This window comes from Streptomyces broussonetiae, from assembly GCF_009796285.1.
Lineage (GTDB): Bacteria > Actinomycetota > Actinomycetes > Streptomycetales > Streptomycetaceae > Streptomyces > Streptomyces broussonetiae.
This window is the reverse complement of sequence record NZ_CP047020.1, coordinates 4,654,955-4,769,526: the sequence shown is the minus strand read 5'-3', so window position 1 is coordinate 4,769,526 and position 114,572 is coordinate 4,654,955. Positions and strand designations below refer to the sequence as shown.

At 70.3% G+C, this 114,572-nt stretch carries 92 protein-coding genes, 10 tRNA genes, 3 rRNA genes, 2 pseudogenes and 1 riboswitch; of the genes and pseudogenes, 52 read left to right on the top strand and 55 right to left on the bottom strand.

What is annotated here, in order from left to right:
- The first annotated feature begins 232 nt into the window (after positions 1-232).
- The 3 genes from GQF42_RS22100 (at position 233) to GQF42_RS22085 (ending at position 4,694) form a co-directional block, all read left to right on the top strand.
- Positions 233-1,987 (top strand): hypothetical protein, encoded by a 1,755-nt coding sequence (locus GQF42_RS22100; RefSeq protein ID WP_158922499.1) that lies wholly within the window; start codon positions 233-235, stop codon positions 1,985-1,987.
- A gap of 226 nt (positions 1,988-2,213) precedes the next feature.
- Positions 2,214-3,695: a N,N-dimethylformamidase beta subunit family domain-containing protein gene (locus GQF42_RS22090; RefSeq protein ID WP_158922497.1), complete on the top strand. Its 1,482-nt coding sequence runs from the start codon at positions 2,214-2,216 to the stop codon at positions 3,693-3,695.
- 99 nt (positions 3,696-3,794) lie between these two features.
- Entirely contained in the window at positions 3,795-4,694 is a 900-nt protein-coding gene (locus tag GQF42_RS22085) for a phosphoribosylaminoimidazolesuccinocarboxamide synthase (protein ID WP_158922495.1), read from the top strand.
- Positions 4,695-4,736: 42 nt separating this feature from the next.
- Here GQF42_RS22085 and GQF42_RS22080 read toward each other — a convergent pair.
- The 8 genes from GQF42_RS22080 to GQF42_RS22045 form a co-directional block, all read right to left on the bottom strand.
- A tRNA-Gly gene (locus GQF42_RS22080) sits at positions 4,737-4,812 on the bottom strand.
- A gap of 23 nt (positions 4,813-4,835) precedes the next feature.
- Positions 4,836-5,450 carry a response regulator transcription factor gene (locus tag GQF42_RS22075; RefSeq protein ID WP_158922492.1) on the bottom strand — a complete coding sequence of 205 codons (615 nt, stop codon included), beginning with the start codon at positions 5,448-5,450 and terminating at the stop codon, positions 4,836-4,838.
- Complete coding sequence (locus tag GQF42_RS22070) at positions 5,447-6,670, bottom strand: sensor histidine kinase (protein WP_158922490.1); 1,224 nt, start codon at positions 6,668-6,670, stop codon at positions 5,447-5,449. The genes GQF42_RS22075 and GQF42_RS22070 overlap by 4 nt, the downstream gene beginning before the upstream one ends.
- A 29-nt stretch (positions 6,671-6,699) precedes the next feature.
- Positions 6,700-7,503, bottom strand: a complete 804-nt coding sequence (locus tag GQF42_RS22065) for an ABC transporter permease (protein ID WP_233273783.1) — start codon at positions 7,501-7,503, stop codon at positions 6,700-6,702.
- A gap of 20 nt (positions 7,504-7,523) precedes the next feature.
- Complete coding sequence (locus tag GQF42_RS22060; RefSeq protein ID WP_158922486.1) at positions 7,524-8,480, bottom strand: ABC transporter ATP-binding protein; 957 nt, start codon at positions 8,478-8,480, stop codon at positions 7,524-7,526.
- 128 nt (positions 8,481-8,608) lie between these two features.
- Positions 8,609-8,681: transfer RNA gene (locus tag GQF42_RS22055), tRNA-Gly, on the bottom strand.
- Positions 8,682-8,760: 79 nt separating this feature from the next.
- A tRNA-Gly gene (locus GQF42_RS22050) sits at positions 8,761-8,832 on the bottom strand.
- A gap of 178 nt (positions 8,833-9,010) precedes the next feature.
- A complete protein-coding gene (locus GQF42_RS22045; protein WP_067056255.1) occupies positions 9,011-9,328 on the bottom strand; it encodes a histone-like nucleoid-structuring protein Lsr2 in 318 nt (105 codons plus the stop codon).
- Between the two features lie 310 nt (positions 9,329-9,638).
- On the opposite strand from GQF42_RS22045, the gene purS reads away from it, so the two are divergent.
- The 7 genes from purS to purM all read left to right on the top strand — a co-directional run bounded on the left by purS (position 9,639) and on the right by purM (position 17,179).
- Positions 9,639-9,911, top strand: a complete 273-nt coding sequence (gene purS, locus GQF42_RS22040) for a phosphoribosylformylglycinamidine synthase subunit PurS (protein WP_067056252.1) — start codon at positions 9,639-9,641, stop codon at positions 9,909-9,911.
- Complete coding sequence (gene purQ, locus GQF42_RS22035; RefSeq protein WP_158922484.1) at positions 9,908-10,588, top strand: phosphoribosylformylglycinamidine synthase subunit PurQ; 681 nt, start codon at positions 9,908-9,910, stop codon at positions 10,586-10,588. Before purS ends, purQ begins: the two co-directional genes overlap by 4 nt.
- Positions 10,585-12,843 (top strand): phosphoribosylformylglycinamidine synthase subunit PurL, encoded by a 2,259-nt coding sequence (purL, locus tag GQF42_RS22030; RefSeq protein ID WP_158922482.1) that lies wholly within the window; start codon positions 10,585-10,587, stop codon positions 12,841-12,843. The genes purQ and purL overlap by 4 nt, the downstream gene beginning before the upstream one ends.
- A 206-nt stretch (positions 12,844-13,049) precedes the next feature.
- Positions 13,050-13,847: a maleylpyruvate isomerase family mycothiol-dependent enzyme gene (locus GQF42_RS22025; RefSeq protein WP_158922480.1), complete on the top strand. Its 798-nt coding sequence runs from the start codon at positions 13,050-13,052 to the stop codon at positions 13,845-13,847.
- A gap of 65 nt (positions 13,848-13,912) precedes the next feature.
- On the top strand, positions 13,913-14,338 hold the full coding sequence (locus GQF42_RS22020; protein WP_233273782.1) for an META domain-containing protein: 426 nt from the start codon (positions 13,913-13,915) through the stop codon (positions 14,336-14,338).
- Between the two features lie 203 nt (positions 14,339-14,541).
- Positions 14,542-16,071, top strand: a complete 1,530-nt coding sequence (purF, locus tag GQF42_RS22015) for an amidophosphoribosyltransferase (RefSeq protein WP_158922476.1) — start codon at positions 14,542-14,544, stop codon at positions 16,069-16,071.
- A gap of 34 nt (positions 16,072-16,105) precedes the next feature.
- Positions 16,106-17,179 carry a phosphoribosylformylglycinamidine cyclo-ligase gene (gene purM, locus GQF42_RS22010; RefSeq protein ID WP_158922474.1) on the top strand — a complete coding sequence of 358 codons (1,074 nt, stop codon included), beginning with the start codon at positions 16,106-16,108 and terminating at the stop codon, positions 17,177-17,179.
- 78 nt (positions 17,180-17,257) lie between these two features.
- On the opposite strand, the gene GQF42_RS22005 is transcribed toward purM, so the two are convergent.
- Positions 17,258-17,515: a DUF3073 domain-containing protein gene (locus GQF42_RS22005; RefSeq protein ID WP_158922472.1), complete on the bottom strand. Its 258-nt coding sequence runs from the start codon at positions 17,513-17,515 to the stop codon at positions 17,258-17,260.
- A gap of 290 nt (positions 17,516-17,805) precedes the next feature.
- Entirely contained in the window at positions 17,806-18,912 is a 1,107-nt protein-coding gene (locus GQF42_RS22000; protein WP_158922470.1) for a Leu/Phe/Val dehydrogenase, read from the bottom strand.
- Positions 18,913-19,123: 211 nt separating this feature from the next.
- On the opposite strand from GQF42_RS22000, the gene GQF42_RS21995 reads away from it, so the two are divergent.
- Positions 19,124-19,966: a hypothetical protein gene (locus tag GQF42_RS21995; RefSeq protein ID WP_158922468.1), complete on the top strand. Its 843-nt coding sequence runs from the start codon at positions 19,124-19,126 to the stop codon at positions 19,964-19,966.
- Between the two features lie 552 nt (positions 19,967-20,518).
- Complete coding sequence (gene bldC, locus GQF42_RS21990) at positions 20,519-20,725, top strand: developmental transcriptional regulator BldC (protein ID WP_003949541.1); 207 nt, start codon at positions 20,519-20,521, stop codon at positions 20,723-20,725.
- Positions 20,726-21,184: 459 nt separating this feature from the next.
- Here the strand turns inward: bldC and GQF42_RS21985 are convergent, their stop codons facing one another.
- The 8 genes from GQF42_RS21985 to GQF42_RS21950 form a co-directional block, all read right to left on the bottom strand.
- Positions 21,185-21,385 (bottom strand): DUF6274 family protein, encoded by a 201-nt coding sequence (locus tag GQF42_RS21985; protein WP_158922466.1) that lies wholly within the window; start codon positions 21,383-21,385, stop codon positions 21,185-21,187.
- Positions 21,386-21,560: 175 nt separating this feature from the next.
- Positions 21,561-21,635, bottom strand: a tRNA-Asp gene (locus tag GQF42_RS21980).
- A gap of 97 nt (positions 21,636-21,732) precedes the next feature.
- Positions 21,733-25,677, bottom strand: a complete 3,945-nt coding sequence (hrpA, locus tag GQF42_RS21975; RefSeq protein WP_158922464.1) for an ATP-dependent RNA helicase HrpA — start codon at positions 25,675-25,677, stop codon at positions 21,733-21,735.
- 114 nt (positions 25,678-25,791) lie between these two features.
- Positions 25,792-26,136 carry a hypothetical protein gene (locus GQF42_RS21970; protein WP_233273415.1) on the bottom strand — a complete coding sequence of 115 codons (345 nt, stop codon included), beginning with the start codon at positions 26,134-26,136 and terminating at the stop codon, positions 25,792-25,794.
- Positions 26,137-26,196: 60 nt separating this feature from the next.
- A tRNA-Phe gene (locus GQF42_RS21965) sits at positions 26,197-26,270 on the bottom strand.
- 24 nt (positions 26,271-26,294) lie between these two features.
- Positions 26,295-26,369 (bottom strand) — tRNA-Asp (locus GQF42_RS21960).
- Positions 26,370-26,407: 38 nt separating this feature from the next.
- Positions 26,408-26,480 (bottom strand) — tRNA-Glu (locus tag GQF42_RS21955).
- Between the two features lie 80 nt (positions 26,481-26,560).
- The gene (locus GQF42_RS21950) at positions 26,561-28,144 is read right to left on the bottom strand and encodes a metallophosphoesterase family protein (protein WP_158922462.1); all 1,584 of its coding nucleotides are present in this window, start codon (positions 28,142-28,144) and stop codon (positions 26,561-26,563) included.
- 83 nt (positions 28,145-28,227) lie between these two features.
- Here GQF42_RS21950 and GQF42_RS21945 point away from each other — a divergent pair, with 83 nt between their 5' ends.
- The 8 genes from GQF42_RS21945 to GQF42_RS21910 all read left to right on the top strand — a co-directional run bounded on the left by GQF42_RS21945 (position 28,228) and on the right by GQF42_RS21910 (position 36,741).
- Complete coding sequence (locus GQF42_RS21945) at positions 28,228-28,578, top strand: metallopeptidase family protein (protein WP_158922460.1); 351 nt, start codon at positions 28,228-28,230, stop codon at positions 28,576-28,578.
- A gap of 87 nt (positions 28,579-28,665) precedes the next feature.
- On the top strand, positions 28,666-29,193 hold the full coding sequence (locus GQF42_RS21940; protein ID WP_158922458.1) for a hypothetical protein: 528 nt from the start codon (positions 28,666-28,668) through the stop codon (positions 29,191-29,193).
- A 227-nt stretch (positions 29,194-29,420) separates the two neighbouring features.
- Positions 29,421-31,622 (top strand): DEAD/DEAH box helicase, encoded by a 2,202-nt coding sequence (locus tag GQF42_RS21935; protein ID WP_158922456.1) that lies wholly within the window; start codon positions 29,421-29,423, stop codon positions 31,620-31,622.
- A 116-nt stretch (positions 31,623-31,738) separates the two neighbouring features.
- Entirely contained in the window at positions 31,739-33,262 is a 1,524-nt protein-coding gene (locus GQF42_RS21930) for an amino acid permease (protein ID WP_158922454.1), read from the top strand.
- 99 nt (positions 33,263-33,361) lie between these two features.
- Positions 33,362-33,434 (top strand) — tRNA-Lys (locus GQF42_RS21925).
- 491 nt (positions 33,435-33,925) lie between these two features.
- Entirely contained in the window at positions 33,926-34,867 is a 942-nt protein-coding gene (locus tag GQF42_RS21920) for an STAS domain-containing protein (RefSeq protein WP_158922452.1), read from the top strand.
- Between the two features lie 162 nt (positions 34,868-35,029).
- Positions 35,030-35,470, top strand: coding sequence for a DUF5994 family protein (locus GQF42_RS21915; protein WP_150945574.1), 441 nt, complete (start codon positions 35,030-35,032; stop codon positions 35,468-35,470).
- Between the two features lie 77 nt (positions 35,471-35,547).
- Positions 35,548-36,741 carry a PP2C family protein-serine/threonine phosphatase gene (locus GQF42_RS21910; RefSeq protein WP_158930420.1) on the top strand — a complete coding sequence of 398 codons (1,194 nt, stop codon included), beginning with the start codon at positions 35,548-35,550 and terminating at the stop codon, positions 36,739-36,741.
- A gap of 24 nt (positions 36,742-36,765) precedes the next feature.
- Here the strand turns inward: GQF42_RS21910 and GQF42_RS21905 are convergent, their stop codons facing one another.
- Positions 36,766-37,248 carry a DUF5994 family protein gene (locus GQF42_RS21905; protein WP_158922450.1) on the bottom strand — a complete coding sequence of 161 codons (483 nt, stop codon included), beginning with the start codon at positions 37,246-37,248 and terminating at the stop codon, positions 36,766-36,768.
- A 244-nt stretch (positions 37,249-37,492) separates the two neighbouring features.
- Between GQF42_RS21905 and GQF42_RS21900 the strand changes: the two genes are divergently transcribed.
- The gene (locus GQF42_RS21900; protein WP_158922448.1) at positions 37,493-37,777 is read left to right on the top strand and encodes a hypothetical protein; all 285 of its coding nucleotides are present in this window, start codon (positions 37,493-37,495) and stop codon (positions 37,775-37,777) included.
- Between the two features lie 40 nt (positions 37,778-37,817).
- Here the strand turns inward: GQF42_RS21900 and GQF42_RS21895 are convergent.
- Positions 37,818-38,126 (bottom strand): annotated as a pseudogene (locus tag GQF42_RS21895) (site-specific integrase); the annotation flags it as partial.
- Between GQF42_RS21895 and GQF42_RS21890 the strand changes: the two are divergent.
- The 4 genes from GQF42_RS21890 to GQF42_RS21875 all read left to right on the top strand — a co-directional run bounded on the left by GQF42_RS21890 (position 38,107) and on the right by GQF42_RS21875 (position 40,309).
- Entirely contained in the window at positions 38,107-38,631 is a 525-nt protein-coding gene (locus tag GQF42_RS21890; protein WP_199272753.1) for an aldo-keto reductase family protein, read from the top strand. The pseudogene GQF42_RS21895 and the gene GQF42_RS21890 overlap by 20 nt on opposite strands.
- A complete protein-coding gene (locus tag GQF42_RS21885; protein WP_158922446.1) occupies positions 38,615-39,451 on the top strand; it encodes a hypothetical protein in 837 nt (278 codons plus the stop codon). The genes GQF42_RS21890 and GQF42_RS21885 overlap by 17 nt, the downstream gene beginning before the upstream one ends.
- A 14-nt stretch (positions 39,452-39,465) precedes the next feature.
- Complete coding sequence (locus GQF42_RS21880; RefSeq protein WP_158922444.1) at positions 39,466-39,909, top strand: NUDIX domain-containing protein; 444 nt, start codon at positions 39,466-39,468, stop codon at positions 39,907-39,909.
- Positions 39,910-40,235: 326 nt separating this feature from the next.
- Positions 40,236-40,309, top strand: a tRNA-Lys gene (locus tag GQF42_RS21875).
- Between the two features lie 96 nt (positions 40,310-40,405).
- Here the strand turns inward: GQF42_RS21875 and GQF42_RS46000 are convergent.
- The 4 genes and pseudogenes from GQF42_RS46000 to GQF42_RS21860 form a co-directional block, all read right to left on the bottom strand.
- A pseudogene (locus GQF42_RS46000) lies at positions 40,406-40,543 on the bottom strand (arsenite S-adenosylmethyltransferase); the annotation flags it as partial.
- A 118-nt stretch (positions 40,544-40,661) separates the two neighbouring features.
- Positions 40,662-41,318: a DUF2637 domain-containing protein gene (locus GQF42_RS21870; protein WP_158922442.1), complete on the bottom strand. Its 657-nt coding sequence runs from the start codon at positions 41,316-41,318 to the stop codon at positions 40,662-40,664.
- Positions 41,319-41,621: 303 nt separating this feature from the next.
- A complete protein-coding gene (locus tag GQF42_RS21865) occupies positions 41,622-42,230 on the bottom strand; it encodes a TetR/AcrR family transcriptional regulator (protein WP_158930418.1) in 609 nt (202 codons plus the stop codon).
- A gap of 233 nt (positions 42,231-42,463) precedes the next feature.
- Positions 42,464-43,168, bottom strand: a complete 705-nt coding sequence (locus tag GQF42_RS21860; protein ID WP_158922440.1) for a TetR/AcrR family transcriptional regulator — start codon at positions 43,166-43,168, stop codon at positions 42,464-42,466.
- A 139-nt stretch (positions 43,169-43,307) separates the two neighbouring features.
- On the opposite strand from GQF42_RS21860, the gene GQF42_RS21855 reads away from it, so the two are divergent.
- Both GQF42_RS21855 and GQF42_RS21850 read left to right on the top strand, forming a co-directional pair.
- Positions 43,308-43,958, top strand: a complete 651-nt coding sequence (locus tag GQF42_RS21855) for an NADPH-dependent FMN reductase (RefSeq protein ID WP_375990685.1) — start codon at positions 43,308-43,310, stop codon at positions 43,956-43,958.
- Positions 43,959-43,972: 14 nt separating this feature from the next.
- Positions 43,973-45,397 (top strand): DHA2 family efflux MFS transporter permease subunit, encoded by a 1,425-nt coding sequence (locus tag GQF42_RS21850; protein WP_158922436.1) that lies wholly within the window; start codon positions 43,973-43,975, stop codon positions 45,395-45,397.
- Between the two features lie 2 nt (positions 45,398-45,399).
- Here the strand turns inward: GQF42_RS21850 and GQF42_RS21845 are convergent, their stop codons facing one another.
- Both GQF42_RS21845 and GQF42_RS21840 read right to left on the bottom strand, forming a co-directional pair.
- Positions 45,400-46,050, bottom strand: a complete 651-nt coding sequence (locus tag GQF42_RS21845; protein WP_158922434.1) for a GTP cyclohydrolase II — start codon at positions 46,048-46,050, stop codon at positions 45,400-45,402.
- Between the two features lie 98 nt (positions 46,051-46,148).
- The gene (locus tag GQF42_RS21840) at positions 46,149-46,682 is read right to left on the bottom strand and encodes a MarR family winged helix-turn-helix transcriptional regulator (protein ID WP_158922432.1); all 534 of its coding nucleotides are present in this window, start codon (positions 46,680-46,682) and stop codon (positions 46,149-46,151) included.
- Positions 46,683-46,741: 59 nt separating this feature from the next.
- Here GQF42_RS21840 and GQF42_RS21835 point away from each other — a divergent pair, with 59 nt between their 5' ends.
- Positions 46,742-47,875: a dihydrofolate reductase family protein gene (locus GQF42_RS21835; protein ID WP_158922430.1), complete on the top strand. Its 1,134-nt coding sequence runs from the start codon at positions 46,742-46,744 to the stop codon at positions 47,873-47,875.
- Positions 47,876-47,935: 60 nt separating this feature from the next.
- Here GQF42_RS21835 and GQF42_RS21830 read toward each other — a convergent pair.
- Positions 47,936-48,009: transfer RNA gene (locus GQF42_RS21830), tRNA-Met, on the bottom strand.
- Between the two features lie 162 nt (positions 48,010-48,171).
- Here GQF42_RS21830 and GQF42_RS21825 point away from each other — a divergent pair.
- The 3 genes from GQF42_RS21825 to GQF42_RS21815 all read left to right on the top strand — a co-directional run bounded on the left by GQF42_RS21825 (position 48,172) and on the right by GQF42_RS21815 (position 51,836).
- Positions 48,172-49,353: a PP2C family protein-serine/threonine phosphatase gene (locus GQF42_RS21825; protein ID WP_158922427.1), complete on the top strand. Its 1,182-nt coding sequence runs from the start codon at positions 48,172-48,174 to the stop codon at positions 49,351-49,353.
- A gap of 255 nt (positions 49,354-49,608) precedes the next feature.
- Positions 49,609-49,774: riboswitch (cyclic di-AMP (ydaO/yuaA leader) on the top strand.
- 9 nt (positions 49,775-49,783) lie between these two features.
- On the top strand, positions 49,784-50,812 hold the full coding sequence (locus GQF42_RS21820) for a M23 family metallopeptidase (protein WP_158922425.1): 1,029 nt from the start codon (positions 49,784-49,786) through the stop codon (positions 50,810-50,812).
- Between the two features lie 79 nt (positions 50,813-50,891).
- Entirely contained in the window at positions 50,892-51,836 is a 945-nt protein-coding gene (locus tag GQF42_RS21815; RefSeq protein ID WP_158922423.1) for an aldo/keto reductase, read from the top strand.
- 73 nt (positions 51,837-51,909) lie between these two features.
- Here the strand turns inward: GQF42_RS21815 and GQF42_RS21810 are convergent, their stop codons facing one another.
- The 4 genes from GQF42_RS21810 to GQF42_RS21795 all read right to left on the bottom strand — a co-directional run bounded on the left by GQF42_RS21810 (position 51,910) and on the right by GQF42_RS21795 (position 56,872).
- Positions 51,910-53,214, bottom strand: a complete 1,305-nt coding sequence (locus GQF42_RS21810; RefSeq protein WP_158922421.1) for a PrsW family intramembrane metalloprotease — start codon at positions 53,212-53,214, stop codon at positions 51,910-51,912.
- A gap of 74 nt (positions 53,215-53,288) precedes the next feature.
- Positions 53,289-54,116 (bottom strand): tRNA (guanosine(46)-N7)-methyltransferase TrmB, encoded by an 828-nt coding sequence (gene trmB, locus GQF42_RS21805; protein ID WP_199272752.1) that lies wholly within the window; start codon positions 54,114-54,116, stop codon positions 53,289-53,291.
- A gap of 37 nt (positions 54,117-54,153) precedes the next feature.
- Entirely contained in the window at positions 54,154-55,374 is a 1,221-nt protein-coding gene (gene lhgO, locus GQF42_RS21800; RefSeq protein WP_158922419.1) for an L-2-hydroxyglutarate oxidase, read from the bottom strand.
- A 70-nt stretch (positions 55,375-55,444) separates the two neighbouring features.
- Positions 55,445-56,872 (bottom strand): MFS transporter, encoded by a 1,428-nt coding sequence (locus GQF42_RS21795; RefSeq protein WP_158922417.1) that lies wholly within the window; start codon positions 56,870-56,872, stop codon positions 55,445-55,447.
- Positions 56,873-57,595: 723 nt separating this feature from the next.
- Here GQF42_RS21795 and GQF42_RS21790 point away from each other — a divergent pair.
- Entirely contained in the window at positions 57,596-59,671 is a 2,076-nt protein-coding gene (locus GQF42_RS21790) for an asparagine synthase-related protein (RefSeq protein WP_158922415.1), read from the top strand.
- Positions 59,672-59,846: 175 nt separating this feature from the next.
- A complete protein-coding gene (locus GQF42_RS21785) occupies positions 59,847-63,170 on the top strand; it encodes a BTAD domain-containing putative transcriptional regulator (RefSeq protein ID WP_199272751.1) in 3,324 nt (1,107 codons plus the stop codon).
- Here GQF42_RS21785 and GQF42_RS21780 read toward each other — a convergent pair.
- A complete protein-coding gene (locus GQF42_RS21780) occupies positions 63,157-65,001 on the bottom strand; it encodes a sigma-70 family RNA polymerase sigma factor (protein ID WP_199272750.1) in 1,845 nt (614 codons plus the stop codon). The genes GQF42_RS21785 and GQF42_RS21780 overlap by 14 nt on opposite strands.
- A 244-nt stretch (positions 65,002-65,245) precedes the next feature.
- Positions 65,246-66,040, bottom strand: coding sequence for a TetR/AcrR family transcriptional regulator (locus tag GQF42_RS21775; RefSeq protein WP_158922413.1), 795 nt, complete (start codon positions 66,038-66,040; stop codon positions 65,246-65,248).
- 377 nt (positions 66,041-66,417) lie between these two features.
- Here GQF42_RS21775 and GQF42_RS21770 point away from each other — a divergent pair, with 377 nt between their 5' ends.
- The 3 genes from GQF42_RS21770 to GQF42_RS21760 all read left to right on the top strand — a co-directional run bounded on the left by GQF42_RS21770 (position 66,418) and on the right by GQF42_RS21760 (position 70,407).
- Positions 66,418-67,797: an NAD(P)/FAD-dependent oxidoreductase gene (locus tag GQF42_RS21770; protein ID WP_158922410.1), complete on the top strand. Its 1,380-nt coding sequence runs from the start codon at positions 66,418-66,420 to the stop codon at positions 67,795-67,797.
- Between the two features lie 144 nt (positions 67,798-67,941).
- Positions 67,942-69,594: an ATP-binding SpoIIE family protein phosphatase gene (locus tag GQF42_RS21765; protein ID WP_158922408.1), complete on the top strand. Its 1,653-nt coding sequence runs from the start codon at positions 67,942-67,944 to the stop codon at positions 69,592-69,594.
- 3 nt (positions 69,595-69,597) lie between these two features.
- Positions 69,598-70,407: a class I SAM-dependent methyltransferase gene (locus GQF42_RS21760; RefSeq protein WP_158922406.1), complete on the top strand. Its 810-nt coding sequence runs from the start codon at positions 69,598-69,600 to the stop codon at positions 70,405-70,407.
- Positions 70,408-70,466: 59 nt separating this feature from the next.
- Here the strand turns inward: GQF42_RS21760 and GQF42_RS21755 are convergent, their stop codons facing one another.
- Positions 70,467-71,744, bottom strand: coding sequence for an MFS transporter (locus tag GQF42_RS21755; protein WP_158930410.1), 1,278 nt, complete (start codon positions 71,742-71,744; stop codon positions 70,467-70,469).
- A 137-nt stretch (positions 71,745-71,881) separates the two neighbouring features.
- Between GQF42_RS21755 and GQF42_RS21750 the strand changes: the two genes are divergently transcribed.
- From GQF42_RS21750 to rrf, 4 genes are all read left to right on the top strand, one after another.
- Positions 71,882-72,430 carry a MarR family winged helix-turn-helix transcriptional regulator gene (locus tag GQF42_RS21750; protein ID WP_158922404.1) on the top strand — a complete coding sequence of 183 codons (549 nt, stop codon included), beginning with the start codon at positions 71,882-71,884 and terminating at the stop codon, positions 72,428-72,430.
- A gap of 676 nt (positions 72,431-73,106) precedes the next feature.
- Positions 73,107-74,632, top strand: a 16S ribosomal RNA gene (locus tag GQF42_RS21745).
- A 315-nt stretch (positions 74,633-74,947) separates the two neighbouring features.
- Positions 74,948-78,051, top strand: a 23S ribosomal RNA gene (locus GQF42_RS21740).
- 93 nt (positions 78,052-78,144) lie between these two features.
- Positions 78,145-78,261, top strand: a 5S ribosomal RNA gene (rrf, locus tag GQF42_RS21735).
- Together the 16S, 23S and 5S rRNA genes form the textbook arrangement of a ribosomal RNA operon.
- Before the next feature lie 82 nt (positions 78,262-78,343).
- Here the strand turns inward: rrf and GQF42_RS21730 are convergent.
- Positions 78,344-78,895, bottom strand: a complete 552-nt coding sequence (locus GQF42_RS21730; RefSeq protein ID WP_158922402.1) for a cysteine hydrolase family protein — start codon at positions 78,893-78,895, stop codon at positions 78,344-78,346.
- 52 nt (positions 78,896-78,947) lie between these two features.
- On the opposite strand from GQF42_RS21730, the gene GQF42_RS21725 reads away from it, so the two are divergent.
- Complete coding sequence (locus GQF42_RS21725; RefSeq protein WP_158922400.1) at positions 78,948-79,508, top strand: GNAT family N-acetyltransferase; 561 nt, start codon at positions 78,948-78,950, stop codon at positions 79,506-79,508.
- Here the strand turns inward: GQF42_RS21725 and GQF42_RS21720 are convergent.
- The 9 genes from GQF42_RS21720 to GQF42_RS21680 form a co-directional block, all read right to left on the bottom strand.
- Entirely contained in the window at positions 79,505-81,028 is a 1,524-nt protein-coding gene (locus tag GQF42_RS21720; protein WP_158922398.1) for a type IV secretory system conjugative DNA transfer family protein, read from the bottom strand. The genes GQF42_RS21725 and GQF42_RS21720 overlap by 4 nt on opposite strands.
- A 15-nt stretch (positions 81,029-81,043) precedes the next feature.
- Entirely contained in the window at positions 81,044-82,456 is a 1,413-nt protein-coding gene (locus GQF42_RS21715) for an ATP-binding protein (protein ID WP_158922396.1), read from the bottom strand.
- Positions 82,457-82,462: 6 nt separating this feature from the next.
- Positions 82,463-84,022: an SCO6880 family protein gene (locus GQF42_RS21710; RefSeq protein ID WP_158922394.1), complete on the bottom strand. Its 1,560-nt coding sequence runs from the start codon at positions 84,020-84,022 to the stop codon at positions 82,463-82,465.
- Entirely contained in the window at positions 84,019-85,368 is a 1,350-nt protein-coding gene (locus GQF42_RS21705) for a hypothetical protein (protein WP_158922392.1), read from the bottom strand. Before GQF42_RS21705 ends, GQF42_RS21710 begins: the two co-directional genes overlap by 4 nt.
- Positions 85,358-86,188: a hypothetical protein gene (locus GQF42_RS21700; RefSeq protein WP_158922390.1), complete on the bottom strand. Its 831-nt coding sequence runs from the start codon at positions 86,186-86,188 to the stop codon at positions 85,358-85,360. The genes GQF42_RS21705 and GQF42_RS21700 overlap by 11 nt, the downstream gene beginning before the upstream one ends.
- A gap of 162 nt (positions 86,189-86,350) precedes the next feature.
- Entirely contained in the window at positions 86,351-86,659 is a 309-nt protein-coding gene (locus GQF42_RS21695; RefSeq protein ID WP_009189392.1) for a hypothetical protein, read from the bottom strand.
- A gap of 359 nt (positions 86,660-87,018) precedes the next feature.
- A complete protein-coding gene (locus GQF42_RS21690) occupies positions 87,019-88,302 on the bottom strand; it encodes a S53 family peptidase (RefSeq protein WP_158922388.1) in 1,284 nt (427 codons plus the stop codon).
- Positions 88,303-88,641: 339 nt separating this feature from the next.
- Positions 88,642-90,009 (bottom strand): S53 family peptidase, encoded by a 1,368-nt coding sequence (locus GQF42_RS21685; protein ID WP_158922386.1) that lies wholly within the window; start codon positions 90,007-90,009, stop codon positions 88,642-88,644.
- 275 nt (positions 90,010-90,284) lie between these two features.
- Entirely contained in the window at positions 90,285-90,926 is a 642-nt protein-coding gene (locus tag GQF42_RS21680) for a TetR/AcrR family transcriptional regulator (protein ID WP_375994273.1), read from the bottom strand.
- Positions 90,927-90,979: 53 nt separating this feature from the next.
- Here GQF42_RS21680 and GQF42_RS21675 point away from each other — a divergent pair, with 53 nt between their 5' ends.
- The 5 genes from GQF42_RS21675 (at position 90,980) to GQF42_RS21655 (ending at position 97,364) form a co-directional block, all read left to right on the top strand.
- Positions 90,980-91,879 carry an oxidoreductase gene (locus tag GQF42_RS21675; protein ID WP_158922382.1) on the top strand — a complete coding sequence of 300 codons (900 nt, stop codon included), beginning with the start codon at positions 90,980-90,982 and terminating at the stop codon, positions 91,877-91,879.
- Positions 91,880-92,812: 933 nt separating this feature from the next.
- Positions 92,813-93,580: a trypsin-like peptidase domain-containing protein gene (locus GQF42_RS21670; RefSeq protein WP_158922380.1), complete on the top strand. Its 768-nt coding sequence runs from the start codon at positions 92,813-92,815 to the stop codon at positions 93,578-93,580.
- Positions 93,581-93,629: 49 nt separating this feature from the next.
- The gene (locus GQF42_RS21665; RefSeq protein WP_158922378.1) at positions 93,630-95,393 is read left to right on the top strand and encodes a serine/threonine-protein kinase; all 1,764 of its coding nucleotides are present in this window, start codon (positions 93,630-93,632) and stop codon (positions 95,391-95,393) included.
- Positions 95,394-95,494: 101 nt separating this feature from the next.
- Positions 95,495-96,451: a C40 family peptidase gene (locus tag GQF42_RS21660; RefSeq protein ID WP_158930408.1), complete on the top strand. Its 957-nt coding sequence runs from the start codon at positions 95,495-95,497 to the stop codon at positions 96,449-96,451.
- 205 nt (positions 96,452-96,656) lie between these two features.
- A complete protein-coding gene (locus GQF42_RS21655; RefSeq protein ID WP_158922376.1) occupies positions 96,657-97,364 on the top strand; it encodes a phosphatase PAP2 family protein in 708 nt (235 codons plus the stop codon).
- Positions 97,365-97,532: 168 nt separating this feature from the next.
- Here GQF42_RS21655 and GQF42_RS21650 read toward each other — a convergent pair whose 3' ends face one another.
- On the bottom strand, positions 97,533-99,089 hold the full coding sequence (locus tag GQF42_RS21650; protein WP_158922374.1) for an FAD-binding oxidoreductase: 1,557 nt from the start codon (positions 99,087-99,089) through the stop codon (positions 97,533-97,535).
- A 362-nt stretch (positions 99,090-99,451) separates the two neighbouring features.
- On the opposite strand from GQF42_RS21650, the gene pstS reads away from it, so the two are divergent.
- The 4 genes from pstS to pstB all read left to right on the top strand — a co-directional run bounded on the left by pstS (position 99,452) and on the right by pstB (position 103,604).
- Positions 99,452-100,585: a phosphate ABC transporter substrate-binding protein PstS gene (gene pstS / locus GQF42_RS21645; RefSeq protein ID WP_158922372.1), complete on the top strand. Its 1,134-nt coding sequence runs from the start codon at positions 99,452-99,454 to the stop codon at positions 100,583-100,585.
- A gap of 124 nt (positions 100,586-100,709) precedes the next feature.
- Complete coding sequence (pstC, locus tag GQF42_RS21640) at positions 100,710-101,717, top strand: phosphate ABC transporter permease subunit PstC (protein WP_158922370.1); 1,008 nt, start codon at positions 100,710-100,712, stop codon at positions 101,715-101,717.
- Entirely contained in the window at positions 101,714-102,775 is a 1,062-nt protein-coding gene (gene pstA, locus GQF42_RS21635; RefSeq protein WP_158922368.1) for a phosphate ABC transporter permease PstA, read from the top strand. Before pstC ends, pstA begins: the two co-directional genes overlap by 4 nt.
- A gap of 52 nt (positions 102,776-102,827) precedes the next feature.
- The gene (gene pstB / locus GQF42_RS21630) at positions 102,828-103,604 is read left to right on the top strand and encodes a phosphate ABC transporter ATP-binding protein PstB (protein ID WP_158922366.1); all 777 of its coding nucleotides are present in this window, start codon (positions 102,828-102,830) and stop codon (positions 103,602-103,604) included.
- A gap of 690 nt (positions 103,605-104,294) precedes the next feature.
- Here the strand turns inward: pstB and GQF42_RS21625 are convergent.
- Together GQF42_RS21625 and GQF42_RS21620 are read right to left on the bottom strand one after the other, a co-directional pair.
- Positions 104,295-105,293 carry an inorganic phosphate transporter gene (locus tag GQF42_RS21625; RefSeq protein WP_158922364.1) on the bottom strand — a complete coding sequence of 333 codons (999 nt, stop codon included), beginning with the start codon at positions 105,291-105,293 and terminating at the stop codon, positions 104,295-104,297.
- A 7-nt stretch (positions 105,294-105,300) separates the two neighbouring features.
- Positions 105,301-105,921, bottom strand: a complete 621-nt coding sequence (locus GQF42_RS21620) for a DUF47 domain-containing protein (protein WP_158922362.1) — start codon at positions 105,919-105,921, stop codon at positions 105,301-105,303.
- Positions 105,922-106,172: 251 nt separating this feature from the next.
- Here GQF42_RS21620 and GQF42_RS21615 point away from each other — a divergent pair, with 251 nt between their 5' ends.
- The gene (locus GQF42_RS21615; protein WP_158922360.1) at positions 106,173-106,520 is read left to right on the top strand and encodes a metal-sensitive transcriptional regulator; all 348 of its coding nucleotides are present in this window, start codon (positions 106,173-106,175) and stop codon (positions 106,518-106,520) included.
- Positions 106,521-106,556: 36 nt separating this feature from the next.
- Here the strand turns inward: GQF42_RS21615 and GQF42_RS44995 are convergent, their stop codons facing one another.
- Entirely contained in the window at positions 106,557-106,715 is a 159-nt protein-coding gene (locus GQF42_RS44995; protein WP_199273176.1) for a hypothetical protein, read from the bottom strand.
- Between the two features lie 112 nt (positions 106,716-106,827).
- Positions 106,828-107,709, bottom strand: a complete 882-nt coding sequence (locus tag GQF42_RS21610; RefSeq protein WP_158922350.1) for a hypothetical protein — start codon at positions 107,707-107,709, stop codon at positions 106,828-106,830.
- 159 nt (positions 107,710-107,868) lie between these two features.
- Between GQF42_RS21610 and GQF42_RS44990 the strand changes: the two genes are divergently transcribed.
- The gene (locus GQF42_RS44990; RefSeq protein WP_199272749.1) at positions 107,869-108,042 is read left to right on the top strand and encodes a hypothetical protein; all 174 of its coding nucleotides are present in this window, start codon (positions 107,869-107,871) and stop codon (positions 108,040-108,042) included.
- Here GQF42_RS44990 and GQF42_RS21605 read toward each other — a convergent pair.
- From GQF42_RS21605 to mshD, 6 genes are all read right to left on the bottom strand, one after another.
- Entirely contained in the window at positions 108,024-108,434 is a 411-nt protein-coding gene (locus GQF42_RS21605) for an NUDIX hydrolase (protein WP_158922348.1), read from the bottom strand. The genes GQF42_RS44990 and GQF42_RS21605 overlap by 19 nt on opposite strands.
- Before the next feature lie 32 nt (positions 108,435-108,466).
- Positions 108,467-109,534 (bottom strand): CHAD domain-containing protein, encoded by a 1,068-nt coding sequence (locus GQF42_RS21600; protein ID WP_158922346.1) that lies wholly within the window; start codon positions 109,532-109,534, stop codon positions 108,467-108,469.
- Positions 109,515-111,869, bottom strand: a complete 2,355-nt coding sequence (locus tag GQF42_RS21595; protein WP_158922344.1) for an RNA degradosome polyphosphate kinase — start codon at positions 111,867-111,869, stop codon at positions 109,515-109,517. The genes GQF42_RS21600 and GQF42_RS21595 overlap by 20 nt, the downstream gene beginning before the upstream one ends.
- A 146-nt stretch (positions 111,870-112,015) precedes the next feature.
- Entirely contained in the window at positions 112,016-112,441 is a 426-nt protein-coding gene (locus tag GQF42_RS47720; protein ID WP_199272748.1) for a hypothetical protein, read from the bottom strand.
- A 109-nt stretch (positions 112,442-112,550) separates the two neighbouring features.
- Positions 112,551-112,994 (bottom strand): GntR family transcriptional regulator, encoded by a 444-nt coding sequence (locus tag GQF42_RS21585; protein ID WP_158922342.1) that lies wholly within the window; start codon positions 112,992-112,994, stop codon positions 112,551-112,553.
- A gap of 100 nt (positions 112,995-113,094) precedes the next feature.
- Complete coding sequence (mshD, locus tag GQF42_RS21580) at positions 113,095-114,021, bottom strand: mycothiol synthase (protein ID WP_158922340.1); 927 nt, start codon at positions 114,019-114,021, stop codon at positions 113,095-113,097.
- Between the last annotated feature and the right edge of the window lie 551 nt (positions 114,022-114,572).

Genomic DNA, 114,572 nt, shown 5'->3' with positions numbered 1-114,572 from the left:
ACGATCCGGGGCCTGATCTTTGCTGTCTGTCACCCACCTCTGACCAAAGCCATTCCATCGAGTGACCGATCGCCCATACAGCTGACGGGGGCGTGGGCCCCAACTAGGGTGCCGCGCAAGCGTTCCGGCACTTGGCCCACCGGCATTGCGATGTCAGTGGCGGGTGCCACAGTGGGGGAGTGAGCACCACCAGGCAAGCACGGCAACGGCAGCGAGGGGGTGAGGTCGGCACGTGAGCGGAATCGGTGTGGAGGCGGGGGCGCAGGCCGCGCGTTCCCGGGCCCTCGCCGTCCTGCGGGTCCGGGGCCGGGCGTTGGGCGCGGCCCTGCTGCCCGCGGGCGCCACGGTGATCCTGCTGACCGGCGGATCCACCGGCCACCTCGTAGGCCCGGGCTGGGACGCCGCCCGCTGGGCCGTGGGGGTGCTCGCCGTCCTCGTGCTGCTGGCCGCCGCCGGCATCGCCCTGGTCGTGGCCCGGGCCCGTCCCGCCATGACGCCCACGGTGTCGATCCCGGAGGAGTCCGCCCCGGAGCTGTACCGGATGGTGCGCGACCTGGCCGACCGGCTGGACGTGCCGGCTCCGTCGGCCGTGGCGCTCACCCCGGACTGCGACAGCTGGCTGGAGGACCGTACGCATACGGCCCACGGCCCGCCGGCCCGCTCGGCGCCCGACGAGATAGCGGGCCCGCACGCCCACCGTCGCACGCCCGTCGCGCCGGTCCTGGTGATCGGCTCCCCGTTCCTGTGGTGGATGCGCGTCGGCGAACTGCGCGCGGTCCTCGCCCCGGTCGTCGCCGGCACGGGTCCCTCGGCGCACCCCGACATAGCTGCCGCCCGCCGTTTCGTACGCGGTCTGGACGCGGCACTCGCGGTCGCCTCGGCGCCCGGCCGCCGCCCGCCCGTCCGCGGGATGTGCGCGCTGCTCGGCTGGGTGTCCCGGATACTGCTGCGCGGCTGCCGGGAGCATGCGACGCAGATGGAGCGCGGGGTCGCCGCGGCGGCGGCCGAGCGGGCCCAGGCGGTCGACTACGGCCTGCGGATCGTCGCCCAGGAACAGGTCGGCCTCGCCTATGCGGGCTGGGACCGGCTGCTGACCCGGGTCGCGCTGCCCGCCTGGCGGATGGGCCGCTGGCCCTCCCGGCTGGACGCGGGCGTGGTGGCGGCGCTCACGGAGCTGTCCCGGCGCGACCGGCTGGCCGAGGGCTTCGCCTCCCGGCTCGGCGAGCGCCCCGCCTGTGACCTGCTGGAGGAGCCGGGCGCGATGGACGAGGCGGCCTCGCTGCTCGCCGCCCGGCTGTTCCACGGCGGACCCGCCGGGCCCGGCCCCGACTGGGCCCCGGTGGACTGGCAGGCGTATCCGGAGGAGGTCGTGGACCGCACCTGGCGCGCCGAGGCGGCCCGGCTGCACCGCGTCCTGGACGCGCTCGGCGTGCGCGCCGCGGTCGACCCCATGGCCCCCGACCCCGGCGGCCCCACCCTGGCCCGGGTCCTGGACCACCTCACCGAGCCGGCCGCCGTCATGCCGCACCAGGCCCCCTGCGCGGCCGTGGCACTCCCCGAGGACCTGGACGAGGACACCGATCCCGGTACGGAGCGCAGCGCGGCCCTCGCCGCCCGGCTGAGCGCGGAGCTGGCCCGTGAGGAGGCCGCGGCGCCCCGGGGCGCGACCACCGCGGACCGCGGCCTCGAGAGCGCCCTGTGGGACGACGCCGAGCTGCCCCTCTTTCCGCTGCAGCCCCCGCGCAGCGGCCGGGACCTGCTCGCCGACCACGTCACGGCGATGGTGTGCTGCGCGGCCGTCGACACCGCCGGCGCGGTTCCCGCCCTGGACTGGCTGGACGGCCCCTCCCTGCTGCTGGACGGAGAGCGGGCCGCCGACCTCACGTCCAAAGTGCTCAGCCTGATCGAGGAGGGGGACCCGGGCCCCCTGCGCGACTGGCTGGCCGAGTCCGGGATACGACCCGAGAAGCCCGTACGGCTCGTCTGAGGGATGGCGGGCACCGGAAGCTCCGACTTCCACTTCAGGTCAATTCGCAACGACTAGTGACCGAGCGCGTGCGTTATGTGATGTGCTGGGAGCGACCACCCACCTGGCAAAGGCGTGCGACATACGACAGCACGGCCGAGCCCGGCGCGTACATCCGAGCACTACGAGCACAGCGAGCACCACCGAGACAGGGCCGACACGGGGGACCTGAGGGAGGGGAGCGATCATGGCCTCGGACCACATCCGCCGCTGGGAGTCCGGAGCGCTCGCGCACGCCGTCACGGATCCTTTCGGCCAGGGCCCGGTGCCCTGGCTGCGCGGCAGTGAGACCTACTTCGACGACACCGGTCACGTCGTGCCCTGGTACGTCGACCCGAGCCGCCGGCAGCTCGCCGGCGTCGGCCCCGCCCCACGCGTGCCCGGCCCCCGCGCGGCCGACGACGTGCACCGCCAGATCAAGGGCTTCACCTCCACCGGCGCGGTCGCGCCCGGCGAGGCGATCGACTTCCGCATCACGGTCGACCCGCCGCAGGAGTTCAGCGTCGACATCTACCGGATCGGCCATTACGGAGGGGACGGCGCCGCCAAGATCACCACCAGCCCGCGTCTGTCCGGCATCGTCCAGCCCGCTCCGCTGACCGCCGACCGCACGGTCTCCTGCCACCACTGGTGGCTCTCCTGGCGCCTGCAGGTGCCCGTGCACTGGAACATCGGCGCCTACGTGGCCGTCCTGACCACCGTCGACGGTTACCGCTCCCACGTGCCGTTCACGGTCCGCGACGACCACCCCGCCGACCTGCTCCTGCTGCTGCCCGACATCACCTGGCAGGCGTACAACCTCTACCCGGAGGACGGCCGCACCGGCGCCAGCCTCTACCACGCCTGGGACGAGAAGGGCCGGTTGCTCGGCGAGGCCGACGCGGCCACCACGGTCTCCTTCGACCGGCCGTACGCGGGCGCGGGCCTGCCCCTGCACGTCGGCCACGCCTACGACTTCATCCGCTGGGCCGAGCGCTACGGCTACGACCTCGCCTACGCCGACGCCCGCGATCTGCACGCCGGCCGGGTCGACCCCACCCGCTACCGGGGCCTGGTCTTTCCCGGCCATGACGAGTACTGGTCGGGGGCGATGCGCCGGGCCGTCGAGGACGCCCGCGACCGGGGCACCTCGCTGGTCTTCCTGTCCGCCAACACCATGTACTGGCAAGTCGAGTTGGGCCCCTCCCCGGCCGGTGAACCGGACCGGCTGCTGACCTGCCGCAAGCGCAGGGGCCCCGGCAGGCCGGTGCTGTGGCGGGAGGTCGACCGGCCCGAGCAGCAGCTGATCGGCATCCAGTACGCGGGCCGGGTGCCCGAGCCGGCCCCGCTGATCGTCCGCAACGCCGGCCACTGGCTGTGGGAGGCGACCGGCGCGCACGAGGGCGACGAGATCTCCGGCCTGGTGGCCGGAGAGGCCGACCGGTACTTCCCGCGCACCCCGCTGCCCGAGCACGAGGAGCGCATCCTGCTCGCCCACTCCCCCTACACCGACAACGACGGCGTCCAGCGCCACCAGGAGACCTCCCTCTACCGCGCCCCTTCCGGAGCCTGGGTGTTCGCATCCGGCACCTTCGCCTGGTCCCCGGCCCTGGACCGCCCCGGCCATGTGGACCCCACGATCCAGCGCGCCACGGCGAACCTCCTGGACCGCATCTGCAAACGCGACTGATCCCGACGGCGGATCCGGCGGCAGCCGACCCCCCCGAACGCGGTGGACCACCGCATACGGGAGAATCGAGGCACTTGGACAGAACCACGGGGAGGAACCGTGTCCGGATTCGTAGAAAAGCCCGAGCCGATCCAGGTTCCGGGCCTGGTGCACCTGCACACCGGGAAGGTGCGCGAGCTGTACCAGAACGAGGCGGGCGACCTCGTGATGGTCGCCAGCGACCGTATGTCCGCCTACGACTGGGTGCTGCCCACGGAGATCCCCGACAAGGGCCGCGTCCTCACCCAGCTCTCCCTGTGGTGGTTCGACCAGCTCAGGGACCTGGCCCCCAACCATGTGATCAGCACCGAGCTGCCCGAGGGCGCCCCGGCCGACTGGGCGGGCCGCACGCTGGTCTGCAAGCAGCTCAAGATGGTCCCGGTGGAGTGCGTGGCCCGCGGTTACCTCACCGGCTCGGGCCTGCTCGAGTACAACGAGTCCCGTACGGTCTGCGGCCTCGCCCTCCCCGAAGGCCTCGCCGACGGCTCGGAGCTGCCCGGCCCGATCTTCACCCCGGCCACCAAGGCCGAGGTCGGCGAGCACGACGAGAACGTCTCCTACGAGGAGGTCGCCCGTCAGGTCGGTGTCGAGACCGCCGCGCAACTGCGCCAGGCCACCCTCGCCGTGTACTCCCGCGCCCGGGACATCGCCCGTGACCGCGGCATCATCCTGGCCGACACCAAGTTCGAGTTCGGCTTCGACGGCGACACCCTCGTCCTTGCCGACGAGGTCCTCACCCCGGACTCCTCCCGCTTCTGGCCGGCCGACGAGTGGCAGCCGGGCCGTACGCAGCCGTCGTACGACAAGCAGTTCGTGCGCAACTGGCTGACCTCGGCCGAGTCCGGCTGGGACAGGAAGAGCGAGCAGCCTCCGCCGGCACTGCCCGACGAGGTCGTCCGGCAGACCCGGCAGAAGTACGTGGAGGCCTACGAGCGCCTCACGGGCCTGAGCTGGAGCTAGGAAGACGAGAAGACCCCGGTCCACCGGACCGGGGTCTTCTTCTGGAGCGGACGACGAGGCTCGAACTCGCGACCTCAACCTTGGCAAGGTTGCGCTCTACCAACTGAGCTACGTCCGCAGTGCGCCGTGGCGCGAGAGCAACTATACCCAACCTCGCTCGCGTGCGAGACGCACTGCCGCATGCCGGTTTTCGGCGCCGAGTTTGGTGACGGCCGAGGAGAGGTAGTTCCGCACGGTCCCCGGGGACAGTGCGGCCCGCTCGGCGATCTCCGTGACCGGCGCTCCGTCGGCCGCCAGCTCCAGCACCTCGGCCTCCCGGGCGGTCAGCGGGGAGTCCCCGGCGGAGATCGCGTCGGCCGCCAATTCCGGGTCGACGTAACGGTTTCCGGCGTGCACGGTGCGGATGATCTCGGCGAGCCGCTGGGCGCTGACGGTCTTGGGGACGAACCCGCGCACTCCGGCCGCGAGCGCCCGTTTCAGGTGGCCGGGGCGTCCGTGCCCGGTCACGATCAGCACCTGGCAGCCGGGCAGTTCGGTGCGCAGGGATGTGGCGACCTTCACACCGTCGGCGCCCGGCATCTGCAGATCCAGCACGGCCACATCGGGTGCGTGGGCCCGGGCCATGGCGAGTGCCTCGGGCCCGGTCGCCGCCTCCGCGACGACCAGGAGATCGTCCTCCAGCGACAGCAGCGCGGCCAGGGCGCCCCGGATCAGATGCTCGTCGTCGGCGAGCAACAGCCGTACCGGAGTGCTCATGATGTGACTTCACTCACTTTCTGCTTCAGCGGCACCTCGGCCACCAATCGGAACCGGTCCCCTTCGACGGCCCCCGCCTGCAGCGTCCCGTCCAGGGCGGCCAGCCGTTCCCGCAGCCCGGTGAGCCCGGAACCCCCACCCCCGTCGGGGGTTCCGGACACTCCGTCGTTCTCCACCGTCAGCACCACACGCCCCTCAAGCACCCGCAGGCACAGCGTGCACTGTCCGGCATCGCCGTGCCGCAGCACGTTGGTGGCGGCCTCGCGCACCACCCAGCCGAGCGCGGACTGCACGTCGGCGGGCAGTCCCGCCGTCTCGGCGCTGACCTCGCAGCCGATCCCGGCGGCCGTCAACACGCCCTGCGCACCCGCCAGTTCGGCCCCGAGATCGGCCTCCCGGTAGCCGCGTACGACCGCCCGCACCTCGCGCTGCGACTCGTGCGCGACGCGCTGCACCTCGATCATCTGCTCCTCCGCCTCCGGCCGCCCCCGCCGGGCCAGTTGGACGGCCAGTTCGCTCTTGAGCGAGATCACGGAGAGGTTCCGCCCGAGGACGTCATGCAGATCGCGCCCGAACCTGAGCCGCTCCTCGGCGACGGCGAGCCGGGCCCGGGTCTCGCGGGCCTCATCGAGTTCGTAGACGGAGTCGAGCAGCCACACGGAGAACAGGCAGGTGATGGCAAGGAATCCGGCGCACAGGAACACCAGGAACGCCGTGACCACCGCGAGCGGCCAGGCGGCGCCCAGCGGCAGGGACAGCACTCCGGCACCGACGGCGAAGCCGGAGACGATCGCGAGCATCTGCCGCCGGCCGCGGACGCCGAGCGTCAGCATGCCCCCGCCCCAGGACATCAGGCCGCCGTAGACCGTGCCGACGGCCTCTCCGGTGCCCCGGCCGACCGGCCCGTACCGGTGCACCGCGAGGACGGCCACCGCCAGGACGACCGTGACGGTGCCCAGCGTCCACAGGGCCCGCGCCGGCCGGGCCCGACGGCCGCGGGTCCAGTCCAGGGCCTTGGCGGAGGTCACCGTGGTCACCACCGCGTGCCCGACGACCATGGCGAACAGCCAGCCCGCGAGCCACGGCGGGATCTTCCCGGTCAGGGACCCGCTCATGCCGGAGATCTCCACGACGGAGAAGAAGTAGAACGACCAGCGTGTGTACGTCTCCACCTGCTGCGGTCGGCTCTTGCCCCGCCACCAGCCCCGCGGCCCGCCCATTCCCGTGTCCCCCTGTCACGCCCCGTGTCTCACCGCCGCGGCTCCCAGCGGAACCACCGACGTCCAGCAAACACCGCCACGATCGTCCAGGCCAGCGCGGTCGCCAGGGCGCCGAGGGCTTCGTGGCCGCTCAACCGGCCGGTCCAGCCGCCGTGGACCAGCCGGATCGCGGCGGACAGCGGCAGCAGTTCGCAGACCGAGGCGAGCCGGTCGGGCAGGGCCTCGGCCGGGATCGCGATCCCGGAGCCGAGCATCGACACGAACATCAGCGGCAGCGCGGTGACCTGCCCGCTCTCCACGGTCCGGGTGAAGGAGGCGGTGAGCGCGGCGAGCCCGGCACTGATCAGGAGCCCGGCCAGCAGCCCCGGCAGCAGCAGATACGGCGCCTTGGGCGCGCCGGTGCGCAGCAGGGCGGCGCACGCGGCGGACACCACCACCGCCTGGGCGAGTCCGATGCCGACCGCGGGCAGCGCGGTGCCGGTGAGGATCTCGGTGTCGGAGAGTTCGCCGGTGCGCAGCCGCTTGAGGACGAGTTCCTCCCGGCGGGCCACGAAGGCGTTGACCAGCGAGGTGTAGACGGCGAAGAGGAAGGAGAAGCCGATCGCGGCCGTCAGCATGGTCGTACCGAGGGTCAGGCCCTGCTTCTTCAGATCGACGTGCGAGAGCGCGGGCCGCACGCTGAACGGCAGGACCAGCGGCACGAACAGCGCGGTGAACACGACGCCCCGGTTACGGCCGAGCAGCGCCATCTCGGCCCGCCCGAGCGCCCGCAGCCGCCGCCAGGCCTGTGCACGGGCGACGCCGCCCGCCTGCGCTCGCGCGGTCCGCGCCATGCCCTCCACCCGGACCCCGCTCATGCCGCCACCTCTCGTACCTGTTGCCGTGCCTGCTCGCGGGCGATCCCGAGGAACGCCTCCTCCAGCGAGGCGGAGCGCACGTCCAGCCCGCGCAGTTCGACCCCGGTCCGCTCGGCCCAGGCCAGTACCCGGGTTGCGGTCCGCTGGAGTCCGGTGGTCCGCAGCCGTACGACCCTTCCGTCGGTCTCGTGGCCGCAGACGCCGAGTTCGGCGAGCGGCGGCAGATCGCCGAGGAAGTAGCCGTCGGGTAGTTCGAAGGACATCCGGGAGGGGCGGCCGGCGGTCACCTCGGCCGGGGTGCCGGAGACGGCGATTCGGCCCTCGTGCAGGATGGCGAGCCGGTCGGCGAGGCCTTCGGCCTCCTCCAGATAGTGCGTGGTGAGCAGCACGGTCGTACCGGTGTCGCGCAGGGCGCGCACCAACTCCCAGGTGTCCTGGCGGCCTTCGGCGTCGAGCCCGGTCGTCGGCTCGTCGAGGAAGAGGACCTCGGGGTCGCCGAGCAGGGCGAGCGCCAGATCGAGCCGCCGCCGCTCACCGCCGGACAGCTGCTTGACCCGCACCTCGTGCCTGCCGGTGAGCCCCACCCGCTCCAGCACCTCCGCCTCCGGCCGCGCACCGCTGGTGCATCCGGCCCACATTCGGGCGGTCTCGGCGACGGTCAGCTCGGCCGGGAACCCGCCCTCCTGGAGCATGACCCCGGTGCGCGGCCGTACGGCGGCCCGCTCGCGGTACGGGTCGTGGCCGAGGATCCGGATACGGCCCGCGGCGGGTGCGGTGAGTCCCTCCAGCAGTTCGACCGTCGAGGTCTTTCCCGCGCCGTTGGTGCCGAGCAGGGCGAAGATCTCCCCGCGCGCCACGGAGAAGGAGATTCCGCGTACGGCCTCGAACCCGCCCCCGTAGACGCGCTTGAGGTCGGTGACCTCAATCACGTGTTCGTGTTCGTCGTAGTACATGCAGCCAGCGTCCCGGCGGCGGGAGCGGTTCGGCAGTGCGCGGTGTCATCGGCCGGCATGACAAATGTCAGGGGAACACCGGGGCAACGAAAAGACCCCGGTCCAGAAGGACCGGGGTCTCATTCCCGAGCGGACGACGAGGCTCGAACTCGCGACCTCAACCTTGGCAAGGTTGCGCTCTACCAACTGAGCTACGTCCGCACTGCCCCCGACCGGCTCCCACCGATCGGTGCGAGCACCAGCCTACCTGATCCACAAGAGTGGTCGTGACCGGTGCCAGAGCGGGTGACAGGAATCGCACACTGCGCCTTCCCCCTGGAAGGGGGATGTTCTGCTACTGAACTACACCCGCATGGTCCTCGGGGTTTGAGCCTTTCGGCCTCGCCCCTCGGCGTGCTCCAGACATTAGCTGATCAGCAGGGGGGTTGCGCAAGTCGGATCCCCCGGGACCCCCGCGGCGGCCCGCCGACGGCCAAGTGCACGGCCCCCAGGGCCCGCTGACGGACCCTGAGGGCTGCCCCTTCGCGGGCTCACTGCGCGGCGCTGAAGGCCTCGTAGACCTTCTTGGGGATGCGTCCGCGGGCCGGGACGTCCATCTTGTTGGCCTGGGCCCAGGCGCGGACGGCCGCCGGGTCGGGGGCGACCTCCGTCTGCTTGTACGCCTTCCCGGACCGGGACCGCTTACGGCCGGCCTCGACGTAGGGCGCGAGCGCCTTACGCAGTTTTTTGGCGTTGGATGCGTTGAGGTCGATCTCGTACGACTTGCCGTCGAGTCCGAAGGCGATCGTTTCCGCCGCTTCCGAGCCGTCGATGTCGTCAAAGAGAGTGACCACGACCTTTTGCGCCACGAATATCGGTCCCTTCGTGCGGCACGTCGATACAGCTCATCGCCGAGGACGTGCCGAGTATCGGCTATTGCCAATTCATTTGTACAGTGCCCGGCAATGGAAAGTGAAGCCCGACTAAATCCGTCTGCGTGTCCCAGTGCAATAGGCGGACCGGACGGACTGTGGAACTTTCCCAGAACTTTTCGCGACCGCACGGCTTCGACACCCGATCGTGATGCGCCTCACGTAGTTTCCTCCAACTCTACCCGCGTAGAAATTTTGTGCGGGTAGTCTGAAGGAACCTGCTCAGCACCACACACCGGGAGTGCCAGTGGCACGCGTCGTAGTCGACGTCATGCTCAAGCCGGAGATCCTCGACCCCCAGGGCCAGGCGGTCCAGCGTGCGCTGCCGCGCCTGGGTTTCGAAGGGATCTCGGACGTACGTCAGGGAAAGCGATTCGAACTGGAAGTTGACGGGCCGGTTGACGAGGCCGCTCTCGCCCGCATCCACGATCTTGCGGAATCCTTCCTCGCCAACACCGTGATCGAGGACTTCACCGTCAAGGTGGAAGAGGCCGCGGAAGTCGCGGAGGCGGCCAAGTGACCGCTCGTATTGGCGTCGTCACTTTCCCCGGGAGCCTGGACGACCGGGACACCCGGCGCGCGATCCGCCTCGCGGGCGCCGAGCCGGTCGCTCTGTGGCACAAGGACAAGGACCTCAAGCAGGTCGACGCCGTGGTGCTGCCCGGCGGTTTCTCCTACGGCGACTATCTGCGGGCCGGTGCCATCTCCCGGTTCTCGCCGGTGATGGAGTCCGTGATCGAGCAGGCGAAGGCCGGCCTGCCGGTCCTCGGCATCTGCAACGGCTTCCAGGTCCTCACCGAGGCCCACCTCCTCCCGGGTGCGATGCTCGGCAACGACCACCTCCACTTCATCTGCCGCGACCAGAAGCTGCGGGTGGAGAACGCGGAGACGGCCTGGACCGGCGACTACCGCCAGGGCCAGGAGATCCACATCCCGCTGAAGAACATGGACGGCCGCTACGTCGCCGACGAGTACACGCTCGACAAGCTCGAGGCGGAGGGCCGTGTGGTCTTCCGTTACGTGGACTTCAATCCGAACGGCTCGCTGCGGGACATCGCCGGCATCACCAACGAGGCCGGCAACGTCGTCGGCCTCATGCCGCACCCCGAGCACGCCGTCGAGCCGCTGATCGGCACCGGTCGTACCGACGGTCTCCCCTTCTTCACCTCGATCCTCAAGAAGCTGGTCAACGCATGAGCCGGACGCCTCTGGACACGGTCGAGCACGCGGCCGCGACCCCCGACGTCGAGCTGCCCTGGGCCGAACTCGGCCTGAAGAAGGACGAGTACGAGCGGGTGGTGGAGATCCTCGGCCGCCGCCCGACCGGCGCCGAACTCGCCATGTACTCGGTCATGTGGTCCGAGCACTGCTCCTACAAGTCCTCCAAGGTCCACCTGCGCCAGTTCGGCGAGAAGGCCCCCGAGAACGACGCCCTGCTCGTCGGCATCGGCGAGAACGCGGGCGTCGTGGACGTCGGCCAGGGCTACGCGGTCACCTTCAAGGTCGAGTCGCACAACCACCCGTCGTACGTGGAGCCCTACCAGGGCGCGGCCACGGGTGTCGGCGGCATCGTCCGCGACATCATCGCGATGGGTGCCCGCCCGGTCGCGGTCGTGGACCCGCTGCGGTTCGGCGCCGCCGACCACCCCGACACCAAGCGTGTCCTGCCGGGCGTCGTCGCCGGCATCGGCGGCTACGGCAACTGCCTGGGCCTGCCCAACATCGGCGGCGAGGTCGTCTTCGACTCCTGCTACCAGGGCAACCCGCTGGTCAACGCCGGTGCCATCGGCGTGATGCGGCACGAGGACATCCACCTCGCGAAGGCATCCGGCGCGGGCAACAAGGTCGTCCTGTACGGCGCCCGGACCGGCGGCGACGGCATCGGCGGCGCCTCGATCCTGGCGAGCGAGACCTTCGACGACGCCAAGCCCTCGAAGCGCCCGGCGGTCCAGGTCGGCGACCCCTTCCAGGAGAAGCTCCTCATCGAGTGCACCCTGGAGGCCTTCCGCGAGAAGCTCGTCGTCGGCATCCAGGACCTCGGCGCGGCGGGCCTGTCCTGCGCCACGTCCGAGCTGGCCTCGAACGGCTCCGGCGGCATGCGCGTCACCCTGGACGACGTACCGCTGCGCGACTCCACGCTCTCGCCCGAGGAGATCCTCATGAGCGAGTCGCAGGAGCGCATGTGCGCGGTGGTCGAGCCGGAGAAGGTCGACCGTTTCCTGGAGATCTGCGCCAAGTGGGACGTCATCGCCACCGTGATCGGCGAGGTGACCGACGGCGACCGCCTCGAGATCTACTGGCACGGCGGCAAGATCGTCGACGTCGACCCGCGGACCGTCGCCCACGAGGGCCCGGTGTACGAGCGCCCGTACGCCCGCCCGGACTGGCAGGACGCCCTGCAGGCGGACGACGCGAACAAGCTGCCCCGGCCGTCCTCGGGCGAGGAGCTGAGGGACCAGGTCCTCAAGCTGGTCGCGTCGCCGAACCAGGCCTCCAAGAAGTGGATCACGCAGCAGTACGACCACTTCGTGCAGGGCAACACGGTGCTGGCCCAGCTCGAGGACTCGGGCATGATCCGCATCGACGAGGAGAGCGGCCTCGGCGTGGCCATCGCGACCGACGGCAACGGCCGTTACGCCAAGCTCGACCCGTACACGGGCGCGCAGCTGGCGCTGGCCGAGGCCTACCGGAACGTGGCCACCACGGGCGCGAGGCCGCTCGCGGTCTCCGACTGCCTGAACTTCGGCTCGCCCGAGGACCCGGCCGTCATGTGGCAGTTCGCGGAGGCGGTGCGCGGTCTGGCGGACGGCTGCCTGCAGCTCGGCACCCCGGTGACCGGCGGCAACGTCTCGCTCTACAACCAGACGAGCGAGGCGGCCATCCACCCGACCCCGGTCGTGGCGGTCCTGGGCGTCATCGACGACGTGGCCCGCCGCACCCCGGTCGCCTTCCAGGAGGAGGGCCAGCTGCTCTACCTCCTCGGCGACACCCGCGAGGAGTTCGGCGGCTCGGCCTGGTCCCAGGTGGTCCACGACCACCTCGGTGGCCTGCCCCCGAAGGTCGACCTGGAGCGTGAGCGCCTGCTGGGCGAGATCCTGATCTCCGCCTCCCGCGACGGCATGATCGACTCCGCGCACGACCTGTCCGACGGCGGTCTGGTCCAGGCCGTGGTCGAGTCGGCCCTGCTGGGCGGCAAGGGCGCGCGTCTGGTCGTCCCGGACGGCCTGGACGCCTTCACCTTCCTGTTCTCCGAGTCGGCCGGCCGTGCGATCGTCGCCGTGCCGCGCTCGGAGGAGGTCCGCTTCAACGACATGTGCGGTGCGCGGGGCCTGCCGGCCACGCGTATCGGTGTCGTGGACGGCGAGTCGGTGGAGATCCAGGGCCAGTTCGAGCTGCCGCTGGCCGAACTGCGCGAGGCGCACGAGGGGACGATCCCGGCGCTGCTGGCGTAGCCGACTCAGGGAAGCTCCCGTAAGCCCCCGCCCGGACTCGCGTCGGCGGGTGGGGGCTTCCCGGCCCGTCGGTCGCTCGGCGGAGGGGGCTCCGAGGCGGTTCCGGCGCCGTCCGGAGCCGCCGCCGGTCCGCTGTGCCGGTCCGGCACTCGGCCCGCCGGAAAACGGCCTGAAGGACCGCGCGGCGAAGGCATAGGCTCACCGCCATGCCCCCGGCCAAGAAGCGCGCCCGTACCTACGACCCCGCGAAGACACGCGCCGCCGTCCTCGCCCAGCTCGGCAACGTCCGTGAGGCCGTGCGCGGTCTCGGCCCCGAGCAACTCGCCCTGGCCACCCGGCTCGGCGAGTGGACCGTACGCGACCTGATCGCGCACATCGGCATGGCCGTGACCGCCGTGCACCGCGCCCTCGGCCTGCCCGCTCCGCTGCGGCAGGACGCGACGGTCGTGCGGTGGCCGTTCGCCACCACCGTCAACGCCTCCGCCATCGACGCGTTCACGCGGGGTCTCGCCGCGGAGCACCCCGATCTCGACGCCTACCTCACCGACGTCGACGCGTCCTTGCGCACACTCCTTGCCGAACATCCGGGCAGCCGGCTGCTGGAGACCAACGCGGGCGCGCTTCCCCTGGACGACTACCTCGTCACCCGCGCCGTCGAACTCGTCGTCCACACCGACGACCTCAACGCCGCCGTTCCCGGCCTGGACGTGCCGTTCGACCGCCAGGCCCTGGCCACCACCACCCGGCTGCTCGCCGACGCCCTCGCCGTGAAGGCGCCCGGCGGCTCCACCGAGGTGCGCGTGCCGCCGTACGCCGTCGTGCAGTGCGTCGAGGGCCCCCGGCACACCCGCGGCACCCCGCCGAACGTCGTGGAGACCGACCCGCTGACCTGGATCCGGCTCGCCACCGGCCGTGTGAGCTGGCCGGACGCCGTGGCGCAGGCCAAGGTGAGCGCCAGTGGGGAGCGGGCGGACATCGGACCTGTGCTGCCGCTGATGTCCTAGCGGAACCGGCGTGACCGGGCCGACGTCGAATCACCATGAACCGGTACAAGCAGCGCTTGACCCTGATGCTGACCGCCGTACTCGTCCCGCTCACGGTGGCCTGTGGCACCGGAAGGGCGGACAGTGGTGCGGTGAGTCCTGGGCAGCAGGTGACCGGCGTCGACTGGCGGGTCGACAGCCTGACCGTCGGCGGTACGATCCGGCACGCGCCCGCCACCGCCCACCTGCGCATCGACGCGGACGGCAGGGCGGCCGGCAACCTCGGCTGCAACCAGTTCAGCGCCCGGGCCACCGTGCAGGGCGACCGGATCACCCTCGGTGACCTGCGCACCACCCGGATGGCCTGCGCCCCGGACCGGATGGACTTCGAGCGTGCCTTCGCCCGCGCACTGACCACCGGCACGCTGGTCGCCCGGGGCGACGACCGGACGCTGACGCTCACCGACGGCGACGGCGACCTCGTGCACCTCAGCCGTCACGCCTCCGGTTGATGTGCGACGAACCTCACTCGTGCATACGGCAAACCCGGGTGCACACGCCGCCCGAGGTTCCCCCGATGACCGTCCCGTTCCGGCTGCCACCTCGCTGACCTGCGTAAATCAAGAAAGCGCCAAGGTGATCCGCAGACAGTGATCCGTTACGGTCGCGTATCCCCAATTCGGACCAGTGGTCGACCTCGCCTACACTCGGAGCCGTGCCACGTGGTGACGGTCGACTCAATCACGATCTGCTCCCCGGCGAGAAAGGCCCCCAGGACGCGTGTGGCGTCTTCGGTGTCTGGGCTCCGGGCGAAGAGGTCGCAAAGCTCACGTACTTCGGGCTCTACGCCCTCCAGCACCGGGGTCAGGAATCCGCGGGAATCGCGGTCAGCAACGGCTCCCAGATCCTCGTCTTCAAGGACATGGGCCTGGTCTCCCAGGTCTTCGACGAGACCTCGCTCGGTTCGCTCCAGGGTCATATCGCGGTCGGACACGCCCGCTACTCGACCACCGGCGCCTCCGTGTGGGAGAACGCCCAGCCGACGTTCCGTGCCACCGCGCACGGCTCGATCGCGCTCGGCCACAACGGCAACCTGGTCAACACGGCGCAGCTCGCCGAGATGGTCGCCGCGCTGCCCAACGACAACAACAGCCGCTCCACCCGGGTCGCGGCCACCAACGACACCGACATGCTGACGGCCCTGCTCGCCGCCCAGGTCGATGACGACGGCAAGCCGCTGACCATCGAGGAGGCCGCGCACGCGGTGCTCCCCAAGGTGCGTGGCGCCTTCTCGCTCGTCTTCATGGACGAGCACACCCTCTACGCCGCCCGCGACCCGCAGGGCATCCGCCCGCTGGTCCTCGGCCGCCTGGAGCGCGGCTGGGTGGTCGCCTCCGAGACCGCCGCCCTGGACATCACCGGCGCGAGCTTCGTGCGGGAGATCGAGCCGGGCGAGTTCGTCGCCATCGACGAGAACGGTCTGCGCAGCTCGCGATTCGCGGAAGCAAAGCCCAAGGGCTGTGTCTTCGAGTATGTGTACCTGGCCCGCCCGGACACCGACATCGCCGGCCGGAACGTCTACCTCTCCCGGGTGGAGATGGGCCGCCGGCTCGCCAAGGAAGCCCCTGCCGAGGCCGACCTCGTCATAGCGACCCCGGAGTCCGGTACCCCGGCCGCCATCGGCTACGCGGAGGCCTCCGGCATCCCCTTCGGCGCCGGTCTCGTGAAGAACGCCTACGTCGGCCGGACCTTCATCCAGCCCTCGCAGACCATCCGCCAGCTGGGTATCCGCCTGAAGCTGAACCCGCTCAAGGAAGTCATCAAGGGCAAGCGCCTGGTCGTCGTCGACGACTCCATCGTGCGCGGCAACACCCAGCGCGCCCTGGTCCGCATGCTCCGCGAGGCCGGCGCCGCCGAGGTCCACATCCGGATCTCCTCGCCGCCCGTGAAGTGGCCCTGCTTCTTCGGCATCGACTTCGCCACGCGCGCGGAACTGATCGCCAACGGGATGACCATCGAGGAGATCGGCACCAGCCTCGGCTCCGACTCGCTCGCGTACATCTCCATCGACGGCATGATCGAGGCGACCACGATCGCCAAGCCGAACCTGTGCCGCGCCTGCTTCGACGGCGAGTACCCGATGGAGCTGCCGGACCCCGAGCTGCTCGGCAAGCAGCTGCTGGAGACCGAGCTGGCCGCCGGGCCCGCCGCCACGGCCGCGGCCGACGCCATCCGTCGCCCGTAAGCCCCGTAGAAACCAACCCGAAAGATCCCAGGCAATGTCTGAGAGCCGTTCCACCGGTGCTTCCTACGCGGCTGCCGGAGTCGACATCGAGGCGGGCGACCGCGCGGTCGAGCTGATGAAGGAGTGGGTGAAGAAGACCCGGCGCCCCGAGGTCCTCGGTGGCCTCGGCGGCTTCGCCGGCCTCTTCGACGCCTCCGCCCTCAAGCGCTACGAGCGCCCGCTGCTCGCCTCCGCCACGGACGGCGTCGGCACGAAGGTCGACATCGCGCGCCGCATGGGCGTCTACGACACCATCGGCCACGACCTGGTCGCCATGGTCATGGACGACATCGTGGTGTGCGGTGCCGAGCCGCTGTTCATGACGGACTACATCTGCGTCGGCAAGGTCCACCCCGAGCGCGTCGCGGCCATCGTGAAGGGCATCGCGGAGGGCTGTGTGCTCGCGGGGTGCGCCCTGGTGGGCGGCGAGACGGCCGAACACCCGGGCCTGCTGGGCGCGGACGACTTCGACGTCGCCGGCGCCGGTACGGGTGTCGTGGAGGCCGACCGGCTGCTCGGCGCGGATCGCATCCGTAAGGGTGACACGGTGATCGCCATGGCGTCCTCCGGTCTTCACTCGAACGGGTACTCCCTGGTCCGCCACGTGCTGCTGGACCGCGCCGGCCTGGCCCTGGAGGCCGAGGTCGCCGACCTCGGCCGCACCCTCGGCGAGGAGCTGCTGGAGCCCACGAAGATCTACTCGCTGGACTGCCTGGCGCTGACCCGCACCACCGATGTGCACGCGTACTCGCACATCACCGGCGGCGGTCTCGCGGCCAACCTGGCCCGCGTGATCCCGGACACGCTGCACGCCACGGTCGACCGCTCCACCTGGACCCCGGGCGCGATCTTCGACCTGGTCGGCAGGACCGGCGACGTCGAGCGCCTGGAGCTGGAGAAGACCCTGAACATGGGCGTCGGCATGATGGCGATCGTCCCTCAGGACTCCGCCGAGGTGGCCCTCACGACTCTGGCCGACCGCGGGGTCGAGGCCTGGGTGGCCGGTGAGATCACCGAGCGTGGCGAGAAGACGACCGGCGCCGAGCTGGTCGGAGACTACTCCGCCTGATCCGGCGGGCGGTGACCGTGCGGAAAGCACAGAAACCGGTCGGTGGCTCTGCCACCGACCGGACTGGTCACTGCAAGGTCAAGCGCCGCGACGGTGCTGTTGGTGAGGATCCTTCTCGTCCTCATCCTCGTCGTCGTCCTCGTAGAGGTCGGCGTAGCGAGAGTAGAGATCGTCCTCGTCGTTCTCATCGTCCTCGAACGGCTCGCCGTTCGGCGGCTGGCTCGAAGTCGATGCGCCCAGTTCACTGGCCAGACGTGACAGGTCAGTCCCACCGCTGTTGTACTTCAGCTGGCGGGCGACCTTTGTCTGCTTGGCCTTGGCCCGGCCGCGCCCCATGGCTCGACCCCCTCGGTGACGGGGCTCGACGGCCCCAGAGTCTGACACGCGTTCATGATCCGGAACGGACTCTCCGCAGAGAGGCCGGTCCGTAGGGCTTCCACGGTACCTGAGCCCGCGCCCCTACGGTACGTCGCCCGCAGCACGCGCGTGTGCACAGGACCCTCGAGGCACCTCGTCCTTGCTGGTCAGTGGCGATTTTAACCACTTATCGGGGAACGACCCGCCGGTGGAAGTGAGAGTTCTCTCTAAGTTCCCGCCGACGGGTACCGCTCATGTGTGCGATCGGTTCATCCTGCCGTACGGCCCGCTCGGGCCTCGGCCATCCGCTGCTCGGCGATCCGGTCGGCCGCGGCGGCCGGCGGAATCCCGTCTTCCTTCGCACGTGCGAATATGGCCAGCGTGGTGTCGAAGATCCTCGCCGCCTTCGCCCTGCACCGGTCGAAGTCGAACCCGTGCAGCTCGTCGGCGACCTGGATGACTCCGCCCGCGTTCACCACGTAGTCCGGCGCGTAGAGGATCCCGCGGTCGGCGAGGTCCTTCTCCACGCCCGGGTGCGCGAGCTGGTTGTTGGCGGCGCCGCACACCACCTTGGCGGTGAGGACCGGCACGCTGGCGTCGTTCAGGGCGCCGCCGAGCGCGCAGGGCGCGTAGATGTCGAGCCCCTCCGCCCGGATCAGCGCCTCGGTGTCGGAGACCGCCGTCACGCCCTCGGGGTACTGGCCGAGGATCCGCTCGACGACGTCGGTGCGCACGTCCGTGACGACGACCTCGGCGCCCTCGTCCCGCAGGTGCTTCACCAGATGGTGACCGACCTTGCCGACACCCGCGACGCCGACCTTGCGGTCCCGCAGCGAGGGGTCGCCCCACAGGTGCTGGGCGGAGGCGCGCATGCCCTGGTAGACGCCGAAGGCGGTGAGCACCGAGGAGTCGCCGGCGCCGCCGTTCTCCGGGGAGCGGCCGGTGGTCCAGCGGCACTCGCGGGCCACGACGTCCATGTCGGCGACATAGGTGCCGACGTCGCACGCGGTGACGTAACGCCCGCCGAGCGAGGCGACCATGCGGCCGTAGGCGAGCAGCAGTTCCTCGGTCTTGTCGCGCTGCGGGTCGCCGATGATCACGGCCTTGCCGCCGCCGTGGTCGAGGCCGGCCATGGCGTTCTTGTACGACATCCCGCGGGCGAGGTTGAGCGCGTCGGCGACGGCCTCGGCCTCGGTCGCGTACGGGTAGAAGCGCGTTCCGCCGAGGGCCGGGCCCAGGGCGGTGGAGTGGATGGCGATCACGGCCTTGAGGCCGCTGGCGCGGTCCTGGCAGAGCACGACCTGCTCATGGCCGCCCTGGTCCGAGTGGAACAGGGAGTGCAGGACATCAGCAGACGCGCCGGTTACGTCGGTCACTGTGGTGACTCCTGTGTAAATAGCGGCGAGTGGGGTGGACCCCGTGCGGGTGGCGGGGTGCCGTGGCATGAGCGTAGAGCCTCGGCCCGATCACCATCCGCGCAGTGTTCAGGATCACTCTCGCGTGCCTCTCGCGCACGCATGTACGTGGGACGATTTGCAGTGGTTTTGCAGCGGTTTTCGAGCCGGGCCCGATGGGGAGGGAGCAGGCGTGCCGAAGGTGTCCTCCGTGGTCGTCCCCTATGCCGCGTACCTGCGCGTGTACGAGCCGCTGGGCGCCTTCCCGGAGCCGGAGCGCAGCCACTGGGCGCGCTACGCACGCCGCTGCGACCGCCCCTCCTACCAGGACGAACTGCGCCGCTCGCTCGCCGACTTGCTGCCCACCCCGCCGGTCGCGGTGCCGGTGCACGAGAGCAGCGACGCCTTCGTGCTGGAGGCCGACGGCGTGGTCTGCGTGTGCCCCTGGCGGACCCGGCTGCGCGGCTGGCAGGCGCTCGGCGAGCTGGTCGAGGAACTGCCCGCGGCGGTACTGGACGCGGTACTGCCGCCGGTCGTACGCCGCCAGGCCGCCCAGGACTACGAGCGCTGGCTCGCCCGCAACCCCGATGCCCGCCCGTGGATCCGCACGGCGACCTGGCAGGTGCCGCTCAACTGGTTCGTGCTGGTCTCCGACGAGGAGCGGCGCTACGAGAAGGGCACCGCCGAGGTGCCCCCGCTGCTGCGCTACCGCACGCCCATGGTGCAGGCCCGGCGCCGGGGGGCGCGGGCCCTGCGCACGCTCAAGGACACCGTCGAGGAAGGCCCGCTGATCGACGGCCTGGTGGACGTCGGCCGCTGGTTGGAGGAGTTCCACCCGCGCTCGCTGGTGGAGCTGGACTACGGCGGCCTGGTGCACGTGCTGCCGGCCGGCGAGTTGGAGGGCGACCATTCGGCGGCGGACGTGGCCGACGGCATCGAGGCGCTGCGCCGGGGCGACGGGGCGGCTGCCGGAGAGGCGTACGGGCGGCTCGTGGAGCGCTGGCGGTCGGTACGGGACCGGCGCTCGGCGAACTGAGCGGTACCGGCCCATGGCCTGAGTGACGTACGTCACGATCCAAAACGTCGTCGAACGGCATACGGTCTACCGCACTTGGCCATCTGACGGGACGTTGGTCCCGATCCGGGCGTTTGTGTCAAGGATGGCTGAAGCGTGACGGACCGCACGTACAGGGCCCTTGCGTCTCTTGCCACTCCTCATGCCAAAATAGGACAAGGAGTCCGGGGAGGGCTCCGTCCGCCCAACTATGCTCCATTGTGGGTGGAATCTCGGCATTGCGTGCTTTGGGGGGTCTGATGACTCCTGATCGTCCTGTGACTGATCGTCACAGTGGCGTGACTGTCCGCTATGGCATGGTCCATCGGCTTCCGTCGCTGATGAACACCTGGGAGGGCAATTCCATCGGTTTGGCCGACGCGGCTGGACAGATGGTGTAGTTGTAGTGCCGAGGACAAGCCGTTCGTCCTATAACCGACTCGACTCGCGTCCGCCATTTCGGGCAACGCGGGTCAAGGTGCAGAATTTAGAGGAAAGAACCGAGAAGGTTCGGTTCTCCCGAGGAGGCCGCTCATGACCGCTCGCACCCCTGATGCCGAGCCGCTGCTGACCCCGGCTGAGGTCGCCACCATGTTCCGCGTCGACCCCAAGACGGTCACGCGGTGGGCGAAGGCCGGCAAGCTCACGTCCATCCGTACGCTCGGCGGGCACCGCCGCTACCGCGAGGCCGAGGTCCGCGCTCTGCTCGCGGGTATCCCGCAGCAGCGCAGCGAGGCCTGAACAACTGCATAACCGGGCGAAACGGCTGGTCCCCCAACCCGCCGAGACGTCCGAACCCTAGCTCCAAGCGACACGGGGCCTGCCCCAACAGGACCCACGCCCGAGCCGAAGAGAACGTTGTAGGCAGCGACACAGGGTGCGTCGTAGATCGCGCTGGACTCCGCCGGGTCCAGCGCGATCTTTTTTGTGCGCTGGTTGGCGTGTGGGGGCGGGTCTGTGAGCGGGCTTGTCGGAGTCTGGGGAGGGCTGTCGGAACCGCTGTGCGAGCCCTCCGGAGCTGGTGCAATTGCACATATTAAATTGACCAGTTGTAGGACGGGGGTAAGTTCCGCCCTTTTGGAAACTCATGCGGTGACTCCCGTCACATGCTCCGGCGGTTGTTGCCGGGGGCATGTGTGCGCTAGTGGAGCGACAGCTTCCAGGGTCCCACGCACGGTGGGCAGTTGGGGCGGGCGTTGGTCACGCGCTGCAGGGACTTTCGTCCTCGAGATCCTCGACGCCCTCGTCGCCCGCCTCCCGGATCCGCGTTCCGGCGTCCATCGCCAGCCGCAGGAGGTGATGACAGACGGGGCAGTGGCGGGTGAGGTGCCGGAAGGGCGAGGCGGCCGACAGATGCGCCCTCAGCAGCGCCCGCGTCTCGTGCCTGGCCGATGCCGCCATACCCCACCTCCGGGGCCGCAGAGGGAAGCGGGCCCTGCCTTCTGGGTACCGAGGGAATGTGGCGCCGTCAAGGCCGCGGACGTCTGCGGCCTTCCGCAGGGTCGGGAGCACGGCCGGGCGTAAGGGCCGGACGCAGAAGAAGGGCCCCCTCGCGGGGGCCCTTCTCTCTTCTGTGCGGTCCTGACGGGATTTGAACCCGCGGCCTCCACCTTGACAGGGTGGCGAGCACTCCAAACTGCTCCACAGGACCAGGTTTCGCGGCGCTCGGCTTGCTGCGTTGCGCTGCGAAAAGAGACTGTACAGGAGGTGGGGCCGCCTGGTCGAACTCACTCCCTGTACACGTACGCTTACGGCACGGCCGCGTCGATCGCCTTCACGATCCGCTTGTCGGAGACGGGGTACGCGGTGCCGAGGGCGTGCGCGAAATAGCTGACCCTCAGCTCCTCCAGCATCCAGCGGATGTCCAGGACGGCCTGCGGAACCGGGCGGCCCTTGGGGAGCTGCTCCAGGAGCCAGGCGTACTCGTCCTGCATCTCGTGGACCTTCTCCATGCGGGTGGTGTCGCGCTGGACGCCCGTCGGCATCTGCTGCAGGCGGCGGTCCGCGGCCACCAGGTAGCGCATCAGGTCGGGCAGGCGGCGTATGCCCGCCCAGGTCACGAAGCCCGGCTTCACGAGGGCGTCCAGCTGCGCCCTGACGTCTGTCAGGTTCGCGAGCAGCACCGGGCTGCTCGTGGCCTTCAGGCGGCGCTCACAGGCCTGCCAGGCGGCCAGCACCTGCTGCACCTGGCCGACCGTACGGACCGTCGTGTCCACGATCTCCGCGCGCACCTTGTCGTACAGCTTCCGGTACGACTCCTCGTCCCAGACCGGGCCGCCGAAGTCCGCGATCAGCCTGTCCGCCGCGGCCATCGCACAGTCGTCGAACAGGGCCTGGATGGAGCCGTGCGGGTTCGCGGACAGGGCGAGCTTCTGGGCGTTCGTCAGCTTCTCCGAGGCGAACTTCGCCGGGTTCACCGGGATGTTCCGCAGGATCAGGCGCCGGGTGCCCTTCCACATGGCTTCCGCCTGCTCGGCCTCGGTGTCGAAGAGCCGCACCGAGACCGTGTCGCCGTCGTCCACCAGTGCCGGGTACGCCTTCACCGGCTGGCCGGCCCGGCGGGTCTCGAAGACCCGGGTGAGCGTGCCGATCGTCCAGTCGGTCAGCCCCCTGCGTTCCAGGGACTCGCCGCCCTCGCGAGAAGCGGTGGCCGCTGCCACCTGGGACAGGGCCTTCCTCGCCTTGGGCTTCAGCTGGAGCTGCAGGGCCTGAAGGTCCTTGTCCTCGGCCAGTTTCCGGCGCCGTTCGTCCACGATCCGGAAGGTGATCCTCAGGTGGTCCGGGACCTTCGACCAGTCGAAGTCCTGCGCCTCGAACGGCACGCCGACCATCCGCCTCAGCTCGCGCGCCATCGTCACCGTCAGCGGCTCCTGCAGGGGCACCGCCTTCTCCAGGAACGCCTTGGCGTAGTTCGGCGCGGGCACGTAGTGGCGGCGGACCGGCTTGGGGAGGGAACGGATCAGCTCCGTCACGACCTCCTCACGCAGGCCCGGGATCTGCCAGTCGAAGCCCTCGTCGGTGACCTGGTTGAGCACCTGGAGCGGGATGTGGACCGTCACACCGTCCGCGTCCGCGCCCGGTTCGAACTGGTACGTCACCCGGAACTTGAGCTGCCCCTGCCGCCAGGAGTCCGGATAGTCGGCCTTGGTGACCGCCTCCGCCGACTCCCGGATGAGCATCTCCCGCTCGAAGTCCAGGAAGTCCGGCTGCTCGTGCCGCTTGTGCTTCCACCAGGAGTCGAAGTGCGCGCCGGAGACGACGTGTTCGGGCACCCGCTGGTCGTAGAAGTCGAAGAGCGTGTCGTCGTCGACCACGATGTCCCGGCGCCGCGCCCGGTGCTCCAGCTCCTCGACCTCGCTGAGGAGCTTGCGGTTGTCGGCGAAGAACTTGTGGTGCGTGCGCCAGTCGCCCTCCACCAGCGCGTTGCGGATGAACAGCTCGCGACTCGCCTCCGGGTCGATCCGGCCGTAGTTCACCTTGCGCTGGGCGACGATCGGGACGCCGTACAGCGTGACCTTCTCGTACGCCATCACGGCCGCCTGGTCCTTCTCCCAGTGCGGTTCGCTGTACGTCCGCTTGAGCAGGTGCTCGGCGAGCGGCTCGACCCACTCGGGCTCGATCTTGGCGTTGACCCGGGCCCAGAGCCTGGACGTCTCCACCAGCTCGGCCGACATCACGAACTTGGGCTGCTTCCTGAACAGCGACGAGCCCGGGAAGATCGCGAACTTGGCGCTGCGGGCGCCCAGGTACTCGTTCTTGTTGCCGTCCTTCACGTCCTTCATCCCGAGGTGGGAGAGGAGGCCGGCGAGGAGGGAGACGTGGATGCGGTCGCCGGGTGCGTCCTCCTCGGCGAGGTGGATGCCCATCTGCTTGGCGACCGTACGCAGCTGGGTGTAGATGTCCTGCCACTCGCGGATGCGCAGGAAGTTCAGGTACTCCTGCTTGCACATCCGCCGGAAGGAACTGGAGCCCCGCTCCTTCTGCTGCTCGCGGACGTACCGCCACAGGTTCAGATAGGCCAGGAAGTCGCTGGTCTCGTCCTTGAAGCGGGCGTGCTGCTGGTCGGCCTGGGCCTGCTTGTCGGCCGGGCGCTCGCGCGGGTCCTGGATGGACAGCGCGGCGGCGATCACCATGACCTCACGCACACAGCCGTTCTTGTCGGCCTCCAGGACCATACGGGCCAGGCGCGGGTCGACGGGCAGCTGGGCCAGCTTGCGGCCGGTGTCGGTGAGCCGCTTGCGCGGGTCCTTCTGCGCCGGGTCCAGCGCGCCCAGCTCCTGCAGCAGCTGCACGCCGTCGCGGATGTTGCGGTGGTCCGGCGGGTCGATGAAGGGGAACTTCTCGATGTCGCCGAGGCCGGCGGCGGTCATCTGCAGGATGACGGAGGCCAGGTTCGTCCGCAGGATCTCCGCGTCCGTGAACTCCGGCCGGGCGAGGAAGTCGTCCTCGCTGTACAGCCGGATGCAGATGCCGTCGGACGTACGGCCGCAGCGGCCCTTGCGCTGGTTGGCGCTGGCCTGGGAGACCGGCTCGATGGGCAGCCGCTGGACCTTGGTGCGGTGGCTGTAGCGGCTGATCCGGGCGAAGCCGGGGTCGATGACGTACTTGATGCCGGGAACGGTCAGGGAGGTCTCGGCGACGTTGGTCGCGAGAACGATCCTGCGCCCGGCGTGCGGCTGGAAGACCCGGTGCTGCTCGGCATGGGACAACCGCGCGTACAGCGGCAGGATCTCGGTGAATCTGTACTTCCTCTTCTCCAGCGCGTCCGCCGTGTCCCGGATCTCGCGCTCGCCGGAGAGGAAGACGAGGATGTCGCCCTGGCCCTCGGCCTGGAGTTCTTCCACCGCGTCGCAGATGGCCGTGATCTGGTCGCGGTCGGCGTCCTCCGACTCCTCTTCGAGGAGGGGGCGGTAGCGCACCTCCACCGGGTACGTCCGCCCGCTGACCTCGATGATCGGCGCGTCGCCGAAGTGCCGCGAGAAACGCTCGGGGTCGATGGTGGCGGAGGTGATGACGATCTTCAGGTCCGGCCGCTTGGGCAGCAGCTGCGCCAGATATCCGAGCAGGAAGTCGATGTTGAGGGACCGCTCGTGGGCCTCGTCGATGATGATCGTGTCGTAGGCGCGCAGTTCGCGGTCGGTCTGGATCTCGGCGAGCAGGATGCCGTCCGTCATCAGCTTGACGAAGGTGGCGTCCGGGCTGACCTGGTCGGTGAAGCGGACCTTCCAGCCGACGGCCTCGCCGAGCGGCGTCCGCAGCTCCTCGGCCACCCGCTCGGCGACGGTGCGCGCGGCGATACGGCGGGGCTGGGTGTGCCCGATCATGCCGCGCACGCCCCGGCCCAGCTCCATGCAGATCTTGGGGATCTGGGTGGTCTTGCCGGAACCGGTCTCACCGGCGACGATGACGACCTGGTGATCGCGGATGGCGGCCGCGATCACGTCCTTCTTCTGGCTGACGGGCAGCTGCTCGGGGTACGAGACGGCGGGCACACGGGCACGCCGTTCACCGATCCGTGCCTCGGCCCTGTCGACCTCGGCCTCGATATCGGCGAGGACGGCGGCGCGGGCCTCCGGCTTACGGATCTTGCGCGCGCCCTCGAGCCGCCGCCCGAGCCGGTGCGCGTCACGCAGCGACAGCTCGGTCAGACGGGGGGCGAGGGTGCCGAGGGCGGGGGCGGGATGCGTAGACATACGCGGTCCAGGATCTCACCCCGGCCGAAAATCACGCGAATGATTTGAGCCGGGCCGGACACGGCACCCGAAGAGGCGTGGATCCGTGCCCGAAATGCGGCTCCGTCGTGGGGGCTAGTTGCTGCGCTGAGCCGGCGGCACGGAGACCGGCGGCACGGCGGCGGGCGGCACGGAGAGCGGCGATGCCGAGGCCGCCGCGGCGCCTTGTGCGAGCGACTTCGCGGTGTTGGAGATGGCCTTGATCCCCAGGTAGGCGGTGGTCATGCTGCTCATAGCGGTGAACGCGGCGGTCAGGATGCCCACGATCACCGACTTGTCCCCGTCGAGCCGCCAGACGCCGACGACCGCGACCACGACGATTGCGAGGTTGCTGACGACGACCGCGAGCAGCCCGTACCGCGCCCGGGTCTTCTCCAGCTGGGTGCCCGCCGTCATCGCCACGACCTGGTCCTGGCTCATCGCTCTGCTCTCCCCCGTGTACGACGAAGGCCCCGTTCATCGAACGGGGCCTTCTGGCTGTGGCTGGGGCCGGGGTCGAACCGGCGACCTTCCGCTTTTCAGGCGGACGCTCGTACCAACTGAGCTACCCAGCCACGAGGTTTCACGTGAAACCTCAGCGGTCCTGACGGGATTTGAACCCGCGGCCTCCACCTTGACAGGGTGGCGAGCACTCCAAACTGCTCCACAGGACCAAGCTTGTGCGTGCAACAGTGTCGCACACGATCTTGCGTGCCCCCAACGGGATTCGAACCCGTGCTACCGCCTTGAAAGGGCGGCGTCCTAGGCCGCTAGACGATGAGGGCTATCGGCCCGCCTGGGCGCTTCTCAGCGCGTCGGGGACGTGAGAAGCATATGGGATGGCGAGGGCTATCGCCAAAACGGTTTACGGCGAGGGGGCGGAGGAGGTTGCCGACCCGGACGGGCTCGGGCCGGTGCCGGGCTTGACCGGGGTGGCCAGATGGCGGCTGACCTCGGCCGTCGTCTCGCCCAGCCCGCCCAGCCTGATCGCGTCCCAGGCCTGGAGACGGCGGCTGTCCCGGTCGAAGTAGAGGATCGAGGCCTCGATCGGGGCGGGGTACTTGCCCTCCACCGCGCGCAGCCCGCTGCCGCCCGTGGAGCCCTCCATGCGCAGCCGGGTCCCGTAGGGCAGCATCTCGTCCCCCTCGTGGTGGAGATGGCCGCAGAGCACCAGGGGCACCTCGCCGTCCGTCTCGCGGGCGGCGGCGGGCTCGTGCGCGACGGCGACGTCGACCGGGGTGTGCCGGGCCCTCTGGTCGCGCAGGGCGCTGGCCAGCCGGTCGCCGGCCAGCTGTTCGGCCGCGTTGCCGCCGGGCGCCACCGAGCGGTCGGGCGTGAACTGTGGATCGCCCATGCCCGCGAAGCGCAGGCCCGCGACCGTCTGCGCACGTCCCTCGTCCAGGACGTGCACGTTCTTCATCCGCTGCAGATAGCGCTGGGTGACCATCGAGTCGTGGTTGCCCCGCACCCAGACGTACGGCACGCCCAGGTCCCTGATCGGGTCCAGGAAGCCGTTCTCGGCCGCTATGCCGTGATCCATGGTGTCGCCGGAGTCGACGATCACGTTCACCTTGTACTGCTCCACCAGCGAGGCGACGATCTTCCAGCTCGCCGGGTTGAGATGGATGTCCGACACGTGCAGGACCCGGATGGTGGAGGGGTCCGGCTGGTAGGCCGGGAGCGTGGAGGTGACGGCGTAGAGCTTCGTCACATTCGTCACCAGGCGGGCCAGCTCCTTCTGGTAGACGTCGAACTCGGTGACGATGCTGCGTGCGTTGCCGACCACGGACGGCGCCGAGGACAGCAGCCCCGAGTACTTGGGCTCCAGTACCGACCTCGGGTTCCAGGTGGCGTACGCCGACATGCCCGAGGCGGCGAGCAGCGCCAGGGCCAGTCCGCCCGCGGCCAGGGCCCGGCGCGGGCGGCGGTAGACGGCGAGGCCGAGGGTGGTGGCGCCTGCGACCACCGCGGCACAGGAGCGCACGGCCAGGTCCAGGGTGCCGTGCTCGACGTCGCGGGTGACCTCCTCCTGCAGTCCGGAGAGCCGCTCGGGGTGGTCGACCAGGTCCTGGGCGCGCAGCGGGTCGAGCTGGTCGACGTTGACGTCCAGGCGGACCGGGGCCACGTGGCTGTCGAGGGTGAGTGCGCCCAGCGGCGAGATGTTGATCTTCGTGCCGCCGGAGAGGGAGGGGCGCAGCGTCATCGTGGTGTTCATCGGGCCGACGGGGGCCCGGACGCTCCCGACGATCAGCAGGCCCAGCCAGGCCCCGACGAGGATGACGGCCATGAGCCCGAGGCCGCTCAGCCAGGGGCGGACGGTCCGTCCCGGGCCGGGCAGCGGGCGGGCCGCCGGTCCGCGGCCCCGGAGCGTGCGGGTGCCGCGGCGTGCGCGGCGCGGGCGTACGCGGTTCGTCAGCGTGCGGAGGGCTGCGACGGGGACGCGGACCATTGGTCCCGTATGCCCATGTCCGGGTGTGGATATGCGACGCCGCGCCGCTCTCGTACGAAGCGCTCGTACCGGACAATGACCCTGTGCTGGAGATGACGCGCGAGGAGTTCGAGGAACTGGTCGCCGAGGCGCTCGACCGGATCCCGCCGGAGCTGACACGGCTGATGGACAACGTGGCGGTGTTCGTCGAGGAGGAGCCGCCGGCGGACGATCCCGGGCTGCTCGGACTCTACGAGGGGACCCCGCTGACCGATCGCGGTGAGTGGTACGCGGGGGTTCTCCCCGACCGGATCACGGTCTACCGGGGGCCGACGCTCAGGATGTGCGCGTCACGGGAGGACGTGGTCGCGGAGACCGAGGTGACGGTGGTGCACGAGATCGCTCATCACTTCGGGATCGACGACGCGCGGCTGCACGCCCTCGGGTACGGCTGAGCCCCGATGCGTACGGGGCGCGTGTCCTCTTGCGGGCGGCGGGAGTTGGGGAGGTTGACTCCTTTCCTTGCCCCGGAGGTGGCCGCTGTGCGCCCCTTGTACGTACCCGCCCGGCTCGCCGTCACCCTGCTGACCGTCGCCGCCGCAGCGGGCTGTGTGAACGTCGGTGACGACGCCGGCGGGGCCCGGCCCTCGCACTCGGCGGGCCGGCACGGCGGCGAGGCGCCCGACGGCGGCCCGGTGATCGGTGTCGGCGGCCGACGCGAGGGTGCGGCGGGCGACGGCAAGCACGGCAACGGCGGCAAGGCGAAGCCCGGGGAGTCGCCCAGCGCGTCGGCCACCTCCTCCGGCGTGGGCAGCGCGTCCGCGACGCCCGCGCAGCCCGGCAAGCCCGGGCGGCCGGGGAAGACCGCGGGTCCCGGGGACCCGGTGCCGACCAAGGCCCCGCCCGCGCCCCCGCCGGCCACCTCCGCCCCACCCGCCCCTCCGGCCTCCACCCCGCCTCCGGCCACCTCCGCGCCCCCGTCGGCCGAGCCGTCCTCCTCGGCGCACGAGGGGGCCGGCCCGCAGCTGGTCCAGCGTGAGCCGGCCCCCGTGGCGGGCGTGCCTGCCTGAGCGGGGCAACCGGAGCCGACCTGCGACTTTGAGGCCCGGTTTGCCTTCAGGGGTGGTGGGTGCGTATGGTGGTAGATCGTTTGATCCCATTTGCCCGGCGCCACCACAGAGCGCGCCGTGTGGCGCGTACTCTCCTTTGCCGTGGCGGACCGCATTGAGGCGGTCGTGAGCGAATCACGGAGTTGACGGGCGCGTGCCGACGAGACTCCGGAAGGTTTCGCATTCGCATGTCCGTGTCCAGTACTGACCAGTTTGTCGTGTCCGAGAACGAGTTCAACGAGCTGAACCAGCTCGACAGCGAACTCACCGACGTGACGACCGAGGTCACCGAGGCCCCCGAGGCCGCTGACACCACCCCCCAGACCACCTTCGCCGACCTCGGCCTGCCCGAGGGCATCGTGCGCAAGCTTGCGCAGAACGGCGTGACGACCCCCTTCCCGATCCAGGCCGCGACCATCCCGGACGCCCTGGCCGGCAAGGACATCCTCGGCCGTGGCCGCACCGGCTCCGGCAAGACCCTCTCCTTCGGTCTGCCGACCCTGGCCACGCTGGCCGGCGGCCGTACCCAGAAGCACAAGCCGCGCGCGGTCATCCTCACCCCGACCCGTGAGCTGGCCATGCAGGTCGCCGACGCCCTCCAGCCGTACGGCGACGTCCTCGGCCTGAAGATGAAGGTCGTCTGCGGCGGCACCTCGATGGGCAACCAGATCTACGCCCTCGAGCGTGGCGTAGACATCCTGGTCGCCACCCCGGGCCGCCTGCGCGACATCATCAACCGCGGCGCCTGCTCCCTCGAGGACACCCAGATCGCCGTCCTGGACGAGGCCGACCAGATGTCCGACCTGGGCTTCCTGCCCGAGGTCACCGAGCTGCTCGACCAGGTCCCGGCCGGCGGCCAGCGCATGCTCTTCTCCGCCACGATGGAGAACGAGATCCAGACCCTCGTCGACCGCTACCTGAACAACCCCGTCTCCCACGAGGTGGACGCGGCCCAGGGCGCGGTGACGACCATGTCGCACCACATCCTCATCGTGAAGCCCAAGGACAAGGCGCCGGTCACCGCCGCGATCGCCTCCCGCAAGGGCCGCACGATCATCTTCGTCCGCACCCAGCTGGGCGCCGACCGCGTCGCCGAGCAGCTGCGCGAGGCGGGCGCGAAGGCCGACGCGCTGCACGGCGGCATGACCCAGGGCGCCCGTACCCGCACCCTGGCCGACTTCAAGGACGGTTACGTCAACGTCCTGGTCGCCACCGACGTCGCCGCCCGTGGCATCCACGTCGACGGCATCGACCTGGTCCTGAACGTGGACCCGGCCGGCGACCACAAGGACTACCTGCACCGTGCCGGCCGTACCGCCCGTGCGGGCCGTACCGGCACGGTCGTCTCCCTGTCCCTGCCGCACCAGCGCCGCCAGATCTTCCGCCTCATGGAGGACGCGGGCGTCGACGCCGCGCGCCACATCATCCAGGGCGCCGGTGCCTTCGACCCGGAGGTCGCCGAGATCACCGGTGCCCGCTCCATGACCGAGGTCCAGGCCGAGTCCGCGAACAACGCCGCCCAGCAGGCCGAGCGTGAGGTCGCCCAGCTCACCAAGCAGCTGGAGCGCGCCCAGCGCCGCGCGAGCGAGCTGCGTGAGGAGTCCGACCGACTGGTCGCCCGGGTCGCCCGCGAGCGCGGCGAGGACCCGGAGGCGGCGGTGGCCGAGGCCCAGGCGACGGCCGCGGAGGAACTGGCGGTCGCCGAGGCCGCCGCCGCGCAGCAGGCCGAGCGCGAGGAGCGTCCGGCGGCTTCGGCGCCGTACGAGCGCCGGGAGCGGCGCGGCTTCGACCGGGACCGCGGCGAGCGGGGCGAGCGGGGCTTCGAGCGTCGTGAGGACCGTCGTCCGTTCGACCGTGACCGCAACGACCGTGGTGGTCGTTCCTTCGAGCGTCGTGACGACCGTGGTGGCTTCGAGCGCCGTGACGAGCGTCGTGACGACCGTGGTGGTCGTGGTTTCGAGCGTCGTGAGGACCGTCGTCCGTTCGACCGTGACCGCAACGACCGTGGTGGTCGTTCCTTCGAGCGTCGTGACGACCGTGGTGGCTTCGAGCGCCGTGACGAGCGTCGTGACGACCGTGGTGGTCGTGGTTTCGAGCGTCGTGAGGACCGTCGTCCGTTCGACCGTGACCGCAACGACCGTGGTGGCCGTTCCTTCGAGCGTCGTGACGACCGCCGTGACGACCGCCGTGACGACCGTGGCGGCTTCCGCCGGGACGAGCGCGGCGGACACCGGGGCAGCGACCGTCCGTTCAACCGCGACCGCCGTGACGACCGCCCGGGCTTCCGGTCCGGTGGCCACGAGCGTCCCTTCGGCCGCCGTGACGACCACCGCGGCACGGGCTCCTTCGGCCGCCGCGACGACAAGCCCCGCTGGAAGCGCAACGGCTGACACCGGGTGAGCGCCACCGAGTGATCCGAGAAGGGCCCGTACGACCACGTCGTACGGGCCCTTTTTGGTCACGGCGTGAGGCATGTCCCGTCCCCGCCAAGGGAATTGCTGGGGGCATGACAGAAGACGCGAGAGTGAGCGAAACGCACGGCGCACACGGCCCGTCGGACGAGGAACGGCTGGCCCAGCTCGGCTACACCCAGGTTCTCGCCCGCCGTATGTCGGCGTTCTCGAACTACGCAGTCTCCTTCACGATCATCTCGGTGCTGTCCGGCTGCCTGACCCTGTATCTCTTCGGCATGACCACCGGCGGCCCGGCGGTGATCACCTGGGGCTGGGTGGCGGTGGGCCTGATGACGCTGTTCGTCGGTCTGTCGATGGCCGAAATCTGCTCCGCGTACCCCACGTCGGCCGGCCTGTACTTCTGGGCCCATCGCCTCGCGCCACCCCGCTCGGCGGCGGCCTGGGCGTGGTTCACGGGCTGGTTCAACGTCCTGGGCCAGGTCGCCGTGACCGCGGGCATCGACTTCGGCGCGGCCTCCTTCCTCGGCGCGTACCTGAACCTCCAGTTCGGCTTCGAGGTGACGCCGGGCCGCACGGTCCTGCTCTTCGCGGCGATCCTCCTGCTGCACGGCCTGCTGAACACCTTCGGCGTCCGGATCGTCGCGTTCCTGAACAGCGTGAGCGTGTGGTGGCACGTGCTCGGCGTCGCGGTGATCGTCGGCGCCCTCGCCATCGTCCCCGACCACCACCAGTCGGCGTCCTTCGTGTTCACGAAGTTCGTGAACCAGACGGGCTGGGGCAGCGGCCCGTACGTCGTCCTCCTCGGCCTTCTGATGGCCCAGTACACCTTCACCGGCTACGACGCCTCGGCGCACATGACGGAGGAGACCCACGACGCGTCCACGGCGGGCCCCAAGGGCATCGTCCGCTCCATCTGGACGTCCTGGATCGCCGGCTTCGTTCTCCTGCTGGGCTTCACGTTCGCGATCCAGTCCTACGGCAAGGAGTTGACGTCCCCGACCGGCGCACCGCCCGCCCAGATCCTCCTCGACGCGCTGGGAGCGACGACCGGCAAGCTGATGCTGCTGGTGGTGATCGGCGCCCAGCTCTTCTGCGGCATGGCCTCGGTGACCGCCAACAGCCGTATGATCTACGCCTTTTCCCGGGACGGCGCGCTGCCCTTCTCGCGCATCTGGCACACGGTCAGCCCGCGCACCCGCACCCCCGTGGCAGCGGTCTGGCTGGCCGCTCTGGCCGCCCTGGTGCTGGGCCTGCCCTACCTGATCAACTCGACGGCGTACGCGGCGGTGACGTCGATCGCGGTGATCGGCCTGTACATCGCGTACGTCATCCCGACGTTCCTGCGCGTCCGCAGGGGCGCCGGCTTCGAACGCGGGCCGTGGCACCTGGGCCGCTGGTCGGGGGCGATCGGGGTCGTCTCGGTGGGGTGGGTGGTGGCCATCACGATCCTCTTCATGCTCCCCCAGGTCTCCCCGGTCACCTGGAAGACCTTCAACTACGCGCCCGTTGCCGTCCTGGTCGTCCTCGGCTTCGCGGCGACGTGGTGGCTGGCCTCGGCCCGCCACTGGTTCCTCACCTCGGACCGGGTTCCGGTCCCCGATCCGGCCGAAAGGTGAGCATCCCGCCCACTCTGTCACCCGCGACGCGGCCGGTGCACCGATACCCGATCGGAGACACGGCCGCGTCCGGCTATGCTCGGACAGGCAACATCTCCTGGGCCCTTAGCTCAATTGGCAGAGCAGTGGACTTTTAATCCATTGGTTGTGGGTTCGAGTCCCACAGGGCCTACGGTGGGTAGGCGGGGGATATGGCCCCTGACCTGCTACGCAGCGTCCGGGTCGGCGTCAGCTGGCTCGGACGCTGCTTCGTTTCCGGGCTCCTGCGTGCGCGATGCGTGAGCGGGAAGCGCGGCCACCTGCGGCGGTTTTGTGTGAGACCGCCCTCAGCGGATACCCGGCGGGCGTGAGGTACGGCAGTGTGCCCCACGAGTGGGCCGTCTGCCCCGGATGTCTCCATGAGCCTCGGCAGGCGGTGCGCTCCTTACGGGCCTTACGGGTGAGCCCGTCCGGTGCTGCGGGCCGAGTCGGCCGGCGGCGTACGGTGGAGATACCGAGGGCATCACGCACTCCGGCCGTCCTGCCGGGTCGTCCTCGGCGAGAGACGAACCCCGGGCCGTCCGAGCGGCGGTGCGGAGACGGGTCGGCAATCATGCCCGCCGCGATCACAACAACTCCGCACCCTTCCCTGGTCGTTGCGTTTCCCCGCCGAAGGGCGGGGTGATGGCCGTGCAGCGCCTGGACATCCACCGGCGTGACCGGGGGGAGCGGGCCATCGTCACGCTCGTCGGCGACATCTGGCCGGCCTCGGCGCCCCTGCTGCGGGCCGCGCTGGAGCAGTGCCTGCGCGACGGCATGGCAGCCATCGACGTCGATCTCACCACGGTCGGCTCCTGTGACGCCAAGGGCCTGGACGTCTTCCTGACGGCGTCACGGCATGCCGGCCTCGTGCACTCCTGCCTGCACCTGCACCATCCGTGCGCGCAGATCACCCGGCTCCTCGCGGGCACCGGCTCCGCGTCCCTGCTCCGCGATCTGCTGGACACGTCCGCGGCGGGTCCGTCGGCCGGCGGGACGCAGACGTCCGGCGACCGCGCCGGTGCGCCGGTCGTCAAGGACGGGATCCGCCTGCGCAGGCTGACTCGCCGGCAGGTGGAGGGGATGAGCGAGGACATCGCCGACCTGGCCGTGGCCGGCCCCTTCATGCGGGACGACTTCCTGCGGCGGCTTGCCGTCGGCGCCCGACGGCCTGGCTTCGCGCTGCTGGTGGCCGAGACGACGGTGTTGGTGGGGTGCGTCTTCGGGTTTCCGGTGAGTCCCGTCAGCCGGTCCGAGCAGGGGTTGCAGGAGAGCGTCCAACGGCTCACCGGCTGTGCCCGGTTCCTGCTCCTCACCCAGGTCGTGGCGCACCAGCACCCACAGCGCCGCGACATCGGCCGCCGTCTGCAACAGCGTCTGCTGGCCGATGAGCGCACCGAGCTCGGAGTGGCCTTGCTGATTCCTGCCGACCGGGCCGGACAAGCCGCCTACGACTCGTGGGGCTGGCGGAACCACGGGGAGATGGTCGGGCTGCCCGGTCGGGGCGCTCCTTGCGTGCTGACCCTGTTCCGGGAGAGCGGATCTTCGCTGCCTGCGCCTCGGGCCGCCGTTCCAAGCCGGGCGTAGCCTTGAAGACACCGAGAGCATGTCGGGCGCATGATCAGGACAGCGCCGTTCCCGGCGAGTGGCGAACGAGGGCAGCTCCAGGCCGCCCGGACGGGATCGCACGATGGACTCCCCCGCACCGCCGCGGGAGACCGGCCGCCGAGTGACGCGCACACGTACAGGATGCCGCTGGCACGGCTGAGGCTCACGCCGGAGGCCAGCCACGGCCCGCTGGACGGAGCGTGGTGGCCGCGTTGCGACGCGCTGGAACTGGAATTGCCCGCGCTCGTGGGCTCGCTCGACCCCGGCCTTGGCACGGTCACCCGCGTCACGGTCGGCGCTGCGGCCTGGCCTGACGCGCCACTGACCGTGTCGGCGCCGGACCACGTGATCGAGGTCGTCCTGAGCGACGCCACCGCCGAGGAGCATGCCATCACCCTGGACTGCGGCACCCTGGGGCGCTGGGAGCTGCTGGTCGTCCCGCCCGACGAGCCGGCCGGAACCGCCGAACGCCTGCTGACCGCCGCCGCCGATCCGTGGAATCCGCTGTCGGCTCAGCGCACCTTGGCACATGTCGAGGACGGCTTCGGCCGGGAGGGCGCAGGGGAACAGCACGGCCCATGATGGAGTGATGGGACGGGTAGTCCTTTCGCCGGCCGACCCCGCCGCCGGTGTCCGTGTGGATCACGGTGGGTGAGCTGATGACGGCCGAACCGGGCACGGACCGCTCCGAGAGCTTCGGGGAAGCGCTTCTGGGGGCGGTTCTCGACCGGGCGCACGAGCTCCCGCCCCACCTCATCGGACCGCTGGTCGCCGACGTGGTGGAGCGGCTCGGCGGCCGCCGTCCGCAGGTGCTGCTCCAGGACTACGGCCAGTTGCTGCTCGTACCTCTGCGCGGTGAGGGCCTCACGGGCGGGGATCCGCAGGACATCGACGCTTCCGTCGCGGGCTGGTGCTTTCTCGATGCCCAGCCCGTCGAGGTGCCCGAGGCCGACGGCGTACGGGTCCACCTGCCGCTGCTGGACGGCGGCGACCAGGTGGGCGTCATGGCCGTGACGCTGGACCGGGTCGATGACGACGACCGGCGGCTGCTGGCCAGGCTCTCCGGCCTGGTTGCCGACCTGCTGGTGACCAAGCACGGCTACTCCGACCTGTTCTTCTCCACCCGCCGCGGTGAGCCGATGAGCGTCGCCGCCGAGATCCAGTGGTCCCTGCTGCCGCCTCTGGCCATGGTCATGCCGCGGGTCGCCGTGGCCGGGATCCTGGAGCCCGCCTACGACGTGGCGGGGGACAGCTTCGACTACGCGCTCAACGGTGACATCCTCCACGTGGCCATGATCGACGCGATGGGGCACGGCCTGGGCGCGGCCACCATGGCCACCGTGGCCATCGGCGCCTACCGTCACGCCCGCCGCCTCGGCACCGGCCTGTCGGAGATCTACGCCGCCATGGACGTCGCCGTGGTACACCAGTTCGGCCCGGACCACTTCGTCACCGCCCAGATGATGCGGCTGGACACGGCCACGGGGCGGATGCACTGGGTCAATGCGGGACACCCGCCACCGATACTCGTGCGCGATCACCGCGTCATGTGTCGGCTGGACGTCCCCACGACCCTCCCGGTCGGCATGGGCGGCGCGGAGCCAGAGGTCGGCGAGCTGGACCTGGAGCGCGGAGACCGCGTCCTCTGCTTCACGGACGGACTGATCGAGGAACACGCCGTGGGTGAGGAGCAGTTCGGTGAGGACCAGCTGATCGACTGGGTGAACCGGCTGGAGAGGACCGGTCGCGGGGTCCGGGCGGTGGCGCGCTCCCTGTCGCACACCCTCAAGCGGGCGCGGGGCGGCCACACGACGGACGACGCGACGCTGCTCCTGGTGGAGTGGCGCGGCTGACCGCACCACCGGCCACGACAGGGGTCAGCCGGACGGCCTCTGCCCGCTTCCCGTGTCGATGAGGATCTGCTCCGCCTCGCTGACGTTGCCGGCCAGGACGGCCTGTGCCATCGCCGCGCGGGCGGCCTCGGGCGGCGTGTCCGGTGGGACCACCAGCAGCGAGAAGAGGTCCCGGTCGCCCCGGGTGATCAGGACCGTGTCGTCACCCACCGGGAAGGAGTCCACGTGTACCACGTGGTCGCCGACGACGATCCGGTTCGGGAGCCCCTCCCAGGCCGTGGCATCCAGCCCGACGCGGGTCAGGGGGCCCAGGTGCTCGGTGAGGGCGCTCAGCAGCGCGGGCAGCTCGGCACCGATGTCGCGCGACCGTGGCCACCACGCCCCGTCGAGGACGCCTTCGCGCGATGCCGTCGTCTCCAGCCGGAGCAGTGCACTCCCCGGCCGCACGGCATGGTGCACACCGCTCGGCAGGTGCCTGGAACCAGGGGATGTGTCGGAGCCGGTCATGGAGGACCACCTGTCCGGGATCCGGTGCGAACACGGGATCCGCCTCGCTTCTGACCACGCTACTCCCCATCACCGCGAGCATCGGCGTCGCCGGGAATCGCCGGGACGCCCGCATACAGCCAGGGCAAGCCGCATGAGGGGCTGCGCGGCGGGGCACCCGGGCGGCGGAGGCTCTGAGCGAGGCCGCAAGGCCGACTGCCTGTCGGCATCAGCAGCCTCGGATACCAGCCTGAGAGCGCCAGCCATGACGACACTCCGTGAACGCAAGACCTACCGCAAGGCCGTCCTCCGGCAACTCTACGGAGCCATGGAACGCAACCGACCTGAGGTCAGCGGGGCGGCACTGCGCGAGGCGCTCCGGCTGCCCGACGACGACCTGTCCGCAGCCTGCGCCTACCTGGCCGACGAGGGCCTGATCACCGTCGAGTGGACGTCGCACAAGACGCCCGCCACCGTCTCACTGTCCCATGAGGGCATCCGTTACATGGAGGAGGAAGAGGAGTGGGGTGATCCCAGGCCGAGTGAGTGACGCGGCTCCACGCCCGGTCGCTGCTTTTCGGGCCGGGACTTCAATCCCCGTGTGATGCCTGGGCGGATGTGCCGGTGGCCTGCGGATCGAACGCTGCCGGGGCGGACGGTTCGGCGGCTGCCGGACGAGACCGCGGGATCAGCTTCGCTGCCTTCTCAGCGATTTCGCGGTCGAGCTCCGGGAGCAGGCTCGTGTACGTGTCCGAGGTCAGCGTGATGGTGGAGTGCCGGAGGGTCTCCTTCACCGTGTGGATGTCGCCGCCGCCTCCGTGCGTGAGCGTCGCGGCCACGTGGCGCAGGTCCCGCAGGGTGATGGGGGGCAGGTCGGTCGTGGCGAGGACACGGCGGAACCCCAGCGCCTTCACCGCCCTCGAAGCCGAGGCCCGCGCCGGACGGATCGGAGGCTACGGCGTCGCCACCTGGACCGGCTTCGACGGCGCGCTCAGCGTCGCCGACCTCCTCAAAATCGCCACCCACTGCGGAGGCCGCGGCCATCATCTGTCCGCCATCCAGCTCCCCGTCTCACTGGTCATGCTCAAACCGGTCGCCCAGGCCCTGGAGGGCACCGGCCCCCTGGCTGAGGCAACCGCAGCCGGCCTGGACACGTTCATTTCCGCCCCCCTGCATGGCGGAGAACTCCCCACCATGGTCACGGACGAACTCGCCCGACTCATCGACCCAGGCACCACCCCGGCCGAGGCCGCCCTGCGTGTCACCGCGTACACCCCAGGGGTGAATCACGTCCTCCTGGGGTCCGGGAACGCGCAACACTGGGAGGCCGCCCAGCGCGTCCTTGCTTTACCTCCGCTCCCGGACAAGACCCTGCACGAGGTGATCGATGTTCTCGGCGCCTGACGACGCCACCGCCCAGCGCATGCGTAACGCCAGGATCTCTGCGTGCACCGCTCTCGCCTTGACCGACCTCGCCGAGGAACCCATCTGGGGCTACGCCGGCCGGACCCTCTCCGGCGCCGTGACCAGCGCGCAAGGCACCGGCTGGCTCCGCGTCGTCGCGGAGCCCCCCGACAAGGCGCACGGGAAACTCTGGGACGACCCGAAGACCGCCCAGGAACTGCTTCCTCCCGCGATCCCCCGCCCTGTCCTCCATGACGTCCACGACTGGCAGGCCGCCGGCTGGGCGTACCGAGCCGAGCTGTATCAGCACACGGACGCCACCGTCATCTCCCGCTCACCGGTCCTCGAACACGACCCGGCCCTCCCCAAGACATGGTGGACGAAGCTGCGGACCGCACTCGACTGCCTTGCCGAAGTCCCCACCGAACGCATCGCCGTACGCGAGGAGTACATCCGCCGGGCCATCCCCGAATACACAGGCTGCGATATCGGTCAGATCGAGTGGTCCACAGCCCATGGCGATTTCCACTGGTCAAACCTCGCCGGTCCCGACCTCACCATCCTGGACTGGGAAGGCTGGGGACAAGCCCCGGTCGGCTTCGACGCCGCCCAGTTCTACCTCTACTCCCTCCACACCCCCGCCACGGCCGCCCGTGTCCGCCAGACCCTCGGCCACATCCTCGACACCCCAGCCGCACGTGTGGCAGAACTGACCATCTGCGCCCGGGTTCTCCAGGCTGCCGACCGCACGCCGTTCTACAAGGAACTTGCGGGCCCGGTGAAGGAGTACCTGGACGCGACATACGAGAGGACGAGGTGAGAGCGGTCGAATCCATGACCCTCCTCGTTGCCGCAGTCATCGTCCACGACAAGGCCACCAACCGCGTCGTCCTCCTCCAACGCAGCCAGAACGCCAAGTTCGCACAGGGCATGTGGGACCTCCCCGTCGGCAAAAGCGAACCCGGCGAGCCCATCACAGAGACCGCCGTACGCGAGCTGTACGAGGAAACCGGCCTAACCGTGAAGCCGCACTCCCTGAAGGTCGCCCACATCATCCACGGTGCCTGGGGTGTCGAAGCCCCCAATGGCTTCCTCACCGTCGTCTTCGCCGCCCACGAATGGACGGGCGAGCCCGAGAACCGAGAACCGAGCAAGCACACCCAGGTCTGCTGGGTCAGCGCTGAGGCTATCCCGGAGGCGTTCGTGGAAACCACGGCGAGCGCCCTCCGCCGATATCTCACGGGTGGTCCGGAGATCTCCCTTGACGGCTGGCGGTAGCTGCCCTGATCGGTCGTAAATCAGGGCAGATGCTGGCGCAGGTCGGCTCTCGACTGTGGCCACGTGCAGGCCGAAGGCTCCGTCAGTCGCTGCGACGGACGGGGCTTTGGCTTCGAGGCACCGTTCCGGTAGCCGATCGAGAGGGGCTTCGCCTGGTGGCCGTGGTAGCCGCTGCAGCAGCGCTCACATCGGTACTGAACGTACTGGTCAGCGGGCACTTTTGCGTGAGCGATGCGTGAGCGGACGGTGCGGCACGAGCCGACATGGGACAGACTGGCAATCATTCTGGAGATGCCCTGACCAGGTACTTCCGGACTCCGACGCACGGCCCGGAACCACCCGGCAAGCCTTGGCCAGGACTTTTAATCCATTGGTTGTGGGTTCGAGTCCCACAGGGCCTACGGCTGCAGGGGAGGGATTACCCCCTCTGACCTGCTGCGCAGCGCTCGGGTCGGCTTCGGTCGGCTCGGGCGCTGACTCGTTTTCGGGCGCGGTCGTCTGCGAAGACGGCGGGCTTGCCGACGGACAGGTCGATCAAGCAGTTGGGGACGACGACGTCGAGGGTGTGCGCCGTGAGGGGGATGGCCTCGGTGGTGCCCTTGAGGAACTCGACATTCCCGGCGCCGGCCTTCTGGTGGGCGCCGCGCTCGGGCCGGGCGCCGTGAGCGGCGCCCGGCCCGGCTTCGGCCGGCCGGGCGCCGCTTCGTCCTCGCCGCGTGCCTGCGGCACCCGGGCCCGGGTGCGACGGCGATTCACGCGGCGTCGTACGGCCCTTGGGGCTTGGCGCCGCCACGCCGGTCCTGCGCGGCGTGCCGGGGCCTGACCACCTTCGACGAGACCTGGCCGACGATCTCCCAGAAACACACCAGTGCGGTGATCGGCGGAATCCCAAAGATGATCAGGGAAAGCAGCGAATGTGATGAGTGGCTGACGCACAGGGCGACCGACATCGCCGAGGCGCCCAGCAGAACGCACCAGGATCTTCGCGCGCTCCTGCTCTGTACGGTGGCCCGCAGAATGGACAGGGCCGCCACGAGCCACGGCCCGTACACCGTCAGCGGCCACCACTGTGCCAGTCTCATCGGCAATACGGAGGACGCGGTGGCGCGGAGCTGGGCATAAGAATAGGAAAAGGACCAGCCCAACATGCAGACCGCGCACACCGAGATGGTCGCGATCAAGATCGTGACGTGCGTGCCTCGCTGGTTGTCGCGCGTCCAGCGGGATTCCGCGTGGTGTTTTCGCCGGTTTCTGCGATGGCTGGACCGTCCGTGCGGCGGGCTCGGATCGGGGTGCGCGGCAGCGGCGCTGGAGAGCATCTGGGCCAGCTCCTCGGCAGGATCCCACTGTATCTCGAGCGTGCTGAACTCGGTGGCACCGAAGATGTCTTCATTGTGAATACTGTCCATCGGATAAGTCCTACAGCCCCACCATCGCCCGCAGGTACTCGCTCTCCAACTGGGTGATCTTCCTCAGGAAATCGTCGAGAAGATCCGAACAGCCGTCGATGAACACCTCGCCTTCGTTGGATTCCATCCGAAACGTGATACTTGTGTGAAGATCCCTGGCCGTATGCCTTTCGGTGCGTGTCACGACCGCCTAACGAGTCCCTCGGGAGGCGGGGGTGTCGGGCATTCGGGTGTTCTTGTAACCGGAAAGTGGTGCGGCCGGGTCAGATATATCAATGAGCGAAAATCCGAGTGGACGGGAAATTACATTCCGTGAATATAGGGCGAGTTGGTCCGCTCGGGGGACACGAGCCGTTCGACCGCGGCCCTGACCAGCTCGTCCCGTTCCGTCTCGGACAGGACGTCCGGCAGGGTGAGCTGTTCGAGGATCAGCCAGTTCAGTGACAGGTAGAGCAGTTTTACGGCCGTGGCGTCGCCGGGGAGGCCGGAGGACTCGTGGTAGGCGACGTTGGCGGCGAGGTCGGCGCGGACCCGCTCGGTGAGCACCGTGCGCAGTCCCGGGCGGCGGGTGGCCTCCAGGCGGAGTTCCAGCAGCGCGAGACAGCCGGTGCGGAAGGCGGAGACCCGGCCGACGAGTTCACGCATCAGCTCCGCGTACGTCTCGCGGTCGCGGCCGGCCGTGCGCTGGCGCGCGATCGTGGCCTCGTCCGGCCGGAGCCGCTCGTAGACACGGGCGCCGGCCTGGGTGAGCAGGTCATCGCGGTTGGCGAAGTAGTTGGACGCCGTGCCGGTGGGGACGGCGGCCTCGGCGTCCACCGCCCGGAAGGTGAGCCCGCGCGCTCCCTCCCTGGCCAGCACCTCGATCGCGGCGTCGACGAGCCGGGCACGCCGTTGGTCATTGCGTCTCACGATGGACTACGGCTCCCGTCCGGGGTACTTCCGGCCAAACCACTCAGGGGAGAGTACTGCGCCAGGAGCTACCCGCACCGGGCTGCTCTCCGGCTTTCGCTCAAGCGCGGGGTCCGGGCGCCGCGTGCCCGGACCCCGGACGGGCGGCGTGGGCGTGCTGTGCCCCGGCGCACGTCTCCCGCCCAGGTCCTGTCGGTTCGGTGCGCCGCTCGGGAAGACGCTCGGCGTGCCGACGCTCAGCCGGTGGGTCCGGTGCCCGTCCGTCCGTAGGCCCGCAGGAACGCCGCGACCCCGCTCCTGACCAGGCGGTCCGTCTCCGCCGGCGGCAGGGGCAGGACGCCGTAGTGGGTGAGCTGGACGATCGTGTGCGCGGTCAGGGCCGTGAAGTGGGCGGCGGCCATGGCCGGATCGCCGTGCGCGTCGAGCAGGCCGGCGTCCGCGAGACGCGCCATCGCCTCGGCGACCGCCCGGCCGACCGGCGCCGGGCCCGCCTCGTGCCAGGCCTTGAGGACCTCCGGCGGCACATGGTCGGCCTCGGCGTGGATGTGCCGGACGAGGGCGAAGTGGTTCGGGTAGTCGGTCATGAGGCCGACGAACGCGCGGGCCAGGGCGACCAGGTCGCGCTCCAGGTCCTCGGCGTGCGGCGGCCGCTCAGGGTCCAGCACCTCGCGCAGCCGGGCCAGTTGGGCGTCGCGGACCTCGCCGGACGTCCAGGTCACCACGGTCTGGAAGAGCTGTGCCTTGCCGCCGGGGAAGTGGTTGTAGAGCGTGCGTGTGGAGACGCCGGCCTCGGCGGCGAGCGCGTCGACCGGGGCGCGCGCGTAGCCCTCGCGGCCGAAGACCGTACAGGACGCGCTGGCGATGGCGATCTGTTTCTCCAGCTTGCGCGGTGAGACCTCGCGTCGCGCCCGTTCCGGTGGCGACTCGTTCGTTCCGCTCACACCCGCCTCCTCTCCTGCTCCCCTGCCCGGCCACTCTAACCGACCTACAACGCTCGTTGTAATTTTTACAACGAGCGTTGTACCTTGCTGCACGGGAGGTCGCACCGGGCGGCCGACCATGAGGAGATGGGGGACACCTGTGTCTGTCACCGGCAAGGAAGCCGTCACCGGCAACGAGACCGATGGAGCACCGGAGAGCCGCGAAGCGCCGCTGCGCGTCGCCGTCGTCGTCGGCAGTGTCCGGGAGGGGCGCCAGGGCCGGGCCGTCGCCGACTGGTTCCTCGGGACCGTCGCCGGCGACCCGGGCCTCGTCCTCGACGTCATCGACCTCGCCACGGTGGACCTGCCGCTCGTGCTGCCCGGCTGGGGCGGCAGGCCGGACCCCGGGACCGCAGCCGTCCTGCAGGACGTCTCGCCCCGGCTCGCCACCGCCGACGCATTCGTCGTCGTCACCCCCGAGTACAACCACAGCTTCCCGGCAGCCCTGAAGAACTTCATCGACTGGCACTACACCCAGTGGCAGGCCAAGCCCGTCGGCTTCGTGTCGTACGGCGGTCTCGGCGGCGGGCTGCGCGCGGTCGAGCAGCTCCGGCTGGTCTTCGCCGAACTGCACGCCATGACCGTGCGCGACTCGGTCAGCCTGCACGGGCCCTGGTCCGGCATCGCCGAGGACGGCCGCCCGCGCGACGCCGACGTCTGCGCGGGCGCCGCCAAGGGCATGCTCGGTCAACTCGCCTGGTGGGCACGGGCGTTGCGAGCAGCGCGGGCCGAGCGCCCCTACGCGGGCTGAGGGCGGCGGGAGGCATGCCTGCGACCGTGCCCGTCACGGCCCCCGTGCGCCCGGGGCCGGACCCCACCGATCCGGCCACCGTCCTGCGGCGCGCGCTCGCCGTCACCGTCATCGGCGCGACGATGGCCGTGCTCGACATGACGATCGTGAACGTCGCGATGCGCTCACTGTCGGAGTCCTTCGGTGCTCCGCTGGAGACCGTCCAGTGGACCGCCACCGCGTACACGCTCGCGCTCGCCGCCGTCATCCCGGTCGCCGCCTGGGCGATGGCCCGGATCGGCGCCAAGCGCACCTACACGACCGCGCTCGTCCTGTTCACGCTCGGCTCCCTGCTCGCCGCCTGCGCCTGGGACGCGGGCAGCCTCATCGCCTTCCGCGCGGTGCAGGGGCTGGGCGGCGGACTGCTGCAGCCGGTCGGGATGACGATGGTGATGCGGGTCGCCGACCGGCGCCGACTCGGCCGCGCGATGGCTGTGGGCGGGCTGCCGATCCTGGTCGGACCGGTTGTCGGGCCGGTGCTGGGCGGCCGGCTGGTCGACGCCGCCTCCTGGCGGTGGATCTTCCTGGTGAACCTGCCGGTGGGTCTGCTCGCCCTTGCGCTCGCCGTACGGCTGCTGCCGCGCGACGTACCGGACGCCGGGACGCGCGCCGCCGCCCGCCTGGACGTGCCCGGCCTGCTGATGCTCTCGCCGGGTCTCGCCCTGCTGCTCTACGGCCTGGCCCGGGGCGGCGAGCGCGGCGACTTCGTTGCCCCCGGCGCCCTGCTGCCCACCCTTGCGGGCGCCGCCCTGACGGCCGCCTTCGTCCGCCGGGCGCTGACCGCGCGCGAACCGCTCCTGGACCTACGGCTCCTGCGCGACCGCACCTTCGCCGCGAGCGTCACCACGCTCGCCCTGTTCACCTGCGGCTACTTCGGCTCGATGCTGCTCGGCCCGCTGTACTGGCAGCAGGAGCGGGGCCTGAGCGCGACCGCGGCCGGGCTGCTGGGCGCTCCGACCGGGCTCGTCGTCGGTACGGCGATGCAGTTCGCGGCGCGGTGGGCCGACAGGACGGCCCCGCGCCGGCTGATCCCGGCCGGTATCGCGCTGGCCGCCCTCGGGATGGCGCTGCTGGCCTGGCAGACGGGCGTGCCCCAGGTGGCGGCCTGGCGGCTCGTCGCCTCGGCCATGGTGATGGGGGCCGGCACCGGCATGGTGCTGATGCCGACGATGACGACCGCGGCCCGGGAGCTGCCGACGGACCGGATGCCCGCGGCGAGCACCGCGCTCAGCATCAACTCCCAGCTCGGGGCGTCGGTGGGCACGGCGCTGCTCTCGGTGGTCCTGGGCACGACGGGCCAGGACCCGGCGGGTTTCCGCCTCGCCTACGCCGTGGCGGCGGCCCTGCTGACCCTGTCGGTCCTGCCGGCCCTCCGCCTGCCGGGCCGCCGCCGGCCGTGACGTCAGCCCGCGTTGCGCCCCGCGAGGTCCGTCAACTCGGCCAGCGGCAGCGTGTGCTGGGTCTGCAGGACCTTTGCGCGCAGGTAGCGGACGTTGTGGGCGGTGGTGAAGACGCCGGTCGGCACCCGGTCCCGTACGACGACCCCCAGCGCGCGCAACTGCTCGGCCTTGTCGGGGTTGTTGGACAGCAGGTCCAGCTCCTCGATGCCGAGGGCGGCGAGCATCTGGGCGGCGGCGGTGTAGTCGCGGGCGTCCTCCGGCAGGCCGAGCGCGGCGTTCGCCTCGTACGTGTCGAGGCCCTGGTCCTGGAGGGCGTACGCGTCGAGCTTGTTGTAGAGGCCGATGCCGCGGCCCTCCTGGCGGAGGTAGAGCAGGACGCCGCCGCGGTCGGCGATGCGCTCGACCGCCTCGCGCAGCTGGGGACCGCAGTCGCAGCGGGCCGAGCCGAAGACGTCGCCGGTGAGGCACTCGGAGTGCAGCCGCACCAGCGGGACGGAGCCGGGGGCCGGGTCGCCGAGGACGACGGCGACATGCTCCTGGCCGTCGGCCAGGCCGTGGAACGTGACGAGTTCGGCGTCGACGCTGTAGCCGTCGTGGAAGCACAGCGGTACCCGGACGCGGGCGCGCGGCGTGGCGGCGGGGGTGTCGGGCATGCGGGTCCCTCCGAGAACAGTTGCTTCATATTTGAAGCAGCGGTACGCGGGGACCCTACCCCATGCTTCAAAGTTAAAGCAATTGTTTCGGGTGCGACTCACGAGGACGCGGGCGGCGCGGACGACGGACACGACGAGCGGCGGCGCCACGGCACGTCGTCCGCCCCTGAGCCGGTGTCGTCGCCCTGCAGTCCGTGCGCGACGCCCGTGAAGATCTCCTCCAGCTGCCGCACCTGCGCGGGCGTCAGCCGGTCGAAGAGGGTGGCCCGCACGGTCTCGACATGCCCGGGTGCCGCACGCTCCAGCACGGCCATCCCCTCGTCCGTCAGCACGGCGATGCTGCTGCGCTTGTCCCAGTCGCAGTCCTCCCGGCGCACCAGCCCGTCCCGCTCCAGCCGGGACACCGCGTACGTCAGCCTGCTGCGCGTGATCTTCACCGTCTCGGCGAGATCGGTCATGCGCAGCCGGCGGTCGGGCGCCTCGGAGAGGTTGGCCAGCACCGAGTAGAAAAGGTGGGGCATGCCGGCGTCCTGCTGGAGCTGCCGGTCCATCGCGTCCTCCAGAAGGTGGGTCGCGGCGATGTAGGCGCGCCACGCGCGCTGCTCCTCGGGGCTGAGCCAGCGGGTCGTCATACAGCCAGTGTAGGTTTGTTTCAAACTTGAAGCGATACCCCCGCAGGGAGAGCGCGCCGATGTCGTACCCGTATGTGCTGCTGTCCGCCGCCGTCTCTCTCGACGGCTACCTGGACGACACCGGCCCCGAGCGCCTGCTGCTCTCCAGCCCGGCCGACTTCGACCGGGTCGACGCGGTACGGGCCGAGTCCGACGCCATCCTGGTCGGCGCCGGCACGATCCGCGCCGACAACCCGCGGTTGCTGGTCAACTCCGCCGAGCGCCGTGCGGCCCGGGTCGGGCAGGGCATGCCGGAGTACCCGCTGAAGGTGACGGTCACCGCCTCCGGCGACCTCGACCCGGCCGCGAAGTTCTGGCACACCGGCGGCGACAAGCTCGTCTACACGACCGACCGGGGCGCCGAGCGCGCCGCCCGTCTCCTCGGCGACAGCGCGGACGTCGTACCGCTCGGCCCCGCCCTCGACTGGCGGGTGCTCCTCGAGCACCTCCGGGTCGTGCGTGGTGTGCGGCGCCTGATGGTCGAGGGCGGCGGTACGGTCCACACCCAGCTGCTCCAGCAGGGCCTCGCCGACGAACTCCAGCTGGTCCTCGCCCCGCTCCTCGTCGGTGACACGGACGCCCCCCGCCTGTTCGGACCGGGGACGTACCAGGCAGGCCGGCTGTGCCTCGTCGAAACCCGCCGGATCGAGGACGTCGTCCTCATGCGCTACGAGCCCACCGCCCCCGGCACCGGCCCCGCCCCCGTCGCCGCAGACCGCCACTGGCTGGGCGCCGCCTGCGCACTGGCCGCGCTGTGCCCGCCCTCCGGGACGGCGTTCAGTGTCGGCGCGGTGGTGGTCGCCGCCGACGGCACGGAGCTGGCGCGCGGCCACTCGCGCGAGGGCGGCGACCCCGTGGTCCATGCGGAGGAGGCCGCGCTGGCCAAGGTCGATCCGGCGGATCCGCGGCTGGCCGGTGCCACGGTGTACAGCAGCCTCGAGCCCTGCGCCCGCCGGGCCTCGCGGCCCGCGCCGTGCTCCGAGCTGATTCTCCGGGCGGGGGTGCGGCGGGTGGTCACGGCCTGGCGCGAGCCGGACACCTTCGTGGACGCGGCCGACGGGAGCGGGGTGCTGGTGAAGGGGGGTGCCGAGGTGGTCGTCCTGCCGGAGTACGAGTCGCAGGCCAAGGCGCCCAACAGCCATCTGGTGCGGTGACTGTCCCGCACAACGACTCAGGGCCCGGAATCCAGTGGATTCCGGGCCCTGAGTCTTCAGTAGCGGGGACAGGATTTGAACCTGCGACCTCTGGGTTATGAGCCCAGCGAGCTACCGAGCTGCTCCACCCCGCGTCGTTGTGTCACCAGTGTACGTCATGCGAAGGACTGCTTGCACATCGGTTGCTCCGGGGGTGCCGGACGGGGCCGTCGCTTCATCCGCTCGGGTCACCGAGGTCGCCCGGCGGGCCCGCCGCCGCCACGCTGGACGCATGTCGGACACGTGGGAGACGCGCGGTGGGTCCTGGAGAGGTGGAGGAGAGCCGGTGCGCCAGGGCGGGGGGCCGGTTGCCCGGGGATCCCGTGCCCGATCCGGGCCTCGGTGACGAGACCGCTCCCGCGCCGCCGTCGCGCCGTCCGAGCCCGCGCTCCCTGGCCCGCGCCCTGCCCGCCCTGCTGATCGCCCTCGGGGTCCTGTACGGCCTGCTCACCCCGAGCGAGTTCACCGCCGTTCCGTTCTTCACCGCCGCCCCGCTGATCGCCGCACCCCTGTCCTCGCTGCGCACCACCCTTCTGACCGGCGGCGCGGCCGTCGCCGCGATGTACGCGGTGCGCGCCCACAGCGGCGAGCATCCCGCCGTGGGCATCGTCACGGACGTCGTCACCGTGGTCTCGGTCGCCCTGCTGGCCGTCGCCATCAACCGCGTGGTCCGCCTCGGCGACCGGCGGCTCGCCTCCGCCCGGGAGATCGCCGAGGCCGCCCAGCGGGCCGTGCTGCCGGAGCCCGCCGAGCGGATCGGCGGCTTCGAGATCGCCGCCTGCTACGAGGCGGCCCGGCAGGACGCGTTCATCGGCGGTGATCTGTACGCGGTGCAGGACAGCCCGCACGGGGTCCGGCTGATCGTCGGGGACGTGCGCGGCAAGGGCATGGGCGCGGTCGCCGCCGTCGCCGTGGTGATCGGCGCGTTCCGGGAGGCCGCCGAGCAGGAGGCCACGCTGGAGGCGGTGGCGCTGCGGCTGGAGCGGGCACTGACCCGCGAGGGCACCCGGCGTGCGGGCATCGACGCCTTCGAGGGCTTCACCACCGCCGTCCTTGCCGAACTCCCGCACGGCGACGGGCTGGTACGGATCGTCAACCGCGGTCATCCGCCCCCGCTGCTGCTGCACTCCGACGGCACCCTGCGCACCCTGAGCGCCCCCGAGCCCGCGCTGCCGCTCGGCATGAGCGACCTGGGGATGTGGCCGGATCAGGCCCTGGAGGAGCGCTTCCCGGGTGGGGCGACCCTGCTGGTCCACACCGACGGCCTGTCCGAGGCCCGGGACGCCCACGGCCGGTTCTACGACCCCGAACGACGGCTCGCCGGGCGCGTCTTCTCCGGGCCCGCAGCCCTGGTCGCCCGGCTCGCCGAGGAGGTGCGGGGGCACTCCGGCGGCGGGATGACGGACGACATGGCGCTGCTCGCCGTCCGGCATCCCTGACGCGCCGCACCCCACCCGTGATCACCTTCACCGACGGTGACCGGACGACCGCCGTCCGCATAACATCTGAGACACCATCAAAAACGCCGATGCTCCTGAACGTCGGCCAACTCGTCCGGTTTGCTGTGGTCCTGGACGGTAAGTCCTGGCCGGAAAGCGTTAACGATCAAGCCGAACGGCTTGGAAAGTGCCTGTCAGGTCTATTAACGTTCGATAACGCAGCGCGGTCGTCCCAGCCGTCACAAGAGACGGCTCCGTGCGCACGCGCCGAATCCCGCAAGGGAACCGGGGAACCACCACCTTGGGGTGAATCACGCGGACACCGACGTGAACTCACGGAGTCACGCCCGGTATACGCGCGTAGGAGACCTTCCTGCTCCGAACCCGTCAGCTAACCCGGTAGGCGACGGAAGGAAAGGAGTACGCCCGCGTGGCGTCCAACCGGCCTGCCCCCGAAGCCCCGTTCATACCGGCGTCCGACGAGCCCGAGACCTTCGGTTACGGCTCCTACCGCGCCGAAGAGGGCCCTTGGGAGGAGTGGAACCCCACCGAGGACTCCGTCACCCAGGTCCGCGGCCGGCACCGCGTCGCCAAGCAGCGCGGCGGCTTCGCCCGCAGCTCCACCGTCCTCGGCGTCGGCGTCATGGCCGCGGTCGGCGCGGGCGGCATGGCCAGCGCCCACACCGGCAAGCCGCCGGTCTCCATCTCCCTGCCCGACCTGGACTCCGTCGGCCACCTCTTCGGCGGCGGGTCCTCCACGGCGCCCAAGTCCACCGGCACCGGGCTCAGCGACGTCGGTGTGAGCACCGACAGCAGCAAGAGCGGCGGCGCCGGCGAGGCGCTGCGCAACCGGATCATGGCGCAGGCCGAGCAGCAGCAGAGCAAGGCCGACAGCAAGGCCACCGCCGCCGCGATCGCCGCCGCCGACAGGCAGACCGCCGACGCGGCCGCCAAGGCGGAGAAGGACGCCGCCGCCAAGGCCGCGGCCGCCAAGGACAAGGCGCAGGCCGACGCCAAGCAGGCCGAGGAGGCCAAGCGTCTGGCCGAGCTGGCCAAGCAGTACACGCTGCCCGTCGTCTCGTACACGATCACCGGCACCTTCGGTCAGCCCGGCGCCATGTGGTCCTCCGGCTACCACACGGGCCTCGACTTCGCCGCCCCCACCGGCACCCTCATCAAGGCCATCCACGGTGGCACGATCACCCAGGCCGGCTGGGCCGGCGCCTACGGCTACCGCACCGTCCTCACCCTGGACGACGGCACCGAGCTGTGGTTCTGCCACCAGTCCTCGATCAACGTCTCGGTCGGCCAGAAGGTCTCCACCGGTGACGTCATCGGCCGTATCGGCGCCACCGGCAACGTCACCGGCCCGCACCTGCACCTCGAGGTGCACCCGAACGGCCAGGCCAGCGCGGTCGACCCGGCGCCGTGGCTGCGCGGCAAGGGCCTCAACCCCTGAGCGTGACATCCGGGTGAAACGCGGGAAACCGGCGCCGGCGGCGGAATGAGATCATCCGCCGCCGGCGTTGGAATGAGGCATGACTTCCCTGCGCACACTCGGCTCTTCCGACCTCGAGGTCTTCCCCCTCTCCCTCGGCGGCAACGTCTTCGGCTGGACCGCCGACGAGGAGACCTCCTTCGCCGTCCTCGACGCCTACACCGCGGCGGGCGGCAACTTCGTCGACACCGCCGACTCCTACACCGCCTGGATCGAGGGCAACCAGGGCGGCGAGTCCGAGACGATCATCGGCAAGTGGGTCAAGGCCCGCGGCAACCGCTCCGACGTCGTCATCGCCACCAAGGTCAGCCAGCACCCGCAGTTCCAGGGCCTGTCCGCGGCCAACATCAAGGCCGCCGCCGACGCCTCCCTGCGCCGCCTGGACACCGACTACATCGACCTCTACTACACCCACTTCGACAAGCCCGAGGTCCCGGTCGAGGAGATCATCGGCGCCCTCGACGAACTGGTGAAGGCGGGCAAGGTCCGGCACATCGCCGCCTCCAACATCACCCCCGAGCGGCTGAAGGAGTCCCTCGACTTCTCCGAGCGCGAGGGCCTTGCCCGCTACGTCGCCCTCCAGCCGCACTACAACCTGGTCTCGCGCGACACCTACGAGGGCCCGCTCCAGGACCTGGTCGCCAAGGAGGGCCTGTCCGCGGTGCCGTACTTCTCCCTCGCCGCGGGTTTCCTGACCGGCAAGTACCGCCCCGGTACGACGGTCGACAGCGCCCGCGCCGGCCGGGCCCAGGAGTACGCCGGGTCCGAGCGGGGCCAGAAGGTCCTCGCGGCCCTGGACGAGATCGCCGCCGCCCACCGGGTCCCGCACGCCACCGTCGCCCTGGCCTGGCTCGCGGCCCAGCCGACGATCACGGCCCCGATCGCCTCGGCCCGCACGGTCGAACAGCTGCCTGCGCTGCTCGGGGTGGCGGACCTGAAGCTGACGCAGGAGGAGATCGCGAAGCTGACGGACGCGTCCGCGTAGCGGTTTCCTTTGTCACGGTGCTCGGCCACGACGGCGGATTCCTGCGGCGACGAACCCTGCGCAATCCCCAGGTCTACGACCGATAGGGGTTGTACGCGGCATAGGGCGCCGCCGGATACCCGAACTGCGGCGCCCACTGCATCGGCATCGGCATCGGTGCCGGAGCAGCCGCCCGCGCGGCGTATTCCAGGGCCGACCGCGCGGCAGCCCTCCGCTTCCACAGCTCGTCCAGCAGCTCCCGCTCCCGTACGACGAAGTCCGCCCCGGCCTTGCCCCTGCGCCCCCGGTGCCGCAGCAGCGCGAGCGCCGTGGCGTACGCCTCGTAGTGCGCCACCTCCCGCGCCACCGGTGTGCCGCCGTGGTGCCGGGCGTAGTCCCGGGCCGCGCGCCGCGCCCGCATCGAGCCCAGTGCGAACGGCTCGGCCGGCCCCAGCCACCCGGCCAGCACATATGCGGGCAGTTCCGTGCGCACGGTGCGCAGTTCCCGCTGCCGTGTGAGGACGGCCAGCCAGGTCAGCAGCCCGAACACGGGCACCATGAAGCAGCCGTAGACGGCGAAGAACCCGAACTCGCCGAAGGTCGAGGAGCCGTTCCACAGGGCGTGCATGCTCATCGCGAGCAGCAGCCCGGACAGCGGCAGCAGCACCCGCCGCGCGCGCTGCCGCTGCGCGGAGAACGCCGAGAGGCCGAAGCCCAGGCCGGTCATGGTGGTGAACAGGGGGTGCGCGAACGGCGACATCACGATGCGCACGAAGAAGGTGGCGGCGGTGACGGAGGCGATGCCGCGGTCGCCGCTGAGCTGGTCGGCACCGAAGGCCGTGCCGAGGTAGAGGATGTTCTCGGTGAACGCGAAGCCGGTGGCGGTGATCCCGGCGATCACCATCCCGTCCACGATCCCGGTGAAGTCACGTCTGCGGAAGAGGAAGACCAGCAGGACGGCCGCGGCCTTGGCGGACTCCTCGACGATCGGCGCTATCACGGTGGCACCGAGGGTGTCGGCACTGGCCGGATCGGCCGTGGCGGTGGCTATCCACTTGGTGGCGAAGCTGTTGGCGACGATGGCGATCAGCGCCGCCGCGCAGGCCCCCCAGGCGAAGGCGAAGACCAGATTCCGCCAGGGGCCGGGTGCCACCCGGTCCAGCCAGCGGAAGGCGGCTATGAGCCAGGGCACGGGCAGCACGGCCAGCCCGAGCCCCACGAAGAACCCCTCGGTGCCGGTCTGCCTGCGCACCAGCGCGAGGATGACCAGCCCGGACAGCGCAAGCAGCGTGATCAGTGCCCCGTACCGCACCGCCCTGCGCTGCCACCAGTGCGGATGGCGGAGCGCACCGCCGCCGGGGCTGGGTGGATACGTCGGATACGGAGAACTGGTGGCCACGGCATCGACCCTAACGGTGGCGGGACGAGGGGCTGGAGCGGATTACCGGACCCGAGGACCGGGTCGGCTGTGGACTAGGCGTTCGGGTGCGGTACGCGTCGGAACAGCAGGTCGTTCACCACATGTCCCTTGTCCAGCCCCTGGCCCTCGAAACGGGTCAGCGGCCGGGACTCGGGGCGTGCGGCGAAACCGCCGTCCGCCTGCGTGTTCTCGAAGTCGGGATGCGCGGTGAGCACCTCGAGCATCTGCTCGGCGTACGGCTCCCAGTCGGTCGCGCAGTGCACGAGCGCGCCGGGCCGCAGCCGGGTGGCGGCGAGGGTCAGGAACTCCGGCTGGATGAGCCGCCGCTTGTGGTGCCGCTTCTTGGGCCAGGGGTCCGGGAAGTACACGCGCAGCCCGTCGAGCGAGTCGGGTGTGAGCATCTCCCTGAGCAGGATGATCGCGTCCCCGTTGGCCACCCGGACGTTGGACAGCCCGCCCTGGTCCGCGAGGCTCAGCAGGTTGCCCTGCCCCGGGGTGTGCACATCGACGGCGAGGATGTTGGTGTCCGGAGCGGCGGCGGCCATCTGCGCGGTGGCCTCGCCCATGCCGAAACCGATCTCCAGCACGACGGGCCTGTCGTTGCCGAACAGCTCGCCGAGGTCGATGACCTGCTGTCCGTCGATGTCCAGTCCCCATTCGGGCCACAGCCGCTGCAGGGCGTCGGCCTGCCCGGCCGTCACCCGGCTGCGCCGCGGCTGAAAGCTGCGGATCCGCCGCTCGAAGTGCGACCCGGCGGGATCGGCCTTGGGCCCGTCAGGAAAGCGCGGCTCCCCCTTGGCCCGGGTGCGCCGGACGGACACACCGGGTGCGTGGGGGACGGCCGGGGCGGGGGCTTCGGGGGTGTTCAGCGAGTCAGACACAGTGCTACCGATTTTACGGCGCCCCCGGACAGGGCCCTCAGCCGACCGAGCCGAGCAGCTCCAGCACCCGGCGCCCGACCTCTCTGCCGATCGGCAGCGAAGCCGTGGCCGCCGGGGACGGCGCGTTCAGCACGTGCACCGCCCTGCTGCCCTCGCGGATCAGGAAGTCGTCCACCAGCGTGCCGTCCCGCAGCACCGCCTGCGCCCGCACCCCGGCGGGGGCCGGCACGAGGTCCTCGGCCTCCACCGCGGGCAGCAGCCTGCGCACGGCCTGCAGGAACGCCCCCTTGGACACCGAGCGCCGCAGCTCGCCCGCCCCGTATCTCCAGTGCCGCCGGGCGATCGCCCACGACCCCGGCCACGCCATGGTCCCGGCCAGCTCGCCCGGCCGTACGACCCCCCAGCCGTACCCCTCCCGGGCCAGGGCCGGCACCGCGTTCGGGCCGATGTGCACGCCGCCGTCGATGCCCCGGGTCAGATGCACCCCGAGGAACGGGAACGCCGGATCCGGCACCGGATACACCAGCGCGCGCACCAGCTCGGGCCGGGCCAGCTCGTAGTACTCCCCACGGAACGGCACGATCCGCACCCCGGGCTCGTCCCCGGTCAGCCGGGCCACCTCGTCGCAGTACAGCCCGGCGCAGTTGACCAGCACGCGTGCCCGTACGACCTCCCCGCCCGAGGTCAGCACCGCGACGCCGCGCTCCGGGCGCCGGTCCACCCGGACGACCCGCGCCCCGTACCGGATCTCGGCCCCCGAGGCGTGGGCGAGCTGCCGGGCGACCGCCACGTAGTCGCACACGCCGGTCGTCCCCACGTGTATGGCGGCGAGCCCCTGGACCTCCGGCTCGTACTCGGTGATCTGTGCGGGGCCCAGCTCCCGGACCGGGATCCCGTTCTCCCGCCCGCGCTGCACGAGCGCGTGCAGCCGGGGCAGTTCCTCGCGCTCGGTGGCGACGATCAGCTTGCCGGTGACGGCGTGCGCGACGCCGTACTCGGCGCAGAACTTCACCATCTCGGCCGCGCCCCGCACCGCGTACCGCGCCTTGAGCGAGCCCGGGCGGTAGTAGATCCCGCTGTGGATCACCCCGCTGTTGCGCCCCGTCTGGTGCCGGGCCGGTCCCGGCTCCTTTTCCAGCACCGTGACGCGCGTACCCGGCGCGGCACGCGTGATCGCATACGCCGTCGACAGCCCGACGATCCCGCCGCCGACCACCAGCACATCACAGTCGTACGCACCGACCGGCACCTGCACCACCTCCCACCTCGATAGTGCACTGCGCCACTGACAATGCCTTCAAACGCGGCAGGTGCCTGGTGTTCACCACTCAGGCGGGAGCCATCATCAGCAGCGGCCTGGCCCTTTCCCTCAGCTCCACCACCCTCGGCTCGTCCCCGTACGGCTCGAGCCGGTGCAGCAGGTCCTTCACGTACTCGGTCGTCCGGGCCGACGAGATCCGCCCGGCCACCTCCACGGCCCGCACCCCCTGCTCGCACGCGGCGTCGAGATTCCCCGACTCCAGCTCGGCGACGGCCGAGACGACCAGCCGCAGCCCGTGCGACCGCACGAACTCCTCGGTCGGCTTCGACAGGGCCTGCTCGGTGAATCGCCGCACCTGCCGAGGAGCCTTCAGATCCCGGTAGCATTCGGCGGCATCGGCGGCAAAGCGGTCGTATCCATAGAAACCAAGCCAGGACGGATCGTTGTCGCCTTCCCTGGACCGCTCGAGCCACCCCTCCGCGGCCTTCAGCGCCGCACCCGCCGCCTGCGCGTCTCCTGCGCGCGCGTGGGCCCGCGCCTCGACCAGCCGGAAGAAGCTCATCGTGCGGGCGGTCGCCAGCCCCCGGTTGCGCTCCAGGGCCGCCTGTGCCAGGTCGACGCCCTCGTCACCGAAGCCGCGGTAGGTGGCCTGCAACGACATCGAGGCGAGGACGTACCCCCCGAGGGGGACGTCCGCCGCCGCGCGCGCGAGCCGCAGCGCCTGGATGTAGTACCGCTGCGCGGCTTCCTGCTGGCCGGTGTCGAAGGCCATCCAGCCGGCGAGCCGGGTGAGTTCGGCGGACGCCCCGAACAGCGCGCGGCCCACCTCGTCCGAGTAGGAGCCGAGCAGCAGTGGTGCCGCCTCCACCCGCAGGCACTCCGGCACCATCGACGAACGCCAGTCCCCGCCGCCGTACTTGGAGTCCCACCTGCGGGCGTCCTCGGCGGCCTCCCGCAGCTTCTGCACGTCGCTGTGGCCGACTTTGATCGGTGCGCCGGAGCCCTCGGCGGACCCCGTCTCACGCGCGACCGAGCTGTCGGCGGGGGTTATCAGCCATCGTGAGGCGGGCGTTGCGTATGCGCTCACTGCGAACGATCCGGCGAGCGACTGCCAGATGCCGCCGGCACCGGCCCGGCGTCCGGCGAAGTCGAGGCGGTACAGCTCCGTCGCCGACTTCACCGCCTGTCCTACGTCCCTGGGAAAGGCGAGGCCCACTTCGGGCGCGGGATCCGCGTCCGCCAGGCCGATCTCGTGGAGCGGCACCGGACGGCCGAGCTTCTGCCCGATGGCGGCGGCGATGAGGTGCGGTGCCGCGCCCTGCGGCACCATCCCCTTCGACACCCAGCGCGCCACCGAGGTCTTGTCGTAGCGAAGAGTCAACCCGCGTTGAGCGCCAAGGTCGTTGACGCGTCGCGCGAGCCCTGCGTTGCTGATTCCCGCGAGGGCGAGAACGGCGCCGAGCTTTTCGTTCGGCCCGCGTTGCTCCCTGGACATGCGCCACCCCTCGACACAGACGGCTGCCGCGATGGCATAACCACGCGGCATTCGTAAACCCAGCGTAGTTCGCCGCATCCCAAGCGTTAAGGGGCATTGTTCCGGATGGCGGGATTGTGGTCCGTACGGAAGTGCGGCCCTGTACGCACCGTGCACGGCCTGTCGCCGCGTGCCCCCGTGCGTGTGGCCGTGCGCCTGCCCGTGCGCTCTTCTCCGGCCACCGGGGGAGCGGTTCCATGGCTCTTGCGTGGGTCGGCCCGCTGTACTGGATCCAGTGGGCTGGGGGACACCGCCACCTTCATCCCCGCGGGTGGCGGACCGGTCCGGGAGGCGATGCCCGCCTCCCGGACTGTGCGCGTGTCCGCACTGTCGCGCGTTCCGCAGGCCTGTACGGAGCGTGCTCAATTCAAGTTTCGCTCAGCGTATTTGGCTGAAAATCGCCCCGGTTCGACGCGGTCGACAACCGCTCCCACCTTGCAACTTGAGGGCGTGAAGGGCGTCTTGGGGGAGCGTACGGGGGGCGCATTCGAGTCGCCCCTGCCGGGCTCCTGCCTCGGGCTTCTCTCGTAAGTTCCTTGTTCCGCCCTTGCGTCGTGCCGGCGCGGCCCTTGTACTTCCCTCGATCGAAGCCGGTGCCGCCGCCCCTCCCCGGCGCGTTCTTCATGGCAGCATGGGGACCGGTTCGTACGGTGCACTGGTTGTCCACAGCCTGTGGAGGCGTCGATGCGGTGGTTGGTGGGTTGGAGCAGCACCGCCCCGGGCGTCGCCGGGATCGGCTCCGCGGGCGCCACCGGATACGACGGCGAGACCGTGCACCCGGTCGGCTCCCAACTCCTGTGGGGCGACCCGGATCCGCTGTGGGCGGTCGGCGACTGGCGCCCGGACGAGGTGCGCGTGGTGAAGGCCGACGCGGACAACCGCATCGCCGTCCTCGGCATCTGCGGCGCCTCCGACGAAGAGCTGCGGCGCGCCCTGTTCACCGCGCGCGGGGGCGCACTGCGCCATCTGACCACCTGGCCGGGCAGCTACACCGCCGTCGTCAAGGTGGGCCGGCGCATCACCGTCTGCGGCGATCTCGCGGGCGCCCACCCGGTGTTCCACACCCCCTGGGCCGGCGGCACGGCCTACGCCACCGCCGCCCTGCCCCTCGCCGACCTCATCGAGGCCAACCTCGACTTCGGCCACCTGGCCGCCCTGCTCGCCGCCCCCGACGTACCGGCCGCGCTGCGCGACTCCACCCCGTACGAGGGTGTGCGGCGCATTCCGCCGGGGCACGCGCTCGTGCTGCGCGCCGGGACACGCGAGATCGCCGGGTACGAGCCGGTCGCCTCCCTCGCCGTGGCCGCGCCCACGGCCGACCCCGACCACGCCGTGGACGCCGTACGGGACGCGCTCGTGGAGGCGGTACGCGCGCGGTTGTCGGCACCGCGGCACGTGCCCGGCCTCGACCCCGGGCCGGTGCCCGGCATGGGCCCGGCCGAGCGGCGCGCCCGGCGCGGGATGCCCGTGCCCGGCATCGGCGCCGACCTCTCCGGCGGCCCGGCCTCCGCCACCCTCGCCCTGCTGGCCGCAGGGCTGCCCGGCCGGCCCGGCACGCTGCTCGGCCACGGCACGGGCGCCGGCGAGCGGCTCCTCGCCGTCACCTTCAACGACCTGGCCGTAGGCGGCCGCGAGGCCGAGGTCGAACGTGCGGGAGCGCTTGCCGCGAACCCCCGCCTGCACCACGTGGTGGTCACCGGAGGCGAGGAGACCCTGCCGTACGCCGACCTCGACGGTCCCCTCACCGACGAACCGGGACCCTCCCTGGTCACGGCCGCCCGGCACCGCGCCCGGCTCGCCTCCGGCAGTGCCGACCACTTCACCGGCCACGGCGCCCGCCAGGTCCTGGACGCCCACCCCGCCCGCCTCGCCGACCTCCTCATGGACCGCAAACGGCGCCATCTGGTCCGGCCGGTCGCCGCGCTCGCCAAGGCCGACGGCTCGGTGATGGTCCCCGCGCGCGTGTACGGCGCGGCCCGCCGCCTGGCCCGCACCCCCTACCGGGCCGGCCTGGAGGCGCTGGCCGAGCGGCTGATGCGGCGCCGTTTCGACGAGCCCAAGGGGGCGGTCGGCGCGTCCCTCGCCGCGCTGACCTGGGCCAGACCCGGGCCAGCCGCCCGCTGGCTGACAGGGGAGGCGCTGGCCGAAGTATCGGTTCTGCTGCAGGCGGAGGCGGACCGCTCCGGCACCGGCGCCCAGCGCCCCGGCGAGCACCGCGCGCGTGCCGCGCTCGCGCGATCCGCCGCCGACCTGCGCGTTCTGGAACAGGCCGCCGAGATCCGCTCCCAGCGCCTGCACGCGCCCTTCCTCGACAACCAGGTGGTCCGCGCCTGCCGCGCGCTGCCGGAGGCCCTGCGCGTCCAACCGGGCGCTCGGTCCGCGATTTTGCGAACGGTCCTGGAAGGCGCGGGCGTCACCGGCCTCCCGCCCGGCTGGGGAGCCCCCTCCCACGCCTCCTCGGCAGCGGCCACGCGCGCGGGCCTGCGCATGGCGGCCGACCCGCTGCTGGACCTCTTCGCCACCCCCCTCCTCGCCGACGCCGGCCTGGTGGAGGCCCAGGTCGTCCGCGAAGCCCTCCACTCGGCAGCGGCCGGCGACGCCCTCCCCCTGGACGGCCTGGCCGACCTGGTCTCCCTCGAACTCTGGCTCCACCGCCTCCTCGCCCGCCGCGGCACCTGCTGGACGGGAACACCGGCACGGGCGCGTGCGGTGCCCTCCGGGATCCAGCCGAGAAGGGGAGCCTTGGCATCCGGTGCGTGAGCGGGGACCACATGCGTGAGCCGAGCCGTATGCGTGAGCCCAGCTGAAGGGGACCGCCCCCGCCGTTCCCGGCTGCGGGCCCGTCGTGGCCGGTCGCGCGGTTCCCCGCGCCCCGGCGAACCGCGGAGGACGAAACCCCCGTGCCCCGACCCCGCACCCCGGCGACAATGACCGGATGCGGTACAGAATCCTGGGCGTGGCCCAAGCGGCGGACGACCAGGGCACCCCCGTAGCCATCGGCGGCCCCCGCCTGCGCACGCTGCTCACCGCCCTCGCCCTGCGCCCCGCCCGCACGGCCACCCCCGAAACCCTGATCGACGAGGTATGGGCGGACGACCCGCCCCAGGACGCCCCCGCCGCCCTCCAGGCCCTCGTCGGCCGCCTGCGCCGTACCCTCGGCCGCCACACCATCGCCTCCACCCCCGGCGGCTACCGCCTCGAAGCGACCGAGGACGACATCGACCTGTACGTCTTCGAGCGGCTCACCCACACCGGTACCGCGGCCCTGGCCGCGGGCGACCCGGCCACCGCCCACCGCGCCCTCACCGAGGCCCTCGCCCTCTGGCGCGGTCCCGCCCTCGCCGACCTCCCCGACCGCACCGCGGCCACCCGTCCGCAGGCCCTGCGCCTGGCGGCGACCCGCGCCCGGGCTGCCGCCGCCCTCGACCTCGGCCGCGCCCCCGAGGTCGTACCGGAGCTGACGGAACTCACCACGGCCCACCCGCTGGACGAGCCGCTGCACGCCCTCCTCATCCGCGCCCTGCGCGACACGGGCCGCCCCGCCGACGCCCTCGCCGCGTACGAGTCCGCCCGACGCGCCCTCGCCGAGACCCTCGGCACCGACCCGGGCCCCGAACTCCGATCCCTGCACGCGTCGTTGCTCGACGGGCGCGAGCCGGAGCCGCCGACACCGCCCGCGCCCCACGCCCAACCCCCCGAGCGCACCGGCAATCTCCGCCCCCGCCTGACGTCCTTCGTCGGGCGGGAACCAGAACTCGAGGCCATTCGTTCCGACTTGCACAGGGACCGCCTGGTCACCCTCACCGGACCGGGCGGCTCGGGAAAGACCCGTCTCGCCGAGGAGGCCGCCGCAGGGCTCCCGCAGGCATGGCTGGTCGAGCTGGCCCCGCTCGACCACCCGGAGGCGGTGCCCGGCGCGGTGGTCAGTGCGCTCGGTCTGCGCGAGACCGTGCTGCTCACCAACGAGCCGGCGACCCAGCAGGACGACCCCGTCGCCCAGCTGATCGAGCACTGCGCCCAGCGCAGGCAGCTCCTGATCCTTGACAACTGCGAGCATGTCATCGGCGCGGTCGCCGCCCTCGCCGAGACCCTCCTCACCCACTGCCCCGGGCTCACGATCCTCGCGACCAGCCGTGAACCCCTGGGTGTCCCCGGTGAGTCGGTGCGCCCGGTCGAGCCCCTCGTCCCGGAGCAGGCGCACCGCCTCTTCGCCGAGCGCGCGAAGGCCGTCCGTCCCGACGCCGGCGCGGTGCCCGCCGACACCGAGGCCGTGGCGGAGATCTGCCGCCGCCTGGACGGGCTGCCGCTCGCCATCGAGCTGGCCGCGGCCCGGCTCAGGCTGCTGACCCCGCGGCAGATCGCCGACCGGCTCGACGACCGCTTCCGCCTGCTCACCTCCGGAAGCCGTACGGTCCTGCCCCGCCAGCAGACCCTGCGCGCGGTCGTCGACTGGTCCTGGGACCTGCTCGACGAGCGCGAGCGCACGGTGCTGCGCGAGGTCTCGGTGTTCGCCGGCGGCTGGGACCTCGCGGCGGCCGAGGCCGTGTGCACCGGCCCGGCCGCCGACCTGATCGGTGCCCTCGTGGACAAGTCCCTCGTCGTGGCCGCTCCCACCGGCCCCGACGGCTGCGGTGGCATGCGGTACCGCATGCTGGAGACCATCCACGAGTACGCCACGGAGCGTGCCGCCGAGGCCCCCGGAGTGCGCGCCGCCGCCGAGCACCGGCACCGCGCGTGGGTGCGCGCGCTGGTCGAGGAGGCGGACCCGCTGCTGCGCTCGGCGGCCCAACTGCCCTGGATCGCCCGCCTGGAGAGCGAGCTGGACAACATCCGGGCGGCGCTGGACCGCGCGGTGCGCGCCGGCGACGAGGCGGAGGCGGGCGCGGTCACCCTCGCCATGGGCTGGTTCTGGTGGCTGCGCAACCACCGCCAGGAGGCCGTCGCCCGGGTCCACCTGGTGCTCCGCCTGGGCGTGGCCCTGGACACCCTGACGGCGACCGGCATGTCGGACACCCTGCGCACCGGTGGCGGTCTGGCGGCGCTGGTCGAGGTGGCCGATCCGGTCGGCGCCCTCCTCGCCGCGCCCGACGGCGAGGCCGGGCATCCGCTGCGGGAGCTGCGGATGGACCTGCGGATGCTCCACCTGTTCCTGACCTCGGAGTCGAGCACGGACCACCTCGTCGCCGACTCGCGCGCCCCGCAGTACGTCGCGCGCGTGCGGGCCGCCTACGAGCCCGGCGGCCCCCGGGCGGCCCGGTTCCCCGGCATCGTCTGGCCGCTCACCGCCTACTACCTGGGCGGTCCGGCGGACCTCGGCCCGGACCTGGCCGCCGCCGTCGCCAGTTGCCGTGCGTACGGCGGGGACTGGGAGGTCGGCGTCGCCCTGATGTACCGCACCCACGTGACCGTCGACTCCCCGGGCAACCTGCGGGGTGTGGACGAGGACCTGGCCGAGCTGCGCACGCTCACCCGACGGGTCGGGGACCGCTGGATGGGGGCGCAGGTGTGCAGCGCGGCGGGCGAGGCGGCCATGGCGCGTGGCCGGTTCGAGGAGGCCCGCGGTGAGTACGAGGAAGCGCTGCGCCTCGCCCACGAGGTGGGTGCCCACGCCGAGTCGCCGTTCCTGGTGGCGCGGATCGCCGAGATCGCCTACCGCACCGGCGACCCGACGACCGCGCTGGCCCTTCTGAACGAGGCGGGAGCGGCCGCCGATCGCTACGCGGTACGGGAGCCGAAGGCCTTCGTGCTGCTGATGCGCGCCCAGATCGCCCTGCGCGAGCGGGAGACGGCCCACGCCCGCGAGCTGTACGAGGCAAGCCGTGCGATGGCGCGCGGCAGCGCCCCGCCACCGCAGTTCGGAGCGTGGCTGCGCATGGTCGAGGCGCTCGTCGTCGCCGACGAGTCGGGACCGTTGCACGGGCTGCCCCTCCTCGCCGAGGCGCTGCGCGAGGCCGTGGCACAGCGGTGCGCCGAAGCGATCACGGCGGGTGTGGTGGACACCGCGGCCGGTCTGCTGGCCCGGCACGGAGACCTGCCGCGCGCGCTGCGGCTGTACGCCGCCGCGGACCACTGGCGCGCCGGCGCACCACGCCCCGAGCCGGAGCGCACCGACGCCGCCCGCGTGCACGCCGGCGCCCGCGCGGCCCTGCCGGCCGACCGTTACGCGGCCGAACGCACCCGGGGTGCGTCGTTCGGCGTGGCCGAGGTGCTGCACGAACTGGACGGCGTGACGGCAGCGCAGTCGGCTATCGGCAGGTGAACCGGGACTCCGCCCAGTCCGCGAGCGCCGCCCGGTCGAAGGTGTCGCTGTGCGGCGTCACGACGAGCCGTACGGTCCTGCGCCCGGTGAGGTTCACATGGACGGGGACGGCCCGGTCGCGTCCGTTGACCGTCCCGGACTGCCACAGCCGTACCCCGTCGGCGTAGACGGAGAACGCCACCTTGCCGAGTCCGAGCGTCATGTCGTCCACACCGGCCAGTGCGTCGTACGCGCTGCAGGGCCGGTTGAGGGCGATGGTGACGGAGGACTCGCCGCGCACGGTCACCCCGTGCGCGTACTGCGTGCCGCCGATCGACAGGCCGTAGCGCTGCCACACCCAGCTGCTCTCGCCGAGCTGGATCTCGGGCCGGGTGCCGTCGCCGTTGACGTCGTAGCGCAGCTCGCTCAACTGATAGACGGTGGGCGGCGGCGTGGGCGTCGGGGTCGGTGTGGGCGTCGGCGTGGGAGTCGGCGTCGGTGTGGGCCGGGGCGCAGGCCTGGGCGTGGGCTTCGGCGCGGAGACGGGCAGCACCACCGGCGGGGAGGGCTTCGGCTTCGCGGGAGCCGACGGCGGCGCCGGTTTTGGCTTCGGCTTCGGTTTTGGCTTCGGCGCCGGAGGCTGCGCGAGGGGCGCGGACGGCGACGGCTTGGCGATCTCCTTCGTCGGCGGGTGGCTGTCGTTGACCAGAGCCAGCGCCACCGCGGCGGCGGCCACCACGACGACACCGGCCGCGATCCCCGCCTTCACCGGGGCGCCGAGTCCCTCCGACGCAGCGGCCCCGCCCGCGCCGCCGCCCGCCCCGCCGGACGACCCGGTGGCCGCAGCCGCGGCCCCGGCCCCGGCGCCCCCGGCGATGATGCCGAGCGCCTTGGCGTACCCGGCGGCGCCGAACCAGCCGATGACCGCGACCGGGACGACACCGGGGATGCCGCTCGCGACCTCCTCGATCTGCGCGGCGGCCAGCCGGCACCTGGCGCACTCCTCCAGGTGCTTGCGCAGGCCCCGTTCGGCGCGGATGCGCAGCTTGCGGCGGGCGTAGCTGCCGAGCTGGTCGGCGTAGCGGGCGCACTCCTCGTCACCGGCGAGGGACGCGCTGACGTGGGCCTGGAGATAGGCCTGCTTCAGTCCCTCGCGCGCGCGGCTGGCGAGCACCCGGGTGCCGTTGGCGTCCAGCCCGAAGAGCACGGCCACGTCGCTCGGGGACTCGTCCTCCACCTCGGTGTGCCACAGCACGGCCTGCCAGCGCTCGGGCAGCGAGCGGAAGGCCTGCATGGCCATGGACTGCTCGGCCTCCTGCATGGCGCGCACGTCGGCGCCCAGGTCCACAGTGTCGTCGTCGGGCACCTCGGACGAGCGGGAGGTCTGCTGGGCGAAGACCGCGAAGTCGTCGACGAGCTGCTCGCGCCGGGCGGACTTGAGCCAGTGCGCGGCGACGCGTCGTACGGAGGTGAGCAGATAGGCCCGTACGGCGTACTCGGGCCCGGAGCCGCCGCGCACGGCCTGCAGCATCCGGGCGAACACCTCGGCCGTGAGGTCGTCGGCGGTGTGCCCGTCCCGGCAGCAGGTCCGTGCGTAGCGCCGTACGGCGTCGGCGTGCCGGCGGTACAGCTCTTCGTACGCGGAGTCGTCGCCGCCGCGCATCCGCTCGATCAGCTCGGCGTCGGCGGGCGGTGTCTCCCGGGGCGGCGGCAGCGCGCTGCCCTCACGCTGGGCCGGCACGCTCCCGGCGGGAACGCGCCTGCCCTGGCTCGGTACCTGGGGCGGGGTCACCCCGGCGGCCTCCGGGTCCCCGTCGTCACCGTGTGACTCGTCCCACCCGTCAGTGCTCATTGCGGAAAGCCCCCGACACCGGCACAGCCCAATCCGTCACCGGCACAGAGTGCCACATTGTCTTTTGTTCAACGCCCCCTCGTTCACCGCATCCACCCATCCGAGGGTCCTTGTCAAAGCGCCCCTCTCGACCATCACCCGGACGAGCGACCCGGGCGGCCAACGAGAACCACCCGTACCGCCCGTGAAGCGTCACGGACGATACGGGTGGGCTGGACGCATCCGCCGGCGGCGGACTGCGGACTCACGCAGGCCGGGACCTGAGCCCCTCCAGCAGGATGTCCAGCAGCCGAGCCGACGCGGCCGCCTGCTGCGCGGCATCCGGCAGAGACGGCGCCGCCGTGGCGATCACCAGCAGCACATCCCCCACGGACACGTCCGCCCGCAGTTCACCGGCCGTCCGGGCCCGCTCGACCAACTGCCCGACCACGTCGAGCAGCGTGCCGACCCCGGAGTCCGCGGACCCGGCCGACTCCCCGGGGACCAGCCGGAGTTCACCGGCCCCCGGCTGCAGCCGCTGCTGCGGCACCCGAGGCTCCTCGGCGGCCGAGGCCACGCCCGGGCCGCCCGAGCCGAGCGAACCGGCTGAACCGGCGGCGCCGTTGGAGCCGACGCGCAGCACCTGCGGCGGCAGCAGTCGCCCCGCCCCGGACGCCACGGACGTCCGCAGGAAGCGGGACAGCGCCGACCACGGCTCGTCCTCCTGCCCGAGCGCGGTGCGCGCCTGCTCGGTCAGACGCGCGGTCTCCTCCTCGGCTATCCGCCGGACCAGCACGTCCTTGCTGGGAAAGCGCCGGTACACCGTGCCGACACCGACCCGCGCCCGGCGTGCCACGTCCTCCATCGGCGCGCCGTACCCCAGCTCGCCGAACACCTCACGCGCCGCACGCAGCACGTGTTCCAGATTGCGCTGTGCGTCCACGCGCAGCGGTGTCGTACGCGCCCCGTCCGCGCGTCCGTTGCCCACCGCCGCGCTCACTGCCCCGCCGCCCGGTGCCATGGCGGCTGCGGATGACCAATGCGTGTCCTGAACATGCATGTTTTTCCCCCGGTTATGACGTCTCCCCCCGGAGACTCCACGCCACTGAATCCGGAGTGCGCGGAACTCACACCGATCTCGACCGGGTCCGCCCGTGGCGAGCCCCGTTCGATCACATTCCCTACACCCCGTCGACACACGAACATAGTTGAGCGGGAGTCAATTCAGAAGGGGCAGGTTCCGCTCAGCGCGCCCCTCGATCAGAGTACGACTCATATACGCCCTGATTCCCCACCTTTGCACCCCATGGCCCGCACCCGCTGACCTGCCCCCTTTCGTCCGCCCCGGCGACCACGCCCAGCCTGCCGCACACCCGGCCGCCAGTCACACAAATTGCCGGGGCTGTGGACAAACAACAGCGCCGGGTGCGTCATGGGATGGTGAAGGAACGTGCGCGCATTCTGGTTGTCGGCGGCGGCTACGTCGGGATGTACACGGCGCTGCGTCTGCAGCGGAAGCTCAAGGGCGAGCTGAGGCGGGGTGACGTCGAGATCACGGTCGTCACGCCCGAGCCCTACATGACGTATCAGCCGTTCCTTCCCGAGGCGGCGGCCGGTTCGATCTCCCCCCGCCATGTCGTCGTACCACTGCGCCGGGTCCTGGACCAGTGCCACGTCGTCATCGGCGAGGTCACCTCCATCGACCACGAGGTGCGCACCGCCGCGGTCGCCACGCTCGCCACCAGCGAGGAGGGCAGGACGGCCGACCTCCTCGGCTACGACGAACTCGTCCTCGCCCCCGGCGCGGTCGCCCGCACCCTGCCCATCCCCGGCCTCGCCGAGCACGGCATCGGTTTCAAGACCGTCGAAGAGGCCATCGGCCTGCGCAACCACGTCATCGAGCAGATGGACATCGCCTCCTCCACCCGTGACCCCGCGATCCGCGACGCCGCCCTGACCTTCGTCTTCGTCGGCGGCGGCTACGCGGGCGTCGAGGCGCTCGCCGAACTGGAGGACATGGCCCGCTACGCCGCGCGCTACTACCACAACGTCCGCCCCGAGGACATGAAATGGATCCTCGTGGAGGCCTCCGACCGGATCCTGCCCGAGGTCGGCCCGGAGCTGGGCCGCTACACCGTCACCCAGCTGCGCCGCCGCAACATCCAGGTCCTGCTCGAAACCCGCCTGGACTCCTGCGCCGACCGAGTCGCCGTCCTCAGCGACGGCCAGCGCTTCCCGACCCGTACGGTCGTGTGGACCGCCGGCGTCAAACCCCACCCGGTCCTCGCCGCCACCGACCTGCCGCTCACCGAGCACGGCCGGCTGAAATGCACCGCCCAGCTGGCCGTCGACGGCACCGAACACGCCTGGGGAGCCGGCGACGCCGCGTCCGTACCCGACATCACCGCCGCCGAACCCGGCACCGAGACCGCCCCCAACGCCCAGCACGCCGTCCGCCAGGCCAAGACCCTCGGCGACAACATCGCCCACGCGCTGCGCGGCGAGCCCCTTCAGACGTACGCGCACAAGTACGCGGGCTCGGTCGCCTCCCTCGGCTTCCACCAGGGCGTCGCCCAGGTCTACGGGCGCAGGCTGAAGGGCTACCCTGCCTGGTTCATGCACCGCGTCTACCACCTCAGCAGGGTGCCCACCGTCAACCGGAAGGCCCGGGTCCTGGCCGAATGGACCCTCGCCGGGCTCTTCAAACGGGAGATCGTCTCGCTCGGTTCACTCGAACATCCGCGAGCGGAGTTCGAACTCGCGGCCGGTGGAAAGTCTCCTCACAGCCCCTCGGACGACCCGAAGGGGTCGTCCTGAGCGGACACAGGAACTCCACGGACCGCTCCGGCGTCTGACGGATGTCGCCGCGGCCCGCCCCCAGCAAGACCCTGCCAGACTGCCCCACGTCCTCGGCCGGGCCACCACCCGCCCGCCCACAGCACCCACGAGGCTTTTCCCACAGTGAACTTCACGCGCTGGAGCGCCCGGCTCCCCGGAACGCAGCGCCGCGCCGCCGCGCGGAGCGAGACCCCGGTCCCTGCGGACCGGCGGGGAGAAGGCTCCGTGCCCGCGGCCCGCGCCGAACCGCCGGCCGACGGCACACCCCCGGTGGCCGCCGTCGACGAGCTGCCCGCGCGCGACGTCCTCGACCGCGTCCCGGCCCTGGTCGCGCTCGTGCACGGCCCGGACCACCGCATCGCCTACGTCAACGACGCCTATACGACGGCCTTCGGGACCCGCCCCACCGGCGCGCCCGCCCGCGAGTCGCTGCCCGAACTCGCCGAGCTGGGCCTGCTCCCGCTCCTCGACCAGGTGCTGCGCAGCAAAAAACCCCGCACCCTCAAGTCCCGCAGGGCCGTCGACGGCCGCTCGTACACCTTCACCTGCACGCCCGTCGCCGAGGACGGCGACCGCGACGGCGGTGTGCTGGTCTTCGCCACCGACGTCACCGACCACGCCGAGGCCGCCGAACGCCTGCGCGCCAGCGAACGCCGCCAGCGCGAGACCGCCGTCACCCTCCAGCGCTCCCTGCTCCCGCAGGAGCTGGAACAACCCGACGACCTGCGCATCGCCGCCACCTACCAGCCCGGCGGCACCGAGGCCGCGGTCGGCGGCGACTGGTACGACGTCATCACGCTGGGCGGCGGCCGTACGGCCCTGGTGATCGGCGACGTCATGGGCCGGGGCGTCCGGGCGGCCGCGGTGATGGGCCAGCTGCGCACCGCTGTGCGCGCCTACGCCCGCCTGGACCTGCCCCCGCACGAGGTCCTGCAGCTGCTGGACGGCCTGGCCACCGAGATCGACGCCAACCAGATCGCCACCTGCGTCTACGCCGTACACGACCCCAACGAGGGCCGCCTGGTCTACGCCTCCGCCGGCCACCTGCCGATCCTGGTCCGCGACGAGAACGGCACGGTCTCCCGCGCCGACGAACCCACCGGCCCGCCGCTCGGCACCGGCGGCTGGATGCACACGTCGGGTTCGATCGCGCTGAGCCCGGGGTCGACGGCCGTCCTCTACACGGACGGCCTGGTCGAGCGCCGCGACGAGGACCTGGACGAGGGAATCGCATCGCTCGAACGTGCCCTCGCGGGCGCCACGGGCACCCCCCAGGTGATCTGCGACCGCCTGGTCCGCTCCGCCGGCGTCACCGCGGACCACGACGACGACGTGGCCGTCCTCGTCCTCCAGCACCCGGCCCGTACCGGCCCCGACGGTGACCTCTTCCGCAACGCGGCCCTGGAACTCCTCGGAGGCGTGGAGGCCGCCCCACGCGCGCGTGCCTTCGCCTCCGGCGTCCTCACCAGCTGGCGCTTCCCCACCGAACTGCACGACCTCGGCGTCCTCGCCACCAGCGAACTGGTCGCCAACTCCCTCCAGCACGGCACCCCGCCCATGCGCCTCAGGCTCCGCCGCACCGACCGCCGCCTCATCGTCGAGGTCACCGACGGCGACGACCACCTGCCCCGGCGCCGCCGCGCCGAACCGGCGGACGAGTCCGGGCGTGGCATCGCCATCGTGGCGACGATCGCCTCGAACTGGGGCTCGCGCCGCACCCCGGGCGGCGGCAAGGCGGTCTGGTGCGAGTTCGTCCTCCCCAAGGGGAGGCACTGATCCATGGCGGACACCCACGTCCACGTCAGCAGCGAAGGCCCCGAGCGCTACGACGCCTACAGCGCGCCGGTCATGCGCCCGTTCGTGGCCGAGCTGCTGGACGCCGTCGACCCGGGCCCCGGATCCGCCGTCCTCGACCTCGCCTGCGGCACGGGCTACGCCGCCCACGCGGCGGCCGCCCTGGTGGGGCCCGCCGGCCGGGTGTGCGGCGCGGATCTCGACGAGGGCATGATCCGCGTCGCCCGCGCCGGCCACCCCCGCCTCTACCCCGACATCGACTTCACGGTGGCGCCCGCCGACCACCTCCCCTACGACACGGCCGCCTTCGACGCCGTCGTCTGCCAGCAGGGCGCCCAGTTCTTCCCCGACCTCGCCTCCGCCCTCACCGAGGCGGCCCGCGTCACCCGCCCCGGCGGCCGCTTCGCCGCAACCGTCTGGGCCTCCCTGGACCGCCAGCCCTACTTCCTCGCCCAGCAAAGGGCCCTCGAGGAATACGGCGGGCCCGACGCGCCGGGCCACTTCGCCCGGGCGTTCTCGCGCACCGCCGAGCAGCTCACCGCAGCCCTGTGCGCGGCCGGCTTCCACGCCCCGGCCCACCGCGAGGTGACCTTCGGCATCACCCTGCCCCCGCTGGACGCCTACGCCCCCGGCCACCTCGCCGCTCTCTGGGGCGGCCTGATCACACAGTCCAGCGGCGAGGAAGCCCTCACCCGAGCCGGCCGGCTCGTCCTCGAGCAACTCGCGCACCGCACCGCACCGGACGGCACGGCGACCCTCCCCTTCACGGCGATTCTGGTGACAGCGACCCGCTGACCCCGTACACGACAACGGCCGTCACCCGAAGGTGACGGCCGTCGTGGACCGCCGAGGCGCTACGCCTGCGCAACCACCGGCTCCGCCGGCGCCTCGCCGCGCGTGACCACCCGGCTGCCGCGCGCCTGCCACGGCCGGTCCTGCACGGCGGTGAGCCGCCGCCCGAGCCGCAGCGCCAGCACGGTGATCCCCAGCGAGAACAGCAGGAACGTCACGATGTACGGCGCGTGCAGCGAGGCTCCCATGGGCCCGCCGACCGCGGGACCGACGGCCAGCGCCAACTGCTTGACCAGCGCGAACGCGGAGTTGTACTGCCCGGCCATGCCGTCGGGCGCCAGATCGGCGACCAGCGGCGCGACGGTCGGCGACAGCATCGCCTCACCCAGTCCGAACAGCGCGTACGTCGACACGAACGCGGCCGTGGCCATCTCCTGGCTGCCGTGCCCCAGCCCCGCGTACCCGGCCTCGACCCAGGCCACGGCCCAGATGAGACCCACCGCGGCGATCACCCGAGACCGCCGGCGCCGTTCCACGAACTTGAGCACGGCGAACTGGGCGACCACGATCATCAGCGTGTTCGCGGCCAGAGCGGTGCCCAGCGCGGAGGTGGAGATCCCGGCCGCCTCGACGCCGTAGGCACTCAGTCCCGACTCGAACTGGCCGTAGCAGGCGAAGAACAGCACGAAGCCCAGCACACACAGCTGCACCATCGCCCGGTTCCCGAGCAGCTGCTTCCAGCTGCCCTTCGCCGCCTGCGCGGGCGCGTCCGTCGGCCGCGGCGCACGCGGCATCCGCACCGTCGCCATCACCACGACCAGCAGCAGGAACATCGCCGCCTCGATCGCGAACAGCAGCGTGAACGAGGACACGCGCGTGGTGTCGACGAGATGACCGCCGATGAGGCCACCGACACCGAGCCCCAGGTTCTGCAGGAAGAACTGCATCGCGAACGCCCGCGAGCGGGTGTCCGTCGTCGAGCAGTCCACGATCATCGTCGCCAGCGCGGGCTGCATCACGGCCTGCCCGGCCCCGAGTGCCGCAGCGGCGCCCAGTACGGCGGCGGCGTCGGCCGCCAGTCCGAGGCTCAGCGCACCCAGGGCGGCGGTCACCAGGGCGGCGAGCAGGACCGGCAGCGGGCCGCGCCGCACGATCGCCCGGCCGGCGAACGGCAGCACGATCAGCGCGGCCACGGCGAAGACGGCGAGGACGAGCCCCGCCGTCAGCGACCCCAGGCCCCGCACCTGCGCCACATAGACGTACAGGTAGGGGACCGTGAAGCCGAGCCCGAACGCGCTGAGTGCATTGCCCACGTGGATCCGGCGCATCGCTGCGCCCATCGCCCTGGTCACGTTCACCTCTCTCATGACTGAGATCTGAAGAAGTTAGATCTGAAGACTTCAAAGCTAAAGTTCGAAGCTAAAGAGTACACAGTGAAGGACTTCAAAGCAAAGGAGCTGCGTGCGATACTGCGGCCATGGCCGACACCCCCGGCGTCACGGAGCCGACCCTCGAAGAACAGATCGCCGCCTACCAGCGCGAGTTCCAGGACCTCGACCCCCAGGTCGAGAAGATCGTCTCGGCGCTGTCCCGGCTCAACCGCCGTATGAACGTCGCCTACGGCCGCCAGACCGGTGCCCTCGGCATCAGCAACGCCGAGTGGGAGGTCCTCAAGGCCCTCGTCCTCTCCGGCGCCCCGTACCGCATGGGCCCCAGCGACCTCGCCAAGCGCCTCGGCCTCACGCCGGCCGCCATGACCCACCGCATCGACCGCATGGTCACCGAGGGCCTGGTCACCCGGGAGCGTGACGAGTCCAACCGCGTTCGGGTGATCGTGGAGCTGACGCCCGAGGGCCGCGAGAAGTGGCTGGAGGCGATGCGCCTGGCGACCGTCTTCGAGGAGGACCTGCTCCAGGACCTCACCCCTGCGGAGCGCGCGGTGCTGGGAGAGGTCCTCACCCGCCTCCTGCGAAGGGTGGAGCACGCCCAGCCGGACGCCGGCGGCCGCCTCACTGACCTGGACTGACGCGCTCCCGCGGGGGCGCCAGAAAAAAATCTTGACAGGGAGGGTTGACTCCACCCTGCTGGATCCGTAAAGTTCTCCGGGTTGCCGCAGCGCCGTAACGGTTCTCCGGTAGCACCTCAGCCGCTTCGAGCGGCACCTCTCAAGCCATTAGTACGATCTCCCATCCGGGTGGATTTCGGCGTGCCCGAATTCCATTCGAATGGAGCCCGGCGCCCCGATTGGGAATCGCCGAGCGGATCCGCTAAGGTTTGAGACGTCGGAACGGCCCAACGGCCGGGAGGACAAACCCCGCTGACTGGGGGTCAGACGCCGAAAGGATCTGATAGAGTCGGAACCGCCGGAAAGGGAAACGCCAAGCGAAAGCGAGGCGGGAACCTGGAAAGCACCGAGGAAATCGGATCGAGAAAAGATCTGATAGAGTCGGAAACACCGAAGGGAAGCCCGGAGGAAAGCCCGAGAGGGTGAGTACAAAGGAAGCGACCGTTCCTTGAGAACTCAACAGCGTGCCAAAAGTCAACGCCAGATATGTTGATACCCCGTCTGTCGGAACATTCCGATGGTCGAGGTTCCTTTGAAAAAACACAGCGAGGACGCTGTGAACCATCGGATTATTCCTCCGGTGGTTCCGCTCTCGTGGTGTTGCACCGGCTGAATTAATTTTCTGGCCGAGTAAACATTCACGGAGAGTTTGATCCTGGCTCAGGACGAACGCTGGCGGCGTGCTTAACACATGCAAGTCGAACGATGAAGCCCTTCGGGGTGGATTAGTGGCGAACGGGTGAGTAACACGTGGGCAATCTGCCCTTCACTCTGGGACAAGCCCTGGAAACGGGGTCTAATACCGGATACGAGCCTCCAAGGCATCTTGGAGGTTGGAAAGCTCCGGCGGTGAAGGATGAGCCCGCGGCCTATCAGCTTGTTGGTGAGGTAATGGCTCACCAAGGCGACGACGGGTAGCCGGCCTGAGAGGGCGACCGGCCACACTGGGACTGAGACACGGCCCAGACTCCTACGGGAGGCAGCAGTGGGGAATATTGCACAATGGGCGAAAGCCTGATGCAGCGACGCCGCGTGAGGGATGACGGCCTTCGGGTTGTAAACCTCTTTCAGCAGGGAAGAAGCGAGAGTGACGGTACCTGCAGAAGAAGCGCCGGCTAACTACGTGCCAGCAGCCGCGGTAATACGTAGGGCGCAAGCGTTGTCCGGAATTATTGGGCGTAAAGAGCTCGTAGGCGGCTTGTCACGTCGATTGTGAAAGCTCGGGGCTTAACCCCGAGTCTGCAGTCGATACGGGCTAGCTAGAGTGTGGTAGGGGAGATCGGAATTCCTGGTGTAGCGGTGAAATGCGCAGATATCAGGAGGAACACCGGTGGCGAAGGCGGATCTCTGGGCCATTACTGACGCTGAGGAGCGAAAGCGTGGGGAGCGAACAGGATTAGATACCCTGGTAGTCCACGCCGTAAACGGTGGGAACTAGGTGTTGGCGACATTCCACGTCGTCGGTGCCGCAGCTAACGCATTAAGTTCCCCGCCTGGGGAGTACGGCCGCAAGGCTAAAACTCAAAGGAATTGACGGGGGCCCGCACAAGCGGCGGAGCATGTGGCTTAATTCGACGCAACGCGAAGAACCTTACCAAGGCTTGACATACACCGGAAAGCATTAGAGATAGTGCCCCCCTTGTGGTCGGTGTACAGGTGGTGCATGGCTGTCGTCAGCTCGTGTCGTGAGATGTTGGGTTAAGTCCCGCAACGAGCGCAACCCTTGTTCTGTGTTGCCAGCATGCCCTTCGGGGTGATGGGGACTCACAGGAGACCGCCGGGGTCAACTCGGAGGAAGGTGGGGACGACGTCAAGTCATCATGCCCCTTATGTCTTGGGCTGCACACGTGCTACAATGGCCGGTACAATGAGCTGCGATACCGTGAGGTGGAGCGAATCTCAAAAAGCCGGTCTCAGTTCGGATTGGGGTCTGCAACTCGACCCCATGAAGTCGGAGTCGCTAGTAATCGCAGATCAGCATTGCTGCGGTGAATACGTTCCCGGGCCTTGTACACACCGCCCGTCACGTCACGAAAGTCGGTAACACCCGAAGCCGGTGGCCCAACCCCTTGTGGGAGGGAGCTGTCGAAGGTGGGACTGGCGATTGGGACGAAGTCGTAACAAGGTAGCCGTACCGGAAGGTGCGGCTGGATCACCTCCTTTCTAAGGAGCACTTCTTACCAACTCCGGTTGGTCAGAGGCCAGTACATCGGCGGATGTCCGATGCTGGTTGCTCATGGGTGGAACGTTGACTATTCGGTCCAGACCTCGGGTCGGGGGCTGCTAGTACTGCTCGTCAGAGCGTGGAACGCATGATCTCCGGACGGGAGTGGGCCGGGCACGCTGTTGGGTGTCTGAGGGCACGGCCGTATGGTCTGTCTCTCGGTCGCCGGCCCCAGTGAACTCACCGGTTTGTCTGGTGGGGTGATGGGTGGCTGGTCGTTGTTTGAGAACTGCACAGTGGACGCGAGCATCTGTGGCCAAGTTTTTAAGGGCGCACGGTGGATGCCTTGGCACCAGGAACCGATGAAGGACGTGGGAGGCCACGATAGTCCCCGGGGAGTCGTCAACCAGGCTTTGATCCGGGGGTTTCCGAATGGGGAAACCCGGCAGTCGTCATGGGCTGTCACCCGCTGCTGAACACATAGGCAGTGTGGAGGGAACGAGGGGAAGTGAAACATCTCAGTACCCTCAGGAAGAGAAAACAACCGTGATTCCGGGAGTAGTGGCGAGCGAAACCGGATGAGGCCAAACCGTATGCGTGTGAGACCCGGCAGGGGTTGCGTATACGGGGTTGTGGGATCTCTCTTCTGTTGTCTGCCGGCGACAGGACGAGTCAGAAACCGTTGATGTAGGCGAAGGACATGCGAAAGGTCCGGCGTAGAGGGTAAGACCCCCGTAGTCGAAACATCAGCGGCTCGTTTGAGAGACACCCAAGTAGCACGGGGCCCGAGAAATCCCGTGTGAATCTGGCGGGACCACCCGCTAAGCCTAAATATTCCCTGGTGACCGATAGCGGATAGTACCGTGAGGGAATGGTGAAAAGTACCCCGGGAGGGGAGTGAAATAGTACCTGAAACCGTGTGCCTACAAGCCGTGGGAGCACTTCGGTGTGACTGCGTGCCTTTTGAAGAATGAGCCTGCGAGTTTGCGGTGTGTTGCGAGGTTAACCCGTGTGGGGAAGCCGTAGCGAAAGCGAGTCCGAATAGGGCGTTGGAGTAGCACGCTCAAGACCCGAAGCGGAGTGATCTAGCCATGGGCAGGTTGAAGCGGAGGTAAGACTTCGTGGAGGACCGAACCCACCAGGGTTGAAAACCTGGGGGATGACCTGTGGTTAGGGGTGAAAGGCCAATCAAACTCCGTGATAGCTGGTTCTCCCCGAAATGCATTTAGGTGCAGCGTCGTGTGTTTCTTGCCGGAGGTAGAGCACTGGATAGGCGATGGGCCCTACCGGGTTACTGACCTTAGCCAAACTCCGAATGCCGGTAAGTGAGAGCGCGGCAGTGAGACTGTGGGGGATAAGCTCCATGGTCGAGAGGGAAACAGCCCAGAGCATCGACTAAGGCCCCTAAGCGTACGCTAAGTGGGAAAGGATGTGGAGTCGCACAGACAACCAGGAGGTTGGCTTAGAAGCAGCCACCCTTGAAAGAGTGCGTAATAGCTCACTGGTCTAGTGATTCCGCGCCGACAATGTAGCGGGGCTCAAGCGTACCGCCGAAGTCGTGTCATTGACATATATAGCCCCAACGGGTGTGTTGATGGGTAGGGGAGCGTCGTCTGCCGGGTGAAGCGGCACTGGAAGGTAGTCGTGGACGGTTGACGAGTGAGAATGCAGGCATGAGTAGCGATTCACACGTGAGAAACGTGTGCGCCGATTGACTAAGGGTTCCTGGGTCAAGCTGATCTGCCCAGGGTAAGTCGGGACCTAAGGCGAGGCCGACAGGCGTAGTCGATGGATAACCGGTTGATATTCCGGTACCCGCTGTGAAGCGTCAAACATCGAGCATCGTGATGCTAAGGCCGTGAAGCCGCCCTGATCTCTTCGGAGTTGAGGGGAGTGGTGGAGCCGCCGGACCAAGCGGTTAGTAGGTGAGTGATGGGGTGACGCAGGAAGGTAGTCCATCCCGGGCGGTGGTTGTCCCGGGGTAAGGGTGTAGGCCGGTGTGTAGGCAAATCCGCACACCTTGTGGCTGAGACCTGATGCCGAGCCGATTGTGGTGAAGTGGATGATCCTATGCTGTCGAGAAAAGCCTCTAGCGAGTTTTATGGCGGCCCGTACCCTAAACCGACTCAGGTGGTCAGGTAGAGAATACCGAGGCGTTCGGGTGAACTATGGTTAAGGAACTCGGCAAAATGCCCCCGTAACTTCGGGAGAAGGGGGGCCACGCCTGGTGAGAACACTTGCTGTTCGAGCTGGGGGTGGCCGCAGAGACCAGCGAGAAGCGACTGTTTACTAAAAACACAGGTCCGTGCGAAGCCGTAAGGCGATGTATACGGACTGACGCCTGCCCGGTGCTGGAACGTTAAGGGGACCGGTTAGCTTGGATTCGTCCAGGCGAAGCTGAGAACTTAAGCGCCAGTAAACGGCGGTGGTAACTATAACCATCCTAAGGTAGCGAAATTCCTTGTCGGGTAAGTTCCGACCTGCACGAATGGCGTAACGACTTCTCGACTGTCTCAACCATAGGCCCGGTGAAATTGCACTACGAGTAAAGATGCTCGTTTCGCGCAGCAGGACGGAAAGACCCCGGGACCTTTACTACAGTTTGATATTGGTGTTCGGTTCGGCTTGTGTAGGATAGCTGGGAGACTTTGAAGCAGGCACGCCAGTGTTTGTGGAGTCGTCGTTGAAATACCAGTCTGGTCGTGCTGGATGTCTAACCTGGGTCCGTGATCCGGATCAGGGACAGTGTCTGATGGGTAGTTTAACTGGGGCGGTTGCCTCCTAAAGAGTAACGGAGGCGCCCAAAGGTTCCCTCAGCCTGGTTGGCAATCAGGTGTTGAGTGTAAGTGCACAAGGGAGCTTGACTGTGAGACCGACGGGTCGAGCAGGGACGAAAGTCGGGACTAGTGATCCGGCGGTGGCTTGTGGAAGCGCCGTCGCTCAACGGATAAAAGGTACCCCGGGGATAACAGGCTGATCTTCCCCAAGAGTCCATATCGACGGGATGGTTTGGCACCTCGATGTCGGCTCGTCGCATCCTGGGGCTGGAGTCGGTCCCAAGGGTTGGGCTGTTCGCCCATTAAAGCGGTACGCGAGCTGGGTTTAGAACGTCGTGAGACAGTTCGGTCCCTATCCGCTGTGCGCGTAGGAGTCTTGAGAAGGGCTGTCCCTAGTACGAGAGGACCGGGACGGACGAACCTCTGGTGTGCCAGTTGTTCTGCCAAGGGCATGGCTGGTTGGCTACGTTCGGGAGGGATAACCGCTGAAAGCATCTAAGCGGGAAGCCTGCTTCGAGATGAGGACTCCCACCCACTTGATGGGGTAAGGCTCCCAGTAGACGACTGGGTTGATAGGCCGGATCTGGAAGCCAGGTAACTGGTGGAGGTGACCGGTACTAATAGGCCGAGGGCTTGTCCTCAGTTGCTCGCGTCCACTGTGTTGGTTCTGAAACCACGAACAGCCCCACGTTTCACAGAGCGTGGTGTGGCATGGTTCGACAGTTTCATAGTGTTTCGGTGGTCATAGCGTGAGGGAAACGCCCGGTTACATTCCGAACCCGGAAGCTAAGCCTCACAGCGCCGATGGTACTGCAGGGGGGACCCTGTGGGAGAGTAGGACGCCGCCGAACAAATTTTGAGAAAGGCCCACGCCATCCGGCGTGGGCCTTTCTGCGTTTCGGAACCGAATCCGGGCTCGGTTTCCGAAAGGCTCTAGAAGGTCAGTTCCGCCGTGTTCACCGTTCCGCCCTGTCGGCCCGGCGCGTGCTGGCCGCTCCAGTAGAAGTTGGTGTGGGCGATGACCTGCTCCGGGGCCGGCGCGCCGTGCTCGGTGAGGTCCTCCGTCGTGTGGGCGTCGGCGACCAGAGTCGCGTCGTAGCCGCGTACGAGAGCGCCGTGCAGGGTCGAGCGGATACAGAAGTCGGTCTGGGCGCCCGTGACATAGAGGCGGCCCACTCCACGCTCGGCCAGGACCGACTCCAGCGTGGTGTCCTCGAACGAGTCCCGGTAGCTCTTGGCGACAAGCGGCTCGTCGTCGAGACGCTTGAGTTCCGGTACGTACTCCCAGGCCTCGGTGCCCGGCGCCAGCTCCTCGTCCTGGTGCTGGACCCAGATCACCGGCACGCCGGCCGCGCGGGCCTCGTCGATGAGCTGGGCGATGTTGGCGATGACGTTCTCACGATTCGGTGAGCCCGGCACCATCACGCCCTTCTGTACGTCGATGACCAGCAGGGCGGTATGCGGGCGTTGCGGCAAAATTGTCATGGCGTCCACAATATGGGATGCCACTGACAACGCTCGGCACTACGGTGAGCCCATGAGCACCAGCCATGACTACGTCATCCGCGCCATACGACCGGACGACTGGCCCCGAGTGAAGCAGCTGCGGCTGGACGCGCTGCGGGACCCGGTTGCGCATCTCGCCTTCCTGGAGTCGTACGACGATGCCGAGGCAAGGGCGGACGCCTTCTGGCAGGACCGGGCGGTCGGATCAGGTGAGAGGTCCACTACGGCCCGGCAGTTGATCGCCGAGGCACCCGACGGACAGTGGGCCGGCTCGGTGACCGTGCTCATCGAGGAGGCCGGGACGAAGGACTGGGCGGGGTACCTCGTGGAGCGTCGGCAGGGGCATGTGGTCGGGGTGTTCGTCCGTCCCGAGCACCGTGGGAACGGGCTGGTCAAGGCCCTGTTCGACGCCGGTGTGGAGTGGGCGCGGGAGCAGGGTGCGCGGCGGGTCCGGCTGCTGGTGCACGAGGACAACGCCCGGGCGCAGGGCGCGTACCGCAAGGCGGGGTTCGTGCCGAGCGGGGTGTGCGTGCCGTTCTTCCGGGACGAGGCGCAGAACGAGCTGGAGTTCGTGCTGGAGTGGCCCTCCTAGACCGGCAGTTCCTGATGGGGCCAGCGGGAGCGGGCCTGTTCGCGGGAGCGCAGCAGGGCGAGGGTGGGCAGGCCCTGGTCGTGGCCGGTGGTGAGCAGGTCAGGGAGCTGGGGGAGCGGGGCCACGGCGGCGATGTCGTCCAGGACCAGGGTCAGTGGTGGGTCGAGCCGACCGGAGGATGACCGTTCGGCCATGCGCCGGCCACGCTCGACCACGCTTGAGGCGAGGGCCGTCAGGAGTGGCATCGCGCCGGGATTGCTCCTGGGGTCCTCGATGGATTCACCGACCACATAGAGCGTGCCCCCTTCGTGGACGAAGGAATCCAGGGTGAGGGCATCAGTTCGGTTGGGTGTGCAGGCCTCGCGGATGTTGACCGTGGAGAGGGCGGACAGGGCGCGGCCGGTCAACTCCTGTGCGATGTCACGGCGTTCGGGATGTGCGGTGAGGGCGGCCTCGAGTTCGCCGGCGGCGCCGGGGGCGGCCTTGGGGTGGGTACGGAGGGTGCGTACCGCGTCCTGGACCTGGGTGCCCTGGGCCCAGCGGTGGACGTGGCGGATGGTGCGGGTTTCCAGGGCGGCGGCGTGGAGGTAGCTGCGCAGGAGCGTGGTCGCCGTGTCCGCCACCGTTTGGTCGATCTTGGCTGTGGGGTGTACGGGGGCGAGGAGTGCCGTTGCCCGGCTCAGCGCGGTCTGTCTGTCCTCGCAGCCCGTGATGGGGGACCAGTGCAGGCGAGCCGGGGTGTCGCAGAGGTGGGTGGGGTCGTAGAGGAGGGTGGGGCCCAGTTTGGCTCTTGCGTCCTTCGTCTCCGCCCACAGGGCTGGGTTCGATGTGACGACGAGGGCGGGGCCTTCCGCCTCGCGCACGGCCTGGGCCGCGGTCGGCCGCCGGCTGTCCCTGGGGGCGAAGTGGATTCCCTGCTTCCCGCCCAGCCGTTCACCGTGGGCCGGGGCGCCGGGTGAGGGTGCTTTCGACGCCGTCTCCTGGACGACGGTTTCCGCCGGCCGCGGTTGTGGTTCCGGCACCGGCACCGGCACCGGCACAGGTTCCGGAGCCGGAGCCGGAGCCGGCACCGGCATCGGTTCCGGTGCCGCCGCCCCGCGTGGCAGTGGGACCTCGTGGCGGGGCTCCTGCCGCGCTGTCGCCCTCCGCCGCGACCTTGCCGCCCGCCATCTGGTCACCACCCCCATGACGAACACGGTGAGGACGAAGAGGATCATCAACTGGCCGATGAACAGGCCCCAGAACAGGCCCCATCCGGACAGCCGGTCCGCGGGGGTGTCCGGCCAGGCGCCGGTGAGGTCGTGGGGCCGGCCGATGAGGTGGCGCATGGCCAGGGGGGTGCGGGTGAAGGTGACGCCGGTGGGCCAGGCGCCCTTGGTGAAGAGCGCCGCCAGGCCCGTGGCCGTCCACACGAGCAGGGTCATGCCGAGGAGGAACGCGAGTATGCCGATCAGGAGGCCGTCGGGGATGCCGCCCTGGCCCTCGCGCCGCTCGGCACGGCGGTGATCGTCCGGTCTCACGCCTCTCCCCTCCCGCTACGCCACGGTCGACTCGGAGTCGCCCAGATGCTGCTCCACGAAGGCCGCCGCCCGCTGCTCGGCCTCCATTTCGGCGGCGCGCAGGGCCTCGTCGGCCAGGAGGTCGCTGGAGGACTCGGTCATCGCGCGGTCGGTGAAGACCAGCGGGCGTTCGGTCTCCGTGACCAGGTGTTTGACCACCTGGACATTGCCGTTGACGTCCCATACGGCGATGCCGGGCGTCAGTGTCGGGATGATTTCCACCGCCCACCTCGGCAAACCCAGCACGCGCCCGGTGGCCCGTGCCTCGTCGGCCTTCTGGGCGTAGATGGTCCGGGTGGAGGCCATCTTGAGGATCGCCGCCGCCTCCTTGGCCGCCGCGCCGTCGACCACGTCGGACAGGTGGTGGACGACCGCCACGAAGGACAGGCCGAGTCGGCGGCCGAACTTGAGCAGGCGCTGGAACAGCTGGGCCACGAAGGGGCTGTTGATGATGTGCCAGGCCTCCTCGACGAGGAAGATGCGCTTCTTCCGGTCGGGGCGGATCCAGGTGTGCTCCAGCCATACGCCGACGATCGCCATGAGGATGGGCATGGCGATGGAGTTGCGGTCGATGTGGGACAGGTCGAAGACGATGAGGGGGGCATCGAGGTCGATGCCGACCGTCGTGGGGCCGTCGAACATGCCCCTGAGGTCACCGTCGACGAGCCGGTCCAGTACCAGGGCGACATCGAGTCCCCAGGCGCGTACGTCGTCTATGGCGACGTTCATCGCCTCCGCCGACTCCGGTTCGGGGTGGCGTAGTTGCTCCACGATGTCGGTCAGGACGGGCTGGCGGTCCAGGATCGTCTCGTTGACGTAGGAGTGCGCGACCTTGAGGGCGAAGCCGGAGCGTTCGTCGAGGCCGTGGCCCATCGCGACCTCGATGATCGTGCGGAGCAGCGCCAGCTGGCCCGTGGTCGTGATCGCGGGGTCCAGCGGATTGAGCCGGATGCCGTGGTCCAGGGCGGCCGTCGGGTCGAGCCGGATGGGTGTTATCCCCAGCTCCTCGGCGATGAGGTTCCATTCGCCGACGCCGTCCTCGCCCTGGGCGTCCAGGACGACGACCTGTCGGTCCTTGAAGCGCAGCTGTCGTAGGACGTAGGTCTTCTCCAGGGCCGACTTGCCGTTGCCGGACTCGCCGAGGACGAGCCAGTGCGGGGCCGGGAGCTGCTGGCCGTACAGCTGGAAGGGGTCGTAGATGTAGCCCTTGCCGGAGTACACCTCGCGGCCGATGATGACGCCGGAGTCGCCGAGGCCGGGGGCGGCCGTGGGCAGGTAGACCGCCTGGGCCTGGCCCGTGGAGGTGCGAACCGGGAGGCGGGTCGTCTCGACCTTTCCGAAGAGGAAGGACGTGAAGGCGTCGGTGAGGACGGACAGCGGATCCCGCATCAGGTCCTACCTCCGGATGCCGGTGGCGAAGGGCAGCGTGTTGACGAAGGCGCGGTGGTGCTCGCGGTCGCACCACTCCAGCTTGAGATACGACTTGCCGGCGGAGGCCCTTATGGTGCGCTTGTCGCGGGCGAGGGCCTCCGGGGTGCGGGAGGAGACGGTGATGTAGCCGACCAGGTTGACGCCGGCGGCGCCGCTGGCGAGGTCCTCGCCGCGCTGGTCGAGGCGGTTGTGGGCGGCGATGTCGCGGGGGTCGACGGTCCGGTTCATCTTGGCGGCGCGGGACGCCTCTGCCTCGTCGTTGGTCTTCTCCGTCAGCATGCGTTCGATGGCGATCTCGGTGGGCTCGAGGTCCATGGTCACGGCGACCGTGCGGATGACGTCCGGGGTGTGGACGAGGAGCGGGGCGAGGAAGTTCACGCCGACCGGGGTCATCGGCCATTCCTTGACCCAGGCGGTGGCGTGGCACCAGGGGGCGCGGGTGTTGGACTCGCGGGTCTTGGCCTGGAGGTAGGTGGGCTCCATGGCGTCCAGCTCGGCCGGCCAGGCGTTGCGCTGGGTCATCGCCTGGATGTGGTCGATGGGGTGGTCCGGGTCGTACATGGAGTGGACCAGTGACGCCAGCCGGCCCTGGCCGAGCGGCTGCCGGACGCGGATGTCGGCTTCCTGAAGGCGCGAGCAGATGTCGGTCAGTTCGCGGGCCATGACGACGGCGAGACCGGCGTCGCGGTCCAGCCTGCGGCCGGTCTGCGGGCGGGCGGCGCGGGCCATGGCCTGGGCCTCGGCGGCCAGTTCGCGGGTGTAGTGCATACAGGCGACGAGGTAGGCACGGTGCTGCTCGCTGCTGGTGGACACCATGGACTGCAGCTGGTCGTAGCTGCGTTGGAGCCACTCGGGGGAGCGCTGGTCGCCGCGCTGGACGACGTCCTTGGCGTGCGCGTCGGGGTCGGCGGGCAGGGTGCGGGCGAGCATCTGCAGGCGGGTGACGAACCCGTCGCCGTTGGCGACGTGCTTGAGCAGGGTGCCGAAGCGGTCGACCAGGGCCTCCTGGTCCTCCGAGTCGCGCAGGCCCACGCCGGGGCCCTCGATCTCGATGGCGGCCGTGACGGTCTTGCGGTCGGCGTGCAGCAGTACGGCGATCTCGTCGGGTCCGAAGGGGGCGGCGAGCCAGCTGATGCGTCCGATGCCGGGCGGCGGGCCGATCTCGACCTCGCGGCCGTCGATGCGGGTGCCGGCCTCCATGGCGGTGGAGCGGTAGACGGCGCCGCCCTTGATCGTGCGCTTGTAGCTGCGGTTGATCTCGAACCACTTGTAGAAGGTGCGGCGCTTGTAGGGCACGTAGACCGCGGCGAGCGCGAGCAGCGGGAAGCCCGTCAGCAGCACGATCCGCAGGGACAGGACGGGCACGAGGAGGCCGCACATCATGCCGAGGAACGCGCCCGCGACGATCAGCGCGATCTCGCCGGACTCGCGGTTCCGGCCGATGATCGCGTTCGGCCGGGCGCGGCCGATCAGATACGTACGGCGGGGCGTGACCGGATGGGACAGGTGGGCCTCGGTCGTCAACGCCCTTCACCTCCTGGGCGGTTGTTGCGGGCGTTGCCGGCGTGCGGGGTGTTGGCGGGGCTGGGTGCGCGGGGCGCGGGTGTGGCGGAGGGGACCGCGCCGCCGCCGGATGCGGGAGTACGGCTGCTGTGGGCGGCGACGCCGCCGGTGGCGGGGTTGGCCGGGCGGGGGGTGCTGCTGCTGGTGCCGCCTGCTGCGCCGCCGTTGTTGTCGGCGCGGGAGCTGTGCGTCTTGATGCCCTGGGCGACGAGGGTGGCGGGGGAGCTGATGACGGCGGCGGCCTTGCCCTCGGCGCCCTGCATGATGCGGTTGTTGCGGCCGCTTGCGATGTCGTCGCCGAAGCCGGGGACGAAGCGGTAGATCATTGCGCTGGCGAAGATGGCGAGCAGGATGATGGCGAGGCCGGAGACGACGGCGGAGAAGGAGTCGGGGCCGTTGCCGGAGGAGAGGGCGCCGGCGAGGCCGAGCACGATCACGATGACCGGTTTGACGAGGATGACGGCGATCATGATCCCGGCCCAGCGCCGGACGTGGCCCCACAGGTTCTTGTCCACGAGTCCGGCGTAGACGACGGTGCCGAGGAGCGCGCCGACGTAGAGGAGGGCGGCGCGGATGACCAGCTCCAACCACAGGACGCCGGCGGCGAGGATGCTGACCAGGGAGACGACGATCAGCATGATCGGGCCGCCGCCGATGTCGGTGCCCTTGCCGAGGGCGCCGGAGAAGGTGCCGAAGAAGGTGTCGGCCTGGTCGCCGGTGGCCTTGGCGAGGACGTCGGTGACGCCGTCGGTCGCGGAGACGACGGTGTAGAGGATCAGCGGGGTGAAGGCGGAGGCGAGCACCGTGAGCCAGAGGAAGCCGATGGCTTCGGAGATGGCGGTGGTCAGCGGCACGCCGCGGACGGCTCGTTTGGCCACGGCGAGGAGCCACAGCAGGAGCGTGAGGATGGTGGAGGCGGCGAAGACGATGGCGTACTGCTGAAGGAACTTCTCGTTGGTGAAGTCGACGTTGGCGGTCTCCTTCACGGCCTTGCTGAGCTTGTCGATCGTCCAGGAGGCCGCCTCGGCACAGCCTTTGGCGAGGGAGGAGAGGGGGTCGAGGGTGGAGGTGTCCGGGACGCCGGCGCCGCCGGATCCACTGCTGGTGTTGCCGCGTTCGCAGTACTTCCTGGCCTCGCCGGAGATGACGCCGCAGTTGTACCTGTGTCCCGACGGCGAGGGCGACGGGCTGCCCGGGGGGGTGGGCGAGGGGGCGGCGAAGGCGCGGGTGGCGAGCAGCACGGCCGTGGTCTGCACGGCTGCCACGAATCCGGCGAGCTTCAGCGCACGTTGCGGGCTACCGGGCATACGTGAACCCTCCGTACTCTTCGATGGCCTTGCTGATCTCGTCGGAGGTGGCGGCCTTGTCGTCACCGGGTACCGGGGCCGGGCCGTCCTTCTGCGTGTCGGAAGTGATCTTCCAGTCGTCGCCGGACCACTGCAGGTCGAAGGTCCATGTCTTCCAGGACGAGGTGACGGGGTCGGTCGAGGAGCTGCCGGACATGCCGATGAGCCCCACGTACCAGACGGCGATCTCGGTGCCGTTGGCGGTGTAGTTCCGAACCGTTGTGCCGACCGGGATCACCCGGGAGACGAAGGTGCTGTCCTTCGGCGGGTTGCCCGATGCGTCGAGGCCCATGTTGGCAAGGAAGTCGGCCGAGTAGGCCTGGTCCATCTGTCCCTGGAGACGGGTTGCCGCGTCGGAGGTGTACAGCAGGTGCAGCAGTCTGTTGCGGCTGTCCTGGTTGAACATGCTCGTCGAGCCCAGTGCCACGGCGTAGTTCGAGGCTGCCGACTGCGCACCCTGTTCCGTGTGGGCAAATCCCGTGGGCACCCCCGAGGACTTGGTCTGCACGGGTTCCGTTCCGCTGGCCGTCGTGGGAGAGTTCGTCGGCTTGCCGGCCTTTCCGGAGGCGGTGCCGGCCGACGACCGGTCCCCCCGGTTGGCGAAAGCGATCGCTGCGATCAGGAGGACCACCACGCCGACCACCGTCACCAGGCTGCGGGAGGAGGAGCGGGCCGGGCGGCGGGGGGCGCCGCCGTAGGGGTCGCCCTCGGGGAGGCGGGTGCGGGTGTGGCCCGTGGTGTCGCCGTAGTCGGGGTAGGACCCGTCGTCTCCGGGATTCATGGCGTCTGCGCTCCCTCACCCTCGTAGGCACCCTCGTAGGCATACGACGGTAGCCGTGCTGGTTCCCGCGCGGGCGCGGTGTGGTGACTCGACATCAGGGAGACGCAACCTCAGCCGGTGGGCACGACGGACGGGGGGTGGGGGAGGGGGAGACGGGGCGGGTTACACCGCCATGCCGTACACGATCGTGAACAGTGTGCCGAGGGAGCCGATGATGAACACTCCGGTGAGGCCGGCGATGATGAGGCCCTTGCCCTGTTCCGCGCTGAAGGTGTCGCGCAGGGCCGTGGCGCCGATGCGCTGTTTGGCCGCGCCCCAGACCGCGATGCCGAGGCAGAGCAGGATGGCCACCGCCATCACCACCTCGATCATCACCTTCGCCTCGTTGCCCAGGCTGCCGAAGGGGCCCCAGTTCGGGGCGATCCCGCCGATGATGGTGTTGATGTCTCCCTTGTCGGCCGCAAAGAGCATGTAAGTCACCGCCCCTGGTGGGTAGTTCGTTGGCCCCCTGCGGTGTGCAGAGGTCAGGCCTCATTGTCGCCGACAACGCCGCCAACGTATGTCGACTTGACGTCATTGACTGGCGGGTTTCGTACGAATGACTCGTACGGTCACTCTGTGTATCACGGCAGGTCACGCCGGGCAACGAGGTCAGACCGGAACCTGTCGTGTGGTTCTGTCGTTGTCCTCCTTTACGGCCTGGCACGGTTTCTGACGGCCGGTCGGGTGAGGTACCGGCACGATGTTCTCATGGGGGCCGGGCGGAAAATGGACAAGGCCCCGGCGGCGGGTGCCGTCGGGGCCTGTGACCTGCGCAGCGGGCGGTGCGGTCAGCCGGTGAAGGCGGCCGTGCCCTCAGGGGTGCCCCAGCCGGTCGGGCCGTCGTAGCCCGACCGGGCGGTGCACAGGTAGCTGGGGGAGCAGGAGCCGTTGTTGCCGCTGGTGACGTCGTTCAGCGCGGAGGTGCCGGCCGCGGTGTACGGGAACTTGGCCGGGTAGCTGCCGCTGGACGGGGTGCCGCCGAGGGCGTAGACACCGGCGATGATGGGCGAGCTGGCGCTGGTGCCGCCGAAGGTGTACCAGCCGGCCGTCACTCCGTAGGAGTCGTAGACCGAGACGCCGGTCGCGGGGTCGGCCACGGCCGCCACGTCCGAGATCGTGCGCTTGGCGCAGCCGGTGTCGGTCTGCCAGGTCGGCTTGGCGTCGTAGGAGGAGCAGCCGGAGCCGGTGCCCTCCGTGCTGCTGGTCTTCCAGACCGACTCGGTCCAGCCGCGGGTGGAGGAGGACTTCGACAGGGCCGTACCGCCCACGGCCGTCACGTACTTCGACGCGGCCGGGTACTCGGCTCCGTAGCCTCCGTCGCCGGCGGAGACGGTGATGGCGACGCCCGGGTGGTTGAAGTAGGAGGAGTCGTAGGAGGTGTCGGAGGAGGACTCCGAGCCGCCGTAGCTGTTGGAGACGTACTTCGCGCCCAGGGTCACGGCCTCGTTCACCGCGGTGCCGAGGTTCGCCATCGTCGCGGACTTGGCCTCGACGAGGAGGATGTTGCAGTTCGGGCAGATGGCGGAGGCCATGTCGAGGTCGAGGGACTCCTCCTCGGCCCAGCCGCTGTCGGCGGAGGGCAGTGAGGTGGTGGAGCCGGTCTGGCTGACCTTCTTGAAGCAGCCGTTGGACGTGGTGCAGGAGGACAGGCCGTAGTACGAGCGGTACTTGGCGAGGTCGGCCGCCGCGTTCGGGTCGTCGTAGGCGTCCACGATGGCGATGGTCTCGCCGGAGCCCTTGGAGGCGGCGGCGGAGGTGAGGCCGTAGGCCGACTGCAGGTCGCTCGGGCCGTAGCCGGAGGGGGTGGAGGCGTCGGCGGCCTTGGGGGTGAGGCCGGTCCTCGCCGCCTGCTGCTTCTGGAAGGCGGTGAGGCCGCCGGTCACGCGGAAGGAGTCGCAGCCGAGTTCGCCCTTGTGCTTGGGGGTGGCACAGGGGGCGGCGGTCCAGGTGGCCTTCGCCGAGGGGGTGGTGGCGTCGGCGGTGGCCGCGGCGCCGAAGCCGGCGAAGGCGAGTGCGGCGGTGGCCGCGAAGGTGGTGCCGAAGCGGTGCCACCGTCTGTGAGTCGTACGCATGTGTGCAGCTCCTGGTTTCCGGGTGGGGGGTGGGAACAGGGCTGTGCGGGTGCGTGCGGCGATACGTGATACGCGGTAGACGATGACTTGTTGAGTACGCGACAACAAGGGGTGTCTGGAATCCTGGCGTCCGCCTTACCGAAGCATGCCGTTCACTTGACCCAACTCATAGGAGCTGCACCGGAGTTGCACAGCGTGCGCAGGCGGCCGACAGGGAAGACGGGCCACGGCCGGCTGCCGTGGCCCGTCTTCCTTTCCGTGCCGCCGAGGGAACCCCACGTCCCCCTCACTGGCGGCTCCCCGTGACCCGACGGGGTGGTTCCGGGACTTCCTGCGTGCTCAGCCCGCGCTGAAGGCGCTGGTGCCCTGCGGGGTGCCCCAGCCGGTCGGGCCGTCGTAGCCGGACTCGGCGGTGCAGAAGTAGTCGGTGTCGCAGGTGCCGTTGCTGCCGCTCGTCACGTCGTTGAGGGCGGAGGTGCCGGCCGCGTTGTACGGGTACTGGGCCGGGTAGTCACCGCTGCCCGGGGTGCCGGCGAGGGCGTAGACCGAGGCGATGATCGGCGAGGAGGCGCTGGTGCCGCCGTAGGTGTTCCAGCCGGTGCCGTCGGAGCCGTAGGAGTCGTAGACGGAGACGCCGGTGGCGGGGTCGGCCACGGCGGACACGTCGGCGATCATGCGGGTGGAGCAGCCGGAGTCGGTCTGCCAGCTGGGCTTGGCGTCGTAGGAGGAGCAGCCGGAACCGGTGCCCTCGGTGCTGGAGGTGTTCCAGACGGACTCGCTCCAGCCGCGGCTGCTGGAGTCGGCCGACAGGGCGGTGCCGCCGACGGCGGTGACGTACTGGGAGGCGGCCGGGTACTCGGCGCCGTAGCCGCTGTCGCCCGCGCTCGCGGTGATGGCGACGCCCGGGTGCTTGTAGTACGAGGTGTCGTACGAGGTGTCGGAGGACGACTCCGAACCGCCGTAGCTGTTGGAGACGAACTTGGCGCCGAGCTTGACGGCCTCGTTCACCGCGGTGCCGAGGTTGGCGTCGGACGCCGACTTGGCCTCGACGAGCAGGATGTTGCAGTTCGGGCAGACCGCGCTGACCATGTCGAGGTCGAGGGACTCCTCACCGGCCCAGCCGCTGTCGGCGGAGGGCAGCGAGGTGGTGGAGCCGGTCTGGCTGACCTTCTTGAAGCAGCCGTTGGACGTGGTGCAGGAGGGCAGGCCGTAGTACGACCGGTACGTCGCGAGGTCGGACGCGGCGTTCGGGTCGTCGTAGGCGTCCACGATGGCGACGGTCTCGCCGGAGCCGTTGGAGGAGGCCGCGGAGGTCAGGCCGTAGGCCGACTGCAGGTCGGAGGGGCCGTATCCGGTGGGGGAGGCGGAGGAGGCATTCGGCGAGACGGTCTTGGGCGTGCTGCCCTTCAGGACCGCCTGCTTCTCCATGAACGCGGTGGTGCCGCCGGTGACGCGCAGCGCGTTGCAGGCGGCGAAGCCCTTCTTGGGGGTCGCGGCGCACGCCTTCTCGTAGCGCACGTGGGCCTTGGCGACCTGGGCGGCGATCGCCTTGGCGGTCACCTTGTGGCTCGGGGCGGCGGTGTCCGCGCTGGCGTGGGCCGCGGTGCCGAGACCGCCGAGCGCGAGTGCCGCGGTGGCCACGGCGGCCGTGCCGAACCGGCGCCATCTGCCGGATATGTGGGGGAAGTTGGGGGTGGACGTACGCAAGGTACAGCCTCCTGGAAGTGGTGGGCAGAGGCCTGCGGGTGTGGGGGTCCACCGGTGGGTGACCGGTGGGGGCGGCGGCCCAAGCCCGACCCTCGCTTGTTGAGTACGCGACAACAAGGGGCTTTCGTAATTCTGACCTCCGCGTTACCGAAGGCGGTTGGGGGCTTACTGATCAATGGCCGTGTGCTGGCTCTGTGCTGGGTGAGGCTTGACCCGGCGCACGGCGCTGCCACAGAGGGCGGCTACGCGCGTAACTGCCCGACAGGTGGGGTGTGTCAGCGCGGCCGGAGTCCGTTCAGCAGCAGCCGGACGTGTTCGTCCAGGCCGCTCATCGCCTCCTCGGCGTCGAGCGCACAGGCGGCGATGAGGGCGGCGAGGCCGTGCAGGCTCGCGGCGGCGACCATCGTGATCTGCTCGGGGTCGCCCCTGACGATCTCGCCGTGCTCCTGGGCGTCCGCGATCAACGCCGTGATGGAGCCGAGGGACTGGTCGACGGCGGCGGCGAGCCCCTCGGAGCCGGCGGAGCCTTCGGGGGCGTGCTTGCGCGCGAACATCAGCTCCAGCAGCTCGGGGTTGTCGACGGCGAAGCCGAGGTAGGCGCGGGCCAGTGCCGTCATCCGCTGCTCGAAGCTCTGGGCGGTGCGGTCGGTCGCCTCGCCCAGGGCCTGGTTCAGCCGTTCGTATCCGTCCAGCGCCAGGGCGTCGAGCAGGGCCTGCTTGTCCTTGAAGTGCCGGCCGGGGGCCGCGTGGCTCACGCCGATGTCGCGGGCCAGCTCGCGCAGCGAGAGCGCGCCGACCCCCTTCTCGCGCAGGGTGCGCTCGGCGCTCTTGAGCAGGGCGGCGCGCAGGTCTCCGTGGTGGTAGGGGCGAAGCGCGGGTTTCGAGGACGAGGAGGACGGGCGCGGCATGCGCACCATCCTACCGGGATGTTGTCGTTGACAGCTTTGTTGTCGATGCCTACATTCGAGGCATGGCTGATACGAAGTGGAACGTGACCGACCTCCCCGACTTCAGTGGCCGTACGGCCGTGATCACCGGAGCCAACAGCGGCCTCGGCCTCGCGACGGCCCAGGCGCTGGCCCGGGCCGGGGCGCACGTGGTCTTCGCCGTACGGGACCTCGCGCGGGGCGGCGCCGCGGCGGCGCAGGCGGGCGGCAGCACGGAGGTGCGCCGGCTGGACCTGGCCGACCTGGACTCGGTACGGGAGTTCGCGGACGCCTGGGACCGTCCGCTGGACCTGCTGATCAACAACGCGGGCGTGATGATGCTGCCGGAGCAGCGGACGAAGCAGGGCTTCGAGATGCAGTTCGGCACGAACCATCTCGGGCACTTCGCACTGACCAACCTGCTGCTGCCGAAGGTGACGGACCGGGTGGTGACGGTGTCGTCCGGGCTGCATCGCGGGGGCGACGGGGTGATCCACTTCGAGGACGTGAACCTGCGCGGCCGCTACTCCCCGACCCGCGCCTACGCCCAGTCCAAGCTGGCCAACCTCCTGTTCACGCTGGAACTCCAGCGCCGCCTCACCGAGGCCGGATCCCCCGTGCGGGCCCTCGCCGCCCACCCCGGCTACGCGGCCACCAACCTGCAGAGCCACCATGCGAACCCGCTGGCCAGGGCCTTCATGGCCGTCGGCAACAAACTGCTGGCCCAGAGCGACCGGGCCGGTGCCCTGCCCACGCTCTACGCGGCGAGCCAGGACCTGCCCGGGGCGGCCTACGTCGGCCCCGCCGGCCTCGGCGAGATGCGCGGCGCCCCGACCCTGGTCGGCCGCAGCGCGGCGGCGAGTGACCCGGGGGCGGCCCGGCGGCTGTGGACCCTGTCGGAGGAGCTGACGGGGGTGGAGTGGGGGGTGAAGGCGGTGGGGTGAAGACGGCGGGGCGGGCGTGGGGTGCCCTTCCGGGGGCCGGTCCTCGCCAGGGCGGCCGACTGCCCCGTTCCGGCGGCTCGTGCCGCCAGGGCCCGCCGTTGCGGCTGCTGAGGGAAGGGCATGGCATGGCCGCGGTAATTCGGCTCGGCGTTCCCGTGCGGGGCAGGAGCTGAACGGGTCTCAACTGCCCTTCGCCCACAGGCGCCTGCCGAGGGGCGACGGGAGGGGCGGTGGGGACGGGAGGAGAGCCGGGCCGGCTCGTGGTGGCTGCTCGGGGCCGCCGCGGTTGCTGTCGGCGAACTGCCCTGTTTACGCACCGTCATCACTCCTGGCCGATGCCCGAAAGGCGGCGCTGCGGAGGCGGGATGGACGGCCGCCCGGTACCGTGACTACGAAGCCGGGACGCACGGGCGACCGCCGGCCGTGGCCCTCGGCCCGGCTGGGGATGCCTGTGCGGCGGTGGGCCGGGCGGATCGGTGGCACGGCAGGGCAGAGCACGCCAGGGCAGGGCACGGCAGGGTTACGGGTGTTGATGCTGGGCACACGGAGTCCGTGTTGCCGCCTCCCCGCAGTGGAAAGCGCGTTGGCGTCGTCCGGCGGCTCCGGGCGGCTCCGGTGACTTCGGCGGTGGCTCGGTGCGGTGCTGCCCGCGGGGCAGGGCGGGTGCGAGGTGCCGCGATCGCCGCCACGGCTGTCCCCTCCGCTTCCCTCTCCTCTCCTCTCCTCTCCTCCTCCGAAGGCGCGCCGAAAGTTCCTGAAGCCCCTCAAGCCTCTGAATTCGCGGAAGTCCGGGACATCCGCGACAAGGCAGGGCGGTACGCCCGTGACTTCCGCGGGTGATGGGGTGGCACAGCGCCCAACTGGAGGTTTCACAGGAAATTCTCAGTGAAGTCGCAGCGCCTTTCTCACGTTCGTGGGACAGAGTGGGGGGTGATGAAGCGCACCTCACGCATCACGCTCACCTCGCGACCCGCGTTGCTCGGCGCGGTGGTGATGCTCGCCCTGACCTCGGCGTCCGTAGCGGCCGCCGATGACGGGCCGGGGCCCCTCGGGGTGACCGCCGATGCCGGCGCGAACCGGCACACGGCGCGGATCGGCGCGCTCTTCGGCGCGGACCGGGCCGCGAGCCTCAAGGGCGGCCATTTCTGTACGGCTTCGGTCGTGCACAGTCCGCAGGGCAACCTCATCGTCACCGCGGCGCACTGCGTGGGCGGCGCCGACAACCTGCTCTTCGCGCCGGGCTACCGGGACGGGAAGGCGCCGTACGGGGTGTGGAAGGTGAGCAAGCGGTACCTGCCCGACGGGTGGGCCAAGGACCAGGACGAGGACAGCGACCTGGCCTTCGCCACCGTCGACGAACTGGGCGGCCGGCGGATCGAGAACGTGGTGGGCGGCAACCGCTTCACGGCAGGTACGGCCACCGGGGCCACCGCCGTGACGGTCGTCGGCTATCCCGACCACCGCGAGGTGCCGATCAGCTGCACCAACAAGCCGACCTCGCACAGCCGCACCCAGCAGCGCATCGCCTGCCCCGCGTTCACGGCGGGCACCAGCGGCAGCCCCTGGATCAACGGCGACAACCAGGTCGTCGGCGTCCTGGGCGGCCACGAACAGGGCGGCCTGACCGACGACGTGTCGTACAGCGTGGTGCTGGGCGGCGAGGCGTCGGAGCTGTACAGGGACGCGGCGAGCCGGGGGTGAAACCCCCGGACGGCCGTCCGGCAGGTGATCTTCATGGCAGGGTGTGTCCGTGGACGCACTCAGGCCGCAGGACCCGTCGCGGATAGGCACGCACACGCTTCTCGCCCGGCTCGGGGCGGGCGGGATGGGGCAGGTGTACCTCGGGCGCTCGCCCGGTGGCCGGCTGGTCGCCATCAAGGTGATCCGGGACGAGATCACCGGCCACCCCGAGGCCCTGGCCCGTTTCCGGCGCGAGGTGGAGACGGCGCGGGCGGTGCGCAGCGCCTACACGGCGAACCTGATCGACGCGTCGTTGGACGCGGCGCCCTACTGGCTGGCCACGGAATACGTCACCGGACCCACCCTCGCCCAGGCCGTCACCGACCGCGGCCCCCTGCCCCCGCAGACCTGCCGGGGCTTGTTCGCGGCCCTGGCGGAGGGGCTGGCGGCGGTCCACGAACACGGCGTGACACATAGGGATCTGAAGCCGCAGAACATCATCCTCTCCGCCCAGGGCCCCCAGCTCATCGACTTCGGAATCGCCCGCGCAGCGGACCGGACCGCCCTCACCGACGCCGGGTTCGCGCCCGGCACGCCCGGATTCACCGCGCCCGAGGTGCTGATGCGCAACCAGGTCGGTCCGCCGGCGGACGTGTTCGCCCTCGGTGCCACTCTCGCCCACGCGGCGACCGGTCGGGCGCCCTTCGGCTCGGGCGACCCCAACGGCGTCAGCTACCGCGCCGTCCACGAGCCCCTCGACGTGGCGGGCGTGGAACCGGAACTGGCCGCCCTGATCGAGGCATGCGCGGCCAAGCACCCCGCCGCCCGGCCGGGGCTAGCGGAGGTGATCGCACGCTGCGAGGTGCGCTCCGCGCTCGTGGAGGACCCGTCCTACGCCGGGCTCGCCGCCTTGGCGAAGCCTGTCCCGCAGACTCCGCCGGCACCGTTCGTACAGCCTGCCGGGCCGCCGGCCCCGCCGCCGGTACAGCAGCCGGCAGGGCCGCACGACCTGCCGACGATGGGACCCGTGTACGGCGGTCGGGGCTACTCGTACACGCCCACCCAGACGGCCCGGCCGGCTCCGCCGAGCCGGCGCCCGGGCAGGCGGTTGACGGTGGCCGTGGCGCTGGGGCTCGTGGTGGGCGTCGGGGCGGCCACCGCGGTGGTGCTCACCCAGAAGGGCAGCGACGGCGAGGACACCGCGCGGGACGGGTCTTCCGCGAGCGCGCCGGGCAGGGCGTCCAGCCCGCGGGCGACGGCCTCCAGAACCGCCACCGGCACGGGCGGCGCGCCCGCCTACGCGGGTGACAACATCGACCGGCAGTCCTGGAAGTCCTCGACGGGAGAGTGCCTGCTGCCTGCCGCGGAGCGGGCGCCCGAAGGCTTCGAGATCTCCGAGTCCGACCCCGACGACCCCAGCAAGGGCGGGGACCACCCGGTCTTCGACCACAAGGTGCGGATCGGGCTCTGGAACAAGGGCTACTCCGTGACCGCCGGGGCTTCCGGGACCCACGCCCCGTACTACGTGACGGTCAGTGTGAAGCCGCCGCACAGTATCGACCCGGGCACCGGGAAGCCCGCTGCAGGAGCGCTCTCGGCGAACGTGACGCTGGGCTACACCAGCACGCCCATCGACCTCTACGGCGGCGACCAGTCCGCCTGGAAGGACCTCGTCTACCCGGACGACTTCCGTTCCTGGTCGCCGGACGGGAAGAAGTCCTGGCCCGCCATCCCGCTCGCCAACGATCCCGGTGACTGGACGGTGCAGTGGCACCACATCCGCACGTCCGACGACTACAGCAGCATCATGTGTCAGGGCTTCACTGTGAAATGACGCCACATCACGCAAAAAGCGCCTTGAACCGTGCGGGCATGGGGGAAAGTTGAACCGTGCGGAAGGTATGGGTGATCGGTGGGGCGGCCGTCGGGCTCGGCATGGGCTTCGTCATGCTGCTCGTCGTCGGGGTGTACGTCGTCGCCGGGAACCTCCTCGGCGGGGTGACCTCGGGCGGCCGGGCGCTGGCCAAGGGGGCCGTGCCGGCCGCGTACCAGGGGCTCGTGCAGAAGTGGGGCAACCTCTGTCCGCAGCTCACCCCGGCACTGCTTGCCGCACAGCTGTACCAGGAGAGTGGCTGGAACCCGACCATCGTCAGCCCGGCCGACGCGCAGGGCATCGCGCAGTTCATCCCCAGTACGTGGGCCATCTACGGCATCGACGCCAACGGGGACGGCAAACGGGACGTCTGGGATCCCAACGACGCGATTCCGTCGGCCGCTTCGTACGACTGCCAGCTGGCCAAGGACGTGAAGGGCGTGCCGGGCGACGTCTCCGACAACATGCTCGCCGCCTACAACGCCGGTGCGTACCGGGTGATAAAGGCCGGAGGGGTGCCGTCCATCAGCGAGACGCAGGACTACGTCAAGCGCATCCGCAGCCTGTCGCAGAGCTTCGCCGCGCCCGTCAGCCGGATCGACCCCACCCAACAAGCCGCCGGCGCCATCGACTTCGCGCAGAGCAAGCTCGGTACGCCGTATCTGTGGGGTGGGGAGGGGTCGGTCGAGCAGGGTGGGCGGTTCGACTGTTCGGGGCTGACGCAGGCCGCGTACCAGAAGGTCGGGATCACGCTGCCGCGGGTGGCCAACGACCAGTACAACGCCGGTCCCCATCCGTCGCGCGATCAGCTGCTCCCGGGTGACCTCGTGTTCTTCTCCACCGACCTCAGCGATTCGCGGGCCATTCATCACGTGGGGATCTACGTCGGCGGCGGGTACATGATCGATGCTCCGCGCACCGGTGCCGTGATCCGGTTCGATCCCATCGACCTGCCCGACTATTTCGGCGCCACACGCGTCACCGCGGATGGCGCAAAAGCGCTCCCCACAGCGGTGTGAACCGAGCGTGAACCCACCCCCTGAGCTGCGATGATGAGTCTCTCTTCGATAACGTCTGGGTGATCTTTCAGTGGAGAGTGGAACGTATTGATGAGGGCTGTGCGTTCCTGTTGACGTAGCCGAGCGGAAGCGGGTCTACGCACCACGGGGGTAGGAGCGGCGCACATGAGGTGCGTCCGGTAGACGACGAAGGGGCCACAGCACCATGGCTGTACTCGCCGAATCCGGATCGAACCCCGACGTCGGCCTGCTCTACGACATCAACGGCCTGGCCAAGGACGCTCCGCACTGGTTCGACCGGATCATGGAGTTCGTCGGTGAGTACGGCCTGTTGCTCGCCATGGTCCTGCTCGTGCTGTGGTGCTGGTGGTCCGTACGGCGCCGGGGCGGTGAGGACGCCGCGTCCTCCGTCGCCGCGCTGGTGTGGGCGCCGCTGGCCGCCGGTGTCGCCGTACTCGTCAACATCCCCATCCGGGGTTTCGTGGCACGGCCCCGGCCGTTCGTCGAGCACCAGGGGCTCGACGTCCTCGTCTCCGGCAAGACCGACTTCTCCTTCGTCAGCGACCATGCCACGCTCACCATGGCCCTCGGGGTGGGGCTGTTCGTCGCCAACCGCCGCTTCGGTATCGCGGGGATCTGCCTCGCTCTGCTGGAAGGCTTCTGCCGGGTCTACATGGGCGTGCACTACCCGACGGACGTCGTCGGCGGCTTCGCCCTCGGTACGGCGGTCGCCCTGCTGCTGTCCCCGGCGGCCATGGCGCTGCTCACGCCGCTGATGCGGGCGGTCGAGCGCTCGCCGCGGGCGGGCCGGCTGGTACGGCGTCGGCCGGTGGCGGAGGACGGCACGGACGGGACGCTGCTGCCGAGCGCGCGTACGTGCCTGGAGAACGAGGAGCGGGATCTGGCGGCCTAGCGGCCCTGCGGCTCAGCGGCCTTGCGGCTCAGCGGCCACGCCGCCCGTCCTCCGCCCTCTTCCCTCTCGCGTTCCTCCGCCCTCCCTCCTCCCGGCTCCACCTGCCCCTCCCCTGCCCCTCCCCAGGTCGATCGGCCCGTTTCCGGGAGAGGCACGGGCGGGTGTGGGCTACAGGCCCTGGGCGTAGGAGAAGAAACGCTGCGGGTCGTACTGCTTCTTCACCTTGCCCAGGCGGGTCGACGCGTCGCCGTAGTACGCGGTGCGCCAGTTCTTCAGGGTGGGGTCGGTGTAGTTCTGGTAGGCGGCGCCGGAGGCGTACGGCCGCATCGCGGTGTGGGCCGAGGCCAGCCAGGACTGCGCCGTGGTGCCGGAGGCCCCGGCGCCCCAGGACGTGAAGTACTGGGCCAGCATGCGCGAGCGGCGGTGGACGAAGGCCGTCGCCGTGGGGCTGACGCGGTTGACCGCGCCGCCGAGGGCGGTGAAGGCGACGCTGCCCCCGCCGCCGCGCACCGCCGCGATCTGGCGCAGCACCGTCTGGATGCCGGCCGCCGACAGCGAGCGGTCGAAGAAGTCGGAGCAGGCCGCGTACGTGTCCCGGTCGAGCACACCCTGCGGGGAGCGGCCGGGGGTGGAGCCCGGCAGGTGGCATTGGGCCTGGCCGGAGAAGGAGGAGCAGCCGGCGTAGACCTCCATCGCCTCCTCGTAGCCCCGGCGGTGCAGGGTCACGGAGGTGGCGTTCGTGCCGGCCGCGTGGGCGAGGCGGTCCACGGCGTTCTGCAGCTCGCCGTAGGTGCCGAGCGAGAAGCAGGACACCGAGACGGTGGGGGTGCGGCCCGGGGAGCATTCGAGGTGCAGGGACGACCAGATCTCGTCCGGCTGGCTCGGCCCCCACTCCTGCCAGGCCTTGAGCACCGCGGCCGCCTTCGCCCACGGCCACGTCATGTAGGCGGTGACCGCCTGCGGCGCCGGGTGGGTCCTGAAGTGCAGTTCGGTGACGACGCCGAAGTTGCCGTTGCCCGCGCCGCGCAGCGCCCAGAAGAGGTCGGAGTGGGACGACGCGTTCGCCGTCACCTGGGTGCCGTCGGCCGTGATCACCGTTGCCTGGGTGAGGTTGTCGCAGGTCAGGCCGTAGGCGCGGGAGGCGACGCCGTGGCCGCCGCCGAGCACCAGGCCGGAGACGCCGACGGTGGGGCAGGAGCCCGCGGGTATGGTCACGCCCTTCGCGGCCAGCCCCCGGTAGACGTCGATCAGCTTGGAGCCGGCGCCGACGACCGCCTGCCCGCCGCTGACCCGGATGCTGTTCAGCCGGGAGACGTCGAGGATGAGGCGGTTGTCGCCGGAGGAGTAGCCGGCGTAGGAGTGGCCGCCGTTGCGTATGGAGACCTTCAGGCCGTGCGCCTGGGCGTAGGAGAGGGTGGTGCGTATGTCGTCGGGGTGCGCCGCATAGGCGACCGCGGCGGGCCTGAGGCCGTCGAAGCGGGTGTTGTACAGCTGGTGCGCCGTCTTCCAGGCCGCGTCGCCGGGCCGGATCAGGGTGCCGTCCAGGTCACGGGCGAGGGCCGCCCAGTTCGCCGCGGCGCTCTGGCTGGTGGTTTTCAGGGAGGTGAGGGACGATGAGCCCGTGGCGGCCGAAGTGCTGGACCTGCCTGAGCCCGAGCTGCACCCGGTCAGTGCGGTCGCGGTCAGTGCGGCCGCGCCGCCCGCGATGAACGTACGCCGTTCCATGCCCATCGTCTGCTGTCGCCTTTCCCCAGTTCCCCCGGGCCTCCTTGGCCCTTCCCGGGGTGAGACGACACCCTGGGCACGAAAGTTCGTAACAGTTCGCACACAGGGAAACGAACGCCGAAGACGTGTGGACGTAACCCAACCGTCGGAACCTACGCGTGCTCTCCGCGTAAGCATTCCGTGACCTAACCGGGCCGACGGCAGGGGTTCACCTCTCGTTCACTTCCGGCCATCGGCGGCTTCACCTGTTCTGCCTAATTTCGGCCGTACCCGGTGCAGAGTGCGGCCATGAAGCGCTCACGCACTGACGACTGACTTCGCACGCCGCCGACCGCGGCGGCTCCTGGAAGGAACTCCCGAAAGTGAAGCTTCAGCGCAAGAACCGGCTGCGCGCCGTCTCCCTCGGTGCGATCGCCGTCTCCGGCGCCCTGGCCCTGACGGCGTGCGGCTCCGACGACAACGGTGGCGGTTCCAAGTCGTCGGGCAATCCGTCCTCGGCGACCAACGCCTCCTCCATCAAGTGCGACGGCGCCAAGGGGCAGCTGCTGTCGGACGGCTCTTCCGCGCAGAAGAACGCGATCGACGCCTGGGTCAAGAACTTCTCGCAGGCCTGTGGCGTGCAGATCAACTACAAGGCCGGCGGCTCCGGCGCCGGTGTGACCGCGTTCACCCAGGGCCAGATCCCGTGGGCCGGTTCGGACTCCGCGCTCAAGCCCGCGGAAGTCACCGCCTCCAAGAAGGTCTGCGCCGGCGGCCAGGGCATCGACCTCCCGATGGTCGGCGGCGCCATCGCCATCGGTTACAACCTGAACGGCGTGGACAACCTGGTCCTGGACGCCCCGACCCTTGCCAAGATCTTCGACGGCAAGATCAAGAACTGGAACGACCCGGCGATCGCCGCCCTGAACAAGGGCGTGAAGCTCCCCGACCTGAAGATCCAGGCCTTCCACCGCTCGGACGACTCCGGCACCACGGACAACTTCACCAAGTACCTGAAGGCCTCCACTCCCGACAACTGGAAGTACTCGGGCGGCAAGACCTGGCAGGCCTCCGGCGGTCAGTCCGCCGCCCAGTCCTCCGGTGTGGCCCAGCAGGTCAAGCAGACCAACGGCGCCATCGGCTACTTCGAGCTGTCCTACGTCGGTGACGGCGTCAAGGCCGCCAGCATCGCCACGGGTGCCGCCCAGCCGGTCGCCCCGAGCACCGACAGCGCCACCAAGGCCATCGCCGCCGCGAAGGTCGTCGGCACCGGCAAGGACCTGTCGCTGAAGCTCGACTACAACACCAAGGTCGACGGCGCCTACCCGATCACCCTGGTGACGTACGAGATCGCCTGCGACAAGGGCAACAAGGCCGACACCCTGCCCACCGTCAAGTCCTTCCTCAACTACATCGCGTCCGAGGACGGCCAGAAGATCCTCAGCGGCATCAGCTACGCGCCGATGCCCGACGAGATCATCGGCAAGGTCCGCAGCACCATTGCGGGCCTGAGCTGATCTGATCCGAGAGTGCGGTCCGGTTCCCGCGGTCCTACCGCGGGCCGGGCCGCACCGTCCGGTGCACCGCCGCCACGAGTCGCAGACCCCGGGAGGGGAGCGGCTCCGCAGACCGGAGAACCCGATGGACATATCGACCAAGACAACTGACGCATCTCCCCCCGCCCCCCAGCCGGCCGAGGCCGGGCAGAAGCGGAACGGCCGTGGCACCACCCGCCCCGGTGACCGCATCTTCCTGGGCCTGTCCCGCGGCTCGGGCGTCCTGCTGCTGGTGATCATGGCCGCGATCGCGGTCTTCCTCACCTATCGCGCATGCCTCGCGATCAGCAAGGACCACACGAACTTCCTGACCACCTTCGAGTGGAACACCAACCTCATCCCGCCGTCCTTCGGCATCGCCGTCCTGGCCTTCGGCACGGTGGTCTCCTCGCTCGTCGCCATGGTCCTGGCCGTGCCGGTCGCGGTCGCCATCGCGCTGTTCCTCACGCACTACGCCCCGCGCAGGCTGAGCGGTCCCGTCGGGTACGTGATCGACCTGCTCGCCGCCGTGCCGTCCATCGTCTACGGCCTGTGGGGCGCCCTGGTGCTCGTGCCGCACCTGAACGGCCTCTTCGGCTGGCTGAACGACTACTTCGGCTGGACCGGCATCTTCTCCTGGGACGGTGGCGCGCCCCGCTCGATGCTCACCGTGGGCATCCTGCTCGCGATCATGATCCTGCCGATCATCACCAACGTGAGCCGTGAGGTCTTCCGCCAGGTGCCGCAGATGCACGAGGAAGCCGCGCTCGCCCTCGGCGCCACGCGCTGGGAGGTGATCCGGATGGCCGTGCTGCCCTTCGGCCGCTCCGGTGTGATCTCCGCCTCCATGCTCGGCCTCGGCCGCGCCCTCGGCGAGACGATGGCCGTCGCCACCGTGCTCTCCCCGGACTTCACGCTCCACGCCAGCCTGCTCAACCCGGGCGGCGGCACCTTCGCCCAGAACATCGCCAGCAAGTTCGGCGAGGCGACGCAGGACGGCCGTGACGCGCTCATCGCCTCCGGTCTCGTCCTGTTCGTCATCACCCTGCTGGTCAACGGCGCGGCCCGTGCGATCATCGCCCGCCGCAAGGAGTACTCGGGGGCCAACGCATGAGCACCGCAGCCGTCACCGACAAGCGTCCGAGCACGCTGCGCAGCGCCAGCCTGCCCAAGTGGTCGCCCTGGGCGATCGCGGCCGGCTCCATCGTCGTCGCGGTGGGCATCGGCCTGGGCGCCGGACTGAGCAGCAAGGTCGAGTGGGGTCTGATCGCCGCGATCCTGTTCATCCTCGGCACCTACGGCGTCGCGGCCCGCGTGGAGGGCCGCCGTCAGGCCAAGGACCGGGTCGTCACCGCCCTCGTCTGGGTCGCCTTCCTGCTCGCGCTCATCCCGCTGGTCTCGCTGATCTGGACCACCGTCAAGCGCGGTGTGAAGGTCCTGGATCCCTTCTTCCTCACCCACTCGATGGGCATCGTCGCCGACTCCGAGCCGGGCGGCGGTATCTACCACGCCATCATCGGCAGCCTGGAGCAGGTCGGTCTCGCCACTGTGATCGGCGCCCCGATCGGTGTCCTCACGGCCGTGTACCTGGTGGAGTACGGGCGGGGCGGCCTTGCCCGGGCGGTCACCTTCTTCGTGGACGTGATGACCGGTATCCCGTCGATCGTCGCGGGTCTGTTCATCCTCAGCCTGATGCTGATGGGCAACATGCAGCCCTTCGGCTTCGCGGGCTCGCTGGCCCTGGCCATCCTGATGATGCCGGTCGTGGTCCGCTCCACGGAGGAGATGCTCAAGCTCGTACCGAACGAGTTGCGCGAGGCGTCCCTGGCGCTCGGCGTGCCCAAGTGGCGCACCATCCTCAAGGTGGTCCTGCCGACCTCGATCGGCGGCATCACCACGGGCATCATGCTGGCGATCGCCCGTATCGCGGGCGAGACGGCGCCGATCCTGCTGCTGGTGTGGGGTAACTCCTTCATCAACAACAACCCGTTCTCGGGTGCGCAGCAGGCCCTGCCGCTGTACATCTACCAGCAGTACGCGAACAGCTCGGGCTCGACCGCGGCGTACGACCGCGCCTGGGCGGCTTCGCTGACGCTGATCGCCTTCGTGATGATCCTCAACCTGGTGGCCCGCGGTATCGCCCGCTGGAAGGCCCCGAAGACCGGTCGCTGAGTCGCGGCCACTCTCGGCGACTGATCAAAGACTTATCGGAAGTGAAGTGGACATGGCCAAGCGAATCGACGTAAGCGGACTGACCGCCTACTACGGCTCCCACAAGGCGATCGAGGACATCTCGATGACCGTCGAGCCGCGTTCGGTGACGGCGTTCATCGGGCCCTCCGGTTGCGGCAAGTCGACGTTCCTGCGCACGCTGAACCGGATGCACGAGGTCACCCCGGGTGGCCGCGTGGAAGGCAAGGTACTGCTGGACGACGAGGACCTGTACGGCGCCGGCGTCGACCCGGTGTCGGTGCGGCGCGAGGTGGGCATGGTGTTCCAGCGCCCGAACCCCTTCCCCACGATGTCGATCTACGACAACGTGGCGGCGGGTCTGCGCCTGAACGGCAGCTACCGCAAGAGCGAGCTGAACGACATCGTCGAGAAGTCGCTCAGGGGCGCGAACCTCTGGAACGAGGTCAAGGACCGCCTGAGCAAGCCGGGCTCCGGTCTGTCGGGTGGCCAGCAGCAGCGTCTGTGCATCGCCCGTGCCATCGCGGTGGAGCCCAAGGTCCTCCTGATGGACGAGCCCTGCTCCGCCCTGGACCCGATCTCCACCCTCGCCATCGAGGACCTGATCGGTGAGCTGAAGGAGCGCTTCACGATCGTCATCGTGACGCACAACATGCAGCAGGCGGCGCGTGTCTCGGACCGTACGGCGTTCTTCAACCTGGCTGCCGTCGGCCAGCCGGGCCGCCTGATCGAGATCGACGACACCGAGCGGATCTTCTCCAACCCGTCCGTCCAGGCGACGGAGGACTACATCTCGGGTCGCTTCGGCTGAGCCGAGGCGCCTACCGGAACCCCTCGCGGTGCTGCATGGCGGTGCCACCGCGAGGACGCAAAGGGCCCGCCCCTGGCTCCCGGGGGCGGGCCCACTGCGTTCGGCCCTGGCCTTGGCTCCGGTCGTGCTCGGGCTCTGGCCTTGGCTCTGGGGCCGGTATGGGCTTTGGCCGTGTTCCGGATCTGGCCCTTTCTGTGGCTTCGGGCTCGGTGCTGTGGCTCTGGCTCCGGTCCTCGCCGGGGCTCCGGCCTTGGCTCTGGGCCCGGTATGGGCTTTGGCCGTGTTCCGGATCTGGCCTTGGCTCTGGCTTCGGCTTCGGTGCTGTGGCTCTGGCTCGGGCCCTCGCCCTGGCTCCGGCCTCCGCCTCGGCCTCGGTCCTGCGGCTCCGGTCCTGCGGCTCCGGCCTCGGCCTTGGCTCCGGCCCTGCTCCGGCTGGGGCCTTGATCCCGGCCCCGCCGGTGCTTCACCCCTGGTCCCTCTCTCCCCCTCTCCCCACGCACCCGACCCGGTCGGCCGGAAGGCCTGTCGATTGGGTGGTAGCTCGGGCGGCCGGGCAGACGGTTCCGGGCAGTGGAACGCCCACCCTCCTGTCCGGCTTCTCGGCCGGGCGAGACGGGTGGGCGGTGGGCGAAGGGGCGTGGGGCGGAAGGGGCGCGCGAAGGGGTGGTGGGCGGGAGGCGAGACGGCCGGTCAGAGCACCGTCAGCCTCAGCACTCCGTAGGCCAGCGCCGCGACCAGGCCGGCCGCCGGCATCGTGATGAACCAGCCCAGGACGATGTTCTTGGCGACGCCCCAGCGGACGGCGTTGACGCGCTTGGTCGCGCCCACGCCCATGATCGCCGAGGTGATGACATGGGTCGTGGAGATCGGTGCCTTGAAGAGGAACGCGGTGCCGAACATGATCGACGCGCCGGTGGCCTCCGCGGCGAAGCCCTGCGGCGGGTCCAGCTCGATGATCTTGCGGCCCAGGGTGCGCATGATGCGCCAGCCGCCGGCGTAGGTGCCCAGCGACAGCATCACCGCCGAGACGATCTTCACCCACACCGGGATCGGATCGCCGAACGTCTCGTGGCCGGAGATCACCAGGGCCATCACGACCACACCCATGGTCTTCTGGGCGTCCTGGAGGCCGTGGCCGAGGGCCATGCCCGCCGCCGAGACCGTCTGCGCTATGCGGAAGCCGCGCTTGGCCTTGTGCGGGTTGGCCCGGCGGAAGATCCACATGATCGCCAGCATCACCAGGTAGCCGACGACCAGGCCGACCACCGGGGACAGGAACATCGGCACGATGATCTTGTCGATGACGCCGTTCCAGTGCACCGCCGTACCGCCGGCCAGCGCCGCCCCCACCAGGCCGCCGAACAGGGCGTGGGAGGAGGACGAGGGGAGGCCGAAGTACCAGGTGACCAGGTTCCAGGCGATCGCGCCGAGCAGGGCCGCGAAGAGGATGCCCATCCCGGTCGAGCCGGCGGGCGTTTCGATGAGGCCTTCGGAGACCGTCTTGGCGACACCGGAGCCCAGGAAGGCTCCCGCCAGGTTCATCACCGCGGCCATGGCCAGGGCCGCGCGCGGGGTGAGCGCACGGGTCGACACCGAGGTGGCGATCGCGTTCGCCGAGTCGTGGAAGCCGTTCGTGTACGTGAAGAAGAGCGCGACCAGGATGGTCACGATGAGGGCGAAGGTGTCCATCGACGCCTCAGGACTCCTTGACGGCGATGGTCTCCACCGTGTTCGCCACGTGCTCGAACGCGTCCGCCGCCTCTTCCAGGACGTCCACGATCTGCTTGAGCTTGAGCACCTCGATCGCGTCGTACTTGCCGTTGAAGAGGTGGGCCAGCAGCTTGCGGTGGATCTGGTCCGCCTGGTTCTCCAGGCGGTTGACCTCGATCCAGTACTCGGTGAGGTTCTCCAGGGTGCGCAGGTGCGGCATCGCCTCGGCCGTCAGCTCGGCCGCCCGGGCCAGCACCTCGATCTGCTGCTCGACGCCCTTGGGCAGTTCCTCGATGTTGTAGAGGACGACCAGGTCGACGGCCTCCTCCATGAAGTCCATGATGTCGTCGAGGGATCCGGCGAGAGAGTAGATGTCCTCGCGGTCGAACGGCGTGATGAACGAGGAGTTCAGCTGGTGGAAGATCGCATGCGTGGCATCGTCACCCGCGTGTTCCGCGGCCCGCATACGCTCTGCGATCTCGGCTCGGGCAGGTGCGTCCGCCCCGAGCAGTTCCATCAGGAGTTTCGAGCCGGTGACGATGTTGTCCGCGGATGCGGCGAACATGTCGTAAAAGCTCGTCTCCCTGGGGGTCAGACGAAAGCGCACGTGGGGTCCTCGGGGTGCTTCGGTTTCGGTCAGGCTGATGCTAGGCGCATCATCCGGCCACGGCTAATGGGCCGCATCCCAGTGTCGCCCATCAGGCACAGTGATCAGCACGGGGGCGTACCAAGGGCCCCATACCCAGCAAAATTCGTTACCATATACCCACTAGGGGTATGCAAGCGCAATTGTGACCATTGCTTGATCCACCGCCCGGTGATCCATCGCCCGATCCATCGCCCGACAGGGAGGCCGCTATGACGACGACCGAGGCCGGCGCCACGGCCCCTGCGGAGGGCGCGGGTCACGACGCTCCCGCCGCCACGCACGGCTATCACAAGCAGAAGGACGAGCACCTCAAGCGGCTGCGCCGGATCGAGGGGCAGATCCGCGGGCTGCAGCGGATGGTCGACGAGGACACGTACTGCATCGACATACTCACCCAGGTCTCCGCCTCCACCAAGGCGCTGCAGTCCTTCGCGCTCCAGCTGCTGGAGGAGCACCTGCGGCACTGTGTCGCCGACGCGGCCCTCAAGGGCGGTGACGAGATCGACGCGAAGGTGGACGAGGCGACGAAGGCGATCGGCAGGCTGCTGCGCACCTGAACCGCCGCTGCCCGCCGCCCCGGTGTCCCCGTGTTCCTAGGCTTCCCGCTCCTCGGAGACCCGCAGCACCTCGTCGATGCTCTCCAGGCTGAGCCGGTCCTCGGCGGCCGAGGCCGCGATGATCAGCTCTCCGCACAGCTCGATCTCGGCGAGGGCCACGTGGTCCTGAACCGCTGTGCCGCCGACCGGAGCCACCTGTCTCACCTCTTCTCTGCCGTCACCGACTTCCTAGAGTAGGCAGCGCTCTACACACCGCGCATGGCACGGACGGGCTAGTTCACAGGTGGCGCACCGGACTAGTGCAAGGCTAGTGCGATGGCTTGTTTTCGCCGGTGCCTGCGCCCGCGTCCTCGGCGATCCGGCCCGCGTAGATGTCCTGCGGGCGCGGCAGCCGGATGCCGGCGGCGACACCGAAGTCGTACAGCAGCGTGGTCGAGGCGACTGCCACGGGAGTCTTCTGCAGGCCGTTGACGAAGCTGAAGCGCTGCCTGAGCTTGCGGATGCGGCCCTGGTCGTCCAGGTACGCGTCGAACGGCACTTCGGCCGTGGCGAACCCTTTCGCCGCCGCGGCCAGGGCCGCCCGGTTCGCGGCGGAGGCATGCAGGGCGGCGGCGGCCAGGTCCGCTGTGCCCCGGTAGTGCCGTACGGCGGTCCCGGCGACCTCGGTCCGGCCGACGTAGGACGCCGTGCGCGTGCCGCGCAGCACCTCGGCCGCCGCGAACGGGTCGGTCGCGCCACCGGTGACCAGATTGCCGTCGGACACCCCGGCCGTGTCCACCCGCACCCACTTGTCGGCGGGCACGCCGGCGCCCCGGTTCTTCATGAACAGGGCGCCCGGGGCGAGGAGTTCGGTGATGGGCTGGTGCTCGACGGTGCCCGCGGGGTCCTCGGGCAGGACGACCGTGAGCCGGCCGAGCCGGTGCCGGTAGTCGTAGACCCCCTTGCCGCGGATGGTGACCCGGGTGCCGCCGGTGGCCATCTCCATGGAGGTGGTGGCCTTGGAGCTGACCGCGCCGCTCAGCGTGTCGGCCGCCCGCCGGAGCAGCGCGACCGGATCGCCCGCGCCCTTGACGTCGTCGGCGGCGGCCCGGCTGTCCGAACAGCCCGTGGCACCCGCTCCGAGGCCGATCAGGATGCCCACCGCGACGACCGTCCCGCCCGCGCGTCTGTGCTGCTGCCGCCGATCCATCGCCTGCCTACCCCCAAGCCGGTACGTCCGTCACGGGCCCCCTGTCGTACCGGTTAACGACGGGTAGGGAGCACCGTCACGCGTCGGGGCGGGTGCACGGGAGGCGTAAGGAAGGCGGAGGGAGGGCGCAGGGAAGGCGCAGGAGTACCGTGGTGCGGTGTGGCGCAGCAGGACGGGCCGGAGCGGGTACGGCAGCAGCAGGAGCACCTCACCTCGACGACGGAGAAGGGCCCGTTCTGTACGGCCCGCTGTACCTGCGGCTGGAGAGGTCCGGCCCGGCGGGCCCGCAGCCAGGCCCGTACGGACGCGGAGGCTCACACCGCCAGTGCGTGAAGGGCGTCTTCCACCAGGTCCCGGTCGCGGGGCTGGGTGAGGCGGCTGCGCGCGGCGGCGGGGGAGAGCCACAGGATGCGGTCCACCTCGTCGTTCGGCGTGAAGCGGCCGGACACCGCCCGGGCCGCCCAGTAACGCACCTGCTTGGGGCGGCCGTTGGCCAGGTAACGCACCGTCGGCAGCTCGGCGCCGGGCTCGGCCGTGTACCCGGTCTCCTCCGCGACCTCGCGCAGGGCACCGACGAGCGGGTCCTCACCCCGCTTGAGCTTGCCCTTGGGGTGGGACCAGTCGTCGTACTTGGGCCGGTGGACCAGGCAGATCTCCAGGTCCCCGGCGACCGGGGAACGGCGCCACAGCACGCAGCCGGCCGCCTGGACCAAGGTGTCGTTCACACCGCCTCCTCGGGGAAGCCCGGCGCGGGGCTTCAGGGTGCGCTGATGATCTGCTTCTGCCAGGCCTGCTGGAACGCGAACCTGGCCGCCTCCACCTCGTGCCGCTGGTCGGCGTGGAGCACCCCGAGCGCATAGGCCGTCGCCGGCGCGATGCGCGGGGTGCGGGCCGCCTGCGCGGCCGCGGCGGCGGCCTCCGAGGCGTCCCGGTGCCGGTTGAGTGCCTGCCCCGCCGCCAGCAGCCGGACGTCCACCACCGGGCCTCCGCCGTGCAGCACCTCGCAGGCGTAGCGGTGCAGGCGCAGCAGCAGCCGGACCTGGTGCCAGGGGCCGTCCTGGGGGTGCGGGGACGGATCCGGGGACAGTCCGTGGACCAGGGCCTCCGCGTTGTACGGGTGGCCCGCGGTGACCAGGGGGAGCGCTGCGATCGCGTCTGTCAGCCGTTCCTCCGCAGCGGCTGCCAGGGGACGCAGGTCGGTGGTGGGGGCGGTGAGGGTGAGAGGCACTTCGCTGGCCAGCACGGCGACCTTGTCCGCGACCGCGTGGAAACGGCTCGACCCCAGCGCCTGCAGGGCGGTGGAGTGGGCTCGCGTCCGGGCGAGGGTGAGCTGGCGCTCCAGCAGCGCGCCCGCTTTGGCCGCGCCCACCGTCAGGTTGCCGCGTTCCGAGGCGGGCGCCGGGCCGCTTGTGCCGCCGGGCACGGCGGCCAGGGCGGCGTCCACCGCCTGCGCGGGGAGCGTCGCCGCCCCCGACAGCCGGTGCAGTGCCAGCAACAGCCTTTCCAGGCGGGCCTCGTAGGCGTGCTCGAGGCCCAACGTGCCGGACAGCCAGGCCAGTTCGGGGCGCATTGCCTCGGACCAGTCAGAGTCGAGGAGGGGGCGGAAGGTGTGCAGGCTGCCGCTGATGCGGCGGGCCGAGCGGCGCAGCAGGCGCGCCGCGTCGACGGACTCCTCCGCGCCGCTCGCCTGGCTGCCCCCGGTCTCCCGGTGCAGGCGCAGCGCGCGGAGGAACTCCGTGGCCTGGGCGCGCAGATACGCCGCGAGGGCGTCCCCCGTCGCCACGCCGGCCGTGGGGTCCGTCGGGTCAAGGTGTTGCTGTGCCACGCCGGCGCCTCCGGGCGTCTATGAGCATCTCCTGGACGTTGCGCAGGGGCTGTCCGTCCGCGTCGGTCGCATGCCGGGTCCACTCGCCGTCGGGGCCGAGGTGCCAGGAGGCCGTCGTGTCGGACATGCCGGTGTCGAGCAGCCGGTTCAGGGCCGCCCGGTGGGCCGGGTCCACGACGCGGACCAGGGCCTCTATCCGGCGGTCGAGGTTGCGGTGCATCATGTCGGCGCTGCCGATCCACACCTCGGGCTCCCCGCCGTTGCCGAAGATGAACACCCGCGAGTGTTCGAGGAACCGGCCGAGTATGGAGCGCACCCGTATGTTCTCCGACAGGCCCGGGACACCAGGGCGGATCGCGCAGATGCCGCGCACCCAGACGTCGACCGGCACGCCTGCCTGGGAGGCCCGGTAGAGGGCGTCGATGACCGCCTCGTCGACCATCGAGTTGACCTTGATGCGGATGAAGGCCGGGCGGCCCGCACGGTGGTGCTGGACCTCCTTGTCGATCCGCGCGATCAGGCCGTCCCGCAGCGACTTGGGTGCCACCAGCAGCCGGCGGTAGGTCTCGCGGCGCGAGTACCCGGACAGCCGGTTGAACAGGTCGGACAGGTCCGCGCCGACCTGCGGGTCGGCGGTGAGCAGGCCCAGGTCCTCGTACAGACGGGCCGTCTTGGGGTGGTAGTTGCCCGTGCCGACGTGGCTGTAGCGGCGCAGGGTCTCGCCCTCCTGGCGGACCACCAGCGACAGCTTGCAGTGCGTCTTCAGGCCGACCAGCCCGTAGACGACGTGGCAGCCGGCCTCCTCCAGCTTCTTCGCCCACTTGATGTTGGCGTGCTCGTCGAAGCGGGCCTTGATCTCGACCAGGACGAGGACCTGCTTGCCGGCCTCGGCGGCGTCGATGAGCGCGTTGACGATCGGGGAGTCGCCGGAGGTGCGGTACAGGGTCTGCTTGATCGCGAGGACGTCCGGGTCGTCGGCCGCCTGCTCGATGAAGGCCTGCACGGAGGTGGAGAAGGAGTCGTACGGGTGGTGCAGGAGCACGTCCCGCTGGCGCAGGGCGGCGAAGATGTCCGGCGCCGACGCCGACTCGACCTCGGCGAGGTCACGGTGGGTGCCCGCGACGAACTTCGGGTACTTCAGCTCCGGGCGGTCCAGGCCGTGGATGCGGAACAGGCCCGTGAGGTCCAGTGGACCGGGCAGCGGGTAGACCTCTGCCTCGCTGATCTTCAGCTCGCGCACCAGCAGGTCGAGCACCTCGCGGTCGATGGACTCCTCGACCTCCAGGCGCACCGGCGGTCCGAAGCGGCGCCGCATGAGTTCCTTCTCCAGGGCCTGGAGCAGGTTCTCGGCGTCGTCCTCCTCCACTTCGAGGTCCTCGTTGCGGGTGAGCCGGAAGGTGTGGTGCTCGAGCACCTCCATGCCCGGGAACAGCTCTTCCAGGTGCGCGGCGATGATGTCCTCGATGGGGACGTACCGGCCGGGGCTGGACTCCAGGAAGCGGGACAGCAGCGGCGGCACCTTCACGCGCGCGAAGTGCTTGTGGCCGCTGACCGGGTTGCGTACGACGACGGCCAGGTTCAGGGAGAGGCCGGAGATGTACGGGAAGGGGTGCGCGGGGTCGACGGCCAGCGGGGTCAGCACCGGGAAGATCTGGTGCCGGAAGAGCGTGAAGAGCCGGGCCTGTTCCTTTTCGGTCAGCTCCTGCCAGCGGACGAGGTGTATGCCCTCCTCGGCGAGTGCGGGGGCGACGTCCTCGTGGTAGCAGGCGGCGTGCCGGGCCATCAGCTCGCGCGAGCGGGCCCAGATCATCTCCAGCACCTCGCGCGGCTGCAGCCCGGAGGCGGACCGCGTGGCCACGCCGGTGGCGATACGGCGCTTGAGACCGGCCACCCGGACCATGAAGAACTCGTCCAGGTTGCTGGCGAAGATCGCGAGGAAGTTCGCGCGCTCCAGCAGCGGGGTGTTCGGGTCCTCGGCCAGCTCGAGGACGCGCTCGTTGAAGGCGAGCCAGCTGCGCTCCCGGTCGAGGAAGCGGCCCGAGGGCAGGGGGGTGCCGTCGCCCGGTGCCTCCTCGTAGGCGTCGAGGTCAGCGTCGATGTCGGGCTCCAGGTCGGAGACCGTGGCGGCGACGGTGTGAGGGCGGTGCGCGGCGAGGGAGCCCACGGGGGGCTGGGGGTGCTGGACCGGTGCCTGGGCGTCTTGCTGACTCATGACCCCATTCTTCCGCGCCACAGGGGTGACGGGCGCGTCGGAACGTGCGGGCGGGAGCGTCAAGGCCCCGTTCGTCGCGGTCCCCTCGGGAGGCGGCGAAGGCTCTGGCACGGCGGGCTTCATTGGCCGAGCGTCGCAAGCTTGGCTGAATCAATGGTTACGGAGACATGACGTGCTGGATAGCGCGGGGTAGCGCCCCGAAGGGGTGCGCAGAACTGCGCGCTCAGTCACGACGGGTCCGCAGTCGTGCGGCGGACCCGTCGTGGCAGTCAACCGGCCTGCCGCCGCGGCACCGCGTAGGCACCGGCGGCAGCGGCACCTGCGAGAACGACCACCATCGCGGTGGCGGCCAGCTGCAGCTCCCAGAACCCGGGCAGCGCTCCCCGCAGCGGCTTCCACAGCTCCCGCAGATACAGCCGTACCACCAGCGTGACCCCGAGACCCACGGTCAGCGCAGGCAGCGTACGGCGCAGGGCAAGCCCGGCCAGGGCGCCGGCGGCCAGCGCGAACAGCGTCAGTGCCGGCAGCAGCGGGCCGCGCGGGATGAACACCCGGTCCCAGCTCCAGTTGGTGACGAGGACGTCCTGGTCGGCGCCCCAGATCCGGCCGAAGGCCACGGCGAGGACGGTGGCGCCGGTGAGCAGCGCCGTTGCGGCCACGGTGAGCTGGCGGCCGGCGGTCCGGGACTCGACCACGGTGTGCCCGCCGAGACCGGCGGCCGGGGCCGTGCCGGTGATCCGGCGGTGGGCGGCGCGCAGGTCGTCTATCTCCCCGGCCGGCCGGATCCGGCCGCCGCCTCGGCCCTCAGTGCCGTGTCGGTCGTGACGGGTCTCCCTGGAAGTGCGTGTCGCCTGCGGTGATGTGCTGGTCGTGTCCGGCGAAGTGCCGGTCGAGTACGGCGGTGAAGAGCGCGGCCACGTCGTCCCGGTCCAGCCCGGCGGCGCGCGCCCTTGCGGCCCAGGACTCCAGCTCGGTGCGGAGCGGGGAGTCGGCCGGGGCGGTGCCGAGCGAGCGCCGCACGAAGGTGCCGAGCCCGCGCCGGGCCTCCACGAGTCCCTCCCGTTCCAGCTCCCGGTAGGCCTTCAGGACGGTGTTGGGGTTGATCGCGGTGACCTCCACGACCTCACGGGCCGTGGGCAGCCGGTCTCCCGGCTTGAGCAGGCCCATGCGCAGGGCCTGTTTGGTCTGCTGCACGATCTGGACGTAGGTGGCCACCCCGCTGTGCCGGTCGATGCGGTATTCGACCACGCGTCCACCACCCTTTCACTAATTGAGTAGTGAAAGGGTGGTGGAAGAGAGGGGCGGCCGTCAAGACGGCCGCCCCTCGTGTGCCTCGGGGTCGGGTATGTCAGGTCTCGGAGCGGTACATCAGGTCCGTCTCGTATGTGGTGAACCCCAGCCGCTCGTACACCGACACCGCCGCCTGGTTGTCGGCGTCGACGTACAGCATCGCGGTCGGCAGGCCCTGCGCGGCCAGGTGCCGCAGGCCGATCGTGGTGAGCGCCTTGCCGAGCCCACCGCCCTGCTCGCCGGGCCGCACCCCGAGGACGTAGACCTCGCCGAGTCCCTCCTCGGCGTGCACCTTGGTCCAGTGGAAGCCGACCAGCTCGCCGCCCCGCTCGGCGAGGAAGAACCCGGCCGGGTCGAACCACGGCTCGGCCTTGCGGTCGTCCAGGTCGCGCTGGCCCAGCGAGCCCTGCTCCGGGTGGTGGGCGAAGGCCGCCGCGTTGACCGTGAGCCAGGCCGTGTCGTCCTTGCCGGGCACGAAGGCGCGTACGTTCACACCTTCCGGCAGCTTGGGGTCGGGCAGCTCCAGGTCGGTCAACGGCCGCCGCATCTGGCGCAGTTCACGGAACAGGGTCAGGCCGAGCACCTGGGCGAGGTGCCGGGCGGCGGGGTGCCCGCCGTGCGCCCACACGCGCAGCCGCTTGCCGGAGGCGGCGAGCAGCGCGGCGCCGAGCGCACGGCCGTGCCCGTGCCCGCGGAGCGCGGGGTGGACGACGAGTTCGGCGGCCGGCGCCTCCACCGGGTCGGTGTCCTCCAGCTGGGCGTAGCCCACGAGTTCGCCGTCGACGGTCAGCAGCAGATGCGAGACGCCCTCCCGGGCGCCTCCGCGCAACTGCAACCGCCCCTGCTCGGACACCGGCTGCTGCCCGTCGGCCCGAACGGCCTCGCCGAGCAGGGCCAGCACGGCCTCGGCCTGGTCCGGGGTGAGCGCGGAGCGGGTCTCGATGGAGCGGGCTGGGAAGGCTCGTGCGGTGTCGTCGCTGCTCATGCGTATGAGGGTACGGGGCGGGTGGGGGCCTGGCCCTGATCTCGGTAAGTTCTATGCGAAGTGTATTTCGGTTCCGCGATTTCCCTGCGAAATGGGCACGGCGGTAATTGATCGACCTCTCCTTGGATTCGGCATTTCCCGGGCCGGTGACGCCGTAATGTTTTCCGTGTCGAAAGCGAACGATGTGAACGACGCGGACGGTGCAGAAGAGAACCTGAGAGACCGAACAGAGAGGTCATCGTCATGAGCTTCCACAAGATCGTCCCGGTGAAGAAGACCCGCAAGCCCGCCCCGGCCCCGGAGCACCGGAAGCGCGAGCCGAAGAAGCACGAGCCCAAGCGCCCGGTCGGCCACAAGTAAGTCGCCGTCATCACGCGATAAACGCGGGCTGGGAATCAACCAAGAATCTGGGAGGGGAATTCCATGTCTTTCCGCAGGCTCGCCCCCGTCAAGAAGCACTGCAAGCCCGGCCCGGAGCCGAGGAAGCCGGCGCCGAAGAAGCCCGCGCCGCGCCGCCGCCCGGTCGGCGACAAGCACTGAGACGACAAGCA

Bases quoted from the DNA above. Each gene is read 5' to 3' on its own strand.
- pstB (WP_158922366.1), top strand. From the start codon at position 102,828: ATGGCCAAGCGAATCGACGTAAGCGGACTGACCGCCTACTACGGCTCC.
- mshD (WP_158922340.1), bottom strand. From the start codon at position 114,021: ATGAGCAGCGACGACACCGCACGAGCCTTCCCAGCCCGCTCCATCGAG.
- GQF42_RS21970 (WP_233273415.1), bottom strand. From the start codon at position 26,136: ATGAGCCAGGACCAGGTCGTGGCGATGACGGCGGGCACCCAGCTGGAG.
- GQF42_RS21695 (WP_009189392.1), bottom strand. From the start codon at position 86,659: ATGCTCTTTGCGGCCGACAAGGGAGACATCAACACCATCATCGGCGGG.
- GQF42_RS21790 (WP_158922415.1), top strand. From the start codon at position 57,596: ATGCGGTGGTTGGTGGGTTGGAGCAGCACCGCCCCGGGCGTCGCCGGG.
- GQF42_RS21900 (WP_158922448.1), top strand. From the start codon at position 37,493: ATGACGACACTCCGTGAACGCAAGACCTACCGCAAGGCCGTCCTCCGG.
- GQF42_RS21930 (WP_158922454.1), top strand. From the start codon at position 31,739: ATGACAGAAGACGCGAGAGTGAGCGAAACGCACGGCGCACACGGCCCG.
- GQF42_RS21935 (WP_158922456.1), top strand. From the start codon at position 29,421: ATGTCCGTGTCCAGTACTGACCAGTTTGTCGTGTCCGAGAACGAGTTC.
- GQF42_RS21675 (WP_158922382.1), top strand. From the start codon at position 90,980: ATGGCTGATACGAAGTGGAACGTGACCGACCTCCCCGACTTCAGTGGC.
- GQF42_RS21850 (WP_158922436.1), top strand. From the start codon at position 43,973: ATGCCTGCGACCGTGCCCGTCACGGCCCCCGTGCGCCCGGGGCCGGAC.
- GQF42_RS22060 (WP_158922486.1), bottom strand. From the start codon at position 8,480: ATGTACTACGACGAACACGAACACGTGATTGAGGTCACCGACCTCAAG.
- GQF42_RS21660 (WP_158930408.1), top strand. From the start codon at position 95,495: ATGGGCTTCGTCATGCTGCTCGTCGTCGGGGTGTACGTCGTCGCCGGG.
- GQF42_RS21920 (WP_158922452.1), top strand. From the start codon at position 33,926: ATGGCCGTGCAGCGCCTGGACATCCACCGGCGTGACCGGGGGGAGCGG.
- GQF42_RS21655 (WP_158922376.1), top strand. From the start codon at position 96,657: ATGGCTGTACTCGCCGAATCCGGATCGAACCCCGACGTCGGCCTGCTC.
- GQF42_RS21870 (WP_158922442.1), bottom strand. From the start codon at position 41,318: ATGGACAGTATTCACAATGAAGACATCTTCGGTGCCACCGAGTTCAGC.
- GQF42_RS21750 (WP_158922404.1), top strand. From the start codon at position 71,882: ATGGCCGACACCCCCGGCGTCACGGAGCCGACCCTCGAAGAACAGATC.
- hrpA (WP_158922464.1), bottom strand. From the start codon at position 25,677: ATGTCTACGCATCCCGCCCCCGCCCTCGGCACCCTCGCCCCCCGTCTG.
- purM (WP_158922474.1), top strand. From the start codon at position 16,106: ATGTCTGAGAGCCGTTCCACCGGTGCTTCCTACGCGGCTGCCGGAGTC.
- GQF42_RS22075 (WP_158922492.1), bottom strand. From the start codon at position 5,450: ATGAGCACTCCGGTACGGCTGTTGCTCGCCGACGACGAGCATCTGATC.
- GQF42_RS22025 (WP_158922480.1), top strand. From the start codon at position 13,050: ATGCCCCCGGCCAAGAAGCGCGCCCGTACCTACGACCCCGCGAAGACA.
- GQF42_RS21650 (WP_158922374.1), bottom strand. From the start codon at position 99,089: ATGGAACGGCGTACGTTCATCGCGGGCGGCGCGGCCGCACTGACCGCG.
- GQF42_RS21625 (WP_158922364.1), bottom strand. From the start codon at position 105,293: ATGGACACCTTCGCCCTCATCGTGACCATCCTGGTCGCGCTCTTCTTC.
- GQF42_RS21985 (WP_158922466.1), bottom strand. From the start codon at position 21,385: ATGGCGGCATCGGCCAGGCACGAGACGCGGGCGCTGCTGAGGGCGCAT.
- pstA (WP_158922368.1), top strand. From the start codon at position 101,714: ATGAGCACCGCAGCCGTCACCGACAAGCGTCCGAGCACGCTGCGCAGC.
- GQF42_RS21880 (WP_158922444.1), top strand. From the start codon at position 39,466: ATGACCCTCCTCGTTGCCGCAGTCATCGTCCACGACAAGGCCACCAAC.
- GQF42_RS21840 (WP_158922432.1), bottom strand. From the start codon at position 46,682: ATGACGACCCGCTGGCTCAGCCCCGAGGAGCAGCGCGCGTGGCGCGCC.
- GQF42_RS22020 (WP_233273782.1), top strand. From the start codon at position 13,913: ATGCTGACCGCCGTACTCGTCCCGCTCACGGTGGCCTGTGGCACCGGA.
- GQF42_RS21760 (WP_158922406.1), top strand. From the start codon at position 69,598: ATGGCGGACACCCACGTCCACGTCAGCAGCGAAGGCCCCGAGCGCTAC.
- GQF42_RS21680 (WP_375994273.1), bottom strand. From the start codon at position 90,926: ATGGTGCGCATGCCGCGCCCGTCCTCCTCGTCCTCGAAACCCGCGCTT.
- GQF42_RS21815 (WP_158922423.1), top strand. From the start codon at position 50,892: ATGACTTCCCTGCGCACACTCGGCTCTTCCGACCTCGAGGTCTTCCCC.
- GQF42_RS21595 (WP_158922344.1), bottom strand. From the start codon at position 111,869: ATGAAGCCCGCCGTGCCAGAGCCTTCGCCGCCTCCCGAGGGGACCGCG.
- GQF42_RS21705 (WP_158922392.1), bottom strand. From the start codon at position 85,368: ATGCCCGGTAGCCCGCAACGTGCGCTGAAGCTCGCCGGATTCGTGGCA.
- GQF42_RS21730 (WP_158922402.1), bottom strand. From the start codon at position 78,895: ATGACAATTTTGCCGCAACGCCCGCATACCGCCCTGCTGGTCATCGAC.
- GQF42_RS21725 (WP_158922400.1), top strand. From the start codon at position 78,948: ATGAGCACCAGCCATGACTACGTCATCCGCGCCATACGACCGGACGAC.
- GQF42_RS21950 (WP_158922462.1), bottom strand. From the start codon at position 28,144: ATGGTCCGCGTCCCCGTCGCAGCCCTCCGCACGCTGACGAACCGCGTA.
- GQF42_RS22090 (WP_158922497.1), top strand. From the start codon at position 2,214: ATGGCCTCGGACCACATCCGCCGCTGGGAGTCCGGAGCGCTCGCGCAC.
- GQF42_RS21915 (WP_150945574.1), top strand. From the start codon at position 35,030: ATGCCGCTGGCACGGCTGAGGCTCACGCCGGAGGCCAGCCACGGCCCG.
- purL (WP_158922482.1), top strand. From the start codon at position 10,585: ATGAGCCGGACGCCTCTGGACACGGTCGAGCACGCGGCCGCGACCCCC.
- GQF42_RS21770 (WP_158922410.1), top strand. From the start codon at position 66,418: ATGGTGAAGGAACGTGCGCGCATTCTGGTTGTCGGCGGCGGCTACGTC.
- GQF42_RS21905 (WP_158922450.1), bottom strand. From the start codon at position 37,248: ATGACCGGCTCCGACACATCCCCTGGTTCCAGGCACCTGCCGAGCGGT.
- GQF42_RS21715 (WP_158922396.1), bottom strand. From the start codon at position 82,456: ATGCGGGATCCGCTGTCCGTCCTCACCGACGCCTTCACGTCCTTCCTC.
- GQF42_RS21885 (WP_158922446.1), top strand. From the start codon at position 38,615: ATGTTCTCGGCGCCTGACGACGCCACCGCCCAGCGCATGCGTAACGCC.
- GQF42_RS22005 (WP_158922472.1), bottom strand. From the start codon at position 17,515: ATGGGGCGCGGCCGGGCCAAGGCCAAGCAGACAAAGGTCGCCCGCCAG.
- GQF42_RS21670 (WP_158922380.1), top strand. From the start codon at position 92,813: ATGAAGCGCACCTCACGCATCACGCTCACCTCGCGACCCGCGTTGCTC.
- GQF42_RS21615 (WP_158922360.1), top strand. From the start codon at position 106,173: ATGACGACGACCGAGGCCGGCGCCACGGCCCCTGCGGAGGGCGCGGGT.
- GQF42_RS21755 (WP_158930410.1), bottom strand. From the start codon at position 71,744: ATGGGCGCAGCGATGCGCCGGATCCACGTGGGCAATGCACTCAGCGCG.
- pstC (WP_158922370.1), top strand. From the start codon at position 100,710: ATGGACATATCGACCAAGACAACTGACGCATCTCCCCCCGCCCCCCAG.
- GQF42_RS21845 (WP_158922434.1), bottom strand. From the start codon at position 46,050: ATGCCCGACACCCCCGCCGCCACGCCGCGCGCCCGCGTCCGGGTACCG.
- GQF42_RS21690 (WP_158922388.1), bottom strand. From the start codon at position 88,302: ATGCGTACGACTCACAGACGGTGGCACCGCTTCGGCACCACCTTCGCG.
- GQF42_RS21780 (WP_199272750.1), bottom strand. From the start codon at position 65,001: ATGAGCACTGACGGGTGGGACGAGTCACACGGTGACGACGGGGACCCG.
- GQF42_RS21785 (WP_199272751.1), top strand. From the start codon at position 59,847: ATGCGGTACAGAATCCTGGGCGTGGCCCAAGCGGCGGACGACCAGGGC.
- GQF42_RS21700 (WP_158922390.1), bottom strand. From the start codon at position 86,188: ATGAATCCCGGAGACGACGGGTCCTACCCCGACTACGGCGACACCACG.
- GQF42_RS21775 (WP_158922413.1), bottom strand. From the start codon at position 66,040: ATGCATGTTCAGGACACGCATTGGTCATCCGCAGCCGCCATGGCACCG.
- GQF42_RS22070 (WP_158922490.1), bottom strand. From the start codon at position 6,670: ATGGGCGGGCCGCGGGGCTGGTGGCGGGGCAAGAGCCGACCGCAGCAG.
- GQF42_RS21835 (WP_158922430.1), top strand. From the start codon at position 46,742: ATGTCGTACCCGTATGTGCTGCTGTCCGCCGCCGTCTCTCTCGACGGC.
- GQF42_RS21910 (WP_158930420.1), top strand. From the start codon at position 35,548: ATGACGGCCGAACCGGGCACGGACCGCTCCGAGAGCTTCGGGGAAGCG.
- GQF42_RS21795 (WP_158922417.1), bottom strand. From the start codon at position 56,872: ATGTCCAGGGAGCAACGCGGGCCGAACGAAAAGCTCGGCGCCGTTCTC.
- bldC (WP_003949541.1), top strand. From the start codon at position 20,519: ATGACCGCTCGCACCCCTGATGCCGAGCCGCTGCTGACCCCGGCTGAG.
- GQF42_RS22065 (WP_233273783.1), bottom strand. From the start codon at position 7,503: ATGGCGCGGACCGCGCGAGCGCAGGCGGGCGGCGTCGCCCGTGCACAG.
- GQF42_RS21610 (WP_158922350.1), bottom strand. From the start codon at position 107,709: ATGGATCGGCGGCAGCAGCACAGACGCGCGGGCGGGACGGTCGTCGCG.